93 protein-coding genes, 2 tRNA genes and 2 pseudogenes (1 of these 97 cut by a window edge) are annotated in these 107,668 nt (G+C 71.1%); 44 read left to right on the top strand and 53 right to left on the bottom strand.

Translation table 11 applies throughout. From position 1 onward, the window contains the following. Positions 1 to 702 precede the first annotated feature (702 nt). The 3 genes from rpmA to WA640_RS21050 form a co-directional block, all read right to left on the bottom strand. Positions 703 to 972 carry a 50S ribosomal protein L27 gene (gene rpmA / locus WA640_RS21060; protein WP_106366716.1) on the bottom strand — a complete coding sequence of 90 codons (270 nt, stop codon included), beginning with the start codon at positions 970 to 972 and terminating at the stop codon, positions 703 to 705. A gap of 10 nt (positions 973 to 982) precedes the next feature. Then, complete coding sequence (rplU, locus tag WA640_RS21055; protein ID WP_091052684.1) at positions 983 to 1,282, bottom strand: 50S ribosomal protein L21; 300 nt, start codon at positions 1,280 to 1,282, stop codon at positions 983 to 985. Between the two features lie 290 nt (positions 1,283 to 1,572). Continuing rightward, positions 1,573 to 4,125: an Rne/Rng family ribonuclease gene (locus WA640_RS21050; RefSeq protein ID WP_335990299.1), complete on the bottom strand. Its 2,553-nt coding sequence runs from the start codon at positions 4,123 to 4,125 to the stop codon at positions 1,573 to 1,575. Positions 4,126 to 4,648: 523 nt separating this feature from the next. On the opposite strand from WA640_RS21050, the gene WA640_RS21045 reads away from it, so the two are divergent. Both WA640_RS21045 and WA640_RS21040 read left to right on the top strand, forming a co-directional pair. Beyond that, complete coding sequence (locus WA640_RS21045; RefSeq protein WP_335990297.1) at positions 4,649 to 5,332, top strand: hypothetical protein; 684 nt, start codon at positions 4,649 to 4,651, stop codon at positions 5,330 to 5,332. A 74-nt stretch (positions 5,333 to 5,406) separates the two neighbouring features. Further along, positions 5,407 to 6,723 (top strand): hypothetical protein, encoded by a 1,317-nt coding sequence (locus WA640_RS21040; protein WP_335990295.1) that lies wholly within the window; start codon positions 5,407 to 5,409, stop codon positions 6,721 to 6,723. Positions 6,724 to 6,863: 140 nt separating this feature from the next. Here WA640_RS21040 and WA640_RS21035 read toward each other — a convergent pair whose 3' ends face one another. Together WA640_RS21035 and eccE are read right to left on the bottom strand one after the other, a co-directional pair. Next, complete coding sequence (locus WA640_RS21035; protein WP_335990294.1) at positions 6,864 to 8,501, bottom strand: hypothetical protein; 1,638 nt, start codon at positions 8,499 to 8,501, stop codon at positions 6,864 to 6,866. Further along, on the bottom strand, positions 8,498 to 9,754 hold the full coding sequence (gene eccE, locus WA640_RS21030; protein WP_181245969.1) for a type VII secretion protein EccE: 1,257 nt from the start codon (positions 9,752 to 9,754) through the stop codon (positions 8,498 to 8,500). The genes WA640_RS21035 and eccE overlap by 4 nt, the downstream gene beginning before the upstream one ends. Positions 9,755 to 9,895: 141 nt before the next feature. Between eccE and WA640_RS21025 the strand changes: the two genes are divergently transcribed. Next, the gene (locus WA640_RS21025; protein ID WP_335990291.1) at positions 9,896 to 11,254 is read left to right on the top strand and encodes a S8 family peptidase; all 1,359 of its coding nucleotides are present in this window, start codon (positions 9,896 to 9,898) and stop codon (positions 11,252 to 11,254) included. A 186-nt stretch (positions 11,255 to 11,440) separates the two neighbouring features. On the opposite strand, the gene WA640_RS21020 is transcribed toward WA640_RS21025, so the two are convergent. Further along, positions 11,441 to 11,722, bottom strand: a complete 282-nt coding sequence (locus WA640_RS21020; protein ID WP_335990287.1) for a WXG100 family type VII secretion target — start codon at positions 11,720 to 11,722, stop codon at positions 11,441 to 11,443. A gap of 44 nt (positions 11,723 to 11,766) precedes the next feature. Next, entirely contained in the window at positions 11,767 to 12,057 is a 291-nt protein-coding gene (locus WA640_RS21015; protein WP_335990284.1) for a WXG100 family type VII secretion target, read from the bottom strand. Positions 12,058 to 12,557: 500 nt separating this feature from the next. Here WA640_RS21015 and WA640_RS21010 point away from each other — a divergent pair, with 500 nt between their 5' ends. After that, on the top strand, positions 12,558 to 13,148 hold the full coding sequence (locus WA640_RS21010) for a hypothetical protein (protein ID WP_335990282.1): 591 nt from the start codon (positions 12,558 to 12,560) through the stop codon (positions 13,146 to 13,148). A gap of 41 nt (positions 13,149 to 13,189) precedes the next feature. After that, entirely contained in the window at positions 13,190 to 14,431 is a 1,242-nt protein-coding gene (locus WA640_RS21005; protein WP_335990281.1) for a hypothetical protein, read from the top strand. 116 nt (positions 14,432 to 14,547) lie between these two features. Here the strand turns inward: WA640_RS21005 and WA640_RS21000 are convergent, their stop codons facing one another. Next, positions 14,548 to 16,014, bottom strand: coding sequence for a S8 family serine peptidase (locus WA640_RS21000; protein ID WP_335990279.1), 1,467 nt, complete (start codon positions 16,012 to 16,014; stop codon positions 14,548 to 14,550). Between the two features lie 273 nt (positions 16,015 to 16,287). On the opposite strand from WA640_RS21000, the gene WA640_RS20995 reads away from it, so the two are divergent. Genes WA640_RS20995 through WA640_RS20985 form a run of 3 tightly spaced genes read left to right on the top strand, consistent with a single transcriptional unit; the run spans position 16,288 to position 18,983 of the window. Then, positions 16,288 to 16,650: a hypothetical protein gene (locus WA640_RS20995; RefSeq protein WP_146148246.1), complete on the top strand. Its 363-nt coding sequence runs from the start codon at positions 16,288 to 16,290 to the stop codon at positions 16,648 to 16,650. Between the two features lie 3 nt (positions 16,651 to 16,653). After that, positions 16,654 to 18,375: an alpha/beta hydrolase gene (locus tag WA640_RS20990; RefSeq protein WP_335990277.1), complete on the top strand. Its 1,722-nt coding sequence runs from the start codon at positions 16,654 to 16,656 to the stop codon at positions 18,373 to 18,375. Between the two features lie 44 nt (positions 18,376 to 18,419). Further along, the gene (locus WA640_RS20985) at positions 18,420 to 18,983 is read left to right on the top strand and encodes a hypothetical protein (RefSeq protein WP_335990276.1); all 564 of its coding nucleotides are present in this window, start codon (positions 18,420 to 18,422) and stop codon (positions 18,981 to 18,983) included. Position 18,984: 1 nt separating this feature from the next. On the opposite strand, the gene WA640_RS20980 is transcribed toward WA640_RS20985, so the two are convergent. Beyond that, positions 18,985 to 20,061, bottom strand: a complete 1,077-nt coding sequence (locus WA640_RS20980) for a hypothetical protein (RefSeq protein WP_335990274.1) — start codon at positions 20,059 to 20,061, stop codon at positions 18,985 to 18,987. Positions 20,062 to 20,183: 122 nt separating this feature from the next. Continuing rightward, on the bottom strand, positions 20,184 to 24,224 hold the full coding sequence (gene eccCa, locus WA640_RS20975) for a type VII secretion protein EccCa (protein WP_335990272.1): 4,041 nt from the start codon (positions 24,222 to 24,224) through the stop codon (positions 20,184 to 20,186). Between the two features lie 251 nt (positions 24,225 to 24,475). On the opposite strand from eccCa, the gene eccD reads away from it, so the two are divergent. The 3 genes from eccD (at position 24,476) to WA640_RS20960 (ending at position 28,465) form a co-directional block, all read left to right on the top strand. Beyond that, entirely contained in the window at positions 24,476 to 25,876 is a 1,401-nt protein-coding gene (eccD, locus tag WA640_RS20970) for a type VII secretion integral membrane protein EccD (RefSeq protein WP_335990269.1), read from the top strand. Between the two features lie 36 nt (positions 25,877 to 25,912). Continuing rightward, complete coding sequence (eccB, locus tag WA640_RS20965) at positions 25,913 to 27,508, top strand: type VII secretion protein EccB (RefSeq protein WP_335990268.1); 1,596 nt, start codon at positions 25,913 to 25,915, stop codon at positions 27,506 to 27,508. A gap of 129 nt (positions 27,509 to 27,637) precedes the next feature. Beyond that, entirely contained in the window at positions 27,638 to 28,465 is an 828-nt protein-coding gene (locus tag WA640_RS20960) for a hypothetical protein (protein ID WP_335990266.1), read from the top strand. A gap of 66 nt (positions 28,466 to 28,531) precedes the next feature. Here WA640_RS20960 and WA640_RS20955 read toward each other — a convergent pair whose 3' ends face one another. Both WA640_RS20955 and WA640_RS20950 read right to left on the bottom strand, forming a co-directional pair. Then, positions 28,532 to 29,305 (bottom strand): SGNH/GDSL hydrolase family protein, encoded by a 774-nt coding sequence (locus WA640_RS20955; RefSeq protein ID WP_335990264.1) that lies wholly within the window; start codon positions 29,303 to 29,305, stop codon positions 28,532 to 28,534. A 160-nt stretch (positions 29,306 to 29,465) separates the two neighbouring features. After that, positions 29,466 to 30,269, bottom strand: coding sequence for a GntR family transcriptional regulator (locus WA640_RS20950; RefSeq protein ID WP_181245973.1), 804 nt, complete (start codon positions 30,267 to 30,269; stop codon positions 29,466 to 29,468). Between the two features lie 225 nt (positions 30,270 to 30,494). Here WA640_RS20950 and WA640_RS20945 point away from each other — a divergent pair, with 225 nt between their 5' ends. The 10 genes from WA640_RS20945 to WA640_RS20900 all read left to right on the top strand — a co-directional run bounded on the left by WA640_RS20945 (position 30,495) and on the right by WA640_RS20900 (position 41,353). Next, entirely contained in the window at positions 30,495 to 31,397 is a 903-nt protein-coding gene (locus tag WA640_RS20945; protein ID WP_335990262.1) for a transporter substrate-binding domain-containing protein, read from the top strand. An 11-nt stretch (positions 31,398 to 31,408) separates the two neighbouring features. Next, a complete protein-coding gene (ehuC, locus tag WA640_RS20940; RefSeq protein ID WP_106366737.1) occupies positions 31,409 to 32,131 on the top strand; it encodes an ectoine/hydroxyectoine ABC transporter permease subunit EhuC in 723 nt (240 codons plus the stop codon). After that, complete coding sequence (locus tag WA640_RS20935; RefSeq protein ID WP_106366738.1) at positions 32,131 to 32,802, top strand: amino acid ABC transporter permease; 672 nt, start codon at positions 32,131 to 32,133, stop codon at positions 32,800 to 32,802. The genes ehuC and WA640_RS20935 overlap by 1 nt, the downstream gene beginning before the upstream one ends. Before the next feature lie 4 nt (positions 32,803 to 32,806). Continuing rightward, positions 32,807 to 33,592, top strand: coding sequence for an ectoine/hydroxyectoine ABC transporter ATP-binding protein EhuA (gene ehuA / locus WA640_RS20930; protein ID WP_106366792.1), 786 nt, complete (start codon positions 32,807 to 32,809; stop codon positions 33,590 to 33,592). A 193-nt stretch (positions 33,593 to 33,785) separates the two neighbouring features. Then, a complete protein-coding gene (locus tag WA640_RS20925; protein ID WP_106366739.1) occupies positions 33,786 to 34,469 on the top strand; it encodes a potassium channel family protein in 684 nt (227 codons plus the stop codon). Then, complete coding sequence (locus tag WA640_RS20920; protein ID WP_335990260.1) at positions 34,466 to 35,812, top strand: TrkH family potassium uptake protein; 1,347 nt, start codon at positions 34,466 to 34,468, stop codon at positions 35,810 to 35,812. The genes WA640_RS20925 and WA640_RS20920 overlap by 4 nt, the downstream gene beginning before the upstream one ends. Before the next feature lie 91 nt (positions 35,813 to 35,903). Further along, positions 35,904 to 38,318, top strand: a complete 2,415-nt coding sequence (locus tag WA640_RS20915) for a sensor histidine kinase (protein ID WP_335990258.1) — start codon at positions 35,904 to 35,906, stop codon at positions 38,316 to 38,318. An 11-nt stretch (positions 38,319 to 38,329) separates the two neighbouring features. Then, entirely contained in the window at positions 38,330 to 38,734 is a 405-nt protein-coding gene (locus tag WA640_RS20910; protein WP_106366742.1) for a roadblock/LC7 domain-containing protein, read from the top strand. 241 nt (positions 38,735 to 38,975) lie between these two features. Then, a complete protein-coding gene (ctaD, locus tag WA640_RS20905) occupies positions 38,976 to 40,652 on the top strand; it encodes an aa3-type cytochrome oxidase subunit I (RefSeq protein ID WP_106366743.1) in 1,677 nt (558 codons plus the stop codon). Positions 40,653 to 40,798: 146 nt separating this feature from the next. Further along, positions 40,799 to 41,353, top strand: coding sequence for an isochorismatase family protein (locus WA640_RS20900; protein WP_106366744.1), 555 nt, complete (start codon positions 40,799 to 40,801; stop codon positions 41,351 to 41,353). A 53-nt stretch (positions 41,354 to 41,406) separates the two neighbouring features. On the opposite strand, the gene WA640_RS20895 is transcribed toward WA640_RS20900, so the two are convergent. The 9 genes from WA640_RS20895 to WA640_RS20855 all read right to left on the bottom strand — a co-directional run bounded on the left by WA640_RS20895 (position 41,407) and on the right by WA640_RS20855 (position 51,953). Continuing rightward, positions 41,407 to 42,651, bottom strand: coding sequence for a hypothetical protein (locus WA640_RS20895; RefSeq protein WP_335990257.1), 1,245 nt, complete (start codon positions 42,649 to 42,651; stop codon positions 41,407 to 41,409). Continuing rightward, complete coding sequence (locus WA640_RS20890) at positions 42,648 to 43,208, bottom strand: RNA polymerase sigma factor (RefSeq protein WP_335990256.1); 561 nt, start codon at positions 43,206 to 43,208, stop codon at positions 42,648 to 42,650. Before WA640_RS20890 ends, WA640_RS20895 begins: the two co-directional genes overlap by 4 nt. A gap of 111 nt (positions 43,209 to 43,319) precedes the next feature. Next, entirely contained in the window at positions 43,320 to 44,087 is a 768-nt protein-coding gene (locus WA640_RS20885) for an isoprenyl transferase (protein WP_335990255.1), read from the bottom strand. 109 nt (positions 44,088 to 44,196) lie between these two features. Further along, positions 44,197 to 46,050, bottom strand: a complete 1,854-nt coding sequence (locus WA640_RS20880) for a phosphoenolpyruvate carboxykinase (GTP) (RefSeq protein WP_442904797.1) — start codon at positions 46,048 to 46,050, stop codon at positions 44,197 to 44,199. A 604-nt stretch (positions 46,051 to 46,654) separates the two neighbouring features. After that, complete coding sequence (locus WA640_RS20875; protein ID WP_106366748.1) at positions 46,655 to 47,209, bottom strand: hypothetical protein; 555 nt, start codon at positions 47,207 to 47,209, stop codon at positions 46,655 to 46,657. A gap of 87 nt (positions 47,210 to 47,296) precedes the next feature. Further along, complete coding sequence (locus tag WA640_RS20870; protein WP_335990253.1) at positions 47,297 to 47,971, bottom strand: hypothetical protein; 675 nt, start codon at positions 47,969 to 47,971, stop codon at positions 47,297 to 47,299. A 34-nt stretch (positions 47,972 to 48,005) separates the two neighbouring features. Next, on the bottom strand, positions 48,006 to 50,690 hold the full coding sequence (locus WA640_RS20865) for an FtsK/SpoIIIE domain-containing protein (RefSeq protein WP_442904796.1): 2,685 nt from the start codon (positions 50,688 to 50,690) through the stop codon (positions 48,006 to 48,008). 185 nt (positions 50,691 to 50,875) lie between these two features. Next, positions 50,876 to 51,673, bottom strand: coding sequence for a hypothetical protein (locus WA640_RS20860; protein WP_335990251.1), 798 nt, complete (start codon positions 51,671 to 51,673; stop codon positions 50,876 to 50,878). 13 nt (positions 51,674 to 51,686) lie between these two features. Continuing rightward, a complete protein-coding gene (locus WA640_RS20855; protein ID WP_219926995.1) occupies positions 51,687 to 51,953 on the bottom strand; it encodes a hypothetical protein in 267 nt (88 codons plus the stop codon). A 183-nt stretch (positions 51,954 to 52,136) separates the two neighbouring features. On the opposite strand from WA640_RS20855, the gene WA640_RS20850 reads away from it, so the two are divergent. The 3 genes from WA640_RS20850 to WA640_RS20840 all read left to right on the top strand — a co-directional run bounded on the left by WA640_RS20850 (position 52,137) and on the right by WA640_RS20840 (position 54,948). Further along, positions 52,137 to 53,441, top strand: coding sequence for a PhoH family protein (locus tag WA640_RS20850; protein WP_425433457.1), 1,305 nt, complete (start codon positions 52,137 to 52,139; stop codon positions 53,439 to 53,441). A 69-nt stretch (positions 53,442 to 53,510) separates the two neighbouring features. Beyond that, on the top strand, positions 53,511 to 54,194 hold the full coding sequence (locus tag WA640_RS20845) for a lytic transglycosylase domain-containing protein (RefSeq protein ID WP_106366752.1): 684 nt from the start codon (positions 53,511 to 53,513) through the stop codon (positions 54,192 to 54,194). A gap of 82 nt (positions 54,195 to 54,276) precedes the next feature. After that, positions 54,277 to 54,948 carry a hypothetical protein gene (locus WA640_RS20840; protein WP_335990249.1) on the top strand — a complete coding sequence of 224 codons (672 nt, stop codon included), beginning with the start codon at positions 54,277 to 54,279 and terminating at the stop codon, positions 54,946 to 54,948. 84 nt (positions 54,949 to 55,032) lie between these two features. Here the strand turns inward: WA640_RS20840 and WA640_RS28890 are convergent. Then, positions 55,033 to 55,509, bottom strand: a pseudogene (locus WA640_RS28890) (DUF998 domain-containing protein); the annotation flags it as partial. 258 nt (positions 55,510 to 55,767) lie between these two features. On the opposite strand from WA640_RS28890, the gene WA640_RS20830 reads away from it, so the two are divergent. The 4 genes from WA640_RS20830 to WA640_RS20815 all read left to right on the top strand — a co-directional run bounded on the left by WA640_RS20830 (position 55,768) and on the right by WA640_RS20815 (position 62,090). Further along, positions 55,768 to 57,552: a thioredoxin domain-containing protein gene (locus tag WA640_RS20830; RefSeq protein WP_335990247.1), complete on the top strand. Its 1,785-nt coding sequence runs from the start codon at positions 55,768 to 55,770 to the stop codon at positions 57,550 to 57,552. Positions 57,553 to 57,617: 65 nt separating this feature from the next. Continuing rightward, positions 57,618 to 59,297 carry an ABC transporter ATP-binding protein gene (locus tag WA640_RS20825; protein WP_335990245.1) on the top strand — a complete coding sequence of 560 codons (1,680 nt, stop codon included), beginning with the start codon at positions 57,618 to 57,620 and terminating at the stop codon, positions 59,295 to 59,297. Then, on the top strand, positions 59,294 to 61,042 hold the full coding sequence (locus tag WA640_RS20820) for an ABC transporter ATP-binding protein (protein WP_335990243.1): 1,749 nt from the start codon (positions 59,294 to 59,296) through the stop codon (positions 61,040 to 61,042). Before WA640_RS20825 ends, WA640_RS20820 begins: the two co-directional genes overlap by 4 nt. Before the next feature lie 148 nt (positions 61,043 to 61,190). Next, complete coding sequence (locus tag WA640_RS20815; protein ID WP_335990241.1) at positions 61,191 to 62,090, top strand: alpha/beta fold hydrolase; 900 nt, start codon at positions 61,191 to 61,193, stop codon at positions 62,088 to 62,090. Positions 62,091 to 62,107: 17 nt separating this feature from the next. On the opposite strand, the gene WA640_RS20810 is transcribed toward WA640_RS20815, so the two are convergent. Continuing rightward, positions 62,108 to 64,219 carry a heavy metal translocating P-type ATPase gene (locus tag WA640_RS20810; protein ID WP_335990239.1) on the bottom strand — a complete coding sequence of 704 codons (2,112 nt, stop codon included), beginning with the start codon at positions 64,217 to 64,219 and terminating at the stop codon, positions 62,108 to 62,110. 190 nt (positions 64,220 to 64,409) lie between these two features. Between WA640_RS20810 and WA640_RS20805 the strand changes: the two genes are divergently transcribed. After that, positions 64,410 to 64,850, top strand: a complete 441-nt coding sequence (locus WA640_RS20805; RefSeq protein WP_335990238.1) for a DUF4383 domain-containing protein — start codon at positions 64,410 to 64,412, stop codon at positions 64,848 to 64,850. A 52-nt stretch (positions 64,851 to 64,902) separates the two neighbouring features. Here WA640_RS20805 and WA640_RS20800 read toward each other — a convergent pair. The 4 genes from WA640_RS20800 to WA640_RS20785 all read right to left on the bottom strand — a co-directional run bounded on the left by WA640_RS20800 (position 64,903) and on the right by WA640_RS20785 (position 69,852). Beyond that, positions 64,903 to 64,978: transfer RNA gene (locus tag WA640_RS20800), tRNA-Ala, on the bottom strand. Between the two features lie 96 nt (positions 64,979 to 65,074). Beyond that, positions 65,075 to 66,625 (bottom strand): dolichyl-phosphate-mannose--protein mannosyltransferase, encoded by a 1,551-nt coding sequence (locus tag WA640_RS20795; RefSeq protein ID WP_335990236.1) that lies wholly within the window; start codon positions 66,623 to 66,625, stop codon positions 65,075 to 65,077. A 30-nt stretch (positions 66,626 to 66,655) separates the two neighbouring features. Further along, the gene (locus WA640_RS20790) at positions 66,656 to 68,797 is read right to left on the bottom strand and encodes a transglycosylase domain-containing protein (RefSeq protein WP_335990234.1); all 2,142 of its coding nucleotides are present in this window, start codon (positions 68,795 to 68,797) and stop codon (positions 66,656 to 66,658) included. 236 nt (positions 68,798 to 69,033) lie between these two features. Beyond that, a complete protein-coding gene (locus WA640_RS20785; RefSeq protein WP_335990232.1) occupies positions 69,034 to 69,852 on the bottom strand; it encodes a hypothetical protein in 819 nt (272 codons plus the stop codon). A 157-nt stretch (positions 69,853 to 70,009) separates the two neighbouring features. Here WA640_RS20785 and metG point away from each other — a divergent pair, with 157 nt between their 5' ends. Further along, the gene (metG, locus tag WA640_RS20780; protein WP_335990231.1) at positions 70,010 to 71,800 is read left to right on the top strand and encodes a methionine--tRNA ligase; all 1,791 of its coding nucleotides are present in this window, start codon (positions 70,010 to 70,012) and stop codon (positions 71,798 to 71,800) included. Between the two features lie 87 nt (positions 71,801 to 71,887). Here metG and WA640_RS20775 read toward each other — a convergent pair whose 3' ends face one another. Continuing rightward, entirely contained in the window at positions 71,888 to 73,009 is a 1,122-nt protein-coding gene (locus tag WA640_RS20775) for a hypothetical protein (RefSeq protein ID WP_335990230.1), read from the bottom strand. Between the two features lie 204 nt (positions 73,010 to 73,213). On the opposite strand from WA640_RS20775, the gene WA640_RS20770 reads away from it, so the two are divergent. After that, positions 73,214 to 74,071, top strand: coding sequence for a TatD family hydrolase (locus WA640_RS20770; protein WP_335990229.1), 858 nt, complete (start codon positions 73,214 to 73,216; stop codon positions 74,069 to 74,071). A gap of 4 nt (positions 74,072 to 74,075) precedes the next feature. Here WA640_RS20770 and WA640_RS20765 read toward each other — a convergent pair whose 3' ends face one another. Beyond that, a complete protein-coding gene (locus tag WA640_RS20765) occupies positions 74,076 to 75,776 on the bottom strand; it encodes a copper resistance CopC/CopD family protein (RefSeq protein WP_335990228.1) in 1,701 nt (566 codons plus the stop codon). A gap of 69 nt (positions 75,777 to 75,845) precedes the next feature. Here WA640_RS20765 and WA640_RS20760 point away from each other — a divergent pair, with 69 nt between their 5' ends. Beyond that, positions 75,846 to 76,586: a DsbA family protein gene (locus tag WA640_RS20760; RefSeq protein WP_335990226.1), complete on the top strand. Its 741-nt coding sequence runs from the start codon at positions 75,846 to 75,848 to the stop codon at positions 76,584 to 76,586. Positions 76,587 to 76,830: 244 nt separating this feature from the next. Here WA640_RS20760 and WA640_RS20755 read toward each other — a convergent pair whose 3' ends face one another. The 4 genes from WA640_RS20755 to WA640_RS20740 are packed head-to-tail and all read right to left on the bottom strand — an operon-like array spanning position 76,831 to position 79,406. After that, positions 76,831 to 77,583, bottom strand: a complete 753-nt coding sequence (locus tag WA640_RS20755) for an energy-coupling factor ABC transporter ATP-binding protein (protein WP_335990225.1) — start codon at positions 77,581 to 77,583, stop codon at positions 76,831 to 76,833. Beyond that, positions 77,580 to 78,341, bottom strand: coding sequence for a cobalt ECF transporter T component CbiQ (gene cbiQ, locus WA640_RS20750; RefSeq protein ID WP_106366772.1), 762 nt, complete (start codon positions 78,339 to 78,341; stop codon positions 77,580 to 77,582). The genes WA640_RS20755 and cbiQ overlap by 4 nt, the downstream gene beginning before the upstream one ends. 22 nt (positions 78,342 to 78,363) lie before the next feature. Continuing rightward, positions 78,364 to 78,702 (bottom strand): PDGLE domain-containing protein, encoded by a 339-nt coding sequence (locus WA640_RS20745; RefSeq protein WP_106366773.1) that lies wholly within the window; start codon positions 78,700 to 78,702, stop codon positions 78,364 to 78,366. Continuing rightward, positions 78,702 to 79,406: an energy-coupling factor ABC transporter permease gene (locus tag WA640_RS20740; RefSeq protein ID WP_335990223.1), complete on the bottom strand. Its 705-nt coding sequence runs from the start codon at positions 79,404 to 79,406 to the stop codon at positions 78,702 to 78,704. The genes WA640_RS20745 and WA640_RS20740 overlap by 1 nt, the downstream gene beginning before the upstream one ends. A gap of 242 nt (positions 79,407 to 79,648) precedes the next feature. Here WA640_RS20740 and bcp point away from each other — a divergent pair, with 242 nt between their 5' ends. After that, positions 79,649 to 80,122, top strand: a complete 474-nt coding sequence (gene bcp / locus WA640_RS20735; protein WP_106366775.1) for a thioredoxin-dependent thiol peroxidase — start codon at positions 79,649 to 79,651, stop codon at positions 80,120 to 80,122. 57 nt (positions 80,123 to 80,179) lie between these two features. Here the strand turns inward: bcp and WA640_RS20730 are convergent, their stop codons facing one another. From WA640_RS20730 to WA640_RS20715, 4 genes are all read right to left on the bottom strand, one after another. Beyond that, the gene (locus WA640_RS20730; protein ID WP_335990220.1) at positions 80,180 to 81,676 is read right to left on the bottom strand and encodes a sensor histidine kinase; all 1,497 of its coding nucleotides are present in this window, start codon (positions 81,674 to 81,676) and stop codon (positions 80,180 to 80,182) included. Continuing rightward, entirely contained in the window at positions 81,673 to 82,392 is a 720-nt protein-coding gene (locus WA640_RS20725) for a response regulator transcription factor (protein WP_442904790.1), read from the bottom strand. The genes WA640_RS20730 and WA640_RS20725 overlap by 4 nt, the downstream gene beginning before the upstream one ends. 119 nt (positions 82,393 to 82,511) lie before the next feature. Further along, positions 82,512 to 82,724, bottom strand: a complete 213-nt coding sequence (locus WA640_RS20720) for a hypothetical protein (RefSeq protein WP_335990216.1) — start codon at positions 82,722 to 82,724, stop codon at positions 82,512 to 82,514. Positions 82,725 to 82,793: 69 nt separating this feature from the next. After that, a complete protein-coding gene (locus WA640_RS20715) occupies positions 82,794 to 84,200 on the bottom strand; it encodes an aminotransferase-like domain-containing protein (protein ID WP_335990214.1) in 1,407 nt (468 codons plus the stop codon). Between WA640_RS20715 and WA640_RS20710 the strand changes: the two genes are divergently transcribed. Next, positions 84,199 to 85,116 (top strand): DMT family transporter, encoded by a 918-nt coding sequence (locus WA640_RS20710; RefSeq protein WP_335990212.1) that lies wholly within the window; start codon positions 84,199 to 84,201, stop codon positions 85,114 to 85,116. The two genes, WA640_RS20715 and WA640_RS20710, sit on opposite strands and share 2 nt — an antisense overlap. Positions 85,117 to 85,164: 48 nt before the next feature. Here WA640_RS20710 and WA640_RS20705 read toward each other — a convergent pair whose 3' ends face one another. Together WA640_RS20705 and WA640_RS20700 are read right to left on the bottom strand one after the other, a co-directional pair. Then, positions 85,165 to 85,824: a hypothetical protein gene (locus WA640_RS20705; RefSeq protein WP_335990210.1), complete on the bottom strand. Its 660-nt coding sequence runs from the start codon at positions 85,822 to 85,824 to the stop codon at positions 85,165 to 85,167. An 85-nt stretch (positions 85,825 to 85,909) separates the two neighbouring features. Next, on the bottom strand, positions 85,910 to 86,230 hold the full coding sequence (locus WA640_RS20700) for a hypothetical protein (RefSeq protein ID WP_335990209.1): 321 nt from the start codon (positions 86,228 to 86,230) through the stop codon (positions 85,910 to 85,912). A gap of 189 nt (positions 86,231 to 86,419) precedes the next feature. Here WA640_RS20700 and WA640_RS20695 point away from each other — a divergent pair, with 189 nt between their 5' ends. After that, positions 86,420 to 87,640: a DUF4241 domain-containing protein gene (locus WA640_RS20695; protein ID WP_335990208.1), complete on the top strand. Its 1,221-nt coding sequence runs from the start codon at positions 86,420 to 86,422 to the stop codon at positions 87,638 to 87,640. A 53-nt stretch (positions 87,641 to 87,693) separates the two neighbouring features. Here WA640_RS20695 and WA640_RS20690 read toward each other — a convergent pair. After that, a tRNA-Leu gene (locus WA640_RS20690) sits at positions 87,694 to 87,775 on the bottom strand. Positions 87,776 to 87,930: 155 nt separating this feature from the next. On the opposite strand from WA640_RS20690, the gene rph reads away from it, so the two are divergent. Next, entirely contained in the window at positions 87,931 to 88,659 is a 729-nt protein-coding gene (gene rph / locus WA640_RS20685; RefSeq protein WP_106366782.1) for a ribonuclease PH, read from the top strand. Continuing rightward, on the top strand, positions 88,656 to 89,240 hold the full coding sequence (gene rdgB, locus WA640_RS20680) for an RdgB/HAM1 family non-canonical purine NTP pyrophosphatase (protein ID WP_335990206.1): 585 nt from the start codon (positions 88,656 to 88,658) through the stop codon (positions 89,238 to 89,240). The genes rph and rdgB overlap by 4 nt, the downstream gene beginning before the upstream one ends. Before the next feature lie 62 nt (positions 89,241 to 89,302). Here rdgB and WA640_RS20675 read toward each other — a convergent pair whose 3' ends face one another. Continuing rightward, positions 89,303 to 89,755, bottom strand: a complete 453-nt coding sequence (locus WA640_RS20675) for a peroxiredoxin (protein ID WP_335990204.1) — start codon at positions 89,753 to 89,755, stop codon at positions 89,303 to 89,305. A gap of 192 nt (positions 89,756 to 89,947) precedes the next feature. Between WA640_RS20675 and WA640_RS20670 the strand changes: the two genes are divergently transcribed. Together WA640_RS20670 and WA640_RS20665 are read left to right on the top strand one after the other, a co-directional pair. Next, positions 89,948 to 91,090, top strand: a complete 1,143-nt coding sequence (locus WA640_RS20670; protein ID WP_335990202.1) for a lytic polysaccharide monooxygenase — start codon at positions 89,948 to 89,950, stop codon at positions 91,088 to 91,090. A 134-nt stretch (positions 91,091 to 91,224) separates the two neighbouring features. Next, positions 91,225 to 92,112: a CHAD domain-containing protein gene (locus WA640_RS20665; RefSeq protein WP_335990201.1), complete on the top strand. Its 888-nt coding sequence runs from the start codon at positions 91,225 to 91,227 to the stop codon at positions 92,110 to 92,112. Between the two features lie 56 nt (positions 92,113 to 92,168). Here WA640_RS20665 and WA640_RS20660 read toward each other — a convergent pair whose 3' ends face one another. From WA640_RS20660 to WA640_RS20650, 3 genes and pseudogenes are all read right to left on the bottom strand, one after another. After that, complete coding sequence (locus WA640_RS20660) at positions 92,169 to 93,815, bottom strand: DUF885 domain-containing protein (RefSeq protein WP_335990199.1); 1,647 nt, start codon at positions 93,813 to 93,815, stop codon at positions 92,169 to 92,171. Positions 93,816 to 93,865: 50 nt separating this feature from the next. Further along, positions 93,866 to 94,279, bottom strand: coding sequence for an NADH-quinone oxidoreductase subunit J family protein (locus WA640_RS20655; protein ID WP_442904789.1), 414 nt, complete (start codon positions 94,277 to 94,279; stop codon positions 93,866 to 93,868). Continuing rightward, positions 94,252 to 94,821: pseudogene (locus WA640_RS20650) on the bottom strand (4Fe-4S dicluster domain-containing protein); the annotation flags it as partial. The gene WA640_RS20655 and the pseudogene WA640_RS20650, both read right to left, overlap by 28 nt. Positions 94,822 to 95,014: 193 nt before the next feature. On the opposite strand from WA640_RS20650, the gene WA640_RS20645 reads away from it, so the two are divergent. Both WA640_RS20645 and WA640_RS20640 read left to right on the top strand, forming a co-directional pair. Continuing rightward, positions 95,015 to 95,491 carry a hypothetical protein gene (locus WA640_RS20645; protein WP_335990194.1) on the top strand — a complete coding sequence of 159 codons (477 nt, stop codon included), beginning with the start codon at positions 95,015 to 95,017 and terminating at the stop codon, positions 95,489 to 95,491. A gap of 66 nt (positions 95,492 to 95,557) precedes the next feature. Next, positions 95,558 to 96,235, top strand: a complete 678-nt coding sequence (locus WA640_RS20640; RefSeq protein ID WP_335990193.1) for a class F sortase — start codon at positions 95,558 to 95,560, stop codon at positions 96,233 to 96,235. On the opposite strand, the gene WA640_RS20635 is transcribed toward WA640_RS20640, so the two are convergent. The 9 genes from WA640_RS20635 to WA640_RS20595 all read right to left on the bottom strand — a co-directional run bounded on the left by WA640_RS20635 (position 96,236) and on the right by WA640_RS20595 (position 105,448). After that, a complete protein-coding gene (locus tag WA640_RS20635; protein WP_106363380.1) occupies positions 96,236 to 96,616 on the bottom strand; it encodes a YbaB/EbfC family nucleoid-associated protein in 381 nt (126 codons plus the stop codon). Further along, positions 96,613 to 96,906 (bottom strand): YbaB/EbfC family nucleoid-associated protein, encoded by a 294-nt coding sequence (locus WA640_RS20630; protein ID WP_181245707.1) that lies wholly within the window; start codon positions 96,904 to 96,906, stop codon positions 96,613 to 96,615. Before WA640_RS20630 ends, WA640_RS20635 begins: the two co-directional genes overlap by 4 nt. Before the next feature lie 38 nt (positions 96,907 to 96,944). Next, a complete protein-coding gene (locus WA640_RS20625; RefSeq protein ID WP_335990191.1) occupies positions 96,945 to 98,120 on the bottom strand; it encodes a hypothetical protein in 1,176 nt (391 codons plus the stop codon). After that, positions 98,120 to 99,343: a hypothetical protein gene (locus WA640_RS20620; protein ID WP_335990189.1), complete on the bottom strand. Its 1,224-nt coding sequence runs from the start codon at positions 99,341 to 99,343 to the stop codon at positions 98,120 to 98,122. Before WA640_RS20620 ends, WA640_RS20625 begins: the two co-directional genes overlap by 1 nt. Positions 99,344 to 99,480: 137 nt before the next feature. Further along, the gene (locus WA640_RS20615; protein WP_335990185.1) at positions 99,481 to 100,293 is read right to left on the bottom strand and encodes a sugar phosphate isomerase/epimerase family protein; all 813 of its coding nucleotides are present in this window, start codon (positions 100,291 to 100,293) and stop codon (positions 99,481 to 99,483) included. Next, complete coding sequence (locus WA640_RS20610) at positions 100,290 to 101,381, bottom strand: dihydrodipicolinate synthase family protein (RefSeq protein ID WP_335990184.1); 1,092 nt, start codon at positions 101,379 to 101,381, stop codon at positions 100,290 to 100,292. The genes WA640_RS20615 and WA640_RS20610 overlap by 4 nt, the downstream gene beginning before the upstream one ends. Continuing rightward, the gene (locus tag WA640_RS20605; RefSeq protein ID WP_335990182.1) at positions 101,378 to 102,535 is read right to left on the bottom strand and encodes a Gfo/Idh/MocA family protein; all 1,158 of its coding nucleotides are present in this window, start codon (positions 102,533 to 102,535) and stop codon (positions 101,378 to 101,380) included. Before WA640_RS20605 ends, WA640_RS20610 begins: the two co-directional genes overlap by 4 nt. A 178-nt stretch (positions 102,536 to 102,713) precedes the next feature. Beyond that, positions 102,714 to 103,079 (bottom strand): hypothetical protein, encoded by a 366-nt coding sequence (locus WA640_RS20600; RefSeq protein ID WP_106363373.1) that lies wholly within the window; start codon positions 103,077 to 103,079, stop codon positions 102,714 to 102,716. Then, positions 103,076 to 105,448, bottom strand: a complete 2,373-nt coding sequence (locus WA640_RS20595) for an SseB family protein (protein WP_335990180.1) — start codon at positions 105,446 to 105,448, stop codon at positions 103,076 to 103,078. Before WA640_RS20595 ends, WA640_RS20600 begins: the two co-directional genes overlap by 4 nt. A gap of 249 nt (positions 105,449 to 105,697) precedes the next feature. Here WA640_RS20595 and WA640_RS20590 point away from each other — a divergent pair, with 249 nt between their 5' ends. The 3 genes in view from WA640_RS20590 to WA640_RS20580 are tightly spaced (each overlapping or abutting the next) and all read left to right on the top strand, a layout consistent with a single transcriptional unit that may run on beyond the window. Next, positions 105,698 to 106,768, top strand: coding sequence for a S8 family peptidase (locus WA640_RS20590; RefSeq protein ID WP_335990178.1), 1,071 nt, complete (start codon positions 105,698 to 105,700; stop codon positions 106,766 to 106,768). After that, complete coding sequence (nth, locus tag WA640_RS20585) at positions 106,765 to 107,529, top strand: endonuclease III (RefSeq protein ID WP_335990177.1); 765 nt, start codon at positions 106,765 to 106,767, stop codon at positions 107,527 to 107,529. Before WA640_RS20590 ends, nth begins: the two co-directional genes overlap by 4 nt. Further along, positions 107,526 to 107,668, top strand: the 5' portion of a protein-coding gene (locus WA640_RS20580) for a TlpA family protein disulfide reductase (protein WP_335990175.1). 415 nt of this gene lie beyond the right edge of the window; the window shows 143 of its 558 coding nt (coding positions 1–143); it begins with the start codon at positions 107,526 to 107,528; its stop codon lies beyond the right edge, outside the window. The genes nth and WA640_RS20580 overlap by 4 nt, the downstream gene beginning before the upstream one ends.

Raw genomic sequence — 107,668 nt, 5'->3', positions numbered from 1 at the left:
TGTCCTGACCGATTTTCACGAGACACCCTTGATCAAGTGTCCCAAGGAAAAGACAGTCAAAAACAGTACCGATCTCCAGACATCCAGCACCAAAGCCGAACCCCTTCAATCAGCCCACACGCTGACCATCCAAACACCCTGTTGAGTTCTCAAACAACACGCCAACTGAAGTGATCCACTTTAGGGATTCGGCCTCAGCCGGAGCAACCTCTCAACTCTAACAGTCTCGGATCGCTCTGCAAACTTCAGGTCGATTAACCTGTGTCACACACGATCGAGCCTCTAGTGAGTCTCTGAGATGTCCCGCGATTCAGCTTCCGGACCGCGCCTGACTCTATGAGTCTGTCGCCGGTCTCCGGTGGCTTCCGGACCAGGCCTTCTCGGCTGTTCCGTTCCCCCGCGGGCAAAGACAACAATACACGGCCTTTTGAGCGCACGAAACAGGGGGGTCCCTTTCCGCTCGCGGCCGCGATGACCTGCGGGGATATGGCTGCACCGCAATCGGAATCGCCGATCCGCGCTCGTGCGGGGGTTCCCGGTCCGAACCTATCGGAGGGGTCCGACATCTTGTTGTCGTCGGCGTTAACGGTTGGATGCGATCTGTGTTCGGCTTCTGCTCTGTATGGCGGGCACGGATAGAGGGCCGGCCCCGTCTTTCGACGGGGCCGGCCCTCTATGTCTTCGAGCGTTGCCGCTCCGGTCTTAAGCCGCGACCTCGGTGGAGGTCGGGACGATGTTGACCAGCTTGCGTCCGCGCTTCTGCGAGAACAGCACCTCTCCCTCGGCGAGGGCGAAGAGGGTGTCGTCGCCGCCGCGGCCGACGAGCTCGCCCGGGTGGTACTTGGTGCCGCGCTGACGGATGAGGATCTCGCCGGCGCTGACGTGCTGACCGCCGAAGCGCTTGACGCCGAGTCGCTTGGAGTTGGAGTCACGCCCGTTGCGGGAGCTGGATGCGCCCTTCTTGTGTGCCATGGTTCAACCCCTACTTGGTGATGCCGGTGATGCGCACGCGGGTCAGCGGCTGGCGGTGACCCTGGCGCTTGTGGTAGCCGGTCTTGTTCTTGTACTTGTGGATCTTGATCTTCGGGCCCTTGGTGTGCTCGAGAAGTTCACCGCTCACCGTGACGCCGGAGGCGTCGGTGACCACAGTGCCTTCGTCGACGAGCAACACCGCGGGCAGCGTAAGCGTGTCGCCGGACTCGCCCTGAAGCTTCTCGACTTCGAGGACGTCGCCCTCGGCGACCTTGTACTGCTTTCCGCCAGTCTTGACGATTGCGTACATGTCGACGCTGGTCTCCTTGGGTCCTCCCCGATGCGGGGACATGATGTCAGTTCCCCGCAGGGGAACGGTGTCTGTCAATTTCGCGGTGTCACGCACCGTGCCAACTCCGGCTTCGCGAACGTCGCCTGGGCTGGCCCGCCGATCGAGCTCCGCGCTCGCCCCCGCGCGAACGGAGGCGAAAAGCTGAGGGCTCTATAGGCCGCTCACTAGGGTACGTCATGTACCCGCTGGTTCCGGCATCGGTACCAGGCGGACGCCGCGAACGTCACAGTCCGCGGCGCCGCCCGTACCTAAGCCGGTGCCGATTCGGTCCCGGGCTCGCCGCCGTTGTCCGGTTCGGCGTCCGCGGGGACCGCGTCCTCGGAGGAGGCGACGGCGTCGGTCGTCTCGGTCTCGACCACGAGCTCGTCGCCGGACCCGGTGGCCTCGGCGATCGGCTCGGAGGTCGTCTCGTCGACGATCTCGATCTCGACGTCCTCGTGGCCGTGGTCGGAGGCGGCCGCGATCTTCGCGGTCGCGTCGGCGACGGACTTGGACTGCGGCTCGGACTTGTCCTGCTTCTTCGACTGCTGCTGTTGCTGCTGCTGGCCGGACTTGGACTTGTCCTTCTTCTTCTTGCCGCTCTGGCCCTGGCCCTGGTTCTGCTGGGCCTGGTGCTGGCCGGAGCCGCCCCCGCCGTTGCCCTTCTTGCGGCCGTTGCCGAGGATCTCGTCGGTGTGGACGATGACCCCGCGGCCCTTGCAGTGGTCGCACGGCTCGGAGAACGCCTCGATGAGGCCCTGGCCGACGCGCTTGCGGGTCATCTGCACCAGGCCGAGCGAGGTCACCTCGGTGACCTGGTGCTTGGTCCGGTCGCGGCCCAGGCACTCGGTCAGGCGGCGCAGCACCAGGTCGCGGTTCGACTCCAGGACCATGTCGATGAAGTCGATCACGATGATGCCGCCGATGTCGCGCAGGCGCAGCTGGCGCACGATCTCCTCGGCCGCCTCCAGGTTGTTCCTGGTGACGGTCTCTTCGAGGTTGCCGCCCTCGCCGGTGAAGCGGCCGGTGTTGACGTCGATCACCGTCATCGCCTCGGTGCGGTCGATGACGAGCGAGCCGCCCGAAGGCAGGTAGACCTTGCGGTCCAGCGCCTTGAGCAGGCCCTCGTCGACGCGCTTCTCGGCGAAGACGTCCTTCGTGCCGGTGTGGCGCTTGAGCCGCGGCAGCAGCTCGGGCGAGACCGATTCGAGGTACTTGTGGATCTCGTCGTACGCCTCGTCGCCCTCGACCAGGAGCTCCTTGAAGTCCTCGTTGAAGACGTCGCGGACCACGCGGATCAGCACGTCGGGCTCGGAGTGGAGCACCGCCGGGGCGTTGCTCTTCTTCGCCTTGGACTGGATCTCCTCCCACTCGATCTGGAGGCGGGAGATGTCGCGGGCGAGCTCCTCGGGCCCGGCGCCCTCGGCGGCGGTGCGCACGATGACGCCCGCGCTCTCGGGGACGAGCTTCTTGAGCGCCGCGCGCAGGCGGGTGCGCTCGCGGTCGGGGAGCTTGCGGGAGATCCCCGAGGCGTTGCCGCCGGGGACGTAGACCAGGTGGCGGCCCGAGAGCGCGACGTGGCTGGTCAGACGGGCGCCCTTGTGGCCGACCGGGTCCTTCGTGACCTGAACGAGCACCGAGTCGCCGGGCTTGAGGGCCTGCTCGATCGAGCGGGCCTTCCCCGCGAGGCCGGTCGCGTCCCAGTTCACCTCGCCGGCGTACAGCACGGCGTTGCGGCCGCGGCCGATGTCGACGAACGCGGCCTCCATGCTCGGCAGCACGTTCTGGACCTTGCCGAGGTAGACGTTCCCGACCAGGCCCTGGGCCCCGGACTTGGAGACGTAGTGCTCGGCGAGGATGCCGTCTTCGAGGACGGCGGCCTGGGCGCGGCCGTTGCGCACGCGCACGACCATCTGGCGCTCGACCGCCTCGCGGCGGGCCAGGAACTCGGCCTCGCTGACGACCTGGACGCGGCCGCGGCCGGACTTGCGGCCGTCGCGGCGGCGCTGGCGCTTCGCTTCGAGGCGCGTGGACCCGGAGACGCCGCGCACTTCCTCGTTGGACGAGGTGCGGCGCTGCGGGGCGCGGACCTTGACGACGACTTCGGCGTCATCGTCAGAGTCGTCGGGACGCGAGGAGCGGTCGGAGTCCTCGGACCCGGCCCTGCGGCGGCGGCGACGCCGACGGCGGGTGACCTCGGGGCCGTCGGCGCCCGATTCCTCGTCGTCCTCGTCGGCCTGCTCGTCCTCGTCGTCGTCTTCGTCGTCCGAGCCCTCGGGCCCGTCGACGCCCTTGCCGCGGCCGCGGCCGCGGCGGCCCCGGCGGCCGCGCCTGCGGCGCCCGGCCTCGGAGTCGTCGTCATCGTCGTAGTCGTCGTCGAAGTCCTCGGCGACCGGCTCGTCGGCCTTCGGCTCGCGCTCGGCGGCCTTGTCCTCGGGGCCCTTGTCGGCGGGCTTGTCGCCGGAGCGCTGCTCGCCGCGGTTGCGCGTGCGCTTGCGCGAGGGCTGCTGCTCCTGCTGGTTCTGGGCGGCCTTCTTGGCCGGGGCCTTCTTCGCCTGGCGGCGGGGCTCGGCGTCCTGGCCGCGGCGCGGCTCGTCGTCCTGCTGGTCGCGGGAGTCGGAGCGGGAGCGCTCGGACCTGGGTTCGGCCGCTTTGGGGGCGGTCTTGGGCGGGGGTGCGAACATCGCGGCGGTCGAAGCGGCGGTGCGGGGCCGCTCGCTGCGCGGCGCCTCCGGCGCCGGGTCGTCGCTCTTGGGTTTTTGAGGAGCCATGAAGGTCACCGCGATCGCGGGCACCTGTTCGCGCGGCTCATTCTCGCGCATACGAATAAATCTCCATTCCAGCCGCCGCCCGGGCGCGTGACGCGGTTTGCGTCCGCTGCCGCACGGGCGCGGCATCAGCAGTGCGGTCCTCCCGGCCGGGCGGGGGCCGGCTTCCGGCTCGCGTCGCCCAGCAGGCTCGCGAGCCTTGTTCCGGCGCTGTCCCCTGCCGTTCGGGCCGCTCTGTAAAGCCTCAACTCGCGCTGGGGAAACACCTCTGCCCCCAGCCGAGTCGTCAAGTCCGTCGCCGTCGTGAGGGACGCGGACAGGACATCTGCGGGTCGCACCGTCCGAAAAAATGTGCGGTACGACAAGGTCGAGTATCGCACACTCTGCGTCATTCGCCGAACAGGTGGACAAGCCGGTGCGGTGCCTCTCAGTGCGGCCGGTCACGATCGGGTGAGAAAACACGACTCCTCGTGGTTGGCACGGTTCGCCCGTGGCCCGTGTCCCATGTACTCGATAAGCTGACGGTTGGCGCGGCAGCAGAGGCCCCCAGAGTAAGGAAAGAGCCATCGCACTCCAGGTGATCGACTCGGACAGGTCCGAGGAGCCCCGGGCGGACGGGAAACCCTCCACCTACCAGGGGCGCCATCGCGGTGCCGACCTCTTCCGGCAGCTCACCAGCGTCGGATGGGTCCTCGCGGTGGTCGCGGTCCTGCTGCTCGGCGGCGGCACCGTGCTGTTCTGGAGCTCCGGCATCGGCGACGAGGAGCCGCCGGTGGACGCCGGCGCGATCGGCGACCTCTGCGAGCGCGCCGTGAACGCCGAGCTGCTGGGCCCGTGGGCCGACACCGAGCAGGCGCGCAACCCCGCGGAGGACGCGGACGAGAAGGTCCGCAAGTTCGACTGCACCTATTCGGCGGAGTACGCCGGGGGAGACGCGTACCGGCTCGTGACGCTGTTCGCGACCGTGCAGGTGTACGAGGACTCGGCGAAGGCGCGGGCCGCGTACGCGGGGGTGCTGGAGTTCGAGGCGTCCGAGGGCCACGCGACGGCGGACGTGCGGGACGTCGGCGAGCAGGCGGCGACCGCGGTGATCGCCGAGGGCGAGGAGACCGAGGTGCGCCTGCACGCGCAAGAGGCGAACACCACGCTGAGCCTGAACGTGTTCGTGACGGGCGCGCCGCCGGAGGGCGGCGATGTGGAGGTGTTGGCGGAGGACCTGTCGTCGGGTCTCCTCGACTCACTCCCCCGGGCGGGGAATTAGGCGGCTCCCTTTAAGCTGACCGTGACTACCGCGGCGTCAAGTCGACACGCCGCAACCATTCGCGGAGGATCATCGTGAGCGCCACACCACCCTTTGGCCCGGCATACGACGAGCAGCCCGACGACGGGCGGCGGTCGGATTCCGGCCAGTGGCGGCCCCGGGCGGGCCGTCCGCAGGGGTCGGGCGAGCCGTACTCCGCGCAGCAAGGCGACCAGGGCCAGTACCAGGGCGGGCAGCCGTCCCCGGGGCGCGGCCGGCAGGGCGGCTACGGGCAGCAGCAGGGGCGGCCCCAGGCGGGGCGCCCCTCGCCGCAGGCCGGGCGGCCGTCGCCGCAGGCGGGTACGCCGCGGGCGGGCGGTCCTTCGGCGGGCCGCGGGCCGCAGGCCGGGCAGTACCAGTCCCCGCAGCAGCAGTTCTCGCCGCAGCACGGCGGGTACGAGGCGCAGCCGGGCGGGTATGAGGCGCAACCCGGAGGGTATGAAGCACAGCCGGGCGGCTACGAGTCGCGCCGTTCGGGCGGGCCGGTGACGGGGTCGACGCCGCGCACGGACCCGCGGAGCACGGTGCAGGGCGGCCGGGAGTACCGGCCGCGGCCGGGGGCTCCGGAGGGTTCGCCGCGGCCGCGTCAGGACCAGCCGTTCGAGGAGGCCGCGTTCGGCGACGAGCGGGGCGGGGACGACTGGGGCGGCGGCGGGGAGACCACCGCGATCAAGGGCCTCGGCTCCAGGGAGCCGCGGCGGCGCTCGGACTTCCAGAAGGTCCGCAGTCGCGCGCGCAAGTCGAGCCCGTGGCCGAAGGTCATCGCCGCGGTGGTGGCGCTGGGCCTGGTCGGCGGCGGCGTGTGGTGGTTCATGAACCGCGACTCGGGCGAGGAGCAGGGCGGCGCGGCCGATGCGGGCCTGACGTACGCGGGCTCCGAGGAGCCGTGCTCGCTGGTCGACGCGGCGGCGCTGGAGCCGGCGACGGGCGGCGCCGAGCCGGCGGAGTCGGCGGTGGCCGAGCAGAAGACCGGCAGCTGGCACCAGAAGTGCGACCTGACGTACGGCGAGCCGGACCAGGCGGCGGCGATGCTGACGATCGAGGGGTCCGTGTACGAATCCGACGCCATGGCGAGCGTCAACTTCGATCTGGGCACCGGCGACATGAGCGAGATGCCCGAGCTGTGGACGATCGTGGACCCGGCCCCGTCGGTCGGCGACGAGGCCGCGGCGATCTCACGCGTGGTGACCGACGGGACGTCGAACTACCAGCTCCACGTCCAGGACGACAACGCCTACCTGGTGGTGCGGCTCGCGGTGTCGAAGGACGCCGGGGTCGACGAGGCGGCGCTGACGGACATGACGACGCAACTCGCCGAGGCGTACTTGGCGAACTGGCGCGACGCCAGCTGACGTGAATCGCATTTCATAACAAAACGGACCTAAAAGGGACCCCTGGTTCGAAAGTACCGCAAGGGTCCGACAAGCCAAGAGGGCCGATCCCGTGGAACGGGATCGGCCCTCTCACTCGTTCGGGTGAAAGCGCTGCGGCGCTAGTAGGTCCGCATCGGGGCGCCGAACATCTGCGACTCGATGGAGGTCGGCGCGCACCACAGGTAGCGCTCCTTCTGGCCCTTGCGGAGCATCGCGATCATGTCGTCGTGCAGCATCTGGAGCCACTGGAGGACCTCCTGGTTGACCCGGATCGCCGAGCGCGCGATCTGGGCCTCCTCGGCGGTGAGCCGCTGGAGGACCGTCATGTGGGCCTCGCCGGTGAGGGCGTCCGCGAAGTTCGTCAGGCGCGGGAGCACCGTGAGCTGCGTGCGCCACGGGCCGAGGACCGGCTTGGTCTGGGAGCCGCGCTCGCCGACGTCGTAGACGTACAGGGCCGGGGAGTGCTGGCTCGCCTCGACGGTCACCGGCTGGTCGCCGTGCAGGACCGCGAGGCGGTCGTTGCGGCCGGTCGCGGTCTCCCCCAGGCCGTTCCACTCCTGCGGGCGGGTCGTGCACACCGCGACGCGGGTGCCGATCGCCAAGGCGCGGAAGACGAGCAGGCGGGCGAGGTACACGCCGCCGATGAGGTTGATGCGGGTCTCCTCGGGCCGGAAGAACGGCGCGACGACCGGGACCTGCTCGGCGTCGCGGCCGATCACGAGCCCGGCGGGCGGGCTCGCCGACGTCATGAGCTCCAGGGCCCGGGCGGTCGGGATCTGCGGCGCGGACTTGACCGGTTCGATCGGCTTGCCCGCGTCGCGGGCGGTCTCGACCGCGCGGTCGGTGATCGGCAGGCCGTAGACGGTGCCCTCGGTGGGGCCCGCCGAGACCTGCGAGACGCCGAACAGGCCCGCGGAGGTCGGCATGGAGCTGACCGGGCCGCCGGTGATCGGGGCGCCCGCGCCCGAGTAGGGCACGCCGGAGTACGGCTGGGCGCTCGCGGGCTGCGCCGAGTACGGCTGGCCGGAAACCGGGCCGCCGGAGATCGGGCTGCCGGACACGGGCTGGCCGGAGACCGGCTGGGCCGAGACCGGGGCCGCGGACACCGGTGCGGCCGCGGGCGGCTGCGACGGGCGCTGCTGCTGGGACGTCGGCAGCTGGTACTGCGGCTGGGACGTCGGCGGCGCGGCCGGCTGGGCCGGGCGCTGCGGCTGCGAGGCCGGCGCCGGCGGGGGGCCGGCGGGGCGCTGCGGCTGCTGGTACTGCGGCGGCGAGGACTGCTGCTGCGGCTGTCGGCCCTGCGGAGGCTGCGGCGGGCGCATCTCCGGGGGCCGCGGCGTCTGGTACTGCGGCTGCTGAGGCTGCTGCTGCGGCGACTGGGGCGGGCGCGCGGCAGCGGCGGGCGGCTGCGGGGGCTGTGCGCCGCCGCGGGCGCTCGGCGGCGCCTGCGGGGGCTGCTGTCCTTGGCGCGCACCGTAAACCGCGCCCTGCTGACCGGTCTGCCCGGGCTGGCCGTAGACGGCGCCGCCCTGGGGCGGGCGCGCCGCGGGCTGCTGGGGCGACTGCGGGGACTGGGGCGGGGAGCCCGCCTGCTGCTGGCCGGGACGGGGCACGTTGAGGGTGCCGCCCTGGTCGTCGTCGACGGGGCGCTGCTCGTCCTCGTCGCCGGAGTGGCGGCCGCCGGGGCGCTGGTTCCCGCTCTGGTACGAGCCCCCCTGGTAGGTGCCGCCGCCATAGACGTTGCCGCGGTCGCTCATCGGGGTCCTCCTCCGGTCGGGGCGGATGCGTAGGCGGCGGGGCCGTGCTCGCCGTCGAGGCGCTGCAACCGCACGCCGAGCTGGTCGGCGACGTTGAGCAGCTGGTTCTGCGCGGACTCCCACGAGGCCTGGTCGAGCGCGAGGCGCACGATCCCGTCCACGGCGAGCTGGCGCCCGGTGATGCGGCCGTCCGGGTTGACCTTGCCGTTCGCGCCCGCGGTGACCACGGTCGACACGGTCACGAACGCGGCGGGGACGCCGGAGAGGGCGTCGGTCGTGCGGTGCAGCGACACGGCGTCGGTGGGCCACTTGACGACCCGGTAGGCGACGTGGCGCAGGCCGTCCGCGTACCAGTGGTTCCACTCCTCCGCGGTGCGCTCGCCCGGGACCGGCGCGAACGCGACGCCGAGCGACTGCTGGACCGCTTCGCGCACGCCCTCGGCGTCGAGGATCCGGTTGGGGACGCCGACGTTGCCGAGGAGCTTGCTGACGCGCTGCGCGGTCGAGGCCAGCGCCTTGTAGACGCCGTCGACCTCGCCGCCGCGCTCGGCGGTGGCCTCGCGGGCGTCGCGCGCGCCGAGGCGCACGGCGAGCCAGGCCTTGTGGTGGACGACGGCGGGGTAGTCGCCGAGGAGTTCGCGGTAGGAGCGGGAGGCCGGGCTGTTGTCGTAGGCGGCGAGGCCGACGGGGGTCGTGTGGCCGACGAGCTGCACGGCGGTGACGGGGACGGAGGTCTCGTCGAAGAGCCGTTCGAGGCGTTCGAGCGGGACGGCCTTGGTGCCCTCGTCGGTGGTGCCGATCTCGATGACGGTGAACCATCCGCCGTTGTCGTGGCCGATGCCGACGTTCTCGTCGCGGTCCTCGACGCCGGTGATGCCCAGGTCGGGGGCGATCCGGTGGAGGACCTCGGTGAGCTGCTGCGGGTCGAGGGCGCGGATGCGCCGGCGCATGCGGGACTTGAGCGGCCAGGTCTGGTACCACCAGTAGTCGCCCTTGCGCCAGAACACGACGACCAGCACGATGAGCGCGACGGCGCCTCCGGCGGCCAGCGCGATCATCCCCAGCGCCAGGCTCGCGAGCGCGATCGTGAGCGCGAGCTCGACCGCGATGAGCTGGGCGACGGTGAGCGGGCCGAGCCGTCCCGAGGAGCGGGTCGTGAACACGACCGACTCGCCGGCGACCGGGCCGCCTTGCTGCTGGGCCTGCACGGACGCGGTACCGCGTGCTTGCTGCTGCCCCTGAAGCATCGTCATTGGCGACGTCTCCATCATGAAGGTGAGTGGTCGTACCTATCGTAAGCGGACGAGACCACCTCTTGGTCCCCCGCCCTTGCGGTGTTTCGGCCCGGTATACGGCGGACCGGCCCTTTGGCGCTGCGGCGTTAGACTGTGCGGGTGCGAATCCTCCCGCGTATACCTCTCTATTCCGCGGCGGTCGCGATGGCGACGGCCGGGTCGATCCTGCTTGCGACGGCGCCCGCGTCTGCCGAGTTCAACCTGAGACCCGCGCCGGCGGACGAGCAGGCGCCGTGCGAGCCGGTGTCCGAACCGGGCGAGCCGCTGAACACCCAGCCGTGGGCGAAGAACTTCATCGGCCTCGACGACGCCCACCAGTACAACCGCGGCACGTTCGAGACCGGTTCGAAAGAGGGCGATCCGGTGACGATCGCGGTCATCGACTCCGGCGTCGCGGCCCAGCGGGACGACGTGTTCGGCGACCGCCTGCTGTCGGGATACGACTGGTGGGACCCGGACGCCAAGGGCCAGTGCGACTCCGCGTACCACGGCACGGCGGTGGCGGCGCTCGCCGCGGGCGGACTGGTGGCCAACAGCGACTTCATCGGTGTCGCCCCGGAGGCGAACATCCTGCCGATCCGGGTGTTCTCGGGCGCGAAGGACGAGGGCGGGGACGCGACCAAGAGCATGGTGGTCGCGGGGGCCATCGACGATGCGGTGGCGAACGGCGCGGACGTGATCAACCTGTCGCTGGTGGTCGTGGACACGCCGCAGTTGAAGACCTCGGTCGAGGCGGCGCTCGCCGCGGGTGTGGTCGTGGTCGGCGCCACCGGCAACGAGAACAAGAACATGGACGACACCTCGATCGAGGCCGACCAGCAGACGTTCTACCCGGCGAACTATCCGGGCGTGATCGCGGTGGCGGCGCACAACCAGGTCGGGAACTGGTACGCGAGCAGCAACTTCGGCGAGCACACCGACCTGCTGGCGCCCGGTCAGGGCCTCGCGTTCCCGTACGCGGGCGGCGAGTGGCGGGTCGGCGAGGGGACGAGTTTCGCGACGCCGTTCGTCGCGGGCGCGGCGGCGCTGCTGAAGGGCGAGTTCGGCGCTGAGGCGACGCCCGCATGGATCCAGGCGCGCTTGCAGGAGACGGCGATCCACCCGCCGGACGCGTTCAACATCTACCAGGGCTACGGCGTGCTGAACGTGGCGAAGGCGCTGACGGCACCCTACGACGCCTCCGAGGTCGGCTCCGATGACGTCGAGGCCGTTCCGACCGAGAGCGCCACGTCGGCGCCGGTGTCGGAGGAGGACCGCGACGAGATCGGCGCCCTCGACGTCGACTACGACCCGCTGGCGCTCCAGAAGGCGATCGCGTGGGCGAGCGTCGGCGGTTCGATCGTGCTGGTCACCCTGGTCCTGGTGCTGCGCACCATCATCCCGAAGGGCAGGCGCCGCCGCTGGCGGCCGGGGACCCGCGAGCCGGAGAAGGCCCTGGTCAGCGCCGACAGCGACTGACCGGATCCAGAGCTGAAGGAGCGGGGGTGCGGACGGGGGTCCGCACCCCCGCTTCGTCTTCCGCGGCAGTGGGACGGCCGACGGCGTGCGGCGGGTCGGATCGGTGCGGGACACGCGCGAAGACCCAGGCGATCGAGGATCTGCCTGGGTCTTCGTTCAGCTTGATACCGCTGGAGAAGTGCGGTCCTACGCGAACCGACGCGCGTTCGCCTGCTCGGTGTCGAGGTAGCGCTGGCGGGCGTTGTCGACAGCGTTGCCGACCGCCTCCAGGATCTGGTTCAGCTTGTCCATCGACTGGTTCCACTCGGCGCGCTGCGCGTCGTAAGCGGCCTGGTCTTCACCCTCCCACTCAAGGGCGTCGAGCTTGGCGCCCAGGTCGGCGAGAGCGTCGTTGATGGACTGGGAGTCGTTGATGATCCGGGAGTAGGACTCCTCCATGGTGGTGTAATCAAGTGAAATCGCACCCATGTCAAGTCACCTCTTTCCTTAAAGTCTCGGGGGTTAACGGCCTGTTAGAGAAGGCCACCGAAGTCGCTGGCGCTCTCGCTGTCCTGGTCGTCGGTGGCGGTCGCGCTGGCGTCGAGCATCGTCGCGATGTTCTCGAGCGCGTCCATCAGGTCCTGGGCTTCCTTGTCCCAGTCGGCCATGACCGTCTGGAACGCGTTGGCGCCGGCACCCGTCCAAGCGGACGCGAGCATGTCGCACAGCGACTTGAGACCGGAAAGGGTCCCGCCGACGTCCTGACGCGTGTTCAGCGTGTCGATAGCGGCCTGCTGAACTGTCTCGGTTGTCATCTTGACCATGGATAAACACCTCCTGATCGTCGAACCGGGGGCTGCGGCACAGAGGCCGTCAGGGGTATCCCAGTGAGTTTTTTCATCGATTCCGCAGTCACCATAACCCGTCCGTGCAAACTCACCGGGTTGGCGGTGCGCCTCCGAGTTTACTAGTAGTGACCGGGCCCGTGTATCCCCACTTAGTGCCACGTCGGGCGTACGGGGCAACCCGGGCGGACCCTCGGGTAGTCGGGTCGAAAGGGACGAGTCCTCGCCACTGATGCGGGAGTTGCTCCGGAGCGCGTCGGCACAGGATCGCGGCTTCCGTCCCAGGTCGAGACATCGACGGGACTCCCTTGTGTCCCGATCTCCCCCGTTCGTGCCATGTCGTGCCGCCGCGGCGTCCGGATTGCGCCGCATCGGTATGCTGGACCTAGCACAGATCGGAGCGGCCGCGTGCCCATCGCAGCGCGTCGAGGTTCGCGAGCGCCCGACCATACCCCCTGACGAATCTCATACCCGAGGTGATGACGTTGCTTCCTGAGGACATGGGCGGCGGTGCAGTCCAGAACCGCGACGGCTCCTACACCGTTACCGACTCCAGCGGCACCAGGTTCCAGATGACCGAGGAGTCGTTCAACGACTTCATTTCCGACATGGGCCTCACGCTCAGCGACCTGGAGTACTACCGGAGCCAAGTCCTGGGCGGGACCGTCGTGCGCTTGAGCGAGCACGCGAACCCCGAGTACATGAACTCCGGCAGTCTGCGCGACGTCGACACCGTGAACCTTCCGTTCGGCGGCTTCGACGACGCCAAGGAGCTCGCCGAGGCGTACAAGTCGATCGTGTACCCCACCCGGGCGGAGCAGATCGACCGCGTGGCCCACGGTCTCAACACCGGCAAGATCATCAGCGAGGACATCAAGACCAGCTACCTGGAGTCCGACGGCGACATCACTGCGAGCGTCACCACCATCGGGAACGACTTCGACACGCGCGGCGGCGGCATCACCGAAGCGGACGTGAACCAGGCGCGCGAGGACAACACCCGCGGCTCCGAGGACGCCCCGTCAGCGGACCAGCCGGCCGGTGACGACGAGCCGACCGAGATGCTCTAACCCGGTCGCACCACTGACGAACCCCTAGGAAGGAGCTGAGGATGGCCAGCAACGGTAAAGGCAAAGGCAAAGACTTCTACAAGAGCACGTATACCCACGAGCAGCTGTGGAACATGCTCAACGAGGGCGACGACTGGGCGGTCGAACAGGGCGGCTCCGTCTGGGTCTCCGCGGCGAGCGGCATGAAGGCCGCCCGCGAAGAGATGGTCGTCCACGTGCAGTCGCTCCGCACGCAGTGGACCGGGAGCGCCTCCGACGAGTTCGAGTACCGCATGAGCGTCGTCGAGGACTACAGCGTCGTGTCCGAGGACGGCATGAAGCAGCTCGGCGAGCTGCGGATCCCCGCGCTCGCGCAGGCCCTCAAGACCGCCCAGACCGACGCGCAGGGAGCGGACCTCTACCCGACTTCCACTGAGACGTACGACGACTGGCTCGAAAGCAACAACATCGACAAGACCAAGCCGGAGTACGAGGCCAAGAAGACCCAGTACGAGCGGCAGTATGAGGAGTACGTCGACGGGCGCCATGACCTGATGGCGCAGATCGTGGCGGACCTCGGCGACCAGTACGCGATCACGGCGCACGAATTCAAGACCGAGGTCCCGTCGCCGCCTCCGAGCGACATGCCCGGCAACAGCACCTACGAGAAGCCGACCGGCGGCGTCTTCGCCGATGACGCGCTCTCGAACTCCAACGACGTGGGCAACTCCCCGAACGACATCGCGGGCGGCGACACGGCCGGCGCGGACGGCGTCGTCGGGACCGACGACGACCTCGACCCCGTTGACAGCGACTGGTCTCCGGGCTCCTACGAGGACACCGACGGTCAGCTCGCCGGTGGTCTCGCGGGCGGCGGCGGCGTGGTCCCCACCGGCGGCGGAGCCGGCTACACCACCGGAATGGGCGGCGGCAGCCTCGGCGGCGGCGGTCTCGGCGGCGGAGCGGGCCTCTTCGGCCCGGCACGCGGCGCCACCCCCGTCGGCGGTGCCGGGAACGCTCCGGGACGCGGCGCGGGCAGCACGAGCCCTGCCCGTGCGGGCGCTTCCTCCGGTTCGGGCCGTGGCGGTTCCGGCACCGGACGCGGCGGCCTGAACAACGGCAGCGGCGGCCGGGGCACCGGCTCGGGCAGCCGTCCCGGCAGCAGCAGCGGACGCGGCGGCACGCGTTCGGGCTACTACGACGATGACGACGACGAGACCTACACCAGGGAGACCTGGCTGCGGGAGGACGACGTCGACTGGGGCCGCAACCGGGTCAGCAGCGACGAACTCGACGAGGACTAGCCGGTCCTGAGCAGTCGATGAGGGGCGAGCGGAACTGACCGCCCGCCCCTCTTGCGTTTCCCGGAAACGGCAAGGGCCGCAACCGATGTGCATCGGTTGCGGCCCTTACTCGTCGATCATCGCTGGTTGGGTTCGCTCGGCCGCCACGGCGGGCTGGGCTCGCCGGGGTTGCCGGGCTGGCTGAACCCCTGCGGCGGGCTGCTGTAGCCCTGGCCGGGAGGCGGACCGCCGTAGTTCTGCCCGCCGCCGGTCGGCGGGACGTATTGCTGTTGCGCCGCTTGCTGGTACGGCGCCTGGCCCGGGCCGTTCCCCGGGTTGAACTGGCCCTGCTGCTGCGCGGCGGCCTTCCGGCTGCGGCCGCGGAGCACCAGCCAGACCGCGACGGCCGCGCCGATGAGAATCACGGCCGCGGCGACGACGATGATCGCGTTGAGGTTCGACTCCTTGTTCCCTTCGGCCGCAGCCGAAGGGCCGCCGGTGGCGGCGCCGGGCTCCTGCGCGGATTCGGACGGGTCGGAGTCGCCGGGCGGAGTGGCCCCGCTGGCACCGGCCTCTCCCATCGGGTATCCGAGCGGGTTCTCATCGACCGGCTCGATGCTTTCGGCGTTGACGGCCTGGTCCGCATTGATCAGCCCGTAGCCGGCGTCCTCGCTGACGGTTCCGGACCCGTCCCCAGCGGTCTGGATGAGGCGCTGGATCACGTTGTTCTCGTCGAGATCTGGATGAGCAGCGGCAATGAGGGCGACGACCCCGCCCGTGATACCGGAGCCCATCGAGGTGCCGCCGCCGATGTCCCGGTAGAGGTCGTCCTCCCCGAGGCCTCCCTGTTGGGGATTGGGGACCGTCATCGTGTACGCGGGCGCCGCCACGTCGACTTCCGGACCGACAGTCGTGTTCTCGTACCAGATCTCACCCTGGTCGTCGGTACCCGTCACCCCGACGACGCCGGGAGCCGATGCCGGGAACGCGACATCGAAGCTGGGATCGTTGCCGGCGCCGCTGACCATGATCACGCCGCTATCGATGACGTACTGCGCCAGTTCGGTGTCGCTGTCCGAGATGTTGCCGACGAGGCCCCACGGCGTCACGATCACATCGGCGCCGTTGTCGACCGCCCAATGGAACGCTTCGATCTCGGCCTCTCCCATTACGCCGCCGAAGTCGGTGGCGCCAGTGGTGATCCGCACCGGCAGGAGCGTTGCCTCCGGAGCCGCGAGCAGCACGCCGGCCGCGACGGCGGTGCCGTGGCCGTCGGTGTCGTTCCAGGCGTCGGTCTCGCCGGACAGCGTCGAGTACCCCGGCAGCACATCCTTGTCCTCGAAGAACGGGTGCTCGCCGATCCCGGTGTCCAGAACGGCGACCGTGACCCCGGCGCCCTTCGAGGTCTCCCATGCGGCGGGCGCCTGGATCAGATCGGTGACCCACGAGTTCATCTCGTTGAAGCTCGTGTCCTGAGCCAGCGCGACACCCGGTGCGGCCGTGACCGCCGCGGTCGCGGCGAGGGCCGTGAGGCCCGAGGCCAGGGCGGTGCGGAGGCCGCGGGGCCGGGTCCGGGCGGGGGGTGGGGGGAGAGGTGTGGACATAGGGTTGGACCCCTTCCGTGTGCCGGTCGTTACAGCGCTGTCCGCTCTGCCCCACAACATACCGGACCTGTTTCAGCCCCGCGAGCCACGGAGGATCGCCAAGGGAACATAACGATATGGTCACAGAGAGGACGTTCCAGGTGCCGCCACTATCGGCCGTTTGCCTGGGATTTGTACGCTGTGTGTTGATCGGCACACGAGAGATTGGACCCCCCGTGAGCGCCCCACCGGTCTCGACCCGCCCTGCCCGCACCGCTTCCCTTGGGACCCAACATGGTTGATCTGTCGTTGGATCCGGAGGAGATCAAGCGGGGCGGCGTCTCGATGTTCGCGGCCTCGGACGGGCTGTACGAGGACTTCAAACAGGTCGCCAGTGAAGGCGGCGCGTTGAAGGAGTCGGTGGACACCGGGGTGTTCACCGGCGTGAACGAGGTGGCGCAGGCGGTCGAGCGGTGGGAGGGCGCGATCGTGCCCGGGCTGCGGGGCCGGGTGGAGGAGCTGGGGGCGTTCCTGGCGGTGTACTCGGTGCAGCACGTGGAGCTGGACGGGATGACCGCGGAGCTGTTCGCGCAGTACGCGGACCCCGAGGTGTTCCCGGTCGATCCGGGCTCGCGCACGACGCCGGCGCCGGAGTAGGCCGTGGGGATCACGTACGGCGCGCTGCGGGACGCCGACTTCGGGCCGCTCGCGGCCGTCGGGGAGCAGTGGCGGGCGCAGGCCGGGCGCATGGAGGAGCGGGAGTCCGAGCTGGACGACCTGCGGCGCAGGCAGATCGGCGAGTCCCAGTGGACCGGGACGGTGGCCGAGGAGGTGCGGTCGCGGGTGAAGCTCATCGGCGACGACACCGTGGAGCGGGCGGGCGAGTGCCGCCGGATCGCGGCGGCGATCGAGGACGCGGTGGCGGTGTTCAAGGACCGGCAGGAGGAGCTCCTGGAGCTGCTCGCGTCGGTGCCGGAGGGCCTGTCGGTGGACGCCGACGGCGTCGCGACCGGCGAGGCCGCCGACGTCGCGGCGTTCGAGCAGCGCATGGACGCGATCCTCGACGCGGTCGCCGAGGCCGACGAGACCCTGCACGCGGCGGTGGCCGCGATCGCCGGGACCACCGATGCGGGCGAGCGCGCGGAGCTCGCGGCGGGGGTGGCGCTGGCCGACGACTTCCAGGACATGCTCGACCGGGACGCGAGCCCGGCCGAGGTGAACGCGTGGTGGGACGGCCTGTCGCCGTTCGAGCAGCAGGGCCTGCTGGAGGCGCGGCCCGAGCTCCTCGCACAGGTCGACGGCATCCCTTCGGGAATCAGGGACGACGCGAACCGGACCCTCCTGGAGGGCGAGATCAACCGGCGCGAGAACGAGATCGAGGCGGTCGAGGACCGGCTCGCGGCCGACCCCGGGAACGAGGACCTCCAGAAGCGGCTCGCGGACCTGCAAGGGACGCAGGAGCGGTTGACGGGCCTCCAGTCGAGGATCGAGGAGCCGTACCGGATCGGCGCGGGCGGGCCCGCGCTCGACCACTACCTGCTCGGGTACTCCTCGGCCGAGGACGGGCGCGCGATCGTCGCGATCGGGAACCCCGACGAGGCCGACAACGTGTCGGTGCTGGTGCCGGGCACCGGGGCCGACCTGGGGAACGTCGGCGGCAGCGTCGACCGGGCCGGGCTCATGGCCGCGGACGCGTACTGGGCGGACCCGGACGCGAAGACCGCGTCGGTGCTGTGGCTGGGCTACGACGCGCCCGACGAGGTCGTGCCGCACGCGATGGACAAGCAGTACGCGGAGGACGCCGCGAAGGACCTGTCGTCGTTCGCCGCGGGGATGCGCGCCGTCGACGAGGACGGGAGCTCGCACGTGACGATGACCGGCCACTCCTACGGGTCGACGACGGTGGGGATCGCCGCGCGCGACGCCGGGCTGGACGTGGACGACATGGTGTTCGTCGGCTCCCCCGGGGTCGGCGTGGACTCGGCCGCGGACCTGGGGATCCCCCCGGACCGGGTGTGGGCCACCAGGAACGAGGAGGACATCATCGGCTGGGCCCGCGAGGACACGATCGGCACCGTCCTCGGCGGAGGCGGCGGCGGGCTGCTCGGCGGGCCGGTCGGGGGGCTCATCGGCGGCGCGGTCGGGTACTTCACCTCGGATCACGACGATCTGATCCACGGCACCGACCCGGTCTCGGACGCGTTCGGCGGCAGGACGTTCCGCAGCGACGCGACCCGGGACGCCGACGGGATCGAGGAGCTGTGGAAGGACAACGTGGAGAACCACTCCTCCTACTGGGACGGCGACAACGGGCATCCCCGCAACGCCGCCCGCGACAACATGGCGTATATCGTCACCGGTCAGACCAGCGGCGTCTGGTGAAGTCCCTTGCCTTCGCACTCCTACTACCGCTCGCAGGATGCTCGATGACCGCACCCGAACCGCCCGAGGCCCGCTACACGCAGGCCGAGGCGTACGCCCCCATGGAGGCCGCCGTCGCCGATGCGGTCGCGGCGCTGCCCGACTTCCCCGGGTTCGCCTCGCGCACCTGGCACGAGCTGCCCTGCACGCACGAAGGCGCCGAGGACCCCTCGCATGTGGGCGTCGAGATCTCGTACATGTTCGACCAGGAGCTGTGGTCCGATCCGCTGGTGCGCGAGACGTACGCGGACGCGCTGCGCGGGCGGTGGGCCGAGGACGGGCTGGACGTGCACCGGGACGATTCGGTGACGCTCGCGTCCGGACGCACCGACAGGAACGTGGAGGCGCTCCGCGAGGACGGCGTCAACCTCTGGTACCGCGTCTCGGGCGTCGTGGGCCTGGTCGTGCAGTCCGGGTGCGTGCCGCGCAGCGACCGCGGGGAGATCGAGTACGTGCCCCCCGCGGGCGGGATCGCCCCGGGCGGCCCGGGCGACCTCGTCGGCGAGTACTTCCCGGAGGGGATTCCGAAGGGCGCCGCGGACGGCGACGCGGACTACTCGTCGCTCTGACTCAGTCCCGGCAGGCGATGCCGCGGACCATGTCGGTGGTCGGGTCCCCTTGGGGCGGCACGCATGCGGGCTCGCGGTCGACGCGTTCGACGCAGCCGCTGGCGGCGGTCAGCACGGGCGCGTCGCCGCCGGTGTAGCCGAGGGCGATCTCGTCGGAGCGCTCGGCGGTGATGCGGCGGACCCCGTCGAGGGTCGCGCCGTCGTACGTGATCGCGTAGTCCCCTTCGGCCCAGAAGTCGCGCACGGCCGCCTCGTAGGCGGGGAAGTCCGCGGTGCGCAGCTCGTAGGTGAGGCTGTACCGGAACGTCTCCAGGCCCGCGGGCGTGCGGTAGCCGCAGGAGGCGACCTCGACGGTGCGGGCCGCGAACCCGGAGAACGCGGGAAGCGCTCCGGTGGTCTCGCCGACCGCGTCTTCGAGCCGTTGCCAAGTGCCCGTTTCGGTGTACACGCCGCGGGGGTCGCCGGGCTCGGCGGCCGCGAGCGCCCACTGGCGCACCTCGGCCCCGGCGGCGACGGCCAGGAGCAGCGCGAGGGACCACACGGCGGTCTCGATCCCGGCGATGCGCCCCCGCGGGCGGTCGGGTTCGGCGCCGAGCCAGCCGCGGGCCTTCGCGGTGACGGCGAGGACCGCGCCGAGGAACACGATCGGGGCCGTCGCGGCGAGGAACACGCCCGCGACCTCGGCGGCGCCGTCGCTCATGGCCTGCCGGACCGGCATCGCCGAGGGCGTCAGGAGCAGCACGACCTGAACGAGCGCGAGGGAGCCGGCGGCGGCGAGGTAGAGGCGGGCGCGGCGCCCGCCGCGGCCGAGCCAGATCGCGGCGAGGACGTTGACGGGCACCGAAGGGGCGAGGACCAGCAGGTACGCGAGGCCGCGCTCGGCGAGGCCGTTGTCGACGCCGGGCCACGCGTACGCCTGGACGCCGCGCCACGACCACAGCCACACCGCGATCACCGCGGCCGCCTCGGCGAGCAGGAGCGCCTGGATCGCGAGCACCCCGAGCGGCGGCCGGGCCGGGCGGCCGGGTCGCGCGAGCGGCGCAGGGTCGAGCTCGGGGGGCGTGAGCAGTGGGTTCATTCGGGCCCTCGGTGTGCGGGAGTGCGAAGGGGGCTCGCACCGGTACGAGCGTAGTACGCCGCGGGGCCGCCCCCCGGTTGCACCGGTGGGCGGCCCCGCGTCCCTCGCGTCTAGGGCGGGCCTTAAGACGAGCCGTTCGGGGGGAGCAGCGTCGTCTGGATGAGCTGCTCGCCGTCCTTGCGGCGCACCAGGGTGCCGCGGCCCGAGGGCTGCGGGCTGGGCCTGAGCTTGCCGAAGATCGCGCCCTCCTCCTTGCGGCCGCTCATGAGCAGGCCCGGGGATTCGAGCGACTTGATCTGGCCCACGATCGGGTCCATCATCGCGCGCCCGGCGCCGGAGCAGCGGCGGGCGATGATGACGTGGAACCCGATGTCGCGCCCGACCGGGATCAGCTCCTGGATGGCCACGAGCGGGTTCACGCGCTGGGCGACCATCTCGTAGTCGTCGACGAGCAGGTACAGGTCCGGACCGGTCCACCAGGAGCGGTCGCGCAGCTGCGCGGGCGTGACGTTGTCGCCCGGCAGGCGCTTCTCGATCGGGCCCTTGAGGTTCTTCACCGAGCCCTCGAAGTGCTTGCCGGACATGGCGTAGTCGAGCAGCGTCGGCTTCTGGATCTCCTCCAGCATGCCGCGCCGGTAGTCGGCCATGATGATCTTCGCCTCGTCGGCGGTGTAGGTCGACTGGATCTGCCGCGCGATGTGCCGCAGCAGGTTCGTCTTCCCCGACTCCGAGTCGCCGAAGATGAGCATGTGCGGCTCGTTCGCGAAGTCCAGGTACACCGGCTTGAGCCCGGCCTCGTTGAGGCCGATCGGGATGCCCGGCTTCGTGCGGTCGACGGCCTTGAGGAAGTCGGCCACGTGGAGCTGCTTCGGCAGGAGGCGCACCGGCGGGCACGGCTGCCCGCGCCACGCCTGCTTGACCTTCTTGACGAAGTCCTCGACGCCGGGGAGCAGGTCGTCGCCGTCGCGGATCCCGTCGATGCGGGGGACGGCGGCGAGGATGTGGAGCTTCGCGAGCGACAGCCCGCGCCCGGGGCGGTTCTTCGGCACGTTCGCCGCCGCCTTGCGGTCGATCTCGGACTCCATGTTGTCCGTGAGCTTCAGCTCCAGCTTCAGGCCGAACATGTCCCGCATGTTCATGCGGATGTCGCCCCAGCGGGTGCAGGTGACCATGACGTGGACGCCGTAGGCGAGGCCCCGGTTGCCGATCGCGCGGACCTGGTCCACGAACGGCTCGAAGTCCTCGCGCAGGGTCATCCAGTTGTCGATGACGAGGAAGATGTCCCCGTACGGGTCGTCCTGGAAGCGGCCCTGCTCCTTCATGCGCCGGTAGGAGCCCATGCCGTCGATCTTGTTCGCGGTGAAGAACGCCTCGCGCTCGTCCAGGATGCTCGTGACCTCCTGGATCGTGCGCCGCACGCCCTCCTCCTCCTGCCGGCCGAAGACGCCCGCGACGTGCGGGAGGTCTTCGAGGCCGCGCAGGGTCCCGCCGCCGAAGTCGAGGCAGTAGAACTGCACTTCGCGCGGGGTGTGGGTGAGGGCGAGCGAGCCGATCATGGACCGCAGCATCGTGGACTTGCCCGACTGGGCGCCGCCCGCGATGGCGACGGTGCCCTGGGCGCCGGAGAGGTCGACGATGAACGGGCTGCGCTTCTGCTCGAACGGGCGGTCCTCCTCACCGAGGACGGCGTGGAGCTTCCCGTTGAGGGAGAAGCCCTTCGGCGTGAGGCCCCGGACCGGGTCGACCTCCAGGGGCGGGAGCACCTGGTCGAGGGTCGGCGGCTCAGCGAGCGGCGGCAGCCACACCTGGTGGGCCGGGCGGCCCATCCCGATGCAGTTGTTGACCATGACTTCGAGTTCGGAGAGCTTCTCGTTCTCGTCCTCGGACTCGGCCTCCGCGGGCACTTCCTCCTCGGGCTCCTCCTCGATCTCGGGCTCCGGCGGGAGCTCCACGAAACCGGGCAGGAACCGCTGCACCTTGTGCTGGACGGCCGCGATGCGCTCGGCGCGCGAGGCGACCCGCTTCGGCGGCTTGTACGACCCGCCGACGTAGGCGGCGCGGAACCGCACCAGGTCCTGGGTGCCGACCTGGAGGTAGCCGTGGCCGGGGGCCTGCGGCAGCTCGTAGGCGGCGCCCGAGCCGATGACGGTGCGCGACTCCTGCGCGGAGAACGTGCGGAGCGCCACCCGGTACGACAGGAACGTGTCCAGGCCCTTCAGCTTGCCCTCTTCGAGCCGCTGCGAGGCGAGCAGCATGTGCACGCCGATCGAGCGGCCGATGCGGCCGATCTGGAGGAACAGGTTGATGAACTCGGGCTTCGCGACGAGCATCTCGGAGAACTCGTCGGCGATGATGAGCAGCGTCGGCATGGGGTCCATCGGCTGCCCGGCCTTGCGGGCCTTCTCGTACTCCCACCGGTTGGTGAAGTTGCCCATCGACCGCAGCACCTCCTGGCGCCGCACCAGCTCGCCTTCGAGCGCGTCGGCCATGCGGTCGACCAGCTCGATCTCGTCGGCGAGGTTGGTGATGACCGCGGAGACGTGCGGCAGCTCGTCGAGGGCCGCGAACGTCGCGCCGCCCTTGAAGTCGACGAGGATGAAGTTGAGCTCCTCCGAGGAGTGGGTGGCGATGAGCGACCCGACGATGGTGCGCAGCACCTCCGACTTGCCGGAGCCGGTGGCGCCGATGAGCAGGCCGTGCGGGCCCATGCCGCCGACCGCGGACTCCTTGAAGTCGATGTCGACGATGGCGCCGTCCGGGCCGGGCCCGATCGGGACCTTCAGGTAGTCCTTGATCGGCTTCTCGCGCCAGTGCACGGCCGGGTCGAGCGCCGCGGCGTCGTTGAAGCCGAGCATCTCCGGCAGGCTCGACGGCGCGGCCATCGGCGAGGCGTCCTCGTCGCCGGTCTCGGTGGCCCCGGAGGCGCCCTTGAGGGTGAGCCGCCAGGGGGCGAGCGAGCGGGCGATGCCCTCGGCCTGGTTGTACGACAGCGCGTCCGGCTTGCCGAGCACGCGGCGGCGGCCGGCCTGGTCCGTGTAGATCTCCTCCGCGGTGACGTCGTAGAGCTTGATCTGCGGCCCGGGCTTGCGCGGCAGGTAGCCGGAGAAGTCGAACACGGTGACGCCGGCCATGCCGTCGGCGGCGATGATCCCGGTCGGGTCCACCTCGCCGCCGTCGAGGACGACGACCAGGTGCGCCTGGCCCTCCCCCGCGGTCGCGCCGGGCGACCACGCGCCGCGGCTCGACAGCTGGTCGCGCAGCGAGTTCTCCAGCTGCGTGGTCGTGTTGAAGAACATGCGGACCGGGCCGGCCCCGTCCTCGGCGGACGGGTGCTGGAGGTGCGGCAGCCACTTCATCCAGTGCCACTCGGGCATCCGCTCGTTGTCCGCGACGACCGCGATGATGACGTCGTCGGGCGAGTGGAGCACCGCGAGCTGGGCGAGCTGGGCGCGCAGGTTGTCCATGACGACCTGCCGCTCGCCGCGCAGCACCAGCCGCGCGGCCTCGGTGTACTTCATCGACCGGGGGATGTCGATCACGTTCGAGTGCGCGGCGACGAACCGCCGCAGCGCCATCGACGTCATCGGCTCCAGGTCCTCGACCGGCTTGGTCTCCGGCGGCACCAGCTTCATCGTCATGCGCTGCTTGCCGATGCCGACGCGCACGTCCAGCGAGTCGTCGTCCTTGCTGCGGCGCTCCCACATGCGGCGGGACCCCACCAGCGACCACAGGGCCTTCGGGTCGGGGTGGCGCCACCGGGCCGCGCGCCATTGCCGCTCGGCGCCCTTGCGGGCGCGGCGCCGCACCTGGTTGAGGTAGCGCATGTAGTCGCGCCGGTCGGCGTTGAACTCGGCCTTCTTCTGGGCCCGGTTGCCGCCCATGTTGGTCGCCATCATGCCGACCATGGAGATGCCCATCATGGCGCCCATGGCGATGCGCATGGTGTTGCTGCCGCTGTTGGCCGAGGACCCGGTGCCGACGCGGGTCATCATCATCATCGCCATCGCGGCCGCGCCGGCGAGCATCGGCAGGATCATCAGATACTGCGCGATGTTCTTCGGCTGCGGATCGGGCATGTCCGGCGGCGACTCCAGGAGGATGTCGCCGCGGGGGGCCTGGGGCCCGCGCTTGCGCGGCGGTCTGCGGAAGAGTTTGGTCGTCACAGAGGGTCCTTGTACTCACCGGGGGATGCGCCTGCCAACGGCCGGCCCAGACGACGCCTTGCGAGCGTCGGCGAGGATGCTTGCTAGCCGCGGCCTGGGCGCTGCCGTATAAAAGATATAAGTGCGCTCTGTCGAGTATCGCACTAACAGGGTAGAACCGCATCGCCACTCGGGCGGTACACCGGCCGTGGCATGCGGGATTTATCCTTTTACAGTCCCCCCGATTCCGACCCGACCCGGAGGTTCGCGCGGTGAGCACCAAGTCGGCCACCCTCTCCAGGGTGACGATCGTCAGTCCTCGCACCAGGATCGACCTCGCATTGCCCTCTGACATCCCCCTGTCCGACCTCCTGCCCACGATCCTGCACCAGGCCGGCGAGTACTACATCGACGAGGCCGGCGACAACGGCGGCTGGATCCTCTCGCGGCTCGGCGAGGACGCCCTGGACACCGGGCACTCCTGCTCGCAGCTGTCGATCAGCGACGGGGAGATGCTGTACCTGAACCCGGCCGACGCGGCCAAGCCCGAGATCGTGTTCGACGACGTCATCGACGCCGTCGCCACCGCGACCGAGCAGCGCGGCAACCGCTGGGACCACCTCGCGACCAAGCGCTTCAGCGTCGGCGTCGGCACCGCCGCCCTCGGCGTCGGCGCGGTCGCGCTCCTGCTGACCGTCCACCTCGCGAGCGCCATCGTGAGCCTGTCGATCGCGCTGATCCTGGTCGGCGCCTCGGCGCTGCTCTCGCGCGCGGTCGGCGACTCCCGGGCCGCCACCTACTTCGGCGTCACCGCCGTCCTGTACTCCGGCGTCGGCGGGCTGCTCATCGCCGCGGACGGCGGCCTGTTCGACCTGACCGGGCAGAACGTGCTCATCGCGGCGTCCGCGATCCTGCTGTTCAGCGTGCTCGCGATGGTCGCCGTGGGCGACATGGCCTCGGCCCCGGTGTTCATCGTGACGATCCTCGGCTCCGTGGTCCTCGGCGTCTCGACCGCGCTGATGCTGATCATCCCCGGCGGGAGCGCCGCGACGGCCGCGGGCATCGCCGCGCCGCTGGCGCTGGCGGTCCTCCCCGCCGCGCCGCGCCTGTCGCTGACGATGGCGATGGTGCCGACCCCGACGCTCCCGACGACCACCGAGGAGCTGAAGGAGGGCGACACCGAGGCCATCGACGGCAAGCGGATCCTCAAGCTCTCCGAGCACGCCGGGAACTACCTGGAGGCCCTGTACTCGTTCGCGGCCGTGACCGGGCTGATCTCGGCCATCGCGCTCGCGTTCTCGGGCACCGTCCCCGGCCTGATCCTCGCGACGATCCTGTCGCTGGTGCTCCTCAGCCGCGCCCGCACGATCGAGGACCGGCCCGCGCGCATCGTGATGCTCACCGGCGGCATGGGCGGCCTCGCGGCGACCCTCGCGGCGGTGTTCGTCGCCAGCGGCGACAGCATCCTGGTGCGCCTGACGGTGATCCTCGGCGTGCTGACGCTGCTGACGCTCATCGCGATGGTCTACGGCCTGGCCGTGGCCGGCAAGAAGATCGCCCCGACGTGGGGCCGCAGCCTCGACATCATCGAGGCGCTCTTGATCGTGTCGATCCTGCCGCTGGTCGGCTGGGTCTGCAACCTCTACGAGATCGCGCTGTCGCTGCGGGGCTAGCCCCGACTCCCCCTTCGACCTGAGAGGCGAATTCCGATGCCACAGATGCGCTCCCGCCGCGAGCAGGTGGACGCACACAAGTTCATCACCTCGCGGATGAACCAGGCGCTGGTGCTGGCGAACCCCGACTCGGTGGAGCGGCCGCTGCGGCGCATCGGCGTGTCGATCTTCGCGTCGGTGATGGTGCTGGCACTGGTCTTCGGCGGCTTCGCGATCGCGACGCTGTTCGGCAAGGGCAACGCCCTGCCCGAACCGGGCCACATCATCACCATCAAGGGCAGCAACGCCGTCTACGTGTACACCACGAAGAGCGGCGGCGAGGAGACCGAGGACGACCCGCTGCGGCTGTGGCAGGTCGCGAACTTCACCTCGGCGCTCCTGCTGGTCAAGCCCGGTTCCGACGGCAAGCCGCCGGTGCAGGACCTGAAGGCGTCGTCGCTGAAGGACATCAAGCGCGGCAGCTTCACGATCGGCATCCAGAGCATCCCGTCGCAGCCGCCGGACCCCGCCGAGCTGCTCCAGAACGAGAACTGGAACGCCTGCTCGATGCCGCGCACCGACGGCGGCACCGCGAACTTCCAGCTGACGCAGCTGATCCTCCAGGACCTCCCCGAGCCCTCGCAGTGGCTCGGGGACGACCACTGGCTCCTCGCCAAGACCGCCGTCGACGAGGAGCAGGGGGAGGTCCCGGACTACTTCCTGCTGTGGAACGGCATGAAGCACAAGATCGGGACGGACGTCGAGTCCGCGCGGACGCTCATCAACAACCTGAACCTGAGCATGAACGACGCGATGCCGCTCAACGAGAGCATGCTCCGCCCGATCCCGGCGGGCGCGGACATCGCGGCGCCGGTCAAGGACGGCTTCGGCGAGCCTTCGGACGTGCTGACCGACGACAACGAGCCGCTCAAATACGGGCAGCCCGTCAGGTCCGGCAACGAGCTGTACGTGCTCCTGAAGACCTCCGACGGGAACGAGTTCGCGCGGATCACGCCGACCATGGAGCTCCTCCTGGCCGCGACGTACGGCGGCACCGCGGAGGTCGACCCCACCGTCCGCAGCGAGACCGGCTCCGACGCGGTGTACATGCCGCAGAACTTCCCGGACGCGGACCTGAGCGGCTCGACCTGGTCGGTCGACCGTGCCCGCCCGGCCGTGTGCGCAGTCTACGACCCGACGGAGCAGCACGACGAGGCGACGTCGATCAAGATCGCGATGTACGAGGACGCCCCCGACGACCTGACCGGCCCGGCCGAGTCGGTGGAGTTCACCGACGAGGGCGAGATCTTCTCTGACGTCGAGAACCTGGTGGCGCAGACGGTCCTGCCGCAGGGCACCGCGGCGCTGGCGGACTCGCGCACCGACCAGGGCTCGACGATCCAGGGCTTCACGTACCTGATCAGCGACCAGGGCATCCGCCACGGCCTGGTGGACGACGGCGAGACCGACTCGACGCAGAAGATGCTCGGGTACGCGGACGTCCAGCCGATCTCGGTGCCGGACGCGATGATCTCGCTGATCCCGGAGGGCAACCCGCTCGACCCGCGGGATGCGAGGAAGCAGATGTACTCGGACGCGGACGACGTGCCCGCCTACGAGTCGGCCGAGCCTTCGGCGGAGGCCGGAGGCTGACGCATCGTGCACGCCTGTGCCGCCGGGGGCCTTCGGGTTCCCGGCGGCTTTGGCGTTTTCTGGGGATTCAGGGAGGGTCCGCACGTGTTAGCCTGGCGCGACACACTCCCGACAAAACGAGGAACCGTCATGTCCTACCCGCCGCAGCCGGGGTTCGACCCGAATCAGCAACCTCCGTACGGCCAGCAGCCCGGGTACGGTCAGCAGCCGGGATACGGGCAGCAGCCCCAGCAGCCCGGGTACGGCTCCCAGCCGCAGCAGCCCGGTTACGGCCAGCAGCCCGGTTATGGGCAGCAGCCGGGGTACGGCCAGCAGCCGCAGCAGCCCGGATACGGCGCCCAGCCCGGGTACGGGCAGCAGCCTCCGGGTTACGGCCAGCAGCCCGGCTACGGCGCGCTGCCGCCCGCGCCGAAGTCGAAGACCCCGCTGATCCTCGGGATCGGCGGCGGCGCGGTCGTGCTGATCATCGCGATCGTCCTGCTCGTGCTGAAGCCGTGGGGCGCCGGCGCGCCGACGGCTTCGGACTCCCCCGAGGACGTGGCGAACAAGGCGCTCCCGTTGATGGGCGACCTGTTCGAGGCCGCCTACGCGAACGACCCCGACGCCGTCCAGGGCGTCATCGACGACCTCGCGCCGTTCATGTGCGAGAGCATGCAGTCGGAGATGGAGGGCACGGCCGAGGATCTCGACTTCGAGGCCCAGGCGGAGGACATGGGCGTCACGGACGTGCCGCCGATCGACATCGAAGTGGACTTCTCCTACGAGGTCACCGGTTCGAGCGAGGACGGCGACACGGCCACCGTCGACTACACCATCAGCTACAACTCGGCCGTTCCCGAGTTCGGCGACGACGGCATGAGCGTCACCGGCTGGACCTCCGAGCGCGTCGAGGACGAGGCGGACTCCATGAACTTCGTCAAGGAGGACGGCGTCTGGAAGGCCTGCGACGCTTCGTAAGCGCCGCAATGCGTTGCAGGGCCCCGCGCCGGATCTCCGGCGCGGGGCCCTTCGTGCGTCGGCGCCTCAGACGAGGGCGTCCAGCAGCGGGTAGTAGCCGTCGCGCTGGCCGGCGGCGTTGGGGTGGTAGGACTCGCCGATCGGGTAGGAGATGCCGTTGAGCCACTCGGTGTCGTCGCAGACGGCGTGGCCGTCGAAGGCGTCGCGCACGTCGATGTAGTCGAAGCCGTGGCTCGCGGCGACCTGGCCGGTGGTGGTGGCGAGGAGGTCGGCGGCGGCGTTGAGCTGGGACTGCTCGCCGGGGCTGATGCGGGTGATGGCGTTGCACTCCTCGCCGTTGAACAGGCGCGGGTAGCCGAGGACGACGACCTGCGCGTTCGGCGCGGCCGACTCGATCGCGTCGTAGACGGCGTGGAGCTTGGCGGGGAGCTGGTCGCGGATGAACGCCTCCGCGTCGTCGATCTCCTCGTCGCAGGTCCACGGGTACGGGTAGGCGCACTGCTGGACCACTCCGGCCCAGCCGGTGTCGTTGCCGCCCACGGTGATCGTCACCAGGTCGGTCGAGGAGGAGAGCGAGCCGAGCTGCTTGGAGAGGACGTCGCCGGTCTTCGCGCCCGAGCAGGCGGCGAACTCCAGGTCGGCGCCCGCGGCGTCGGCGAAGAGCGACGGGTAGGCGGACTCGGAGCGGGAGCAGCCGCTCCCGTCGTCGATGTACGAGCGGGTGCCCACGCCGGAGGCGTAGGAGTCCCCGAGGGCGACGTACTCGATGGTCTGGGCCTGGGCGGCGCCGCTGGTCAGCGCCAGGAGCGACACGACGGCGACAGCGCACGCTGCCGCCATTGTGGAGATTCGCCGGGGGAGGGACATTATGGGCTCCGTCTCGAATTTTGTCCGAACTGGGAGCTTTAGTTATATCGGCTGCACCGACCGCAGTCCAGAAACGGAGCATGCCAAGTCGGAAAATTTACTTCGTTCGATACCCCCTGGGCGGCAGGGGTTTTCAGAGCCCTTCGGGGAGGTCGAGGCGGTCCAGCGGCTGCGGCTCGTCTGGGGTCTCGGCGAGCAGGCGGTCCGCTTCGTCCTCTTTGGCGTCCTCAGGTTCGGCGAGGAGCCGCCGGACCTCGGCTTCGAGGTGGGCGCGCATGAGGATGCCGAAGCGCTCGCCGTCGTCGGCGGCGAGGGCCTCGACGAACGCGACGTGCTCGGGGACGAGGTCGCGGTGGACCTCGAAGTGCTCGAACATCGAGAAGGTGCACAGGCGCGTCTCGATGAGGAGCGTCCCGAGCATCCGCGCGAGGCGCAGCGACCCGCCCCACCCGGCGAGGACCCGGTGGAAGTCGAGGTAGGCGTCGCCGAGGGCGCGGGCGTCGTCCTTGCGCAGGGCCCGCTGCATGCGCTTGACCTCGGCGCCGAGCTCGGCGAGGACGGTGCGGCGGTCGGCGGCGGCGAGGGTGAGGATGCGCCGGCCCAGCTCGGGCTCGATGGTGGCCCGGAGCCAGTGGATGTCGCGCACGTCCTCGGGCGTCATGGTCTTGACGGCGAGGCCGCGGCGGCGCGGGATGACGAGGAGCCCTTCGGCGGTGAGGCGCTGCATGGCCTCGCGCAGGGGCCCGCGGCTGACGCCCAGCTGGTAGGCGAGCTCGGCCTCGCCGAGGACGGTGCCGGGCGGGAGCGAGCCGTCGACGACCGCTTCGCGGAGCCGCTCGGCGATGAGGTCCACCGTCGAGGTGCGGCGCACGGGGGCGAGCCGCCCTACCTTGCGGTTGCCTTCGAGGCCGCTCAATCCGCTGCTGCGAGTCGCCACGTGTGTCCGATTCCCCTCTGTCTCTTCTGGGCAGCATCTTACTGCCGACCCGTACACCACGTTCCGCGTCGTGCCCCGGTTGCGGGTCCGGCGGGGATGTCGCGCGGGCCGCTCCGGATTGCTTGCGCTTTCGTTATCGAACGTCGATAATCAGATTGTCGACAAACTTACAATAGAACGTTAGGGTCGGCAAGACACCCGAGTCCGACTCAGGAGGCGACCAACGTGTCGAACGAATTGCATCTGAACCGCCGTCATCTGCTCCTCGGCAGCTCAGCGGGGGCGGCCGCCCTCGCGCTGGGCGCCTGCTCGCGGACGGACGGCGGCGGTGACGGAGGACTGCTCGGCGAGGCGCAGGACGGCGGCACCATCCGCGTGGCCTACGCCGACGAGGCCCCCTACGCGTACACCGGCGACGACGGCGCCGTCACCGGCCAGTCGGTGGACACCCAGGTCTACCTGCTGGACCAGCTGGGCATCAAGGCCGACCAGATCGAGTGGAAGCTCACCGAGTGGGACTCGCTCATCACCGGCCTGGGCACCAACCACGACATGGTCATCGCCGGCATGTACATCACCCCCGAGCGGTGCGAGGCCGTGGCGTTCGCGAACCCCGACTACGTGATGCCCGACGCGCTCATGACCATGGCCGGGAACCCCGGCGGGTACACCGACTTCAACACGATGGCCGAGGGCGACGGCGTCATCGGCGTCATGAACGGCACCAGCGAGCACGAGATCGCCGACAAGACCTTCGGCGAGGACCGCATCAACGTGCAGGCCAACCTCGACTCGCTCATCCTCGAACTCAAGGCCGGCCGTTGCGACGCCATCGCGCTCACCAGCGCGAACCTGCGCCTCGCCGCCGAGTCCGACCCCGAGGTCGAGGTCTCCGAGGGCTTCTGGCTCATCGACCCCGACACCGGCGAGGACATCATCGGCGCCGGCGCGGCCGTGTTCCAGCCCTCCGACACCGACTTCCGCGACGCGGTCAACGAGGAGCTCGACAAGCTCCTCGCGGACGACGCGAAGTGGGAGGAGCTGACCAGCCCGTACGGCTTCACGCTCGACGAGAACCACCCCGAGGGCCTCACGGCCGAGGACCTCTGCCCGGACACCTACCAGTAGGAGGCGGGTCCATGGACTTCCAAGCGGTCATCGAATCACTCCCCCGATACGGAGAACCGCTCCTGGTCACCGTCGGCGTCACCGTGGCGTCGGCGGCGCTGGCCCTCGTGCTCGCGTTCGGCCTCGGGCTCATGACGGGCTCCAGGCACCTCGCGGTGCGCACCCCGGCGCGCGTGTTCGTGGAGTTCTTCCGCGGCTCGTCGGTGGTGGTGCAGCTGTTCTGGTTCGCGTTCGCGATGCCGGTCGTGCTGGGCATCCAGTTCGACTACCTGATCGTCGCCGGGATCATCGCGCTCGGGTTCAACTACGGCGCCTACTCGTCGGAGGTGGTGCGCGGCGCCATCGCGGCGGTCCCCAAGGGCCAGCTCGAAGCGGCCACGGCCCTGAACCTCACCCCGCTCCAGAAGCTGCGGCTCGTGGTGCTCCCCCAGGCGTGGCCGGAGATGATCCCCTCGCTGTGCGCGTTCGCGATCATGCTGCTCAAGGCCTCGGCGCTGGTGTCGGTCATCGGCGTCCTCGACATCACCTGGCTGGCGGGGCTCCTCGGCAAGCAGCCGGGGCAGGACCGGCTGCTGCATTACGCGGTCGTCCTGGTCATCTACTTCGTGCTCGCCTGGCTCATCTGGACCGGGATGCGGGCGCTGGAGCGCCGCGCCAAGCGCGGGCTCGGCATCGAGGCGAAGGTGCAGAAGGGCCGCCTGGCCCCGGCCGTCGCGGCTGGAGGCGTCGACTGATGCAGACCGGTTGGAGCAACGAGACCCTCCGGGAGATCTTCCCGGCCATCTGGGACGGCTTCATCGTGGTCCTCCAGGTCACGCTCGTGGCCGGGATCATCGCGATCGTCGTGGGCCTGCTCGTCGCCATCGGCGAGCGGAACGGGCCGGCGTGGCTGCGCAGGCCGCTGTCGCTGGTCTTCCAGTTCATCCGCAACACCCCCCTGCTGGTGCAGGTGCTCATCGTCTGGACGGCGACGAGCCTCTACATCAACCCCGACTGGAGCGCCTTCGCCGTCGGCTCGACGGTGCTGGGCCTCCACTACGCGTCCTACACCTCGGAGTCCTACCGGGCGGGGATCGACGCGATCCCCAAGGGCCAGTGGGAGGCGGCGACCGCGCTGAACCTCCCGTCCCACCGGGTGTGGGGCGCGATCGTCCTCCCGCAGATGGCGCGCCGCTCGGCGGCGGCCGTCGGCAACTGGATCATCGCCATGTTCAAAGAGGTGCCGACCCTGTTCATCATCGGCGTCATGGAGATGATCGCGGAGGCACGGGCCTTCCAGGGCCAGCACTACACCGGCGCCGTCGAGGGCTACACCCTCGCCGGGCTGCTGTTCCTCGCCGCCTCGTACCCGGTCGCGGTCGCGATGCGCAGATTGGAGAACCGTCTTGCCAAGTCCAACTTCTGAACCCATCATCGAGTTCGATCGCGTGGACAAGTCGTTCGGGGACTTGAAGGTCCTCGACGAGCTGAGCTTCCGGGTCGACCCGGGCGAGCGCGTGACGCTCATCGGGCCCTCCGGGTCCGGGAAGACCACGATCCTGCGGCTGCTGATGACGCTGGAGACGGTGACGCCGAAGGCGGATCCGGAAGCCGACGGCGGCGTCGTGTGGGTCGAGGGCCGGCCCTACTCCCACATGGAGAAGAAGGGGAGGCTCGTCCCCGCGAACGAGAAGTGGCTGCGCCAGCGCCGCTCGCGCGTCGGGATGGTCTTCCAGCAGTTCAACCTGTTCCCGAACATGAAGGTGCTGCGCAACGTCACCGAGGCGCAGGTCCACGTCGCGGGCCGCTCCAAGGAGGAGGCCGAGGCCAAGGCCCTGTCCCTGCTCGACCTGGTGGGCCTGGCCGACAAGACCGGCGAGTACCCCTCGCGCCTCTCGGGCGGCCAGCAGCAGCGCGTGGCGATCGCCCGCGCGCTCGCGATGGACCCCGACATCCTGCTGCTCGACGAGGTGACGAGCGCGCTCGACCCGGAGCTCGTCGCCGACGTGCTCGCGGTCCTGCGCGACGTCGCCGCGACCACGAGCATCACGATGCTGTGCGTGACCCACGAGATGGGCTTCGCGCGGGACGTCTCGGACCGCGTGATGATGTTCGACAGCGGCCGGATCGTCGAGCAGGGCCCGCCCGAGGCGATGTTCTCCGAGCCGCAAGAAGCGCGCACTCAGGACTTCCTCAGAGCCGTTCTCGCGGAGTAGGCTTGGGATCTCCTCCATCCTTGGAGAGTGTTAGGGGTGTTCGAGGGGGGCGGTCATGAGGGGTTATCGACCGCCCTCCTCATTCCTCTGCCCGGACCCGGCGCCCTCTCGGCGGCGCGGCGCCCGCGGGGTGCGGGCGGGTGGCAGAATCAGTCTTCGTGTCAGCACCTGATCCAGTCCGGGGGATGCGCGGATGAACCTGTTCGGCCGGGGCGAGAACAACCTCCCCGAGGAGTCCATCGCGGTGATCGGCCTGGGCCGCTTCGGGTCCGCGGTCGCCGAGTCGCTCACCCGCCTGGGCCACGAGGTCCTCGCGATCGACGAGCGGCCCGAGATCGTCCAGCGCGCCTCCGAGACCCTCACGCACGTCGTGCAGGCCGACTCCACCGAGTCGGCGGTCCTCGTGCAGCTGGGGATCGGCGAGTTCGACCACGTCGTGGTCGCGATCGGCACGGACATCGAGGCGAGCGTCCTCACCGTCCTGGCGTGCGAGGAGGCCGGGGTCCGCGAGATCTGGGCGAAGGCCATCAACGCCAAGCACGGCCAGATCCTGCACCGCACCGGCGCCCACCACGTCGTCTACCCCGAGTGGGCGATGGGCGAGCGGGTCGCGCACCTGGTGAGCGGGCGGATGCTCGACTTCATCGAGTTCGACGACGGCTTCGCGATCGTGAAGACCAAGGCGCCCACCGAGGCGGTGGGGAAGACCCTCGCCGAGTCGCGGCTGCGCTCGAAGTACGGGGTCACCGTCGTCGGCGTGAAGCAGCCCGACCGGGACTTCACGTACGCCACGCCCGAGACCGTGGTCTCCGAAGGGGACACCCTCATCGTCTCCGGCGCGACCACCAAGGTCGAGGCGTTCGCCTCCACCACATGATCCCGAAGGTCAAGGCGTTCTTCCGCCACCCGGGCCGCCTCATCCCGCTGCTGTTCATGGGCGTGATCCTGGCCGGGACGCTGCTGCTCCTGCTGCCGGTCGCGCACCTGGGCGACAACCGCACCTCGTTCGCCGACGCGCTGTTCACGTCCACGTCGGCGGTGTCGGTGACCGGCCTGGCCGTGGTGGACACGCCCGTCCACTGGTCGTGGTTCGGGCAGTTCGTCATCATGCTGCTGTTCCAGATCGGCGGCTTCGGGATCATGACGAGCGCGGTCCTCATGGCCCTGCTCGTCACCCACAAGCTGGGGCTGCGCACGAAGCTCGCGACGCGCATGGAGGTCAGCCAGGCCCTGAACCTCGGCGACTTCAAGGCGATCCTGCTGCGCACCATCGTGTTCTCGCTGATCTGCGAGGCGATCATGGCGCTGGCGCTGGCGATCCGGTTCTCCACGCTGGACTTCGGGCTCGGGGACGCGGTCTGGTACGGCGTGTTCCACTCGGTGAGCTCGTTCAACAACGCGGGCTTCGCGCTGTTCTCGGACTCGCTGATGAGCTACGCGACGGACCCGTGGATCTGCGTGCCGATCGCGCTCGGGTCGATCCTCGGGGCGCTCGGCATGCCCGTGATCTACGAGGTGACGCGCCGCCACTGGGGGCGGCGCCAGTGGTCGGTGCACACGAAGCTCACGCTCATCGGGTCGGCGATCCTCATCGTCGGCGGCTGGGCCGCGTACCTGGTGATCGAGTGGTCGAACCCGGCGACGTTCGGGCAGTGGCCCTGGTACGACCGGATCCTGCCCGCGTTCTTCCAGTCGGCGATGGTGCGCGCCTCGGGCTTCAACTCGATCGACGTCGGCGCGATGCGCGAGGACTCGCTGCTCGCCTCGATCATCCTGGCGTTCATCGGCGGCGGCTCGGCCTCGACGGCGGGCGGCATCAAGGTCACCACGTTCTTCCTGCTGCTGCTGGTGATCTGGGCGGAGGTGCGCGGCGAGCCGGACGTGACGGTGTTCCGCCGCCGCATCGACCCGCCGGTGATCCGCGAGGCGCTCACGGTGGCGCTGGTGTACGTGGCGTGCAACGCGTTCGGCGTGTTCCTGATGCAGCGGTTCGAGCCGCACATCGACCTGACGTCGATCATGTTCGAGGTCACCAGCGCGTTCGCGACGATGGGCCAGTCGACGGGCATCACGTACGACCTGTCGGAGCCTTCGGTGTGGCTGTTGACGATCGCGATGTACACGGGCCGCGTCGGACCCGTGCTTTTCGCCGCGTCGCTGGCCCTTCGTACACGAAAACGGCTATACCGGTACCCTTCGGCGCGCCCGCTCGTGGGGTGAGCCCCGCCTCAACTGCCCCTGCGACGACAAGCGAAGATGGTGTCCAGCACGCCGCCACGCGGATCGTCGCCCCCAGAAAGGACGCCCCCCGATGTCCCGTAAAGCCCGGCAGCGCACCAGTCGTCTCCCCATCCGGATGCAGTTGATGCTCCCGATCGCCGCGGCGCTCATGGGGATGCTGGTGCTCGGGCTGTTCCAGACCGTCAGCGTGTGGGACGAGTACCAGAACGCGACGGACGCCGAGGTGCTCGCGGGGCTGTCCGCGGATCTGAACGACGCCTTGGAGGCGCACCGGATGGAGGCGGGGCCGCTGGTGGAGTCGGTGATCAACGGGGGCGGCGGCCAGTTCGACTCGGCGGTGGCCCGCCGCGAGACCGACTGGGCGTTCGACCGGCTGGAGGAGGCGGCGCCGGGGGTGACCGCGCGCTTCCCCGATCTCGAAGACGACCTGGAGTCGCTGTTCACGAAGGCCGAAGGCCTGGAGACGGCGCGCGCGGCCTTCGACCGGCTGGCCGCGGGGGAGGCCGACTTCACGGACGACGACGTCGCCGACGCGTACCTGGTGTACCGGGACGTGGCGAACAAGATCGTGTCCATCGCGGCGATCCTGCCGCGCATGGTGGACGACGCGGGCGTCGCCGCGCACCTCGACTCGCTGGCGGCGCTCATGCAGGCCAGCCGGATCGCCGCGGAGATCCAGTTCACCGTCTCCACGGACCTGGTGAGCCTCGGCGAGGCGCAGGCGGTCGTGGTGGGGCGCGCGGAGCTGTCGAACGTGGCGTACCTGTCGGGGAACTTCGACCGGCAGATCACCGAGTTCCAGGCGAACGCGTCGTCGGAGACGAGCGCGGTCTACAAGGCGGCCATGGACTCCGAGGACATCGAGACCGCGCAGGAGGCCCTCGGGGTGTACGTGCGCGGGAACGTGCCGACGATCAGCCCGCAGGACTTCTCGAACGCGCAGGGGTCGATCATCGCGGCGCTGGACACGAGCCAGGAGTCGGTGCTCGACGCGATGCAGGTCGACGTGGACGAGATCCGCGACGCCTCCTCGCGGACCCTGCTGACGACGTTCGCGCTGGTGATCGTGCTGGCCTTGACGTCGATCATCTCGGCGGCGATGCTGGCCCGCCGCATCAGCCTCCGCGTCGACGGCGTCCGCGAGGCGACGCTGACCGCGGCGTACGACACGCTGCCGAAGACGGTGGCGGCGGTGTCGCAGGCGGCCAACGCCGACGAGGTGGACCGGCTGCTCCAGACGGCGAAGCGGCAGACGGTGATGAGCACGGACTCGCGGTACGCCGACGAGCTCGACTCGCTCGCGGAGGCGTTCAGCGCCGCGCACCACCAGGCGCTGCGCCAGACCGCGAACCAGGCGCTGCTGCGCATCGACGTCGAGGCGATGATGAAGACGCTCGCGCGCCGCGGGCAGAGCCTCATCCGCCGCCAGCAGCAGGTCATGGAGTCCCTGGTGGAGCAGGCCCCGGACCACGCGGTCCCGGACGAGTGGCGCTCGGTCTACCACCTGCTGGCGCGCATGCGCCGCAACGAGGAGAACCTGCTGCTCCTGGCGGGCGGTGACCCGCAGCGCCGCTACAACCACCCGGCGAACCTGGACACGATCATCCGCGACGCGGTCGCCGAGATCGAGGACGCGGGCCGCGTCATGGTCGAGAACCAGGTGTCGGCGCGGCTGGAGACCAAGCCGGCCGGGGACCTGGTGCGCATCCTCGCGGAGCTGCTCGACAACGCGGCCGCGTACTCGCCGCCGACGCAGTCGGTGCGGGTGACGTCGCGCCGTTCGGGTTCGGAGATCGTCATCTCGATCGCCGACGACGGCATCGGCCTGGCGCCGGAGCCGATGGCGGCGATCAACCGCCGCCTGGCCGAGCCGACGCAGCTGAACTCGGAGCTGACGGCGACGATGGGCCTCCTGGTGGTGGGGCGGCTGGCCGCGGAGCACTCGGTGAGCGTGCAACTGCACTCGACGATGGGCAAGGGCACGCTGGCGCTGGTGCGGATTCCGGCGAGCGCGCACGCGGAGGACCCGGTGGGGCTGTCGCCCGACCAGGGTTCGGCGGCGCGGCTGGCGCTGTCGGCGCGGGCGGCGAACCTGCCGGTGACCGGGACGGGCGCCGAGGCGGCCGGTTCAGGCGCCGTGGAGCCGATCGTGCCGCGCCCGCGCAAGGCCGGCCCGGCCCCCGAGCCACGCCCCGTAGCTGGGGGAACACTCAACGGAAGCAAGCCGGTGGCGGCCCCTGCGGGCCCCGCTCCCGAGACGCTGGATGTTACCTTCAGGAAGGTGAACCGAGCACTCGAAAACTCCGGCAGGACCAACGGCGCCGAACTGCCCCGTCGCGCGCCGGGCTCCCGACTGCTCCCCGGCTCCGTCCCCAGTGCCCGGCAGGGCGGCGGCGCCGATCTCGACCCGGCGGAGATCCGGGACCGGCTCGCCGGTTTCGCCTCCGGCATCGCGGCGGCCGCCGCGCACGAACAACGCCAATAGAAAGCAGCGAGATGGATAGCAAGGACAAGAACGTCGGTGAACTCGACTGGCTCCTGACCTCCTTCGTGGAGAAGGTGCCGGACGTCTCCGAGGCGCTCACGGTGTCCGTCGACGGCCTCGCCATCGCCGCGTCCCGCGGCCTGTCGACGGACCGGGCCGACCAGCTCGCCGCGATCACCTCCGGCCTGGCGAGCCTGACGACGGGGGCCGCGAAGGTCCTCGACGCGGGCCGCATCCGCCAGTCGGTGATCGACATGGACGAGGGCGTGCTGCTGCTCATGGCCGTCGGCGACCGGGCCCAGCTCGCGGTCCTCGCCAACGCCGGCTGCGACCTCGGCCAGGTCGGCTACGAGACCGCGCTGCTGGTGAAGCGGGTCTACGCCGCGCTCGAACCCGATGCGCGCGGCGGGGTCTGAACCACCGCGTAGGAGATTGCTCACCCGCGCCGGGCCGCGCCCATCGACGGCCCGCGCGGGGCGTCCCACCGCTATGACGTGTCGCAGTTTTTAAAGGCATGGTCGACCTGCGACAACCACGGAATGCGCAGCATTCCGTCACGCTGCGCCACGCCGCTGAGGCTGCGCCCCTCCGCGTAGGCGGCGTTTCACGGGGCTATGCTGCGTTCGCTACCTGGAAATGAATCATGGAGGCCCACAGGTGACCACGGTTGAGCCGAAGCTTGAGCCAACGCCTATCGTCGCGCGTCCCTGGCCGGTGCGCCGCGAGCCCAAGGGCTCCTGGCTCGCCCGCACGCTCCGCACGACCGACGCGAAGCAGATCGGCCTGCTCTACTTCGTGACGTCGTTCGCGTTCTTCGCGATCGGCGGCGTCCTGGCCCTGCTGATCCGCGCGGAGCTGTTCCAGCCCGGACTCCAGATCGTGTCCTCTGAGCAGTTCAACCAGCTGTTCACGATGCACGGCACCATCATGCTGCTGATGTTCGCGACCCCGATCGTGTTCGCGTTCGGCAACTACCTGGTGCCGCTCCAGATCGGCGCCCCCGACGTCGCGTTCCCGCGCCTCAACGCGTTCGCGTACTGGCTGTACCTGCTCGGCTCGACCCTCGCGGTCGCCGGCTTCGTCACCCCCGGCGGCGCGGCCTCGTTCGGCTGGTTCGCGTACCAGCCGCTGTCGAACGCCGTGAACTCCCCCGGGATCGGCGCGGACATGTGGTTCGTGGGCCTGTCGATCTCCGGTGCGGGCACGATCCTCGGCGCCGTCAACATGATCACCACGATCGTGACGATGCGCGCGCCGGGCATGCTCATGTTCCGGATGCCGATCTTCACGTGGAACATCCTCATCACCAGCCTGCTGATGATCCTGGTCTTCCCGATCCTGTTCGCCGCGCTGCTCGCCGTCATGGCCGACCGCACGCTCGGCGCGCACGTGTTCGACGCCGACACCGGCGGCGCGATCCTGTGGCAGCACCTGTTCTGGTTCTTCGGCCACCCCGAGGTGTACATCGTGGCGCTGCCGTTCTTCGGCATCGTGTCGGAGATCTTCCCGGTGTTCAGCCGCAAGCCGATCTTCGGCTACAAGACGCTCGTCGCCGCGACGCTCGCCATCGCGGGCCTGTCGATGGCGGTGTGGGCGCACCACATGTACGCGACCGGCGCGGTCATGCTGCCGTTCTTCTCGCTCATGACGTTCCTCATCGCGGTCCCGACCGGTGTGAAGTTCTTCAACTGGATCGGCACGATGTGGAAGGGCCAGTTGACGTTCGAGGCCCCGATGCTGTTCAGCATCGGCTTCCTGGTGACGTTCCTCCTCGGCGGCCTCTCGGGCGTCCTCCTCGCCAGCCCGCCGGTCGACTTCCACGTCTCCGACTCGTACTTCGTGGTCGCGCACTTCCACTACGTGCTGTTCGGCACGATCGTGTTCGCGGTCTACGCCGGCGTGTACTTCTGGTTCCCGAAGGTCGCCGGGCGCATGTACGACGAGCGCCTCGCGAAGGTCCACTTCTGGCTGACGTTCATCGGCTTCCACACGACGTTCCTGGTGCAGCACTGGCTGGGCGCCGAGGGCATGCCCCGCCGCTACGCCGACTACCTGGAGTCCGATGGGTTCACGACGCTGAACATGGTCTCGACGATCGGCGCGTTCATCCTCGGCCTGTCGACGCTGCCGTTCATCTGGAACCTGTTCAAGTCCTGGAAGGCCGGGCGCGTCGTGGAGACGAACGACCCGTGGGGCTACGGCGGCTCGCTCGAATGGGCGACCAGCTGTCCGCCGCCGCTGCGCAACTTCGACCGCCTCCCGCGCATCCGCTCGGAGCGCCCCGTCTTCGACGAGAAGTGGGGCCACCTGGTCAAGGAGGTCAAGGGCCACTAGCCCGCGACCTCGCGTGAAGGCCCGGGAGCCGCGGCTCCCGGGCCTTTCGCGTGCGCGGATCGCATATCCTATAGGAAATAGGATCTACGATCCGCCGCACTCGCACTGCCCTTGAGGTGCCCCGCCGTTGGCAATAGGATCGAGGCATGAGCCGGGCACTGATCGTGGTAGACGTCCAGAACGACTTCTGTGAGGGAGGGTCGCTGCCGGTCGCGGGCGGCGCGGCCGTAGCGGCGGCCGTCACCGACCTCATCAAGGCCGCCCCGGGCCGGTGGGACCACGTGGTCGCCACCCGGGACTGGCACATCGACCCGGGCCTGCACTTCTCCGCGGAGCCGGACTTCCGCGACTCGTGGCCGCCGCACTGCGTGGTCGGCACGGCCGGGTCGGGCTTCCACCCGGACTTCGACCACACGCTCGCGGAGGCCGTGTTCGACAAGGGCGCCTACGAGGCCGCCTACTCGGGGTTTGAGGGCTCCTCGGGCGAGACGGGCCTCGCCGAGTGGCTGCGGACCCGCGACGTGGACGCGGTCGACGTCGTCGGCATCGCCACCGACCACTGCGTGCGCGCCACGGCCCTCGACGCGAAGGCCGAGGGCTTCGCGGTCACGGTGCTCCTGGAGTACACGGCCGCGGTCGCCGAGGAGACGCGGGCGAAGGCCCTCGCCGACTTCGAGCAGGCGGGCGTCGCGGTCGAGTAGACCTGCGCGGACGGGCCGGGGCTGGTGCCCCGGCCCGTCCGGCGTCCCGCCCGTCAGGACGTGGGCATGTCGTCGACGATGATCGACGTGTCGTCGTAGTCGTTCTCGCCGTCGGGGTCGAACACGAACCCGTCGACGCTGTACGCGACCGGCCGCATCCACACCGAGAAGTACAGGCCGCCGGCCTGCTCGTCGCCGTTCCAGTCGTCGAACGGCTCCGGGGTCAGCGTCCACTCCATGGTGGTCGAGTCGCCGGGGACGAGCGGTTCGAGGACCGCGACGCCCTGGATCTCGCCGTTGCACTCGGGCACCGTCTCGGGGCCGTCGGTCCCGAGGCTCTCGCTCGCGCACATCGCCAACTGGATCGCCTGCGACTCGTGGTCGCCGTCGTTGGCGACCGTGACGGCCGCGGTCCAGGTCCCGTCCCCGTTCGCGGTCTTCTCGACCGAGACCGCCAGGTCGGTGACGCCCCACAGGTACGCGTCGGCGGTCACGTCGGCGAGCTCCTCCCCCGTGCGGTACCGGAAGACCTCGTAGTCGAGCTCGATCTCCAGGTACCTGCCCGTGGGCTCCTGCTCGGGCACCAGGAGCAGCACGCCCGCGGTTGCCGCGGGCGCGATGTCCCACAGCGCGAAGCCGGAGTCGCCGACGGCGATCTCTTCGGTGACCTCCCAGCCGCCGTCGCCGTCCCCGGCGACGACCACGGCCTGGCGGATCGTCTGCTCGCTCGGGGTGCACCCGAACAGCGCGACGGCCCGCACCGGGCCGCCGTCCTCCAGGGTCGTGTGGACGACCTTGAGGAGCCGGACCGGACCGGCGTCCACGTCGGGGAACCACTGGCCGCTCTCGGGGTCGGGCGTGCCGTCCGAGGGGCGGGCCGGGGCCGTCGGGCACGACGAGTCGTAGACGGACCCGAAGGACGGCAGGTCGATCTCGGCGCCGACGAGGTCGCCGAACGTCGGCAGGACCGGCTCGGTCTCGGACTCCTGGCCCTGCGGGACCGCCCCGGTGCCGGTGCCGCCCTCGGCGGGCGAGGTCTCCGCGGTGGAGGTCTCGTCGGTGGTCTCCTCCGCAGGGCGCGGGTCGACCTCCTGGCCGTTGGAGTCCTGGAGCCACCAGACCGCGGGCACGGCCACGATGAGCGCGGCCAGCGCGGCGGCCAAGGCGCCCTTGGTGGTCCGGCGGCGCCGCACCCGGCCGTGGATGACGGCGGAGTCGACGGGGTCGACCATGAGTTCCGCGGCGTGGGCGAACTCGGCGAACGCCTCTTCGAAGAGGGTCTCGTCTGGCGTGCTCATCGCTGCTCCATCTCGTCTTGGACGGTGAGTCGGCCCGCGAGCGCGGCCTTCCCCCGAGTGAGCCAGGAGCGGACGGTGGCTTCGGCGACGCCTTCCTGCTCTGCGATCTCGGCGACGGTCAGGCCCGCCATGTACCGGAGGATCACGGCTTTGCGGTGGTGCTCGCCGATCCCGGCGAGCGCGCGCATCAGGTCGACGCGGTCGCCGTCCGGCGCCTTCTCGTGGGTCTCGCGCTGCCGGTTGAGGAACCGCTGCACGACGCCGCGGCGGCGCAGGTGGCTGGTGGCGAGGTTCCAGGCCACGCGGCGCACCCACGCGGTCGGGTTCTCGTACTCGCGCACTTTCCTCCAGCGGGCGAGCGCGCGGCAGAACGCCTCGGCCACCAGGTCCTCGGCTTCGGCCCGGTCGCCGGTGTACGCGAAGATCTGGCCGGTGATGACGCGGACGTTGGCGGCGTAGAAGTCGTCGAATTCGAGGCTGGCGCGCATCGGCAGCAGCTGCGCGGCGGCGCCGCCTCCTTCCCCTGGTGGAGCAGAGCTGTCGCGGGTGGGCGTCATGGGGGGCTCCTCGGCTACGGTGCTGCGGCTTGGGGGTCCGCATGAGATACACGAGCGCCGGGAGGGCGTTGACGCACTCCTGTGTGGAGTTCTAGTTCACAGTTTGGGGATTCACTTGCCGTAGCGGCGGTCGCGGGTGGCGAAGGAGCGGACGGCGCGGAGGAAGTCGACGCGGCGGAAGTCGGGCCAGTTGGAGTCGCAGAAGTAGAACTCGGAGTACGCGGACTGCCAGAGGAGGAACCCGGAGATGCGCTGCTCGCCGGAGGTGCGGATGACGAGGTCGGGGTCGGGCTGGCCGGTCATGTAGAGGTGGCGGGCGATGGAGTCGGCGTCGATCGCTTCGGCGGCCTGTTCGAGGCTGGCGCCGGCGGCGGCCTGTTCGAGCATGAAGGAGCGGACGGCGTCGGCGATCTCGCGCTGGCCGCCGTAGCAGACGGCGAGGTTGACCTGCATGCCGCGCTTGTCGGCGGTGCGCTGCTGGGCGTGCTTGAGGGCGTTCTGGTGGTCTTCGGGGAGGAGGTCGAGGGCGCCGACCATGCGCAGCTGCCAGGGCTGGTCGTCGTCGGAGAGTTCGCCGGCGAGTTCGTCGATGATGTCGAGGAGGGGGTCGAGTTGGGCTTTGGGCCGGGAGAGGTTCTCGGTGGAGAGGAGCCAGATGGTCACGTGCTCGACGCCGAGTTCGTCGCACCAGCCGAGGAAGCGCTCGATGTGCTTGGCGCCGGCGCGGTGCCCGTCGTTGGGGTCGGTGAGGCCCATGTCGCGGGCCCAGCGCCGGTTGCCGTCGACCATGACGCCGATGTGCCTGGGCAGCGGCTGTCCGGTCAGCTCGCGTGCGAGCCGACGCTCGTATATCCGGTAAAGCAGGTTCGAGATCGCCACAACCGGCAATTGTAGGCTCCTCGAATTTCACGGCTCGCGAGCTTCGCCGTGGCCGGGGCCTTCGCGGCCCCGGCCCAGGGCCTGTCCTGCCCGTTCCCGGGGTGTGCGGCTATCCGTCGAGCCGCTGCTTGAGGGCGTCGAGCTCGGCCCACAGGACGGCGGGGAGGCGGTCGCCGAAGCGGGCGAACCAGCTTTCGACGAGCGGGACCTCCTCGGCCCATTCGGCGGGGTCGACCTTCAGGGCCGCGGCGAGGTCGTCGCGGTCGAGGTCGAGGCCGTCGGTGTCGATCGCGCCCGGGGTCGGGCAGTGCCCGATGGGGGTCTCGACGGCTTCGGCGCGGCCTTCGAGGCGTTCGACGACCCATTTGAGGACGCGGGAGTTCTCGCCGAAGCCGGGCCACAGGAAGCGGCCGTCGTCGCCGCGGCGGAACCAGTTGACGTAGAACACCTGCGGCAGGAGGGCCTCGTCGGCGGCGGCCTTGCCCATCTCGATCCAGTGCCCGAAGTAGTCGGCGGCGTTGTAGCCGATGAACGGGAGCATCGCCATGGGGTCGCGGCGGACGACCCCGACCCTGCCGGTGGCGGCGGCGGTGGTCTCGGAGGAGAGGGTCGCGCCCATGTACACGCCGTGGACCCAGTCGCGGGCCTGGGCGACGAGCGGGACGGTGGTGGCGCGGCGGCCGCCGAACAGGATCGCGTCGATGGGGACGCCGCGCGGGTCGTCGTACTGGTCGGCGAGGACCGGGCACTGCTTGATGGGCGTGCAGAACCGGCTGTTGGGGTGGCTGGACGGCTCCTCGGAGTCGGGGGTCCAGTCGCGGCCCTTCCAGTCGATCGCGTGGGCCGGGGGCTCGCCCATGCCCTCCCACCAGATGTCGCCGTCGTCGGTGAGGGCGACGTTGGTGAACAGGGTGTGGCCCTGCTCGATGGTGCGCATGGCGTTGGGGTTGGTGCGGTAGTCGGTGCCCGGGGCGACGCCGAAGAACCCGTACTCGGGGTTGGAGGCCCACAGGCGCCCGTCCTCGCCGAAGCGGAGCCAGGCGATGTCGTCGCCGAGGGTCTCCACCTTCCAGCCGGGGATGGTCGGTTCGAGCATGGCGAGGTTGGTCTTGCCGCAGGCCGAGGGGAACGCGCCGGTCACGTGGTAGACCTTCCCCTGCGGGCTGGTGAGGCGCAGGATGAGCATGTGCTCGGCGAGCCAGCCCTCGTCCCTGCCCATGGCGGAGGCGATGCGCAGCGCGTAGCACTTCTTCCCGAGGAGGGAGTTGCCGCCGTACCCGGACCCGTAGGACCAGATCTCGCGGTCGCCGGGGAAGTGGGAGATGTACTTCGTCTCGTTGCACGGCCACGGGACGTCGGCCTGGCCGGGGGCGAGCGGCGCGCCCACGGAGTGGAGGCATTTGACGAAGTCGGCGTCGGGGCCCATCTTCGCGAGGACCTCGGTGCCCATGCGGGTCATGATGTGCATCGACGCGGCGACGTACGCGGAGTCGGTGAGCTCGACGCCGAACATCGGCTTGTCGGCGTCGAGGGAGCCCATGCAGAACGGGATCACGTACATGGTGCGCCCGCGCATGGAGCCGCGGTAGAGGCCGGTCATGGTCTCGCGCATGTAGTCGGGCGCGGTCCAGTTGTTGGTGGGGCCGGCGTCCTCGGGGTCCTCGGAGCAGATGAAGGTGCGCTCCTCGACGCGGGCGACGTCCCCGGGGTCGGTGCGGGCGAGGAACGAGTCGGGTTTGGCGGGGACCGGGACGAGGGTCCCGAAGGCGACGAGCTCGCCGGTCAGGCGCTCCCATTCGGCCCGGGAGCCGTCGCACCACACGATCCGGTCGGGGTCGGTGAGCTCGGCGACCTCCCCGACCCAGGCGAGCAGCCGGTGGTGGCGGGTGGGCGGGTCGCTGAGGCCCGTGTTGGGGTCGGCGGCGGACGCCGTCGGTTCGGCGGCGGCGGTGGCGACTTCGATGCTCACGGTGGCTCCTTCGGTCGGCTTCTGGGCACGGACGCGGGCGCTCCGGCCGGGGCCGGTCCTTCGGACGCTACGGGAACGGGCGCGACCGCGCAGGAACTCGTGCGTGATTGCACGGGCGTTGAACAGGCGCTCCGCCTGCCGAAGACGATCTTGTGCGCATTCGGGCTCGCAGCGATCACAAATACCTGCTGATTCTGCGTCACCGAGCAGAACCGATCATGGAAGGCAGAATTTGACCGCTGCTCTCAACTAACGCGATCGGTTTCGATCATGGAACGAGCGCGTTAGATCGCCGCCGCGAAACGGTTACAGGCCCGCGACGGGCGGCATTTGCCGTGAACGGCCACACCGGGGGGCGTCTTGGGTGAAGATGCACAGCAGCACCGATCTACCGCAGGCACGCAGGGTCGAACCATTTGGAGACGTCGATGGCGCACCGTGAACCGGAACCGCAGCAGGGCCGCAATAGGGCCGGGGTCGTGGCGTTCGCGGTCGCGCTCGCCGCGGTCCTGGCGATCGTGCTCGTCTACTTCCTCATGCGTTGAACACGAAGAACGGGCGGGGACGCGTCGCGTCCCCGCCCGTTCCGTGCTCGAAGTCAGACCGACGGGCCCCGGCGGCGCAGGTCGTCGACGGACAGCATCGCCTCGCGCAGCTCCTTCAGCCAGTCCTCGGCGTGCTGCTCGACCAGGCGCACGCACCACGCGAGCGCGTCCTGGCGCGACGCGGCGACCCCGGAGCCCACGAGCGTGTCGAGGACGAGCCGCTCGGGCTGGCGCAGCCGCGTGGTCACCGGCAGGGACTGGTGCGTGAAGACCATCGTGGTGGACCCGCAGCGCGCCCCCCAGGACGCCTGCCGGTGGTACCGGTACTGGAGCTGCTGCGCGATCTGCACCCGCATGTCGCGGGTGGCCTCCCGGAACCGGGAGATCCGGCCCTCCTCGGTGGCGGCCCGGTCGGACTCGGTGGCGTCCGCGGGGTGGTCCGGGGTCGGCAGCGGGCAGATGATGATCATCTCGTCGCGGTCCACGGTGACCTCGGGCATCCCGGCGATCCAGCCGTCGGGGACGATCCCGTAGATCCAGGCCGGGGCGTCGTCAGTGGACGGCAGCGGGCCGTAGTGCCACGAGCCGGTGTCGTCGATGGCGGCCATTGACGGGTCTCCTCACGTTTCAGGAACGCTCCAGGTGTACCCCATCGAGTCAAGCGGAGCCGACCGAGGGTCCGGCGCGCCCCGCTGTCACAGGCCCCGCATGAAGAACCCCGCGAGCGCGCACACCGCGAACACGGCCGCGCCCACGCACGCGAGCGTCTGCCCCGGCCGCGGGCGCACCCGGTACTGCCACGACAGCCACACCCCGAGCACGACCGGCCCGGCCGCGATCCCCAGGAACAGCGTCAGCGCCGCGAACGCCTGCCGCACCGCCGACCCGTCCGCGCGCAGCACCCCGAGCGCCACCGCGACCGCGAGCGCCCCTGTCGCGGCCCCGATGAGCGCCGCCGTCACCTCGGTGTGGCGGGGCGCCTCGATGGGAAGTTCACCCTGCCGGGCGAGCGACAGCAGCCGCCCCGAGCGCTCCAGCCGCATCCGCACGCGCTCGGCGTCCGGCTCCGGGTCGGGCTCCCCCGCCGAGGGGGTCGGGCCGGTGCGGCGGTGGCCCACGAAGTCCCCGAGCGACCGCCACAGGATCGCGACGGCCTTGTCGGTCTCGGCCACGAGCGTCGCGGCGGCCACGGAGTCCCGGTTCGCCTCGTCCCGCGAGGCGCGGGCCTGGTCGACGGCGGCGGCCAGCCGCGCGGACTCGTCCCGGTACGCGGCGTCGGCGGCGCGGATCTCGGCGTCGGCGTCGGCGCGGTCCTTGAGGTAGGCGGCGACGGCGTCCGCATAACTCGTGCCGGCGGTGTCGGTCGTCATGGAGTGCTCCTTCTCGGCACGGTCCGTGCCGGCGCTAGGGAAGGTCGAGGACGGCCGACGGGTTCGGCAGGAGCGCGGTCGTCCGGTACGGGATGACGACCTGCGGGACCCGGTGCCGGGCGCGGTCGAAGTAGAGGCCGCGGCGCACCCGCGGGTACCAGGCGGGGCCGCCGGAGGCGGGCGAGAGCGGGGCGAGCTCGGGGCCCTGCACGTCGAGCGCGAGCCACGCGTCGACGGCGTCGAACCGCGCCGAGAACCCGCCGAGGTCCTCGCGCAGCCGCGGCACCGACCGCCACCACCCGAGCGTGTGGAGGTGCCGTTCGGGGCCGTCGATGAGCATGGCGCGCAGGCGGGCCGACCCGGGCGCGTCGAGGCGCGCGGACCCGGCGTCGACGGCGTGGACCAGGTTCAGCCGCAGCGTCCCGTCGCAGCGCGACTCCCAGTCCTTGCACGCCGAGTCGAGGTCGTCGTGCCAGTCGACTTCGGCCCCTTCGGTTTCGAGCGCCGCGGCGAGCGCGAGCGCGGAGGCGGCGGCGTCGGGTTCGAGGCAGCAGATGTCGACGCCGATGCGCTGGCCGCGCTCGTGCGCGCCGCGGGCGGCGGTGAGCGCGGCGGCGGCGAGGATGTCGGCGGCCTCGCCGGTGCGGGTGCCGACGACGGCGAGGTTGCGGCCGGGCGCGCGGTGGAGGGCGAGTTCGGCGCCGCGGGCGGCGACGTCGATGGTCTGGCCCAGGAGCGCGGTCTCGGCGGCGGGGACGGCGGTGGTGAGGTCGGGGACGTGGTCGCCGTCGAAGAGCGCGGGCGGCTCGTTCCCGGGCGGGCGGGCTTCCCAGAGGCGCTGCTGGAGGGGCTCCCAGGCTTCGGCGTGCCCGGCGTTGGGGATGGCGACGATGCGGTTGGCGCCGGCGTGGCCGGACTCGTCGTTGACGACGGCGTGGAAGCGGACGACGGTGTCGGCGGCGTGGTTGGACTCGGCGAGGACCCTGCGGGCCTTGGGGAGCGCGATGCGCAGCGTGAACTGGGCGACGAGGCTGGGCCGGCCCCAGAGCGCCTCGATCCCGGCGACGTCCTGTGAGGCGAGCACGAGGTGGATGCCCTGGCTGCGGCCGCGGCGGGCGAGGTCTTCGAGGAGCTGCACGGCCTCTTCGGTGACGGCGTCGCGGGCTTCGAGGAGCACCTGGAACTCGTCGACGACGGCGACGATGCGGGGCCAGTGCCCGCCGGGGTCGGCGGCGCGGAGCTCTTCGAGCTTGGTGGCCTCGTGGGCTTTCGCGGCCTCGGCGCGGCGGCGCAGCTCGTCCTTGAGGTGGCGCAGGAGCGCGAGGCCGAACTCGCGGTCGTCGTTGATGTTGACGCCGACGAGGCGCACGTGCGGGAGCCAGGTGGGGTCGCGGCGCCCGGAGGCGAAGCGCGCGAAGGAGACGCCTTCCTTGAAGTCGAGGAGGTACAGCGCGAGCTCGTCGGGGCTGTACTCGGAGGCGAGCCCGGCGATCCACGCGTACAGGAGGTTGGTCTTCCCGGACCCGGAGGGCCCGCCGACGAGCGCGTGCGGCGGGTTGTCGCCGAGGCTGAGCTTCGCGACGTCCCCGGCGGCGGTCTCCCCGATGGCGGACTGGAGCCCCGCGGCCGACGAGGCGTTCCAGAGCCGCTGCGGCAGCAGGTCCACCAGCCGGGCGGGCTCCTTCCCGGCGAGGTGCTTCTCCGCCACGGCCTTCGCGGCCTCGGTGACGGTGGTGGAAGGCGGCGGCGGGTCGAGTTCGATGGGGGCGCCGGGAAGCGCGGTGGCGGCGGACGCGGTCAGGCGCGGCAGGTCGGCGGGCCCGGCGGTGTCGTCGCCGACGATGACGAGGTGCACCCCGGCGGCGACGCCGGTGCGGCGCAGCCGCGCCAGCTGCGCCTGGTCGTGCGCGGGCCACGCGGCGAGGTCGGCGTTGAGCAGCACGAGCACCCGCCACGGCTCGGGCCGCCGCCCGGTCGCGGCGGCCAGCGCGGCGAGCGAGTCGTGCTCCCCCGCGAGCACTTCGGCGTTGACGCGCCGCACGGTCTCCACAAGCGAGTCCAGCTCTTCCCGCAGCCCCGAGGGCCCGACGAACGACAGCAGCCCGGCCTTCCCGAGCGCCGCGAACGCCGACAGCGACCGCCCCAGACGCTCAGGGTCGTACACGTGCAGCCGCACCAGCCCCGCCGGCACACTCCCCACGGCCCGCAGCAGCAGCCCCGGAAGCGCATGCGCCGCATCGGAATCGATCCGCAGATGCGACCGGTCGAGCAGCGGGATCAACGCAGGCAGTGAGGTCTCGGTCACTGAGGGTCCTGGATTGTCGTACCCCCCTGCCACAATGGACGAGCCGGCTGATGCAGTCGAGGCCCCCGGAGGGATCCCTCCGGCGGCAGCGAGGTCATCGCCACTCTCGACCGGAGCGCGCCCGGTCGAGGCGGTCCCCGGCAAGGTGGTGGCGGTGGTGGGTGGGGCGGGGGGAGGGGGGAGGGAGGGCCCCCCGGAAGCTTCAGCAGCAGAGGAGGCAGCAGTCGATTCGCTGTCCGCGATGCGGCCCACGCGAAGCAGCGGCGCCGCTCCGCGGGCCAGCCCGGATTCGAGCCGCCATTCAGACCACCGGGCCCCGGCGGCCGCCGGGGCGGCCGCGGCCGCGGCGTCGAGTGCGGCGCGGTGGCTGCCTTCGACGGCGGCGGCCTTGCGCGCTTCGAGCGTCGCGGTCATCTTCTCGTGGATGTGCCGCAGCTGGGTCTGCTTGCGCGTGGCGTCGCCGATGACCTGCTCGGCGCGGCCTCGCTCCGACTCGGCCCGCTCGGCGGTGCGTTCGGCGAGGAGCCGGGCCTCGCCGCGGGCGCGGCCGAGCTCGTCGCCCATGGCCGCCACCAGTCGTCTGCGCCAGCTGCTCATGGTCAGGCCCTCCGGTCGGTCGTGCTGCGCTCATCGCTGGGGGCCTGCCGCGGCAGGCGGTGCATCGCCGCGACGAGCACCGGCCCGATCGCGGCGGTCCGCGCCGCGTCGTCGCCCGTGCCGACCCCGAGCGTGCACGCCGACGCGAGCGCCTCGGCCACATGCACCGGCTCGGCCTTCGGCACCAGCGCGCGGACCTTCGCGACGCACTTGTCGCGCAGGCCCGGAACATCGCTCGCGTTCGGGTTGCGGCCCAAGTGCTCCGCGGCGAGGCTGCGCACCAGCGGCCACGCCAGGCCCGGGAGCTTCACGCCGGTCTCGGGGCCCGCGTCGCGCAGGCGCTTGCAGTACGCGTCGGCGTTCCCCTCCCCCGCGGCCTTGAGCAGGTCGTTGAACAGGCGCGTCGGCGGGACCTTCTCCGGGACGGCCTCGCCGTCGCGGTCGCACAGCTCGTTGACGCGGTCGGTCCACCACTGGCGCGGGTCCACAGGGGCCGGTGCCGCGGTCGGCCCGGGACGGACCGGCCCGGCGGACTGGGTGGGGACGGCGCCGCCCGCGCCGATCGCCGCAAGGTAGTCGTCGAGGGCCTCGGACGCCTCGCCCAGGCGCGTACGGGCCGCGTCGAGGCGTTCGCGCGCGGCGCCCAGCTTGTGGAGGCCCACTTCGGCGTTCGACTCGCGCGACGCCTCGGTGAGCTCGGTCTGCGCGGCCTCGAAGCAGTGGTCGGCGGTGTCGAGCGCGGGCAGCGGGAGGTCGGCGGCGAGGGCTCTGAGGCTCCCGGCGAGGGCGGCGACGTCCACAGGGGTCTCCGTTCTAGAGGGTCGCGGCGTACGCCTCGGCCTGCTCGGCGGCGGCGAAGGTCGCGGCCAGGGACTGCTCCAGCTCCGCCGCGGCCTGCGCGAGCGCGGCCTGGGCGGTGGCGACGGAGTCGTGGCCCGACCCGGCGGTGACCGCGGTCAGGCCGCCCTGGGCCGCCTCGATGTTCTGGCTGGCGGCGGTGATGGCGGCCTGGCCGTCGCGGACCTGCTGGAGGGCGGCGGCGATGGCGGACTTGAGTTCGGCGACGCTCACGGTGGACACGACGCTTATTCTCGCGGAGATTCCGCCGACTTTCCGTGATGATGTCGCAACCCGGCGTGTCTGGTTTGTCGGATTCCCGACTGTCCAGTGACAACCAGTGTTGCTTTCGATGCATTTTTGGGTGGCGCAGTGACGTACCTCCCAACTACAGTGTGAGTACCAACGGGGCCAGGTCCCCCACACATCGACACCCGGGAGGCGACCGTGCCAGTGCAACGCACTTACGTCCTCGACACTTCGGTTCTGCTGTCAGACCCAGGAGCGTTCTCACGGTTCGACGAACACCACGTGGTCATCCCGCTCGTCGTAGTCAGCGAGCTGGAAGCCAAACGCCACCATCCGGAGCTGGGCTGGTTCGCCCGGGAGTGCCTGCGGCGCCTCGACGAACTGCGCGTCAAGCACGGCCGGCTCGACGAGCCGATCGACATCGGGGACCACGGCGGTTCCATCCGGGTCGAGCTCAACCACGTCGACACCTCGGGTCTTCCCGCGGGCTTCGCCTTGGACACCAACGACTCCCGCATCATCGCCGTCACGCGGGCCCTCGGGCTCGAAGGCGCCGACGCGGTCCTGGTCACCAAGGACATGCCGCTGCGCGTGAAGGCCTCCGCGGTCGGCATCCCCACCGAGGAGTACCGGCACGGGCAGGCGGTCGACCCGACCTGGTCGGGCATGGCCGAGCTTGCGGTGTCGGACGAGGTCATCGACGCCCTGTTCGACGGCGCCGACGTGGACCTCCCGCACGATGTGGACCTGCCCTGCCACACGGGCCTGGTGCTCACCGGCGCCAGCTCGAAGGCGCTGGGCCGCGTCACCGTCGACAAGCAGATCCGCCTGGTGCGCGGCCGCGAGGCCTTCGGCGTCCACGGCCGCTCCGCGGAGCAGCGCGTCGCCATCGACCTGCTGCTGGACCCGGACATCGGGATCGTCTCGCTCGGCGGCAAGGCCGGCACGGGCAAGTCGGCGATGGCCCTGGCCGCGGGACTGGAGCAGGTCCTGGAGCGCGAGGTCTTCAAGAAGGTCATCGTGTTCCGCCCGCTCTACGCCGTGGGCGGCCAGCAGCTCGGCTACCTGCCGGGGTCCGAGAACGAGAAGATGAGCCCGTGGGGCCAGGCGGTGTTCGACACGCTCGGGGCGGTCACGAACGACAACGTGATCTCCGAGGTCGTCGAGCGCGGCCTGCTCGAAGTGCTGCCGCTGACGCACATCCGCGGCCGCAGCCTCCACGACGCGTTCGTCATCGTCGACGAGGCGCAGTCGCTCGAACGCGGCGTGCTGCTGACGGTGCTCTCGCGCATCGGTCAGGGCTCCAAAGTGGTCCTCACCCACGACGTTGCGCAGCGCGACAACCTGCGGGTGGGCCGCTTCGACGGCGTCGCGAGCGTCATCGACGTGCTCAAGGGCCACCCACTGTTCGCGCATGTGACGCTTACGCGCAGTGAGCGTTCTGAGATCGCGGAGATGGTCACCAACCTGCTGGAAGGCTGACGGGAAAGCTCTGGCATGCTGTGTCCCGGGCGTCTGTGGACAGACGCCCGGGACACAGGAGTAGAGCGAATGATCCCACTGCTGACCCGCTACGGCGCCCGTCTGGCCGCCGTGCTCGTCCTCGCACTCGGGGCCGTCATAGCCGTCAACGCCGTGACCGACGACCCGTCCGAGCAGGACGCCCAGCACCCCAGCCAGGCCGCCGCCGAGCAGCAGGCCGAGGCCGAGGCCGCGTACGAGGAAGTCCGCTACCTGCACGTCAACTACATCGACGAGACCGCGGGCGCCGACGTCGCGGTGAAGGCCGACGCGCTCGCCGACTTCGCCGCCGACCGGGCCGAGAGCCTGAACAGCGCCCAGGAGGACGCCGACCAGGCCGAAGCGGAGGCCGAGGCCGAAGCCGAGGCGAACTCGAACCCGACGTCCGTCGACATCCCGTCGAGCTGCTCGGACTACTCCGGGAACAAGGCCACCGGCTGCGCGATGGCGCTGGACAACGGCCACGACCTGGAGCAGGTCGGCTGCCTCGTGGCCCTGTGGGACCGCGAGTCCGGCTGGAACGAGTACGCCGCCAACGGCATCGGCGCGTACGGCATCCCCCAGGCGCTGCCCGGCTCGAAGATGGAGAGCGCCGGCTCGGACTGGGAGACCAACCCCGTCACCCAGATCAAGTGGGGCCTCGGCTACATCGAGGGCCGCTACGGCGACCCGTGCGGCGCGTGGGCCCACTCCGAAGACGTCGGCTGGTACTAGCTGCACAGACGGGGCGGGCGCTCATGCGCCCGCCCCGTTCCGCACCCCCCTTCCTTTCCTCCTCCTCCCCCAGGAGCCCCTTGTGATCCCGAAGCTGACCCGCCACGCCGCCCGGATCGCCGCGGTCCTCGTGCTGGCCCTCGGGGCCGTCATCGCGGTCATGGCCGCGACCGACCGGCCCGCCGACGAGGACGCGAACCACCCGAGCAACGCCGCCGCCGAGAACCAGGCCGAGGCCGAGGCCGCGTTCGACGAGGCCCGCTCGCACCACATGAACTACATCGCCGCGACCGCCGGGGCCGACGTCACCGTCAAGGCCGCGGCGGTCGCGGAGTACGCGGTCGACAAGGCCGAAGGCCTGGACGACGCCCAGGAGGGCGCCGACCAGGCCGCGGAAGAGGCCGCCCGGAACACGAACCCGACGTCAGTCGAGGTCCCGTCGAGCTGCGGCGAGTACTCCGGGAACCGGGCCACCGGCTGCGCGATCACGCTCGAACGCGGGTACGACCTGGAGCAGTTCGCGTGCCTGGAGCTCCTCTGGAGCAAGGAGTCCGGCTGGAACGAGCTCGCCGAGAACTCGATCGGCGCCTACGGCATCCCCCAGGCCTACCCCGGTTCCAAGATGGTCAGCGAGGGCGACGACTGGGCGACCAACCCCGTCACCCAGATCAAGTGGGGCCTGGGCTACATCGAGGGGAAGTACGGGACCCCGTGCGACGCCTGGGCGTACTCCGAGGCCGAGGGCTTCTACTGACCCGGCGCAGGCCTTCAGGTAGCCGCCGATGACGACGAGCGCGACGATCCCCGAGGCGATCGTGAGCCGCTGGAGCAGGCCCGCCATCTCCAGCCAGTGCGGCCGCGGCATCGAGAACCACTCCAGGACGTACGGCAGCGACGTGAACGACAGGGCCGCCACGGAGAACCACGCGCACCCGATCACCAGGTTCGCGCGCTTGGCGCGCTCGGGCTCGGTGCGGCGCAGCCAGCGCCCGAAGGCGATGCCGAGGACGGCCATGATGCAGAAGGCGGCGAACGCCGAGTAGCGGTGCACCAGGTGGTGGGCGCTGAACTCGGTGACGCCGTCGCGGTCGGAGGGGACGACGGCGACGATCGCGATGGCGGCTGCCCACGCGAAGAGGGACCAGGAGAGCCATTTCGGGGCGCCGGTGTGCCGCGCTTGGAGCGCGAATGCGGAGGCGCCGAGGGAGAACAGGCCGAGCGCGACGGGCAGGAGCCAGCCGAGCGGCGTGTACAGGTGGATGCTGATGACCTTGTAGAGCGGGTTGAGTCCCGAGGTGGCGTGGAGGACGACCATGGCGACCAGGCCGGCCGCGAGGGACGCGTTCCCGACGCCGATGAATCCACTGGGGACCGTCGCTGTCGCGGTCCGGTTCGCTGCGGGGGCAAAAGAAACCATGTGTAATAGCCTCTTTGTTTTCGGCCCCGGAATCAGTGACGCGGACACCCGAATCGGTCCCCCCGCCAGCACCCGGCCGGTGGTAGCGCCTGCCCTACCCCGGGGCCTCCTCCCCGGACCCGTGCCGCGCGGGCGGTGGTGTGCGAGGCTTGCGGGATGAACGAGTTGGCCGGAGCGCTGTCCCCGTACCTTCGCCAGCACGCCGGGAACCCGGTGGCGTGGCGCCAGTGGGGGCCCGGGGCCCTCGCGGACGCGGCGGCGCGGGACGTGCCGCTGCTGATCTCGATCGGCTATTCGACGTGCCATTGGTGCCATGTGATGGCGCACGAGTCGTTCGAGGACCGGACGGTGGCGGCGGCGATCAACGACCGGTTCGTTCCCGTGAAGGTGGACCGGGAGGAGCGGCCGGACCTGGACGCGGTGTACATGCAGGCGACGATGGCGATCACGGGGCAGGGCGGGTGGCCGATGACGGTGTTCGCGTTCCCGGACGGGACGCCGTTCTTCGCGGGCACGTACTTCCCGAAGGCGCATTTCCTGCGGCTGCTGGACGCGGTGCACGACGCGTGGTCGTCGCAGCGGGAGGAGCTGCGGCACCAGGGCGCGGCGGTGGTGGAGGCCGCGGCGGCGGGCGGTCCGGCGTTCGCCGACGTGACGGTGGCGTGCCCGCTGGACGGGCCGTGCCCGCCGGCGCCGCCGGTGCGGTCGGCGATGCTCGACGGCGCGGCGGCGGCGGTGCTGGCGTCGGCGGACGGGGTGAACGGCGGGTTCGGGTCGGCGCCGAAGTTCCCGAGCGTGCCGACGCTGCGGTTCCTGCTCGACGCGTACGTGCGCACAGGCGACGCGCGGCTGCTGGATCACGTGAAGTTGACGGCCGAGCGGATGGCCCGCGGCGGGATCTACGACCAGCTGGAGGGCGGGTTCGCTCGTTACAGCGTCGACTCGTCGTGGACGGTGCCGCATTTCGAGAAGATGCTGTACGACAACGCGGAGCTCTTGTGGCTGTACGCGCGCCTCGCCGGGGAGGGCGAGCTGTTCGCGCGGGTCGCGGACGAGACGGCGGCGTTCCTGCTGGAGCGGTTCTCGACGCCGGAGGGGGCGTTCGCGGCGGCGTTCGACGCGGACACCGACGGGGTCGAGGGCCTGACGTACGTGTGGACGGCGGCGGAGCTGGAGGCGGTCCTCGGCCGCGACGATGCGGTGTTCGCCATGGGCGCGTTCGGGATCGACACGGCGGTACCGAATTTCGAGCACGGCGCGAACGTGCTGGAGCTGCCGGAGGACCCGGCGGACGGGGCGCGGTTCGCGGCGGTGCGGCACCGGCTGCTGGCGGCGCGGCGGGAGCGGCCGCAGCCGGGGCGCGACGACAAGGTCGTGGCGGCGTGGAACGGGATGGCGATCGCGGCGCTCGCGGAGTACTCGGCGCGCACGGGGCACCGGGACTCGCTGGTGGCGGCCGAGCGGGCGGCGGCGTTCCTCGCGGAGCGGCACATCGGCGCGGACGGGCGCCTGGCGCGGGCGTCGCTGTCCGGGGAAGTGTCGGTGGCGCCGGGCATCCTGGAGGACTACGCGGCCGTGGCGCTGGGGTTCCTGCGTCTGGGGGGTGAGTGGACGGCGCGGGCGACGGCGCTGCTGGAGCAGGTGCGCGCGCACTTCGGCGACGGCCTCGGCGGGTTCTACGACACCGCGTCCGACGCGGAGGCGCTGGTGACGCGGCCCGCGGACGTGCACGACGGGCCGACGGCCTCGGGCTGGGCGCTCGCGGCGTCCGCGCTGCTGGAGGCGTACGCGGCCACGGGCGACGAGTCGTACAAGGACGACGCGTGGCGGGCGGTCGCGCGGGCCGAGCCGGTGATGTCGGGCAACCCCCGGTTCACCGCGGGCCTGCACGCGGCCGCGGAGGCCCTGGTGAGGGTGCAGGGCGCGGTCGGCGAGTCCTGAATCACCGGGCGGCCCGGGGAAATCGGCTTGCCGCCCGGCAAGCGCGGCGCTTACGTTTGAGTGTTGTGAAGCCGAGCCCGCTGCGTCCGCCGCCGTCCGACATCCCCGCCGACCCGTGGCGGTACCTGCTGTTCGTCGCCCGGTCCCACACGGGCCTGGTCGCGCTCGGGTTCATCGGCCTGAGCGTCTCGGGCACGGCGTGGGTGCTGCTGCCGTGGGCCATCGCGAAAATCGTCGACGAGGTCATCGCGGCGCAGAGCGCCGAGCCGCTGCTGCGGTGGAGCATCGTGCTCGTCCTCGTCGCCATCGCGTCGTCGTGGGTGTTCATCGCCGGGTACCGGGCGCTGTTCCTGGCCGAGTCGCACGCGCGCGTGCGCACGGTGCGCAACCTCACCGACCACCTGAACCTCGCCGGGACGGGCGTGCGCGGCGCGGTCTCCCCCGGCGAGATGGTCAACCTGTCCACTGAGGATGCCCACAAGACGGGGTCGTTCATCTTCCAGCTCGGGTTCGGGTGGATGGGCATCGTCATGCTCGGCGTCGGCACCGGCATGCTGTGGAACATCGCGCCCGCGCTCGGCGGCGTCATCCTCGGCGGCGTCCTGTTCATCGGGTTCGTCGTCGGCCCCGTCCTCAGCCGCCTCCAGCACCACCAGATCGCCTACCGCGCCTCGGTCGCCACCCTCACCGGGCAGGCCTCCGACGTCGTCGGGGGCCTGCGGGTCCTGCGCGGCGTCGGCGGCGAGGACCAGTTCTCGCGCCGCTACCGCACCGCCTCCGCGGACCTGCGCGACGCCGGGTACGGCGTCGCCCGCGCAGACTCGTGGGTGCAGGGCCTGCGCACCAGCCTCCCCCTCGCCCTCATGGCCGCCATCACCTGGGTCGCCGCCCGCCTCGCCATCGCCGGGGAGATCAGCGTCGGCGAGCTGTCGGCCGCGTTCGGCATGACCGCGCTCGTCGCCCAGCACTCCGGCGCGATGATCGGCATGGCGCAGGCCGTCATCGCCGCCCAGGTCGCCTCCCGCCGCCTCACCGCGTTCTTCGGCACCCGCAGCGACATCACCGACACCGGCACCGGCCGCGGCGCCGAAGGGGCCCTCCGCGACCCCGAGTCCGCGCTCGAACTCGAACCCGGACGCCTCACCGTGATCGTCAGCGCCGAGGCCAAGCCCGCCGAGGCCGCCGTCGAGCGCCTCGGCCGCTACCGCGAGTCCGGCGCCGAATGGGGCGGCACCAGGCTCGACGCGCTCGCCCTCGACGAGGTCCGCGAACGCGTCCTCCTCCTGCGCGACGACTACCTGTTCGCCCAGTCCCTCGGCGAGACCCTCCGCGTCGACGAAGCAAAGGCCCTCGCCGCCATCGAGGCCGCCTGCGCCGCCGACGTCCACTCCAGCCTCGGCGGGAACCTCGACGGCGAGGTCACGAACGGCGGCCGGAACCTATCCGGCGGCCAGCGCCAGCGCCTGCGCCTCGCCCGGGCCCTCGCCGCGGACGCCGAAGTGCTCCTGGCCGTGGAGCCCACGAGCGCCGTCGACGCGCACACCGAGAACCTCATCGCCTCCCGCATCGGCGCGGCCCGCAAGGGCCGCACCACGGCCGTGGTGACGGCGTCGCCGCTGTGGCTCGCCCGCGCCGACGCGGTCGCGTGGATGGTCGACGGGAAGGTGCGGGCCGCCGGTTCGCACGCGGAGCTGTCGAAGTACGCCGAGTACCGTTCCCTCACCTCCCGGCAGGAGTCCCGATGAGCGACCAGACCGCGGGCCGCCTGCCCGTCGCCGACCGCGCCGCCATGTTCCAGGCGATCAAGCGGCTCGTCCTGGACGACAAGGCCGCGTTCGCGGGCGTCGTCGCGCTCTATGCGGCCGCCGCGGGCGCGGGCGCGGCCCTGCCGGTGATGCTCGGCGAGGTCATCGACGGGATCGGCGGGGGCTGGACGGCCTCCCGCGTGGACCTCGTGTGCGGCGTGATCGTCGCGCTGGTCCTGGTGCAGCTCATCCTCATGCGCACGGGCCGCAGGCTCGGGTACCGGCTCGGCGAGCGGGCGGCGGCGCGGCTGCGCGAGTCGTTCATCGACCGGGTCCTGCGCCTGCCGCTGGGGACGGTGGAGCGGGCCGGGACCGGCGACCTCGCGACTCGCACGTCAGGGGACGTGGGCGCGGTCGCGGAGCTGCTGCGCAAGACCGGCCCGGAGGTCGCGGTGTCGTCGATCGAGGCGGTCGTGCTCGTCGCGGCCGCGTTCGTCGTCTCGCCGCTGCTGGGCGTGCTGTTCCTGGTGGGCGTGCCGACGCTGATCCTCACCTCCCGCCGGTACCTGCGCCTGGCGAGCCCGGTGTTCCTGTCGGAGCGGGCCGCGATGAGCGAGATCGCCGAGACCCTCACCGCGTCCGCCGCTGGCGCGCAAACTGTTGCGGCCTACCGGATGCAGACCGAGCGCGGGGACGCCGGGTACGCGCGGGCGTCGACCCACATGGAGCGGCTGCGCGGGATCGTGCGCCTCCAGACCTGGTTCTTCCCGTCGGTGGACCTGACGTTCCTGCTCCCGGCCGTGTTCGTCACCGTCGTCGGGAGCCTGTGGTACCTCGAAGGGTGGGTCACCGTCGGGCAGGTCGTGGCGGTGGCGATGCTGACGCTGCGCCTCGACGGTCCGGTGTTCCGGACCACGATGGCGCTCAGCGAGTTCCAGATGGGCGGGGCGGCGATGGCCCGCGTGGAGGGCGTGCACCTCATGCCCGACGAGGTCCGCGACGCGGTACCTGACGGCGCGGAGGTGCGCCTCGACGACGTCACGTTCGGGTACGGCGACGGGCCCGACGTGCTGCACCGGCTCTCCCTGCACCCCAAGAAGGGCGAGCGGCTCGTCGTGGTCGGCCCGTCGGGGGCCGGGAAGTCCACGATCGCGCGCCTGGTCGCCGGGATCGACAGGCCCCGTTCGGGTTCGGTGACCCTCGGCGGCGTGCCCGTCGCCGACGTGCCGCTGGAGACGGTGCGCCGCAAGGTCATCCTGGTGACCCAGGAGCACTACGTCTTCACCGCCACCCTGCGCGAGAACCTGAACCTCGCGGCCCCCGAGGCCGGCGACGCGGCGCTGCTCGACGCGCTCGCCACCGTCGACGCCCGCTGGGTCGCGGACCTCCCGGAGGGCCTGGACACGATGCTCGGCGAGGAGCACCACGGCCTGAACCTCGCCGAGGCGCAGCAGCTCGCGCTGGCGCGCGTGATCCTCGCCGACCCGGACGTGGTGATCCTCGACGAGGCGACCGCGGGCATCGACCCGGGCAGCGCGGGGAACGTGGAGGCGTCGCTCGCGGCGGCCCTGCACGGGCGCACGGTGATCGCGATCGCGCACCAGCTCCAAGCCGCCGAGTCGGCGGACCGGATCGCGGTCGTGCAGGAGGGGCGGATCGCCGAGGAGGGCACGCATGCGGAGCTGCTCGCGGCGGGCGGGGTGTACGCGGCGCTGTGGACGGCGTGGAAGGGCGTCGCTGCGTGAACCGCGGCTCTGCGGACCCTGATTCCCCTGATCGAAGGACATACGCGTAGCCGCGCCACAAAATACCAGTAATTCGCATTTGCGACACTAAGGTGGTCTCCCGTACCCGCGGCGCTGCGGCGCCGCGCACCTCGATCCGGGAGATCCCATGCCGCGCACCACTTTGCCCCCGCACGTCCGCAAGCACCGCTGGGCCGGGTACACGTACTGGTCGCGGATGGCGTGCGCGGAGGTGCCGGTCCTCGACCCGGTGGTGCTCATCGGCGGCGCGCTGCACCGCAAGGAGGACTGGGGCCGCGTCGAGCAGGGGATGCTCGCCGCCGCCGACGTGCTGTGCCCGGACCTGCCCGGCTGGGGCGAGGCCGACCTGCTGCCGCCGTACCTCGGCCCGGACGTCCCGGTCGAGGCCCTGGTCCGGCTCCTCGACGACCTGGGGATCGAGCGCGCCAACGTCTTCGCGGGCTCCTACGGGTCCTCGGTGGGGTACCGGATGGCGCAGACCCACCCCGACCGGATCGGCCGGATGGTCCTGGCCGGGACGATGGGCGGCATCCCCGCGGAGTCGCGGCCGATGATGCGCGCCGCCGTGGCCCTCGCCGAGTCCGGGCCGCGCGAGCGGTTCGGCCCGGCGGCGATCGAGGCGCTCATGAGCCCCGAGCCGGACATCGTCGGCAAGGCCGTGGTCCGCCGGATCATGTCGATGCGCTTCGGCTCCGCCGACGACGGGGACCTCGCGAAGTTCATCGCGAACACGCACCGGCTCCTCTCGCGCGAGCTCATCGACCCGTCCGTGCCGCCCGCCGCGCCGATCCTGTTCACCACCGGCGAGCACGACAACCTGACGCCGCCCGCGCTGTGCCGCGAGCTCGCGTTCACCTGCCCTGAAAGCTGGTACGTGGAGATCGCCCGCGCCGACCACCTCATCCACCTGGAGCGGCCCGCGCAGCTCGTGGACCTCATGACCCGGTTCTTCTCCGGCGAGGAGCTCGCCGAGCTGCCGTACGCCACCGTGGTCGAGGACCTGCGCCGGGTCCCGGTGCACGCCTAGCGCACCGGGACCCGCGCTCACCGGGCGAGCTTGACGCGCCGCAGCAGCTGCGCGTTCAGCGCGACCACGATCGTCGAGGCCGACATGAGCACCGCGCCGACCGCGGGGCTCAGCGTGACCCCCACGCCCGCGAGCACGCCGGCCGCGAGCGGGATCGCCACGATGTTGTAGCCCGCCGCCCACGCGAGGTTCTCGATCATCTTGCGGTAGCTGGCCTTCGAGAGGCGCCGCACGCCGCCGACCCCGCGCGGGTCCGACGACGCCAGCACCACCCCGGCCGACTCGATCGCCACATCGGTGCCCGCCCCGATCGCGATCCCCACGTCGGCCCTCGCCAGCGCGGGCGCGTCGTTCACGCCGTCGCCGACCATCGCGACGCGCAGGCCCCGCTCCTGGAGCTGCGCCACGGCCTGGTCCTTGTCCGCGGGCAGCACTTCGGCGAACACCTCGTCGGCGTCGGTGAACCCGAGGTCGGCCGCGACGGCCTCGGCGACCGCACGGGCGTCGCCGGTGATCATCGCGATCTTCTGCACCCCTTGGGAACGCAGGTCGGCGATGGCCTGCTTCGCCTCGGGCCGCACCTCGTCTTCGAGGGCGATGGCGCCCAGGACTTCGGGGTCGCCGTCGTGGTGAGCACTGCCGAGGGCGATCAGGTAGAGGACGGTGGCGCCGCGGCCCGACCAGGCGTCGACGTCCCGGGAGAGCACCTGGGGCGCTTCGAGTTCCAGTTCGCGCAGGAGCGCGGGCCCGCCGACGGCGTACCGCTTCCCGTCGACGGTGGCTTCGACGCCCCGCCCTGTGCGGGAACGGAAGTCGGAGGCGCGGGCGCCTTCGCCGTGCTCGTGGCCGTGGTGGGCGACGATGGCGCGGGCGAGCGGGTGCTCCGAGTCGGACTCGACGGCGGCGGCGAGGTGCAGGACCGCATCCGGATCCGCGCCTTCGGTTCCCGCGACGCCGGCGACGGTGTGCTCCCCCTTGGTGAGCGTCCCGGTCTTGTCGAACAGGACGGCGTCGACGGTGCGCATGCGCTCGATCGCGAGGCGGTCCTTCACGAGGATGCCGGCCTTCGCGGAGACGGCCGTGGTGATCGCGATGACCAGCGGGATCGCCAGGCCGAGGGCGTGGGGGCAGGCGATGACGAGCACCGTGACGGTGCGGACGACCGCGGAGTCGAGGTCGCCGAGGAGCGACCAGACCGCGAACGTCGCAACACCGGCGACCATGGCGATGTAGAACAGGACGGCGGCGAACCGGTCGGCGAGGACCTGGCCGCGGCCGCGGGACTCCTGGGCCTGCGAGACGAGCCGCTGGATGCCCGCGAGCGCGGTGTCGTCGCCGACGGCGTCGACGCGCACCCGGATCGCCGAGTCGGTGGCGACGGTCCCGGCCACGACCCGCTCCCCCTGGCCGCGCGCCACGGGCCTGGACTCGCCGGTGATCATCGACTCGTCCATCTCGGCCTCGCCGTCCACGACCTCCCCGTCCGCGGGGACGCGGGCACCGGACCGCACGAGCACGACGTCGCCAACTGCAAGTTCCGAGGCGGACACGGTCTCGACGGACCCGTCCTCCTTGACCCGTTCGGCCTCATCGGGGAGCAGTGCCGCGAGCGCGGCGAGCGCCCCCTGCGCCTGCCCGATCGCCTTCATCTCCTGCCAGTGCCCCAGCAGCATGATCGTCACCAGCGCCCCGAGCTCCCACCAGAACTCCAGGTCGAAGAAGCCCAAACTCGTTGCGAGCGAAGCGATGTACGCGACCGAGATGGCGGTGGCGATGAGCAGCATCATCCCCGGCACCCGGTCCCGGACCTCCCGCACCCCGCCCGCGAGGAACGGCCACCCGCCGTACACGAACACGGCCGTCCCCAGCACGGGCCCGACCAGCTCCATCCCGGGGAACTCCAGCGTGTACCCGAACCAGTCCATGATCATGTGGCTGGTCGCCACCAGCGGCACGGTCAACGCCAGGCTCAACCAGAACTTCCGCCGGAACGCCTCGGGGTCGTGCCCGGCGTGCTTGTCATGCCCGCCATGGCCCTGATGCGCGTCATGGTGCTCATGCTCCGCCTCGGCATGCTGCACATGGTGTCCCTCATGGTGCTCATGCCCGTGCTCGTGATGGTCGCTCATCAGAGGCTCCTCCCGTATCGACAGCCGATCAGCCGTGACTCTATACCCCCTGGGGGTATAGATGCAACCCGGCTCCGGCCCGCCGAGAAGACACTCGGACCGAACCCATCCGAGGCCGCCGCGGCTCCGAATGCCGGTTATGGCGACGGGTACCCGCCCGTCCCCCGCCCAATGGAAAAGGAGTCCGAAAATGACCGTTCAACAGACGCGCGGCCGCACGCCGGTGCAGGTCGTCACGATGGTCATCGCGGTCGTGTTCCTCCTGGTGGGAGTGCTCGGCTTCGTCCCCGGCATCACCACCGGATTCGACTCGATGACCTTCGCCGGGCACCACTCCGACGCGCACCTGCTGGGCGTGTTCGCGGTGTCGGCGCTCCACAACATCGTCCACCTGCTCTTCGGCGTCGTGGGCCTCCTCATGGCCCGCACCGCCTCCACCGCCGTCACCTATCTCGTCACCGGCGGCGCGATCTACCTCGTCCTGTGGATCTACGGCCTGCTCATCGACCTCGACTCCGCAGCCAACTTCGTCCCGCTCAACAACGCCGACAACTGGCTCCACCTGCTCCTCGCCATCGGCATGATCGGCCTCGGAGCCCTCTTCGCCCGCACCGCCAGAACCGCCCGCTGACCCGGACACAACGAAAACGGCACCCGCCCGAAGGCAGGTGCCGTTCTTCATATGGTGGAGCTTAGGGGATTCGAACCCCTGACCTTCTCATTGCGAACGAGACGCGCTACCAACTGCGCCAAAGCCCCTTGCGGCGACAAGATTAGCACGGCCGCGGAAGGGGGCTGCGGGGGTGTTGTGTGGGCCCGGTCTCTCGGAGGCCTCCGGGGGTATCCGGAGGCCCGTCAGATCCAGGAGTCGAGCCACATGCGGGCCTGCCATTCGTCGCGGGGCAGGGCCTCGCCGGTGTAGATGGGCCAGAAGTAGGCGAAGCAGAGGACGACGACGGCGACGAAGGCCCCTGCGATGAGGGCGCCGGTGAGGCGGCGCTCCGGGGAGGCCAGGGAGAGCTCGCCGCGGCGGTGGCGGCCGATGATGAGGCCGAGGCACCAGGTGACGGCGCCGATGAAGAAGGGGACGGCCGGGGCGGTGTAGAAGAAGAACATCGTCCGGTCCGGGTAGAGGAACCACGGGAGGATGCCCGCGCCGACGCCGGTGAGCAGGAACCAGGCCCGCCAGTCGCGGCGCGCGATCGCCCACACGAGGAGGACGAGGGTCGCGGGCACGAACGTCCACCACAGCAGCGGCGTGCCGAGGAGGAGGACCTCCGAGGCGCAGTCGGCGGTGCCGCAGTTGACGTCGGAGCTCCAGTAGAAGACCACGGGCCGCAGGTCGAACAGCCACTGCCACGGCCAGGACTGGTAGGCGTGCTCCGAGGAGAGCCCTTCGTGGAAATCGAGCACGCTCATGTGGTACTCCCACCAGTTCACGAGCGCGCCGAACACAGGCGGCTCGGAGCGCCCCTGGTCGAGGAGCCAGTGGCGGTAGGAGCCGGTGTCGTTGAGGAACCAGCCGGTCCAGGAGAGGACGTACACGCCGATCGCGAGGAGCCCGAACCACAGGTTCTGCCCGAACTCGTAGATGACGGTGTCGCGGAAGGGCTTGCGGGCGCCCACGTCGGCGCGCAGGCGCCAGTCCCAGACGATGTAGAGGACGATCGCGGCGATGATGTACCACAGCGCGGACCACTTGGTGGCCATGGAGAGCCCGAGGAGGACCGCGGAGGCGACGCGCCACCACGGGACGCCGAGGCGGGGCCGGCGGCGGCGCGGGTCGAGGCCGTCCTCGATCGCGGCGAGCCAGCGCGCGCGGCGCCAGTCGCGGTCGCGCACGACGCAGTACATGGCGGCGAGGATGAGCGTCGCGAGGAAGATGTCGAGGAGCGAGGTCCGCGAGAGCACGAAGTGCGAGCCCTCGACGGCGAGGAGGAGCCCGGCGGTGCCGCCGAGGAGCGTCGAGCCGGTGAGGCGGCGCATGAGGCGGATGAGGATCGCGACGCCGATGATCCCGGCGGCGGCCGCGGCGATGCGCCAGCCGACCTCGTCGTAGCCGAAGGCGATCTCGCCGAGGCTGATGAGCCACTTGCCGAACGGCGGGTGCGCGACGTACGCCGACCCGGTCGCGCCCGGGTCCCACTCGACGCCATGGGAGAGCATCGTGTGCGCGTCCTGCGCGTAGTAGACCTCGTCGAAGATCAGGCCCTTGGGGTGGTTCAGGCCGATCAGGCGCAGGACCGCGGCGATCCCGGTGACCGCGAGGGTCACCCAGAGGGCGCGGCGGCGGTCTGGCGGGACGGTGCCCGCGAGGCGCGCCCGGACGGCGGGGAGGGGGCCGGGGAGCGGGGTCGGCCGCCAGGCGGCTGGCGGCTGCTCGGGCCGGACTGCGGTGGCGCTCACCGGCCCGAGTTTAGGGCCTTCCCTTCACGGTCAGTGCACCAGCTCGCTCGGAGGCGTGAAGTCCCCTTCGCCGTTGATCTCCCATTGGGCCGCCAGGATGTCGGCGACGGCGTTGGCGGGTTTGCCGAGGTTCGACTTGCCCACGTAGTTCTGGGGGCTGTCGGGGTCGGCGACGAACGCGGCCGCGGCGGCGTTCGGCGTGAAGCCCACGAACCAGTTGGTGGAGTTGGAGTCGGTGGTGCCGGTCTTGCCCGCGACGGGCCCGTCGACGGCGGCGCTCACCTGCTCGGCGGTGCCCCAGGTGCAGTTGCCCTCGGCGGCGCCGTACCCGGTCGGGCAGCGGGCAGCGTCGACGGCGGCGCGCGCGACCTCGACGCTGACGGCCTGGTCGCATTCGCTCGCGAACGCGATCATCCCGCCGGAGTTGGTGAGCGCGGACGTCACGGGCGTGGGCTTGCAGTAGACGCCGTCGGCGGGCAGCGCCGCGTAGGCGGCGGCCATGTCGAGCGGCGTGGTCTGGGTGACGCCGAGGACGAACGGCCCGAACGACTCCGGGTTGTTCTCGACGTGCCCGAGGTCCTGCTGGTTGCGGAACTTGATGCCGAGGCGCTCGGCCACGTCGATGGCCTTGTCGACGCCGACGCGCTCGGCGAGCTGCACGAAGTAGGTGTTCACCGACTCCCCGAACCCGGTCCACATGTTGTAGTTCCCGACCTCCGACTGGGACGCGTTCTTCGGGCACCAGTGGTTCCCGCACGCGGCCTCGCCGTCGCCGACGATGTACTTCGACGTGTACTGGTACGGCGAGTAGATCGTGGTGTCCAGCGGCATGCCCGCTTCGAGCGCCGCGAGCATCGTGAACATCTTGAACGAGGACCCCGCCTGGTACCCGTTGACGTCGGCGTTGCCGCTGAGCAGCGGGTTCGTGGTGTTCGGGTAGGAGCCCTTGTAGTCGCCGTTCGCGGTGTTGGGGCCGTTGTCCGACACGTCGTTCGAGTAGTTGCGGTTGACGGCCATGACCTCGATCGCGCCGGTCCCCGGCTCGACCACGACGGACCCGAGCGCGTACTCCGACCCCGTCTCCAGCTGGTTCTCGATGGCCTCCTGGGACGCGTCCTGGAGCTCCACGTTCAGCGTCGAGGTGATCTCGTAGCCGCCGCGGTACAGGCGCGCCTTGCGGACCTCCTCGGAGTCGCCGAAGTCCTCCTGCTGCTCCCACCACTTCTCGAAGTAGTCGACGAAGAACCCGTAGTCGGAGTCGATCGCGCCGCCTGAGGTGTTGTTCGCCTCCTGCGGGTTGAGGTTGAGGTCCTCGGCCTTCGCGGTCTCGCCCTCGTCGGAGGTGAGGTAGCCGACGTCGACCATGCGGTTGACGACGTGGTTCCGGCGGGCCAGCGCGGCCTCGGAGGAGCCGTTGATCGGGTCGTAGACGCTCGGGGACTGGATGAGCCCCACCAGCATCGCGGACTCGGCGACGGTGAGGTCGGCGGGGACCTTCCCGTAGTAGACCTGGGCGGCCGCGCCGATGCCGTACGCGCCGTTGCCGAAGTACACGGTGTTCAGGTAGTTCGTGAGGATGTCCTCTTTGGACATCTCTTCTTCGAGGGCGAGCGCGTACCCCATCTCCTTGACCTTGCGGTCGATGGTGACCTCGCTGGCCGCCGCGACCTCCTCGGGGGTGGTCGCGGTGTAGGAGAGCACCTGGCGCACGTACTGCATGGTGATCGTCGAGGCGCCCTCGGAGGTGCCGCCGTCGGCGATGTTCGTGACCAGGGCGCGCATGACGCCTTCGGGGTCGACCCCGTTGTGCTCGAAGAAGTTCGAGTCCTCGGTGGCGACGAGCGCCTGGATCACCGAGTCGGGGATCTGGTCGTACTCCAGCTGCACCCGGTACTGGTCGCCGAACGTCGCGATGACCGTCTTCCCGTCCGAGGCGTACAGCGTCGAGGCCTCCGGCGCCGGAGGCAGGACGAGCTCGTCGGGGAGGTCGAGGACGGCCTCGGAGCCGACCTTGGCCAGTCCGCCGATGCCGCTGGTCACCGGCAGGAACGCCAGTCCGACGACGAGGCCGAACGCCACGGCCACCGGCACGAGCGCGAACATGGCGCGGCGCTGCACGGCGGTGATGGGTCCGAACCAGGTCTGCGCCACCGGTTTCGAAGAATCACTCACGCTGTCTCCCAAAGCCCCGCTGCGGGGAAGGAACGGTCATTTCAGTTGGGCGCGGCCAAGCGCCGTTCAGGCGGAGTTCCGGGGGCGCCCCAACTCTACGACGCGCCAGGGGGGCGGTTCTGACGCAGTCCGGCACTGGTGGGGGCGATTACAGCGCGGCGCGGCCGCGGGCGCGCCGCCCGCGGCGATCATGCACCGGCTGCTACCGGAAGGGGACGGACCGGCGGTGCGGCGCCTCACCAGGCGAACGCGAGCGCGGCCGCGAGCACGGCCCCGGCGAACACCCAGCACAGGCCGATCGCGCCCGAGCGGCCCTCGTACAGGCGCGTCGCGCCCGAGACCGACACCATCGACATCGCCACGACCATGAACAGCACCAGCGCGGGCGCCCAGCGCAGCAGCAGCCCGCCGGTGCCGCCGACGTACGCGCTGTGCGCGTCGGGCCCCGTGGAGCGCGCGGAGAGCTCGGTCCCGACGTCCGCCGCCGACACCTCGCCGGTGAGCGCGAGGTCCTTCGACCAGCCGTCGGTGGCGAAGCGGCCGTTGCACGACGGCGCGAACCCGTCCTTGCACGAAGTAACGGTCACGGTGCCGTGGTCGGCGTGGCCGATGCTGATCCACAGCGCGGGCGCGGCGGCCCACGCGAAGAACATGAGCAGGCACGCGCACACCAGGACCCCCAGGAGCGCGGGCCCGAGGCGCTTGGGCTCGCGGCGGCGCTGGGGCCGGCCGGGCTTGGCGGGGCGGCGCTTCTCGGTCTCGGCGGCGCGTTCCCACACGGCGCGGATCGCGGCCATGCCGTCGGCCTGGGACCCGAGCGGGCTGCGCTGGGCGACCGGGCGGGGCGCGTCCTCGGCGGGGTCCCAGTCGACGGGCCCGATCGGCTCGGCGTGCTCGACCGCACCGTATTCGGCAGCGCCCCGTTCGACCGTGCCCCGTTCAACCGTGTCGTGCTCGACCGCGCCGTAGGCGGCCGGGACCTCGGGCACGCCGTGGTCGGCGCCGCCGTAGCCGGCGGACTGGGGCTGGTCGGCCGCGCGGTGTGTTCCAGACATACGGGCTATTGCATCACCGAATCGGCGAAGCCGGGCGCAATCGCGCAGGGATAGTGTGTCGTCACCGCCCGAACGGGTGGCGACCCGGCCGTGACCTGGCCGCCGACGCGGTCGGAGGGCGGCATGTCCAGATGTCAGGACGGATACCATGGGGCGCATGACTCACGTACTGACCGCGCTGGCCTGGCCTTACGCCAACGGCCCCCGGCACATCGGACATGTAGCGGGATTCGGGGTCCCCGCCGACGTCTTCGCCCGCTACATGCGCATGCGCGGTCACGACGTCCTCATGGTCTCGGGGACCGACGAGCACGGCACCCCGATCCTGGTGCAGGCCGACTCCGAGGGCCTCAAGCCCGCCGAGGCCGCCGCGAAGTACAACCGGATCATCGTCGAGGACCTGGACGCCCTGGGCCTCTCCTACGACCTGTTCACGCGCACCACGACCGGCAACCACTACAAGACCGTGCAGGAGCTGTTCACCAGCCTCTACGGCAACGGCTACATCCTCCAGAAGAAGACGCTCGGCGCGATCAGCCCGTCCACGGGCCGCACGCTCCCCGACCGCTACATCGAGGGCACCTGCCCGCACTGCGGGTTCGACTCGGCGCGCGGCGACCAGTGCGACAACTGCGGGCGCCAGCTCGACCCGACCGACCTGATCGACCCGAAGTCGCGCATCAACGGCGAGACCCCGAAGTTCGTGGAGGAGGACCACTTCTTCCTCGACCTCCCGGCGTTCGCCGACGCGCTCAACGCGTGGCTCGACACGCGCACCGGCTGGCGCACGAACGTCGTGAGGTTCACCAAGAACCTCCTCGACGACCTCCAGCCGCGCCCGATCTCCCGCGACCTCGACTGGGGCGTGCCGATCCCGCTCGACGGGTGGGTGGAGCGCAAGGACAAGCGCCTGTACGTGTGGTTCGACGCGGTCATCGGCTACCTGTCCGCCACGATCGAGTGGGCCCGCCGCTCCGGCGACCCCGACGCGTGGAAGCAGTGGTGGCAGGACCCGGAAGCGGTCTCGTACTACTTCATGGGCAAGGACAACATCGTCTTCCACTCCGAGATCTGGCCCGCGATGCTCCTGGGCGCCAACGGCGAAGGGAGCAAGGGCGGCGAGCCGGGCGCGCTCGGGAAGCTGAACCTGCCGACCGAGGTCGTCTCCTCGGAGTTCCTGACGATGGAGGGCAAGCAGTTCTCGTCGTCGCGGCGCGTCGTCATCTACGTGCGCGACTTCCTGGAGCGGTACTCCCCCGACGCGCTGCGGTACTACATCTGCGCCGCCGGCCCGGAGAACCAGGACTCGGACTTCACGTGGGCGGAGTTCCTGCGCCGCAACAACGACGAGCTCGTCGCCGGATGGGGCAACCTCGTGAACCGGTCGGTCGCCATGGCCGCCAAGAACTTCGGGGCCGTCCCCGAGCCCGGCGAGCTCGAACCGATCGACCGCGAGCTCCTCGACGCCACGAAGGCGTCCTTCGACACCGTCGGGGACCTCATCGGGCAGAACAAGGTCCGGGCGGCGATCGGCGAGGCCATGAAGACCGTCGCCGCGGCGAACAAGTACCTCGCCGACACCGCGCCGTGGAAGATGAAGGAGGACCCGAAGCGCCAGGGCACGGTCCTGTACACGGTCCTCCAGGCCGTCTCGGACCTGAAGACCGTGATGAGCCCGTTCCTGCCGCACTCCTCGCAGAAGGTCCACGAGCTCCTCGGCGGCACGGGCGTGTTCGCGCCGATGCCGCGCATCGAGGAGGTCGCCGACCTCGACGAGGGCGGCGCGACCGACGGCCCGTACCCGATCCTCACCGGCGACTACTCGGACGTCCCGAAGTGGGAGTCCGTGCCGCTGGCGCCCGGGACGCCCCTGGACAAGCCCGTCCCGGTGTTCGCGAAGCTCGACCCGTCGATCGTCGACGAGGAGATCGAGCGGCTGAACTCGTAAGGCCCGCAGACGCAGCGGCCCCCGGCGAAACCGCCGGGGGCCGCTGCGCGTTCGAGCTTTCAGGCCGCGCCTTTGAGACAGTGCTGCTCACACCGCCGGCGCGAGTTCGGCGCGGCTGACCCACTTCTCGTAGATCCCGCGGCGCACCGCCTCCGCGCCGGTGCGCGAGAGCATGTCGGGGCTGGGCCGCGAGAGCCGGAAGCGGCCCCACTCGTCGTCGGCGTCGACGAGCGTCCCGGCGATGCCGTTCCAGACGACGCGCGTGGCCTCGCGCAGGACCCGCCGCACCTGGTAGGCGCGGCCGATCTCGACGCCGGGGATGTCCACGCGGCGTTCGAGGGTCAGCGGCGTCCACTGCTGCCCCGCGTAGGAGAACAGCGCGGTCTCGACGCCGCTCGCGGTGTACGCGACGAGCTTCGCGCCCTCGGGGAGCGGCAGGTCGGCGAGGTCGGCGGTGACGTGCTCGGGCAGCACGTGCGCGGTGGAGATCGCGAAACCGGTGCCGAGCACGGGCGTGCCGCGGCGGTCGGAGGACGGCATCGCGGTGAGGCCCTCGTAGTCGGGGGCGACCGGCGCCTGGTAGTCCGCGGGGTCGGCGGCGGCCCACCGCAGCGCGAGCGTCCACGGCTCCGAGGACTCGGTCTCGCCGCCGAGCGAGGCCCGGGACGCGGGCGTGCACAGGTGCGCGATGTCCCAGCGGCGGTAGCAGAACCCGCCCGGGACCGCGGCGGTCTCCAGGAGCCGCGCGGCCTGCGCGGCGGTGACGGGCCGCTCCATGACCTCGCCGACCCCGGGCGCCGCGGACTCGCGCACCCGGTCGAGAAGGGCCCGCGCGGCGGGTTCGAGGTGCGGGGTCTGGGTCAGGCGGCGCACGTATTCGAGGTCGACGCCGGGCGCGAGCGGCACGGTGAGGAAGCGCTCGTCGGCGACGGCCGCGGGCACGCCGTCGCGCAGGACCTCCCCGGCGTGGACGACGTGCCGGTACGGGTACTCGCTGCCGTGCCGGTGGTTCGGCAGGAAGTCGGGGCGCGGGAGCGCCGAGAACAGCTCCCAGGCGGCGCCGTCGGCGTAGGGTGCGCCGGGGAACTTCTCGCCCTGCCATTCGACGGTGGTGATCTGGAGCGGCTGGTCCTGGTCGGCCGGGACGGCGGGGCGGCGTTGCTGGAGCGCTGCGGCGCGGTTGCGGCGGGACGCGAGGTCGCGGGTCATGTGCGGCTCGATTCGTCTGCGCGGTGCGACGGCGATGTCGCCTGGTATTCAGAGGCTTATATACGTGTCGGTTCCTCACTGCCGGTGAACCGGCTGTCCGCCAACGTAGGCCGGTCCTGTCAGGCCGGGATGTCCATGAAATGAAGAAGATGTTACGGGCGGCACACGCGAGTGCCCGCGCGCTCGGCGTGGCATGGTTGTCACGTGTACCGATCCGAGCCCGCGCCGCTCCCCGAGCCGCTCCCGTTCCCCATCGCCGACAGCCACACCCACTTCGACCTGGTCGACGTGTTCGGGTCCGAGGAGGAGCTCCCGACGCCCGCGCCGGACGCGCCCGAGGTGCTCGCGCGCCTCGCCGAGGCGGAGGCCGCGGGGGTCGCCCGGGTCGTGCAGGTCGGCACCGACGTCGCGTCCTCGGGATGGGCCGCGGCCCTCGCGGACGCCGACGCGCGCGTGCTCGCCGCCGCCGCGCTGCACCCGAACGAGGCGCCGCGCCTCGCCGACCTCGACGCGGCGTTGAGCGCGATCGACGAGCTGGCGGCGCTGCCGCGCGTCGCGGCCCTCGGCGAGACCGGGCTCGACTACTTCCGCACCGACGAGGCCGGGCGGGCCGCGCAGCAGCGGTCGTTCCGCGCGCACATCGAGATCGCGAAGCGCCGCGGCAAGACCCTCGTCATCCACGACCGGGACGCCCACGAGGACGTCCTGTCGATCCTCGACGCCGAGGGCGCGCCCGACCGCGTGGTCCTGCACTGCTTCTCCGGGGACTTCGCGTTCGCGAAGGAGTGCGCGCGGCGCGGGTTCTACATGAGCTTCGCCGGGAACGTGACGTTCAAGAACGCCCAGAACCTCCGCGACGCCGCGTCCGTGGCCCCCGCGGAGCTGGTGCTCGTGGAGACCGACGCGCCGTTCATGGCCCCGATCCCGGTGCGCGGCTACCGGAACCACCCGGCGCTGGTGAACTACACGGCCCGGTTCCTCGCCGAGTACCTGGAGCGGGACCTCGAAGCGTGGTGCGAGCGGCTGTGGCGGAACACCGAGGCCGCGTTCGGCGACTGGTGAGCCGCTAGGACACGTCGATCTCGGCGTCGGCGGTGGCCGTGTTGCCTGCGGCGTCGGTGAGCGTGAACGTGAAGACCCACCGGCCCGCCTCGCCGAGGTTCGCCTCGCCCGCGAGGATGCCGGTGCGCAGCTCGATGAGCCGGAGCTCTTGGGGCGCTTCGCCTTCGAGCCCGTAGACGGCCTCCCATTCGACGGCCTCGAACGCGGCGCCTTCGAGGTCGTCGGCGAGGATGCGGACGCTGTTCGCGCCGGGCCTGCCCGGTTCGAGGACGACCTGCGCGGTGAACGCCTCGGTCGTCACGAGCGTCGCCGTCTCCGTCGAGGCCGACTCGGTGGTCTCGGCCTCCAGGAGCGCGGTCTTCGCGGGGACGGCCTGCACGAGCACCGCGACGGCGCCGAGGACCACCGCGAGGAACACGGTCTCGACGCCGGCCATGAGCCGCAGCCGCGCGCGGCCTTCCCTGCCGCGCAGCATGGCCCGCCTGGTGAGCAGGCCGATGGCGACGGTGACGATGAGGATCCCGGACTTGAGGAGCACGAGCTTCCCGTACTGGGTCTGCGTGAGCGCGTCGATCGAGTCGATGTGGAGGAGCGACGACGCGATCCCGGCGACGATGAGGTTCGCGATGAGCCACGGCACGAGCGCGAGCCAGGTCGCGGCGGTCCGGTCGGGGATCTCGGTGTCCCCCCGCAGCGCCAGGATCAGCAGTGCGAACACGCCGCCGCCCCACGCCAGCGCGGTCGTCAGGTGGACCCAGTCGGCGATGAACGCCACGGCCACGGGGTCGGAGGCCATGGGGTGCCCGGCGAGCGGCCAGGTGGCGCCGAGGGCGAGGCCGACGGCGGCGAGGCCCGCGATGACGGGCTTTCCCGGCTGCTCCTCGGCGGTGACGAACACGCGCATGAGCGGCAGGGCGAGCAGCACCAGGAGGAGTCTGAGCAGGGCCGAGAGCCCGATGTTGGACTGCATGACGGACTGGAGCCCGACCGCGTCGAGGTCGGACACGCCGGTGCCGTTCTCGTACGCGGCTTGGAGCGGCAGGCCGAGGACGGCGGTCATGGCGACGACGGCGAGGCCGAGGGCGACGAGCTTCGCGGCGGCCTCGCGGGGGCGGGCGCCGGTGGCGAGGAGGATCCCGGCGCCGAGCGCGAGCGCGAGGGCGGCGTAGCCGAACCAGCGGTTGCCATACAGGAGCGCCTGGACGAGCGGGTCGGTCCCGGCGGCGGTGAGCGCTTCGGCGCTCGGGGCCTCGGTCTCGGCGCCGACGGAGTACGTGAACGTGCCGGAGACGGGGTGGCCGTCGTCGGAGACGACGCGGTATCCGACCAGGTAGGTGCCCTCCTGGTCGGCGTCGACGGTGATCGTGACCTGGGTGCCGTCGTCGCTGCGGACCACTTCGGTGTCTGCTCGGTCACCATCGGGAGCCACGACGCCGGTGCCCGCGTCTACGGGGGTGACTGGCTCGTTGAACTCGACGACGACTTCGCTCGGGGCCTCGTCCAGGACCGCCCCGGACACCGGGGTGGTCTTCGTGGCCGCGGCGTGCGCCGAGGCCGCGGAGGCCCACAGGACCCCGATGAGGACCGCCGCGAGCGACGACCAGGCGAGGCGGACGGCGTGCCGCCGCGCGGCGGCCGCACCGTGCCAGGGGGTGCGGCGTTTCCGGGCGGGGGGACGTTGTCGGGTGGTCAGACGGCTGTGCATCGCCGCTGAGCGTACTCGAAACCGCTTCGTGAATCGAGTGTTGGACCTGAGAAAGGCTGAGCGAGGCACATGGGCAGTTCGGAGCGGAAGAACGAGCGCAGGAAGGCCGCGGAGGCCCTGCGGAAGCAGCAGGCCGCGGAGGCGCGGCGGCGCAAGATCCTCCTGTGGGTCTCGGTGGGCGCCGCGGTGGTGCTCATCGGCGGGCTCCTGGGCGTGGGGATCTGGTACAACAGCCGCGGCGACGACTACGAGGTGAACGAGCCGACCGCGGCGGTCAGCGACTCGTACGGGGTGACGCTCGGCTCCGGGCCGGTCGAGATCGACCTGTTCATCGACTACATGTGCCCGGCGTGCAACCAGTTCGAGTCCGCGTACTCGGAGAACCTCCAGTCGTGGCTCGACGACGGCTCGGTCACGATCAACTACCACCCGATCACGATCCTCGACCGGCTCTCGTCGGGCACCGAGTACTCGACGCGCGCGGCCTCGGCCGCGGTGTGCGCCGCCGACGTCGGTGAGCAGCAGTTCCTCGACTACACGCTGGCGCTGTACCAGAACCAGCCCGCGGAGAACTCGACCGGCTTGTCGGACGACGAGCTGATAGCGATCGGCACCGACGACGTGGGCCTCGACGCCTCCTGGCAGACCTGCGTCGAGAACGGCACCTACAAGGGCTGGGTCCAGGACGGCACCGCGTGGGCCACCGGCGACGGCGGCGTCACCGGCACCCCGACCGCCAAGGTCAACGGCGAGGTCGTCGAGAACGCCTCCTTCGCCGACGAGGTCCAGGCCGCGATCGACGCCGCCTGACTCGACCGGAACCCGGTGGGGCGCAGCCGTTCGGCTGCGCCCCACCGGCGTTCATGCGGAAGTTTCCGGGCAGGGGCAGAGCCGGGCGCGGCCGGTCGGAGTCGCCCCCGATTCAAGGGTGCCCGGCGGGTACGACATCGGTTGGGCGGCCGAATTTCGGGCAGGGGTAGAGCCGGGCGCGGCCGTTCCGAGCCGCCCCCGGATCGATAGTGCTCCCGGGGTACGACATCGATCCGCAGGTGAGTCAGCCTCGCAGGGCGGCGAGGGCGGTCTCCAGGGAGAAGCCGAACGGGAGCTCCAGGCGGTGGCGTTCCAGGAGTTCGGCGTCGGCGAGGAGTTCGGCGATCGGGGCGTCCGCTGCGACCCGGCCCGCGTCGAGGATGACGGCGCGGCCGCAGAGTTGGAGCGCGTACGGCAGGTCGTGGGTGACGAGCAGCAGCGTCGGGGCGGTGCGGTGGAGGATCGCCGCGAGGTCGCGGCGGCTGGCCGGGTCGAGGTTCGCGGAGGGCTCGTCGCACACCACGATGTCCGGGCGCATGGCGAGCACCCCGGCGAGGGCCGCGCGGCGCTGCTGGCCCACCGACAGGTGGTGCGGCGGGCGGTCGGCGAGGTCCGCGAGGTCCACGGCGGCGAGCGCGGCGGCGACGCGCTCGGCGAGTTCCGCGCCCCGCAGCCCGAGGTTCGCGGGGCCGAACCCGACGTCGTCGGCGACCGTGGGCATGAACAGCTGGTCGTCGGGACTCTGGAAGACGATGCCGACGCGGCGGCGGATGTCGGCGAGCGTCTTCTTCTCCACTCTGACACCGCCCACCGACACTTCCCCCTCGGTCGCGGTCAGCAGCCCCGCGAGGTGCAGCATGAGCGTGGTCTTCCCGGCGCCGTTCGGGCCGAGGATCGCGACGCGCTCGCCTTCCTCCACCACGAGGTCGACGCCGTCGAGGGCCCGGTGCCCGTCCGGGTAGGCGTGGCCGAGTCCGCGGATGTCCAAGGCGCTCATGCGTTCACCGCCGTCCAGGCCGCGACCGCGGCGGCGACCGCGGGCGCGGTCATCGCGGCCGTCCACTGCAATGCGCTCGCGGGTGCGGGCCCGACTTCGAGCGGGAGGCGTCCGGTGTAGCCGCGGGCGGCCATGGACTGCCAGACGCGTTCGCCGCGTTCGAAGGACCGGATGAAGACCGTGCCGAGGCTGCGCGCGAGCGCCCCGGCCTGCCACAGGAACCGGGGGTCGTCGCAGCGGGCGAGCCGCGCCAGCCGCATCTGCGTCACCTCGGCCACGGTCAAGTGCGCGTAGCGGATCGCGAACGCGGTGATCTGGAGGAGGATCTCGGGGCAGCGCAGCCGCGACAGCCCGGCGAGGACCCCGGCGACCGGCGTGGTCGCGGCGAGCAGCAGCGCGGCCCACACGCCGAGCGTGGCCTTCGCGAGGAGGTTCCACCCGGCCCACAGGCCCGGTTCGGAGACCTGGAGGAACCAGACGTGGACGGCGGGGCCTTCGACCATGAACGGGAACGCCAGCGCGAGCACCAGGAACGGCGACTCGACCAGGCTCCTCGTGAAGACCCAGCCCGCGGGGATGCGCGCGAGCGCGAACAGCCCGGCCAGGATCAGCGCGTGGACGCCGAAGGCCCACACGGCTTCCCGCGGGGTCGCGGCGATGGCGCAGGTGAAGGCGACGAGCGCGACGATCTTCACCTGCGGCCGGAGCCGGTGGAGCGGGGAGTCGCCGGGCCGGTGGAGGCCGTCGACGGCGCTCACCGGCGGCCCTCCGCGCGGGCGGTCACGCGCGGTCCTCGGCGGGCTTCTTCCCGCGGGCGAGGAGCCAGAACAGGCCGGTGGCGACGCCCAGCGTGAGGAGCACCCCGAGGATCCCGGCGAGCGACGCGCCGAGGATCTCGTTGTCCAGGAACGACATCCCGTAGTCGGCGAAGGCCCCGCCGATCTCGTGCTCCCCCGCGGACTGGAGCACGCACGTGCCGCCCGTGATCTCGCCCTCCGACGTGTCGCAGCCGGTGAGGAGCACCGATTCGAGGCCGTCGGGCGAGGCGGAGGCGAACAGGGACACGAACCCGGCGAGGACGAGCGTGACGATCGTGCCGGCGATGAGGAGCTTCTTCATCAGGAGGCCTCCTTGACCGCGGGGGCGGGCTGGGCGAGCGGGGTGCCGCGGAGGGCGTGGACGAGGTCGGGGCGGGCGACCGCGACGGCGGTGACGGCCCCGGCGGTGATGACGCCTTCGCCGATGCCGACGAGCACGTGGGTGCCGAGGATCGCCCCGGCGATGGCGCCGAACGACTGCCCGACGGGCTCGCCGCCGATCCAGAACTGGAGCACGAATCCGGCCGAGGCGGCGACGACGCTGACGATCGACGCCGCGAAGACCGCGGCGCCGAGGCCCCAGCGGGTGCGCGGGAGGACCTTGAGCGCCAAGGCGATCACGCCGTAGGCGGTGAACGTGGCGATGAGGGCCATGTTGGCGACGTTCAGGCCGAGGGCGGTGACGGCGCCGTCGGCGAACAGGAGCGCCTGGATGACGATGACGACGGTGACGCACAGGGCCCCGAGCCAGGGCCCGAGGAGCGCGGCGGCGAGCGCGCCGCCGAGGAGGTGCCCGGAGACGCCCGCGGCGATCGGGAAGTTGAGCATCTGCGCGGCGAAGATGAACGCGGTGGCGAGCCCGGCGAGCGGCACGAGGCGCTCGTCGAGTCCCCTACGGGCGGCCACGGTGCACCAGGCGACCGCGATGGCGGCTATGAGGGCGGTGACGAGCGACGTGGGCCCGTCGATGACGTCGGTCGGGATGTGCAGCGCGAGGTCTTCCACGGGCAGCGCGCCTTTCAGTATGTGTCCGGGGGGATTTGTGGCGGCCGCCCTGCCGGCTGCAAGGCGCCCACGCTGGAATCAACAACCCACGTGAGGCTATTGCAATTATTTTGCAATAGTGGAGCCGGGCGCGTCAACCCGGTCGCACATATCGGGACGCGTCGCGGGGCGCTTCGATCGGACAGCGAGCGTCAAGCGTGCTCCCAGGCGATTGTCAGGGACGGAAGGTAGGGTTGCGACCTGTGAACGTACGACTTCAGCCCGGTGAGACGGCACCGGATTTCACGCTCGCCACGGACACCGGCGACACGATGACCCTGTCGAGCCTTCAGGGCCGCAAGGTGATCCTCTACGCGTACCCGCGGGCGATGACCCCGGGCTGCACGAAGGAGGCCTGCGACTTCCGCGACAGCCTCGCGAGCCTCCAGGCCGCGGGTTTCGCGGTCGTCGGGATCTCCCCCGACGAACCCGAGGAGCTCGCGAAGTTCGTCGAGCGCGACGGCCTGACCTTCCCGCTGCTGTCCGACCCCGAGCACAAGGTGCTCGAAGCGTACGGCGCCTGGGGCGAGAAGAAGAACTACGGCCGCACGATCACGGGCGTCATCCGCTCCACCTTCGTCATCGACGAGGCGGGCGAGATCGAGTCGGCCCAGTACAACGTGAAGGCCACCGGCCACGTCGCGCGCCTGAAGAAGCAGCTGGGCCTGGACGACTAGAGCCCGGGCGACCGGGGCCAGGGCCACTAGGGGCCCCGGCGATCGCGACCCGGGCGGCTAGGCGCGCGCGCCGTCGGCGGGGAGCAGCACTCGGAACGTGGCGCCCCCGCCGGGCGTCTCGGAGAGCCGCACGCACCCGCCGTGGCCCGTGACGATGGCCGCGACGATCGACAGTCCGAGCCCTGAGCCGCCCTCGCCGCCGCGCACCCGTCCCGGGTCGGCGCGGTAGAGCCGCTCGAACACGGCTTCGGCGTGCTCGGGGGCGACCCCGGGCCCGGTGTCGGCGACTTCGACGACCGCCGCGGGCAGCGCGGGCAGCTCGCCGATCTGCGCGAGGCAGCGCGGTCCGGGGCTGCGGCTCCAGCCGATGCGCACGGCGATGCGCGCGTCCGCGGGCGTGTACCGCAGCGCGTTGGCGACGAGGTTGGTGAGGACCTGCCGCAGGCGCGGCTCGTCGCCCTTGATGTCCACCGCGTCGAGGAACTCCTCCGAGCCGCCCGTCAACGCCTCCAAGGCGATGAAGCGCCCGGGCGCGCGGATGTGGGCGTCCCCGACGACGTCGGCGGCGACGCCGAGGAGGTCCACGGGGCCGCGCTGGAGGGGCCGCTGCCGGTCGAGCGCGGCGAGGAGCATGAGGTCGTCGAGGAGGAGCCCCATGCGCTGGGACTCGGCCTCGATGCGGCCGATCGTGTCGTCCATGACGGGCCCGGGCGGGACGCCCCCGCGCCGGTACAGCTGCGCGAACCCCTTGATCGAGGTCAGGGGCGTGCGCAGCTCGTGGGACGCGTCGGCGAGGAACTGGCGCAGGCGCGCTTCGGAGGCGGCGCTGTCGTCGAGGGCCGTCTGGAGTCTCCCGAGCATCGTGTTCAGGGCCTGGCCGAGGCGGCCGGTCTCGGTGTGCGGGTCGGTGTCGGTGACGCGTTCGTTCATGCGGCCGTTCGCGATCGCGGCAGCCGTGGCTTCCATCCGGTCGAGGGGGCGCAGGCCGATCCGCGCGACCCAGAAGGCGCTGACGGCGAGCACGAGGAGGATCGCGAGGACCGTGCCGCCGCCGATGAGCAGCAGCGATTCCGTTGCGGCGCCGATGTACTCGGAGGACAGCGCGAACACGACGTACCCGTCGGCGTCCTTCGCCTCTTCCACGAGGATCCGCCAGGAGTTCCCGTCGGCGTCGTCGACGGTGGCGGTCTCGCCGACCCGCCCAGCCAGGTCGCCGATGCCGGTGAGCTCGGGGGCGTCGTCGCCGACCGTGTGGTCCAGTTCCCCGTCGGCGCCGTAGAGGTAGATGCGCGGGGTGTCCGGGAGCCCGGCCTGCGGCGACGGCGGCTCGAAGTCGCCGTCCTCGGCGAACGCCTGGTCGTCGCGGTGGCTGTCGCCGCGGGCCATGTCCGCGGCGGTGGTCAGCTGCGAGTCGATGCGCTCGGTGAGCACGTTCTGGAGGAGCGCGGTCGCGATGAGGATCGCGGCGGCCAGCGCGAGCGCGCACAGCGTCACGATCGTGAACGCCATGCGGGAGCGGACGGTCCAGTGCCGCCAGCGCCGCGGGCGGATCATCTGCGGGGCTGCCTGAGGGCGTAGCCGAAGCCGCGGACGGTCTGGATGAGCGGGGGCTCGACGACGTCGATCTTCTTGCGCAGGTAGTAGACGTAGGACTCGACGATGCGGCCGTTGCCGCCGAAGTCGTAGTTCCAGACGCGGTCGAGGATCTGCGATTTGGAGACCACCTTGCCCGCGTTGACCATGAGGTAGCGCAGGAGCTTGAACTCGGTGGGCGACAGCTCGATCGGGTTCCCGGCGCGGCGGACCTCGTGCACGGTCTCGTCGAGTTCGAGGTCGGCGTAGCGCAGCACGCGGTCCTCGGCGGGCGCGGGCGCTTTGGCCCGGCGCAGGATCGCGTGGATGCGGAGGACGACCTCTTCGAGGTCGAAGGGCTTGGTGACGTAGTCGTCGCCGCCGACGGTGAGTCCGGTGACGCGGTCGCGGACGGCGTCGCGGGCGGTGAGGAACAGGACGGGGAGGTCGCGCTCGGCGCGCAGGCGCTTGGCGACCTCGAAGCCGTCCATGTCGGGGAGCATGACGTCGAGGATCACGAGGTCGGGCTCGAACTCGGCGGCGGCGCGGAGCGCCCCGGCGGCGTCGCGGGCGACTTCGACCTCGAATCCGGTGAGCCGGAGGGTCGCCGACAGGAGCGCGGCGATGTTCTCCTCGTCGTCCACGACGAGGACGCGGTCCTTGCGTTCAGGCGCTTCGCTCACTCCAGGCTCCTTCATTCCAGTGCCCTGAATGCCTATCGCCGCAGGCCGCGCCCTTCCTGTGAGCAACCTCAAAGAACTGTAAGAATCGCCTCGCCGAACGCCGGAGCACCACCGCGGCGCACCCCCACCGGCCCTCAGAGACGGCTCAGCATCCGCCTGGGCCCCATGGCCTCGTCGATCTCCCGCAGCCGCCGCACGGCGTCGCCGCTCCCCTGCCGCAGCACCCGCTCGCGGGCGCGCCGGTACGTGTCGAGCAGCGCGGCCTGCTCCTCCAACGGCAGCAACCCGGACCGCTCCACGGCCAGCGCCAGAGCCGCCACCCGGTCCACCTCATCGACAGCACTCATGCCTCGAATCTCCGCGATGGAGTCGTCCGCTCGGTGGCGGCAAGGTGAACGGCGGCGCACCGGGCGGCCTCAATCGCTGCCGAGGGCCCTGCCGATGATGCGGGCGGCGTCGGGGAAGGCGGCGGGGTTGGGGCCGGAGTAGTTGAGGCGCAGGTAGGCGCCGGTGGGTTCGGCGGGGAACCATTCGTCGCCGGGGACGACGAGGACGCCGGCGGCCTCGCAGGCGCGGGCGAGCGCGGGGAGGTCGGTGCCGTCGGGGAGGCGGGCCCAGAGGTTCAGGCCCCCTTGGGGAATCGCTTCGAGATGAACTTGCGGCGCGTGGTCGGCGAGGCTCGCGACCATGAGGTCGCGGCGGGCGGCGAGCTGGTGCCTGAGCCCCTTGAGGTGGGTGCGCCAGCCGGGCTGGGTGACGACGTCGGCGGCGACGGCCTGGAGGAGGCCGCTGACGTACATGGACTCGACCTGCGCGTCGGCGAGGATGCGGTCGCGGGCGGGGCCGCGGGCGATGATGGCGGCGACGCGGACGGCCGTGGAGGTGCTCTTGGTGAGGGACCGGACGTAGACGACATGGCCGGTGTCGTCGCGGGCGGCGACGGGCCGCGGGTCGGCGGTGATGCCGAACTCGTGGGCCCAGTCGTCCTCGATGAGGAACGCTCCGCGGCCGCGCACGACGTCGAGGACGCGTTCGGTGAGCCGGTCGGTCCAGCGGGCGCCGGTGGGGTTGGCGAAGTTCGGCTGGGCGTAGAACGCGCGGGCGCCGGTGCGGTCGAAGGCCTCGTCGAGGAGGTCGGGGTCGGGCCCGTCGGGCCCGGTCGGTATCGGGACGAGGTCGACATGTTCCCTTGCGGCGGCGACGATCGCGCCCCAGAACGTGGGCGATTCGACCAGCAGCGGGCGGCCAGGGCCGACGAGGACGCGGAACAGGGAGCTGAGGCCGGTCTGGCTGCCGGGGATGACGATGACGTCGCCGGGCGTGGGCGGCGCTACTCCGGCGGGGGCGGTCTCGCCGAGTTCGGCGGCGAACCAGTGCTGGAGTTCGGGCAGGCCCGCGGCGGGCGGTCGGCTCATGGCGGCGTCGCCGCGGGCGGCGCGGGTGAACGCGGCGCGGACGAGCCGTTCGGGGAGCAGTTCGCGGTCGGGGTAGCCGGAGTGGAGGGCGATGACGTCGTTCCCGGCGGTCTTGAGCGCGGTCGGCAGGCGCGGGACGCGGGCGGGCGGGGCGCCGAGTGCCGCTGTCTGCCAGCGGTAGTCGCTGGGCCTGGCGGTGCGGACGGCGCGCACGAACGTGCCGACGCCGGGCCTGCGCTCCAGGAGCCCTTCGGCGTCGAGGGCCCGGAGGGCCTGCTGGACGGTGACGGGGCTGGCCGCGAATTCGGCGACGAGGTCGCGGGTGGAGGGCAGGCGGGTGCCGGGGGCGGCGCCGGCGATGCGTTCGCGCAGTGCCGCGGCGATCCTCGCACTGCTATCGTTGACCATGAGAGACAACAGTAGCGCTACTGTCCTGGCGGCGCCACCGCTATCGCGGACCCGGGCGGGCCTGTGGTGGGGCCTGCTCGGCGTCGTGGCGTTCTCGTTCACCCTGCCGCTCACGCGGATCGCCGTCGACGGCATGCCCGCCCTGTTCATCGGTGCCGGCCGCGCGGCCATCGCCGCAGTGCTCGCGGCGGTCGCGCTGACCGCGACCCGCCAGCGGCTCCCGACCCGCAGCCAGTGGCGGCGCCTTCTGCTCGTCGCCGCGGGCGTGGTCGCCGGGTTCGGGCTGCTCACCTCGTTCGCGCTGGAGCACACGTCGGCGAGCCACGGCGCGGTCGTCGTCGCGCTCCTGCCCGCCGCCACGGCCGCGATGACGGTGCTGCGCACGCGGGAGCATCCGCCGCGGCGCTTCTGGATCGCGGCCGGTGCGGGCGCGGTCGCGGCGGTCGCGTTCGCCGCCTTGGGGAACGGCGGCCTCGGCTCCCTCGGCTGGCCCGACCTGCTCCTGTTCGCCGCGGTCGCCGCCGCGGCGGTGGGCTACACCGAAGGCGGCCTGCTCGCGCGGGAACTCGGTGCGTGGCAGACGATCTCGTGGGCGCTCGTCCTCGGCTCCCCCGTGATGGCGGCCGCAACTGCCTATGCGCTCGTCGACCAGCCGCTCTCGGCCACTTCCGTCCAGTGGGGAGCGTTCGCGTACCTCTCGGCGGTGAGCATGTTCCTCGGCTTCTTCGCCTGGTACCGCGGCCTCGCCCTGGGCCCCATGGCGCAGGTGAGCCAGGTCCAGCTCGTGCAGCCCGTCATGACCATCGCCTGGTCCGCGCTCCTCCTCGGCGAACCGCTCGGCCTCCCCACGCTCCTCGGCGGCCTCGCCGTCGTCGCCTGCGCGGCCCTCGCCGTCAGATCCCGCCTGCCGCAATGAAAACGGCCCCCGCCGGGGAGGCGGCGGGGGCCGTGGTCTGCGGTGCTCCTAGTCGTTTTCGAGCGCGTGCCAGACCGGCTCGGTGTCGAGGTCGAGCACGAACGCGACGAGCTGGTCGGGGGTCACGTCAGTCTCACCTTCGAAGGCGCCGAACCAGGCCCAGCTCACCGAGCCGTCCTCGTGGAACACGGCGGCTTCGACGTAGGTGCCGTCGGTCGTGTAGGCGACCACGTCGCCGTCCTCGGTCTCGCTGGTCTCGCACGCGGTGTCCGCCGCGGTGCAGCGGAGGAGGTAGTGCGCGTCGTACTCCTCGCCGCCGGTCGAGTCCTGGATGCCCGGCGTGATCCCGCCGGGCAGGTAGATTCCGGCCTCAAGCCCGTCGTTCCCCGAGTCGCCCCAGAAGTCGACCTTGAACTTGCGCTGCACCGGGGTCTCGTTCACCCCGTCGATGTAGTAGTTCTGGAGCCGCGTGGCCTCCAGACCCGCTTCACTGCCCCAATCGGCGAAGTGCTCCGCGAGCGCCTCGTCGACGTCGGCCTGGAATTCGGCGGTGTACTCGTCCTGGACGAAGTCCCATTTCTCGGAGTACTCCCATCCCTCCTCGGGGATCTCGGTGTCCTGCGCGGAAGCGGCGGTCGCCGGAACGAGCACCGCGGCGGCCGCGAGTGCGGCGAAGGCGGTGCGCTTGGCGGTCTTGGCAACGTACATGAAGATCACCTTTCGGTCGAATCACACGTCACAGTCCATACGCCGCAACGGGTCCGGCGGGTTGCCCCGCCGGACCCGCTTTCGTCTACTTCAGCCCGAAGGACCGGATCGTGGTCTGCCCGACCTCGGTCCCGGCGTCGTCGGTCGCGAAGAAGCGGGTCGAGACGGCCTCGGCGCCCTCGGGGATTTCGAGGGTCGCGGTCGCGGTGCCGCAGTCGAGGTCGATCGGAACGTCGATCCAGGTCCCGCCCTCGTCATAGGAGACCTGGAACGTCATCGACTCGGCGGTGGTGGGCTCGGCGCCCCGGTCGGTCACGAGTCCGAGCGCGATGTCGAGGGGTTCATCGGCGTCGGCGTAGCCGCCCTCGACGCCCTCGGCGTTCATCGCCACCACCGGGATCGACACCCGCGCGATATCGCCCTCGGGGATCGCGGCCGGGTCGAATCCGCTGTCCCCGTGTAGCCGATGAGGTCGACGGTCTCGCCATCATCGTGGCGTGATTGAAACGGACGTAACGCAGGCATCCACCGGCCGCCAACCTCGGCTATAGGCCCCGCAGCTGCAATGTCGCACCTCATCAATAGCATGCTGCACATGAGTAACACTTGGATAGCGACGTACTGCGAAGGCTGGGACGGTGCCGAAGGCAAACCGATCGGCCTGATCTCTCGTGAAGAGGCACAAAGCAGAAACGAGATGGGCCTCCCCTACTCGGTCCTGATCGTTGAAGACGACCGCCCACGCTTCCTCCTCGACATCGCCTGGCGGCAGAACTACCTGGCCCGCTGGACCTTCGACGATCACGAGCGGCGCGATACCCGTGCCGTCTACGTCCGAATGGACGGCGGCACGCTCTTCGAGCGGAAGCTCACCGAATGGCAGTACGACGAGGGCGAACCCGACGGGACTCCATCCTTGCCTCGCAGGACTTTGAAACGGGACTTCAACGGGCGCACCGGGATCTACCACCGCTCCCGCGGCGGCGGAAGCATGAGCACGTCAAGGGACGAGCCATCCGAGCAATTCATTCGCCCAGCGGTCGCCTTCGAACGATGGGACGCTGTCCTGGAAGGCGATGACACACCGCCCCTCACCGTTGGCACGCCGATCGAACCTCTTCCCTTCGATGCGAGTGCGGGGCGCCCATGGAATCCGCCCCTGCCGTTCCAAGCGCCGTATCTCGACCAGCTACTGGTCGAGGACGCGACCGTCGTCCACGAGGACTCCGGCTCGCCTATGCGTGTCCGGCACGAGTACCTGGGTCTTCTCGGCCTTCCCACCGGGAAGCTGGTCGCCTGCGATCCGACCTGGCTCAAGGCACTCGAACCCTTCACCGTGCCCGTCGAACCCGGCGACTACCCGGTCGTGGAGATCCAGATCCACAGCGAACCGAACGACTACTGGGCAGGCGCTGGATACCTGGTCAGGATCTCCGACCAGCCGACCTCGACATGGGAGATGGCCCTCCGCCCCGGGCAGGACATGAGCCTCCTCGAAGAAGGGCACTTCTACGGATTCGGAGTCGACGCAGGTCTGGGCTGCCTCATGGACGACTCCGCCCAAGAGCCACTCATCGCACATTTCGACGGTGACCTTTACCAGCTGCATGACGAAATGCCACTGCGCGAAGAGTTCGCGATCCCCGGAACCGACCACAACCTCTACGCCTACAACTGCTACTACGGCGACGGCTCCTACCCCACCTGGATCGGCCGAGACGACACCGGAGCCGTGACCTGCTTCCTCAGCGACATGCTCCTCATCGACAACGGCAGACCCCAAGACGACGAAGACTCCTTCGAGCAGGACTGGTAACTAGGACACCGAACCCGGCAGGAGAACCTGCCGGGTTCGGATAAGAAATTCCGTGCGCGAGGGGGGACTCGAACCCCCACGTCCTAGGACACAGGAACCTAAATCCTGCGCGTCTGCCAGTTCCGCCACTCGCGCGAAGCGCGACGTGGCGGACCGGAAGTGCGGTCGCCGCTCGCGCTCCGGGCACGGGAGCGACCGGGGATGGGGGCCGGTCGGGTCGCGTGCCGGTGCTCTCATTTGAGCAGCAACTAGTGTGTCACACGCCTGTACGCTGCCGTAGGCTGGTCAGGATGACTCGACCTGACAAGCGCGCCGCCGATGAGCTGCGCCCCGTGAAGTTCACCCGCTCCTGGACCGATCACCCGGAAGGGTCGGTTCTGGTCGAATTCGGCCGTACCCGCGTGCTGTGCACGGCGTCGGTGACGCCGGGCGTGCCGCGGTGGCGGCGCGGTTCGGGCGAGGGGTGGGTGACCGCCGAGTACTCGATGCTGCCGCGCTCCACGCACTCGCGCTCCGACCGCGAGTCGATCCGCGGCAAGATCGGCGGACGCACCCATGAGATCTCCCGCCTGATCGGCCGGTCCCTGCGGGCCTGCGTCGATTTCAAGGCCCTCGGCGAGAACACCATCACCCTCGACTGCGACGTGCTCCAGGCCGACGGCGGCACCCGCACCGCCTCGATCACCGGCGCCTACGTCGCGCTGCACGACGCGGTCGACTGGCTCAAGGACCAGAAGCTCGCCCGCAAGCCCGACAAGATCCTCACCACCTCGGTGTCGGCGATCAGCGTCGGCGTCGTCAATGGCGTGCCCGTGCTCGACCTCCCCTACGAGGAGGACGTCGCCGCGTCGGTCGACATGAACGTCGTCTGCACCGGCGAAGGCGACTTCGTCGAGGTCCAGGGCACCGGCGAGGAGGCGGTCTTCAACCGCACCGAGCTGGACCAGCTCCTGGACCTGGCCCTCAAGGGCTGCAAGGAACTCGCCGGCCTCCAGGCCCGGACCCTCCTCAGCTCGTGAAGGTGCTCCTCGCGACCCGCAACGCGGGCAAGGTGGACGAGCTGCGCCAGATCCTCGCCGAAGCGGCCCCGCACGTCGAACTCGTCGGCCTCGACGCCGTGGACGAGTACCCCGAGACCCCCGAGACCGAGCTGACCTTCGCGGGCAACGCCCTGCTCAAAGCCCGCGACGGCGTCAAGCACACCGGCCTCCCCACGATCGCCGACGACTCCGGCATCGCCGTGGACGCCCTCAACGGCATGCCCGGCGTGCTCTCCGCCCGCTGGGCCGGGAGCACGAAGGACGACGCGGCGAACAACGCGCTGCTGCTCGACCAGCTCTCCGACGTCCCCGACGAGCTTCGCACCGCCAAGTTCGTCTGCGCCGCAGTGATCGCCTACCCGGACGGGCGCGAGACCGTCGTCCACGGCGAGATGCCCGGACGCGTCATCCGGGAGCCCCGGGGCGCCAACGGATTCGGATACGACCCGCTGTTCGTCCCCGACGGGTTCGACCTGACGAGCGCTGAGATCAGTGCGGCCGAGAAGAACGCCATCTCCCACCGCGGCAAGGCATTCCGCGAGCTTGCGAGCAGAATCTAACAGCACAGTCGCGAACTCGCGACCAAGATCCAGCACAGAGGCGGCCTTCGGGCCGCCTCTTTCTACTTGCGGGCCTTCAGCAGCTCCAGGGCCTTGTCCGCGTGCGCGCGCATGTTCATCTCGCTCTTCACCACGCCGATGACCTCGCGGCCCGCGCCGATGATGAACGTCTTGCGCTTGGTCGGCGCGATGGTGATCTTGCGGCGCACCCCGAACGCCTCGGCGATCTCGCCGCCCGTGTCCGACAGGAGCGGGTAGCCCAGCGAGTGCTTGCGCGAGAACTCCGCTTGGCGCTCGACGGCGTCCGTGGAGATGCCCACCGGGGTCGCGCCCAGTTCGCCGAACTCCTTGGCGAGGTCGCGGAAGTGGCAGGCCTCGGCGGTGCAGCCGGCCGACATGGCCAGCGGGTAGAAGAAGAGCACGACCGGGCCGTCGGCGACGAGGTCGTCGAGGCTGCGCGGCGCTCCCGTCTCGTCGGCGAGGGTGAATGCCGGGGCGGTGTCTCCGATGTCCATGGAGCCCAGTCTATCCACGTGGGGGACGCGGGAGACCGGTCCGATCCGCACCGATAGGGGGGTGATTGCGCTCCGCGCCACAATATAGATACACTCGAATATAGGAATTCGCGTCAGCAGCAGTCCACAAGATCGCGCGCGGGCTCGCAGGGCCTGGTTGGGAGCGCTCCAGACCGGCAGAGGAGTAACTCCATGTCCACCACCGCCACGGCGGTGCTCGGCGGCAGACGCCGCCGCATCGCCGTCGTCATGTCGATGGTGCTGGCCGCAGTAGCGGCCATGACCATTTCGACGCTGTTCACCAAGAGCGACGCGGAGGCCCACGGCGCCACTGTGTTCCCGGGCTCGCGGCAGTACCTGTGCTACTTCGACGCGCTCAGCGGCAACGGCGCGCTCGACCCGTACAACGAGGCCTGCCAGTCCGCGCTGGACCAGGGCGGGGCCACCCCGTTCTACAACTGGTTCGGCAACCTCGACTCCAACGGCGCGGGCCAGACCGTCGGGTACATCCCCGACGGGCGGATCTGCGACGGCGGCGGCCGCGGCCCGTACGACTTCTCGGCGTTCAACGACCCCGGGGACTGGCCGAAGACCCACGTGACCGCGGGCGACACCGTCCAGTGGCGCTACAACAACTGGGCGCACCACCCGGGCCGCTTCGACCTGTACATCACCAAGGACGGGTGGGACCCGTCGCAGCCGCTGGCCTGGGACGACCTGGAGAAGTTCCAGACCTTCACCAACCCGGCCTCCAACGGCGGGCCCGGCAGCAACGACCACTACTACTACGCGAACCTGACGCTGCCGCAGAAGTCCGGTTACCACATGGTCTTCACGCACTGGGTGCGCTCTGACTCCAACGAGAACTTCTACGCCTGCTCCGACGTCGTGTTCGACGGCGGCAACGGCGAGATCTCGGGCGTGCGCCCCGGCACGGACTTCCCGGGCAACGACGGCGGCGTCGTCGACCCGCCGACCTCCGACGACCCCACCTCCGACGACCCGACCGACCCCGGCACGGGCAACCCGGCCGCGATCTGCGCGGCGACCGCGTCCGTGTCCTCCTGGAACGGCGGCGCGACGGTGAACGTCACCGTGAAGAACACGGGGTCCTCGGCGATCAGCAACTGGATGGTCCACTGGATGTGGCCGCCGGGCTCGGGGATCACGATCAGGGACTCCTGGAGTTCGACGATCACCACCATGGGCGACATGCAGATGGCCGGTCCGGCCGCCTGGAACGGCACCATCAACGCGAACGGCACGGCGACCTTCGGCTTCAACGTCACCGGCACGTTGACGACGATGCCGGCGATGGACTGCATGCAGGGATGACACCGCGGTGATCGCTCCGGGTGACGTCCGCACGGCCGAAACCTGAACGATCGTCGAAAAATCCTCGCTTCGGCTCCTCCCCCGGGTACCCCGCTGGAATACTCCATTTCAGCAGGTCTTCCGGGGGAGGAACCATGTCAGCAGCCACTGCGGCCGTCGAACCGGCCGCGCCATCGGGTTCCATGTCGGCGAACACGCGCGCCGGCGCCGTCATCCAGTACTACATCTCCAGCCAGGTCGACGCGCTCAACCGCGCGATCGCCGCCACCGAACGGCACGCGCCGGGCTCCGCCGCGGGCGTGCGCGCCGTGATCCACCGCCTGCGCACGGCGATCCGCGGCTACCAGCATCTGTTCACCGCCACCCCGCACGGGGGCGTGCAGCTCGACCAGCTCCTGTCCGCGCTCAAGCACACCGAGGACCTGGAGCGCCTCCGCACCCACTTCGCCGACCGCTTCGACCAGCTCGGCCTCACGGTCGCCGAGTACCCGAAATGGTATGGCGCCCTTGACGAAGAGGTCCAGGAGTCCTACCGGCAGATCGAGCGCGTCCACTCGCAGACGTGGGTCGCGGCGCTCCTGGGCCAAGTGCGGATGTTCGCCGAGCACGCGAAGTTCACGCGCGACGGCGACAAGCCCGCGTCCTCGCTCATGGGGGTCGTCTCGAAGGCGAAGATCCACCTGCTCGACACGTACGTGAAGATGAGCCACGCGACCGACCTCGTCGCGGCCCGCGACCAGATGCGCACCGCGGCCCGCGACGCGCACTTCCTCGCCGAGGCCGCCGCGCCCGCGCTGGGCCGCAGCGCCGACGACGTCATCGTCCCGGTGTCCGATCTGGGGCATCTGCTGGTCCAGTACCGGCAGGCCGTCATCGCCCGCAACTGGCTCCTGCGCCTGCCCGGCGCCGACCGCGCCGACCGGCTCACCGCGAGCCTCGCGGACCTGGAGAAGGAGCACCTGCACCAGCTCGGCGAGCAGATCGACCAGGCCGTGGCGGACATGATCGACCGCTGGCAGTAAGGGGACACGCGAACGGCGGGCGCTCGCATGAGCGCCCGCCGTCTGTCGTATAACGGCTACTTCCCGCGCAGCACCGACGCGAGGTTGTCGAGGCCGATCGGGCCCAGGTTCAGGGCCGCGGTGTGCCACGCCTTGAGGTCGAAGTCCGCGCCGGCGGCGGCCTTCGCCTCGTCGCGCGCGGCGACCCACGCCCGCTCGCCCAGCTTGTAGCAGATCGCCTGGGCCGGCCAGCCCGCGTAGCGGACGATCTCCGGGTGGGCCCGGTGCTCGGCGATGCGGCCGCGGGTGGTGAGCACGTCGAGCGCGACGTCGAAGTTCCAGCGGTCGCCGTGGCGCTTCGCCTCGGCGGCGGGCAGCGGCAGGTCGAGGTGCCAGCCGACGTCGATGACGACGCGGGCGGCGCGCAGCGCCGAGCCCTTGAGCATCCCCAGGCGCGTGCCCGGCTCGGTGAACCAGCCGAGGTCGTCGGAGAGCCGCTCGGCGTACAGGGCCCAGCCCTCGGCGTGGCCCGAGACCGAGCCGAAGACCTTCGCGAACCGCGAGATCCCGTCCCCGGCGACCTTCGACTGCCCGATCTGGAGGTGGTGGCCGGGCACGCCCTCATGGAAGACCGTGGTCAGCTCGGCCCAGGTGCGGAACCGCTCGCGGTCGGCCACGGGCCACCAGGTGCGGCCCGGGCGCGACAGGTCCTCCGAAGGACCCGTGTAGTACGCCGACCCGGCCGACGAGCCGTGCACGAGCTGCACGTCGAGGTTCATCAGCTGCGGGTCGATGTCGAAGTGGACGCCGTCGAGCGCTTCGAGCGCGCCGCGGTGCTTCGCCTGGAGCCACGCGAGGTACTCCTCGGACGTCTCCACGGCCTCGGTCGCGTCGAGGTGCGCGATGACGTCGGTGAGCCCGGCGCCCGGGAGGATCCGCTCGGCCTCGGCCTCCATCTCCTCCTCGATGCGGTGCAGCTCCTCCCACGCCCACGCGTACGCGTCGTGCGGGTCCAGGACCGCGCCGAGCGTCGAGCGGGCCGCGAGCAGGTACCGCTCCTCGCCCACGCCGTCGTTCGGGTCCGCGTGCGGCGCGTAGGTCTGCTCAAGGTACTCGGCGGCCGACGCGAACGCGGCGTACGCGGCCTCGGCGGCCCCGCGCAGGTCCGCGGCCTGCGAGCCGTCGCCGTAGGCCTTCAGGTGCTTGTCGAACACGCGGGACTCGGCGTTGCGGCGGGCCTGCTTGGCGCCTTCGAGCGCCTGGCGCAGCGCCACCGTCTCGCCCGCGTCGATGCCGGCGTTCATCGTCTGGCGCCAGGTCGCGAGCATCTCGGGGATCGCGCGCATGCGCGCGGCGTTGAGCCGCCAGTCGTTCTCGGTCTCGCGCGGCGCGAGGTCGATGTAGCTGACCATGTTCTGGAGCATCCCGTACGGGACCTTCAGGGCGCGGCGCCACTCGCCCGCGTCGTGGCGGTCGACGAAGACCTGGAGGCGCTCGGCCATGTGCAGCCGGGCCAGGTCGTCGGCCGGGCCGGTCGATTCGAGGGCGTTGAGGCGGGTCAGGGTCTCGCGGTAGAGCCGCGCGCGCTCGGCCTCGGCGTCGGGTCCGTAGTCGGTGGCGACGCCGAAGTCGCCCTTGATGCCGGCGGAGCCGGCGAAGGCGGGGTCGAGCCGCGCGTACGAGGTGATGTACTCGTCGGCGAGAGCGAAGATCGGTGAGGTCATGCGCGCTAGCTTACCGCGCGGCTAGGAAGCGTTTGTTTCAAGATCGGCGTTCACCGTGACCTCGTCGAGACCGCCACCGCGCCCACGAGCGCCGCCAGCAGGAGCAGCGACAGGACCTCGAACGGCAGCACCCACTCCGAGAACACCGCCTCCCCCATCGCGGCCGCGTCCCCCGCGCCGTTCGCGTCCAGGTCGGCCTTCGACCACCCGAACGCACCCGTGACGGCCGCCGCCAGCGCGAGCCCCACCCCGCCCGCGACCGCGGCCCCGGGCCAGCGCGCCCGATCGAGGTCCTCGGACGGGTCGGTCGGGGCCTTCGTCAGCATCGTCGCGAACAGCAGCAGCACCACGATCGCGCCGACGTACACGAGGACGAGCACCCACGCGAGGAACTCCGCGGCGAGCACGAGCGCGGCCCCGGCGATCCCGGCGAACGCGACGGCGAGCCACAGCCCGGCGCGCACGATCCGGTCGGTGGCGACCACGGCGAGCCCGGCGCCGAGCGCGAGGACCCCGAACGCGGCGAGCAGCACGTCGGCGAGCGTCACGCGCCCTCCTCCCCGCGCGGCGCGAGGGGCGCGTTCGCGAGCCACTCCCCCAGGTGCTCCTTGTCGTGGAGCAGGTCGCGGATGTCGCCTTCGGCGTACGCGAAGTCGGGGGCCCAGAAGAGGGCGTCGAAGGGGCACACGTCGACGCAGATCCCGCAGTACATGCACAGCGAGAAGTCGATGTCGAAGCGGTCGAGGACGTTCACCTGGCGGGGCCGGGCCGCCCCTTCGACCTCGACGGTCTCCTTGTGGGAGTCGATGTAGATGCACCAGTCAGGGCATTCGCGGGCGCACAGCATGCAGGAGGTGCAGTTGCCTTCGTGGAGGGCGATGACGCCGCGGGTGCGTTCGGGCAGTTCGGGTTCGCGCTCGGGGTACTGGCGGGTGACGGCGCGGCGCGTCGCTGTGCGCGCGGTCGCGGCGAGACCGCCGACCAGACCGCTCCCGGGAAGCCTCATGTCCTCATCGTGGCAGACGGCACCGATGTTTTCCAGACCCGCGGGCCCGGCGTTGTCCGATTCCCGACTCTCCGCACGCGTTCCCGTTTTCCACAGAACCGCCTTGGACCGCGCATTCGAGCCATTACCGTGAGCACTTGACACGTCACATGGAGCCGGGGCGACCCGGCACCGTCCGAGGAGGAACCGTGCCATGCGAATGACGAAGCCCGTCCGCGGGACGCTCGCCGCGCTGGCGCTCAGCGCCGCGATCCTGCTGACCACCGCCGCTCCCGCGAACGCGGCCATCATGGTCACACTCACGCAGACCACCGGCGTGCAGGGGACCCAGGTCGGGGTCCTGGCCTCCAACTGCAACGACAACGCGACCGGCGACATCGAGGGCGTCGACGTGAGCTTCGCGCTGGTGAAGAACAACAACAACGCGACCGGCACGTTCACCGTCACTGAGGCGATGAAGCCGAAGACGTACACGGTGAAGGTGACCTGCGGCGGGGACACGGCCTCGGCGAACTTCACGGTGACGTCGGGCGCGGCGCCCGCGACGGGCGGCGGCGGCGCCGCCTCGGACACGGCCACCGTGGTCCTGTGGTCGGGCGCGGCGCTGGTGCTCGCGGCGGCCGCGGGCATGTGGCTGCTGAAGCGCCGCAGCGGCGTCACGGCCGCCTAAATGGACACGGCGCCCCCAGAGGCCGACGAGAGACCCGCACACCGGCCGGAACCCGCGTTCCGGCCGGTGGCCGCTGTCGTGCTCTCGATCGTCCTCGCCGGGGGCCTGGGCCTGATGCTCGGAAGCGTCGTGCCGGTGCCGTCGCTGCGCTGGCCGGAGTTCCACTCCCCCTTCAATGACGACCCGTTCGCGGTGGCCGACCCGGCGGGCGGCGACTGGCTGGACCGCTCGGAGCCCACGCGCGTGGACATCGACCGCCTCGACGTGCACGCCCCCTTGACGGCCCTGGGCCTGGACTACCGCGGGAACTTCGAGGTCCCGGCGATGTGGCGCCCGCAGGACGCGGGCTGGTTCGAGCCGGGCCCGACGCCCGGCGAGTTCGGGCCGACGGTGCTCATGGGCCACGTGGACACGAAGAACGGCCCGGCGGTGTTCTTCGCGGTGAAGCGCCTCAAGGAGGGCGACGAGATCGAGGTGACCCGCGCCGACGGGATCATCGTGGTCTACGAAGTTACCGACGTGGAGTCGTACTCCAAGCAGCGCCTCCCCTACGAGGACGTCTTCGGCATCGCCCCGAAGCCCGTGCTCCGCCTCATCACCTGCGGCGGCGAGTTCGACCGCGAAGCGGGCGACTACACGGAGAACATCGTGGTCTTCGCCGACTACGCGGGCCGCCGCGAGGCCACCGAGCAGGACCTCGCCCGCCCCCTGAACGGCAGGGACGACTTCAAGGACCGGGACTAGTCAGCGGGCGTCGGGGCGCTTCGGCGGCAGGTACCGGCCGAGGATCGCATCGACGTCCATGCGGTCGCCGAGCAGGCGGCGGGCCATCTCGGCGGACTTGAGCGCGTACTCGTCGCGGGCCTGGCGGATGAGGGCGACGAGGTTCGGGCCGAGGGACTGCCGGTACCGCATCGCGGCCTCGTTGACGGTGATCTCGTCGACCTTGCCGTTGGCGTCGAGCTTCACGTGCAGGAGCCCGTCGTCGGAGGCGACCTCGACGGCGTCGGCGCCGAACTCGGCGCTGACCTCCTCGTACCTGGCGAGCGTGGCCTCGGCCTCGCTGCGCATCCGCTCGAACTGCTCCATGATCTGCTCGGGGGTGAGGCGCTGCCCGTCGCTCATCGGTCCTTCTCCTGCCGCTCGGCGCTGAACATGCCGGCGAGGGTCTGGCGGATCGCCTCGGACAGCTCGCGGTCGGCCTCGTCGGCGGCGGCCTTGACGAGGGCGGTGACGGTCTCGCCGAGTTCGACGCCGCTGAGGTCGAAGGCGCTCATGCTCAGGTCGATCCGCCTGATGTCGCCTCCGGGTCCGGCGGTGACCCGGACGGTGCCGTCCTCGGACTCGACCTCGGCGGTGACCTCGGCGGCGAGCCGCTGCGCCTCGGCCAGCCTGCTGTGTATGTCGCCGTGCACGACGGCTCTCCTTCCTGTGGCGGGTGCTCGGGCGGCGGTCAGCTCCAGTATTCGAGCCGGCGCGCCGGGTCGCCCATCCATTCGGGGCGGAACTCCTCCGCGTCGAGGACCAGCCGCGGTTCGTCGCTGACGATGCCGCGGTCGTCGCCGCGGCGGGTGTACAGGTGGGCGTCGGCGCGGATCGCGGTGGCCTCGCCTTCGCGCACGTCGAATTCGACGCTGGAGCGCGCCGTCTCGACCTCGACTTCCACGGTGTGCTTCCCGGGCGGCAGCGGGTACCACCAGTTGCCCCAGGTCGCGGGGAGTTCGAGGCCGTCGATGCGGACGGCGGGGGGTGCGGCGCGCCGCGACGCGAGTTCGGCGTCGCGGGGCACGACGCCGTCGCCGCCCTTCCAGAGGTGGCGGTGCCCTCGCGCGCGCAGCAGGAGCGCTCCGCGGCCGGGGGCGAACTCCGGCAGGGCCTCGGGGCGGTCGCCGACGAGCGCGGGCCGGTCGGCGGCGTCGGGGCCGCCCCACGGGTAGTGCACGGGCCGGGCGAGGCCGGGGCCCTCGTTCGCGAGGCGGAGCGCGGCGAGGCGCTCGCGTTCGCGCCGGCGCCACGGTGCGAACGGGAGCAGGGCGAGTGCGAGGACCGCGACGGCGCCGAGGGCGATCCGGCTGCCGGTCTCGTCGAGGCTGAACGCGTTCACCAGCGCCAGCGGCACGCCGCAGACGAGGAGGACGATGACCGCCCACTCGTAGAGGTAGACCTTCGAGCGGGGCGGGAGCGGGTCGACGGCTTTGGGGCCGAAGCGGACCGTGGCGCGGTCGACCTCTTCGCGCCAGACCAGCGCCGCGGTGGCGCCGGCACTGACGTCGACGACGACGGGGCTCGCGGTCGCCCCGCTCTGGACGTCGACTTCGTGGGGTCCGGCCGGCAGGACCACGTAGACGGTGCCGTCGCCGACGGCCACCGGGGTCCCGTCGACGGCCGCGACCGGCATGGTCGCGGCCGAGTCGAGGACGAGTTCGAGCACGCCCGACCCGTCCGGCGGGACCGGACGGGTCGTGGCCGTCTCGTGCGGCGAGGGCAGGACCGCGACCGCGGGATCGCGGTGGAGCAGCGGCTTCGAGCGCAGGGGCCGTCCCAGCGGGTCCGTGTAGTGGCCCGCGTTGTTCCCGTAGGACCGGGCGAGGTCCTTCGGGATGGCCTTGCGGTCGAGGTCGTGCAGCACTACTTGCCTCCGGCCGCCGTGATGTCCTTGGCGGCCTGGATGTCGGCGTCCTCGTAGGCCTGCTTCACCTCGTCGAACCGGGTGGCGTTGCCTTCGAGGGCGGGTGAGATGAGGGCGACGTCGCCGGCGAGTTCGGACCGCTGCTCGTTGTAGCCCTCGACCCAGCCCTGGCAGGCCAGGCCCCAGGTGAAGAAGTCGGTCTCGGTGTCGCTGTTGACGGCCTGCGACAGGGAGTCCGCGTTGGTCTGGAGCCGCCGCAGCTCCCCCGCCGCCACGCCGAACTCCTCGGGGTCGACGCTGGTGTACGTCGCCATGTCGCCCGAGGGGTTCGTGGAGGCGGGCGTGGGGTTGCCCTTGGCGGGGACGCCGGTGCCCTGGATGGCGCCGGCCCAGTTCGAGGCGATGCCGCCGGCCCATTCGAGCATCTCGGCGGAGGACTGCCGGAACGTCGAGTCGAGGACCTCGGTGCCGAGGTGCGCGAGCTGCTTGCCGGTGAACTGCGCGAGCGAGACGCGCAGGAACATCGTCGCGGTGTCGATGGCGCTCTTCTGGGTCGCCCACATCAGGAACGTCGCGATCGAGGACCCGGCGCTGACCCATGCGGTCGCGAGCGCGGTCAGGCCGTAGATGATGAGCTGCTCGATGAGCGCCGACAGGAGGGCCTTGACGAGCTCGTAGACCGCGGTCGACAGCATCTGGGCCATGCCGATGTGCGACTCGATCTGCGCGATCGCGGAGGCGATCCCGGCGATGGCCGCGGCCATGCCGTTGACCTTGTCCTTGGCGGCGTCGGTGGTCGGCGACTGGGAGGTGGCGAGCGAGGACTCCCACGCGGCGTCGACCTCGTCGCGCATGACGATGAGCGCCTCTTTGAACTGGCGCCAGCGGCCCTGGAGGTCGCCCATCGCCCCGGGGTCGCCGGAGAGCCAGGTGAGGAGCTTGTTCGCGGGTTCGACCAGGTTGAGGAGGAAGTCGAGGCCCACGTTCACGAGCATCCCGAGCGGGTTCGTGTACGCGCCCCACGCCTCCAGGCCGATGCTCGCGATGTCGGCGACGACCGTGGCGGCGGCGTTCGAGGAGGTGACCTCGTCGGACTCGATCGCGTCGTAGATCATCTTGCCGCTGTTGAGGACCTGCTTGACGCCGGGAATCGAGCTCCCGACCTTCTCCAACGTGCTGTCGCCAGGCGGCTCGTCATTGGTGATGTCCGAGTCTTCGGCCATGCTCTGGTACTCCCGAGAGGAGGTGCGGAAAGGTTCGAAGACCGAAGATATAAGAGATCCGCCACCGCGTCGACAGCCCCGCGCCACTTGAAATACACCGAAAGGCGCCGGGGCCGCCCGGAGGCGGCCCCGGACCGCTAGGCGACGACGCGCTCGAAGGCGGCTCTGGTCTCTTGGAAGACCTCGGCGCCGGGGCGGGCCCAGAGGGCGTCGTTGAAGAGTTCCACTTCGATGGGGCCGGTGAAGCCGGCGGCGTCGACTTCGGCGAGGTAGCGCTTGAAGTCGACGCAGCCGTCGCCGAGCTGGCCGCGGCCGGTGAGGACGCCCGCGGGGAGCGGGGTGATCCAGTCGGCGAACTGGAACGAGGCGATGCGGCCTTCGCGTCCGGCGCGCGCGATCCCTTGCCACACTTGCGGGTCCCACCAGATGTGGTAGGTGTCGACGACGACGCCGACCGCTGCGGTGGCGAAGGGCGCGGCGAGGTCGAGCGCTTCGGCGAGGGTGGTCACGACGCAGCGGTCGCTGGCGAACATCGGGTGCAGCGGCTCGATCGCGAGCGTGACGCCGCGTTCGAGCGCGTAGGGCGCGAGCTGCGCGAGCGCTTCCTTCACGCCTTCGCGGGCCGAGTCGATGGTGCCGCCGTCGGGGATGCCGCCGGAGACGAGGACGAGCGTCGGGGCGCCGACGGCCGCGGCCTCGTCGATCGCCTTGCGGTTGTCCTCCAGCGCTGCCGCGGTCGGGTCGGTGAAGAACCCGGCGCGGCAGAGGCTCGTCACTTCGACGCCCGCGTCCTGCACGAGCTTCGCCGTGGCCTCGACGCCCATCTCCTGCAACGGCTCCCGCCACAGGCCGATCCCGGCGCCGGCCCGCGCGCAGGCCTCGACGGCCTCGCGCTGGTCCCAGAACTTCGCGGTGGCGTGGTTGAAGGAGAACCGTGCCGCGGCGCTCACGCGAGGGTCCTCGGGGGCTGGCCCGCGGTCTTGAGCAGGGCGTTGAACCGGTCGATGGCGAGGTGCTCGTCGGGGAACAGCTTCACTTCGAGCGCGAGGTCCACGATCTGTCCGAAGTGCTCGATCGAACGCGCGGATTCGAGGCCGCCGACCATCTTGAAGTGGTCCTGGTACCCCGAGAGCCACGCGAGGAACACCACGCCGGTCTTGTAGTTGAACGTGGGGGCCTCGAAGACCTTGCGCGCCAGAGGCACCGTCGGGTCCAGGATCGCGTGGAACCCGGCCACGTCGCCCTCGTCGAGCCGCTTGACGGCCCGCGAGGCGAGCGGCGCGAGCGGGTCGAAGATCCCCAGGAGCGCGTCGGAGTGCCCGAACTCGTCCCCGGCGATGAGCCGCGGGTAGTTGAAGTCGTCGCCGGTGTAGCAGCGGACCCCCTCGGGGAGCCTGCGGCGCAGCGCGATCTCGGCGTCGGCGTCGAGGAGGCTCATCTTGATGCCGTCCACTTTGGCCGCGTTCTCGGTGATGATCTCGACGAACGTGTCGGCGGCGGCTTCGAGGTCCGTCGACCCCCAGTAGCCTTCGAGCGCCGGGTCGAACATCGGGCCGAGCCAGTGGAGGATCGCCTTGCCGCTCACCTCGCCGAGGAGCTCGGCGTAGAGGGCCTTGTACTCGTCCGGGCCCTTCGCCGAAGCCGCGAGGGCCCTGGAGCACATGAGGATCGTGCCCGCGCCCGCGTCCTCGACGACCCCGAGCTGCTCCAGGTACGTCGCCCGGATCTCGTCCAGCGTGGACGGATGTGCGCCGAGCTGGTCGGTGCCGACGCCGCACGCCAGGAGGTCGTCAGGCCCGGCGGCCTCCGCAGAGCGCTTGATGAGCTGCTTGGTGGCCTCCCAGTCGAGGCCCATGCCGCGCTGGGCGGTGTCCATGGCGTCGGCGACGCCGAGGCCGAGGTCCCACAGGTGGCGGCGGAACCCGATGGTCGCGTCCCAGTCCACCGTCGCCGGGCGGCCGGGGCCGTTGTCGGCCAAGGGGTCCGCGACGACGTGCGCGGCAGAGTAGATGACGCGGGAGGTGAACTCGCGGGTCACAGGACCAGCTCCTCAAGGTCGATGCGGCGGCCCTCGCGGGCCGAGCGGTAGCCCGCCTCGGCGAGCTGCACGCCGCGGGCGGCGGCGAGGAAGTCATGGTGCCACGGCTCGTCGTCCACCACGTGGCGGAGGAACTCCTCCCACTGGAGTTTGAAGCCGTTGTCGAACACCTCGTTGTCGGGCACCTCGTGCCACTGCTGCCGGAACGGGATCGGCTGGTCGATGTCGGGGTTCCACACGGGCTTGGGGGTGTGCGCGCGGTGCTGCGCGCGGGCCTTGCGGAGCCCGGCGATCGCGGAGCCCTCGGTGCCGTCCACGTGGAACTCCACGAGCTCCTCGCGGTCGACGCGGGTGGCCCACGAGGAGTTCATCTGCACGACGGTGCCGTCGGCGAGCTCGAAGATCGCGTACGCGGCGTCGTCGGCGGTCGCCGCGTAGGCGTTGCCCTGCTCGTCGAAGCGCTCGGGGATGTGCGTGGTCACGTTCGCGATCACGGACTTGATCGGCGAGCCGAACGTGCCTTCGAGCAGGTAGGACCAGTGCGGGAACATGTCGAGGACCATGCCGCCGCCGTCTTCGGCGCGGTAGTTCCAGGAGGGGCGCTGGGCCTCCTGCCAGTCGCCTTCGAAGACCCAGTAGCCGAACTCGCCGCGCACGGACAGGACCCGCCCGAAGAAGCGGGAGTCGACCAGGCGCTTGAGCTTGCGCAGGCCGGGCAGGTAGAGCTTGTCGGCGACCGCGCCGTTCTTGACGCCGGCGTCGCGGGCGGTGCGGGCCAGCGCGAGCGCGTCCTCCAGGCTCGTGGCGATCGGCTTCTCGGTGTACACGTGCTTGCCGGCCTTGACGGCGGCGGTGACGGCGGCGAGGCGGTGCTGCGTCGTCAGCGCGTCGAAGTAGACGCCGATCGAGTCGTCGCTCAGCGCCTCGTCGAGGCTCGTCGTGTACTTGTCGAGGCCGTGGCGCTCGGCGACCGCCTTGAGCTTGTCCTCGCTGCGGCCGACCAGGGTGAGCTCGGGCCAGATGACGCCGCCGTCGGCGCGGGGGACGCCGCCCTGCTCGCGGATCGCCAGGAGCGACCGCACGAGGTGCTGCCGGTAGCCCATGCGTCCGGTCACCCCGTTGAGGGCGATGCCGACGGTGATTCTCTCTGCCATAGGGATCTGCTCCAGACGATTCAGGCAAGCGCTTTCATACAGTCTTGTGAAGCATACAGCAAACACGGTCGCATTTGAAAGCGGTCTCTACACAGATTTACACACGTGAATACGTTGCGTCCAGGTCCGGACACGGCGAAAGCCCCGGCCCGTCCGGACCGGGGCTTTCACAAGCGCGCTAGAGGTACTGCTCGCTGATGTCGGTGACCTCTTCGGCGGGCGCCCAGATCTGGTACACGCCGTTGTCGTAGGGCTCCAGGCCCAGCGAGCGCGCCACGTCGGAGCGGCCGCCGGAGTACTCCAGGCGGTACCACTCGCCGGACGCGCCGAGCAGCAGGAACGGCTCCCCGCGCCAGGTGCAGACCGTGCGCACGTAGAAGAAGTCCTCCAGCTCGCCGATCGGCACGCCGCGGCGGTACCGGCCCTCGGCGACCTGCACGAACCCGTCGCCGCCGGTGGGCGAGTAGAGCCGCACGTGGGCCCCGTCGGGGCTGGAGTCGTACTCGGCGCCCTTCCAGCGGGCGATGTAGCCGTCGCGCATCAGGCGTCCTTCCAGTCGCTGGTCCGGTTGTCGAGCACGGACGCGGCCCGGTCCTCGGGCGCGGGCCGCACCAGGTCGTAGTGGCCGTCGGCGTCGCCCCAGGCGTCGCCGAGCGCGCTGTCGTAGCCGCCGGACGCGCCGCCGCCGTAGCCGAACGCCTCGCCCATCGGCCCGGCGGGCGGCGGGCCCGAGGACTCGGGGGCGGACGGCAGGGCCGGGACGGAGGACGCCTCGATCGCGGCGGGGCCGCCGAACGCGCCGTCCACGGGCGCCCACTCGCGGGTGTCCGAGTCGTACTGCGCGATCTCGGTGACCTCGCCGCGGGAGTCGATCCGGAGGATCTTCGCGCCGTGCGGGAGCCGCACCGAGTCGACCTTGTGCTCGGGGATGCGGTCCTCGGGGGACTCCGAGGGCGCGAACCCGTCGCCGCGGAACGGGCCGGGCTCGACGACGGTGCCGCCGCGGGACTGCGCGGTCGGGAAGTCGTTGCCGCCGATGGCCGCCGGGTACAGGTCGGTGCGGTAGCCGGTCCAGCGCAGCACGTGCACCGAGTCGTCGGTGGGGCTGAAGTCCTCGCTGGAGCGGATGAGCCCGAGCGCGAGGTACAGCTGCGCGGGCGTGCGCAGGTGGTCCACGGCCTCGGCCGGGTGCACGAACCCGCCGACGCGGTCGTAGCCGCGCTCCAGGTAGAACGGCACCTGGTGGTGCGGGATGGTCTTCTGCCACAGCACGGGCTGCACGCGGTGCGCGGGCGAGGCCGCGCGCGCGGCGGCGGCGTGGCGCTTCTCCATCTCGCGGGCGAAGACCAGGAGGTCCTTCGCCTCGGCCCACTTCAGGAGCGGTTCGATCTCGGGGCCGGACATGTTCGCCCCGACCTCGGTGCCGGGGTTGACGTACAGCGCGTAGTCCTGGCCCGGCCAGTGCTGGATGAGCCACCCGAACGGGACGGTGGTGTGCGGCGTGCCCTCGCCCGCGCGCTCGGCCATGCGGGCCTCGGTGGTGTACACCGTAATCCCGATGTTGCCGTCGACGATGTCGCTGGCCCACCGGAACGCCGGGTCGCCGACGCGCAGGTGCGCGGCCTCGGGGTCGCCGATCGGGAGGATCACGCTGGCGCACAGCAGGGTCTGGAGGAACCCGGCGGTGTCGCCGGAGGTCGCGGCCTCGGCCAGGAGCGGCTCGGCGGCCTCGCCGGAGAGCTCGACGGGCTGCGGCGCGGCCGTCGCCTGCGGGGCCGGCTCAGGCGCGGCGGGGCGGCGCCCGAAGGCGCTCGACATCGACGCGAACGACTCGGCGGTGCGCGGCGGCTCCTCCTCGTGCGATGCGGGCGTGCCGAACGCGTCGCCTGAGGAGTAGGTCTCGGGGTACGCGACGGGCGCGGGCTCGCGGGTCGGCAGCGCCTGCGACTCGGCCTGCTGGTCGCGCAGCCAGTCCGGCGCGTCGGGCCACTGGTCCTGCGGGGACGGCCAGTGCGGCTCGGCCGGGAAGGCCCCTTCGCGCGGCTGCGACCCGTAACCCTGCGGCTGCGAGAACTGCTGCGGCTGGGACCCGAAGCCCTGGGGCTGGGACGTGTAGTGCTGCGGCTGCGAGCCGAAGCCCTGCGGCTGGGACCCGAAGTCCTGCTGCGGCGTGTACGACTGGTCCTGCTGCGACTGGAACGGGGTGCTGAAGCCCTCGGGCTCGGCGTCCTCGCGCGGCGGCTGGCGCAGCGGCAGGCCCGCCGAGGTGGTCCCGGCGACCGTCGAGCCCGGCTGCCCGGTGCTGCCGTTCAGGTCCGAGGAGCGGCGCGGCGCGGGCGGCACGTCGGGGATCGGCGGCGGCGGGGGCATGAAGCTCTCGCGCTGCGGCGGGGGCGCCTGGGGGGACGCGATCGGGTTCGCGAACGGGTCGGCCTGGCCGTCCCCGAACGGATCCCGGCGGGTCGCGCCCGCGAAGCGGTCCTCCCGGTACGGCTCCGGCGCGGGCGGCGCCGGGGGCTCGGGGTCGGCGGGGACGGTCGTCATGCCCTGGGCCACTTGGGAGACGAACCAAGCGGGCAGGTAGCCCTCGATCGGGAGGCCCGGGTTGACCGCGAGCCACCACTCCTCGTCGGGCCACGCCTCGGCGAGCGACTGGAACGTCACCCTCCGCGACGATCCCGCGTTGTCGCGCAAGCAGACCTGGAGCGCCGATTCCGACGTGAACGCGAGGATATGGGTGCGGTCGTCCGTGGTCCACGTGGCCCACGTGTCGGCGCCCGTGCCGTTCACTCCCTCATAGGACAGTGGGAGCACAAGTTCGATCTGCGCCAGGATCCGGAAGTATCCGTCCTGGTCCTCGGCTCGCAGTGCTTCTCGGAGTCGGTGCTCGATCTCGTTACTGGGTTCCCACATCGATCCCACTCAGCCCTTCCCCCCTACCGGTCTTGGATGGGGCGGTGTCGAGCGAACGCGGCGTCCCCTCGCGATGGTCACCGTAACGCGAGGGCGTTGTCAAGCTTCGTTCAGTAGGCCAAAAATAACGAAATCATAAAGGCGAACGCGTGTCATTCCCACGCTGTGGGCCTGCCGCTGTGTAACGATCCCGCTCTGATGGGGAACCGCGCTGCTCGATACGTGATGGCCTGCGTCTGCTCGACGCTGTTGGCGCTCTTGCTGTCCGCACCCGTCGGGGGCGCCGCGCCGGTCCCCTGGCAGGTCGCCGCGGCCGGAGCGCCCGCGGCGTGGGCCACCGCGACCGGGACCGGGGTCGTCGTGGCCGTGATCGACTCCGGCGTCGACGCCGACCACCCCGACCTCGCCGGGGCGGTCCTCCCGGGCCGCAGCTACGTCGACGTCGACCCGGGCGCCGAGCCGCGGCTCCTCGCGTTCGGCTCCGAGGAGTCCCCGGTCTACGAGCGGGCCTTCGGCCAGGCCGACCCGGTCGGCCACGGCACCGCCGTCGCGAGCCTCATCGCCGGGCGCGGCGCCGACGGCCACCCCGGGATGGCCCCGGGCGCGGCGATCCTCCCCGTGCGGGTCCTCGACGACGAGAACAAGTACCACGACTCGGCGATGGTGGGCGCGGCCGTGAAGTGGGCCGTCGACAACGGCGCGAACGTGATCAACCTGTCCCTCGGCGGCCACTACGAGTCCGCGCCGTTCGCCGAGGCGATCGCCTACGCCGAGCGCAACGACGTGGTCGTGGTGGCGTGCACCGGGAACCGCGGACAGGACGACACCGGAGAAGAAGAGGTGTGGTTCCCCGCGCGCATCGACGAGGTCCTCGCGGTCACCGGCACCGACGAGCGCGGCGAGCACTGGCGCACCGCGGTCACCGGCGCGGGCACCGACCTCGCGGCCCCCGGCGCGGACCTGAGCGCCGCCGACGCCTCCGGCGGGCACAAGACCGTCACCGGCACCTCGTTCGCGTCGGCGATCGTCGCGGGCGCCGCGGCGCTCGTGCGCTCGGCCCACCCGGACTGGTCCGCCGACCAGGTCCGGCGGGCGCTCACCTCGACCGCGACGCCCGGGAGCGCGGACCTCGGGGCCGGGATCGTGGACGCGGGCGCGGCCGTCGCCGCCGACGTCACCCCCGCCGAAGAGTCCGAGCCGCTGCCGACGATCTGGAGCGCCGCCGCGACCGCCGCGGGCGGCGGGCTCATCGGCGCGACCGCGCTGCTGCTGCGAGGCCGCAGGCGGCTCACGGTGCGCGCGCGTACCATGGCGGGGTGACCGCCGCCGACGCCAAAAAGGGCAAAGAAACCGAACTGGCCAAGAAGCGCCGGGCCCGCGTGATCGACCGCCTCCTCGCCGCGGCCCACCCCGACGCCCACTGCGAGCTCGACTACTCGAACCCCCTCGAACTCGCGGTCGCCACGATCCTCTCGGCGCAGTGCACCGACGTCCGCGTCAACCTCACCACCCCGGCGCTGTTCGCGCGCTACCGCGACGCCGCGGACTACGCCGACGCGAACCCCGAGGACGTCGAGGAGATCATCCGCCCGACGGGCTTCTACCGCAACAAGACCCGCTCGATCATCGGCCTCGGCAAGGCCCTGGTGGAGCACCACGGCGGGCGGCTCCCCGAAGGCATGGACGACCTCGTGAAGCTCCCCGGGATCGGCCGCAAGACCGCGAACGTCATCCGCGGCAACGCCTTCGGTATCCCCGGCATCACCGTCGACACCCACATGATCCGGATAACGAACCGCCTGAAGCTCGTCGACGGCAAGGACCCCGTGAAACTGGAGTTCCAGCTCCAGAAGCTCGTCGAGCCCCGCGAGTGGACCATGTTCTCCCACCGCATCATCTTCCACGGCCGCCGCGTCTGCATCGCCCGCAAGCCCGCGTGCGGGGCGTGCACGCTCGCCGCGCAGTGCCCGTCGTTCGGCGAGGGCCCCACGGACCCGGCCGAGGCCGCGAAGCTCCTCAAGGGCGACAACGTGGACGAGCTCATCAAGCTGGCGGGCATCGAGCACGCGGTGGGCGCGTGAGAAGGCTCCTCGCGGCGGTGCCGCTGCTGCTGCTCGCCGCCTGCACCCCGAACACCGCCGACGACGCCGAGACGCCGCGCAGCGCCGACGAGCCGACCTGGTCCGTCGCCTGCTCCCCCGGCACCACGCCCGTCGACGG

Source organism: Glycomyces sp. MUSA5-2 (assembly GCF_037034145.1).
GTDB classification, from domain to species: domain Bacteria; phylum Actinomycetota; class Actinomycetes; order Mycobacteriales; family Micromonosporaceae; genus Glycomyces; species Glycomyces artemisiae.
Note: the sequence above shows the minus strand (reverse complement) of the source record. Positions and strands in the feature narration are given on the sequence as shown.

Coding starts and splice junctions, on each gene's coding strand:
- WA640_RS20755 (WP_335990225.1), bottom strand. CDS start 77,583: ATGAGCGCCTTGGACATCCGCGGACTCGGCCACGCCTACCCGGACGGG.
- WA640_RS20900 (WP_106366744.1), top strand. CDS start 40,799: ATGAGCCGGGCACTGATCGTGGTAGACGTCCAGAACGACTTCTGTGAG.
- WA640_RS20605 (WP_335990182.1), bottom strand. CDS start 102,535: ATGGCAGAGAGAATCACCGTCGGCATCGCCCTCAACGGGGTGACCGGA.
- WA640_RS20890 (WP_335990256.1), bottom strand. CDS start 43,208: ATGACGCCCACCCGCGACAGCTCTGCTCCACCAGGGGAAGGAGGCGGC.
- WA640_RS20730 (WP_335990220.1), bottom strand. CDS start 81,676: ATGATCCGCCCGCGGCGCTGGCGGCACTGGACCGTCCGCTCCCGCATG.
- WA640_RS21000 (WP_335990279.1), bottom strand. CDS start 16,014: ATGTCCACACCTCTCCCCCCACCCCCCGCCCGGACCCGGCCCCGCGGC.
- WA640_RS20955 (WP_335990264.1), bottom strand. CDS start 29,305: ATGGCGGCAGCGTGCGCTGTCGCCGTCGTGTCGCTCCTGGCGCTGACC.
- WA640_RS20915 (WP_335990258.1), top strand. CDS start 35,904: ATGTCCCGTAAAGCCCGGCAGCGCACCAGTCGTCTCCCCATCCGGATG.
- WA640_RS20705 (WP_335990210.1), bottom strand. CDS start 85,824: ATGTACGTTGCCAAGACCGCCAAGCGCACCGCCTTCGCCGCACTCGCG.
- WA640_RS20745 (WP_106366773.1), bottom strand. CDS start 78,702: ATGAAGAAGCTCCTCATCGCCGGCACGATCGTCACGCTCGTCCTCGCC.
- WA640_RS20920 (WP_335990260.1), top strand. CDS start 34,466: ATGATCCCGAAGGTCAAGGCGTTCTTCCGCCACCCGGGCCGCCTCATC.
- WA640_RS20595 (WP_335990180.1), bottom strand. CDS start 105,448: ATGTGGGAACCCAGTAACGAGATCGAGCACCGACTCCGAGAAGCACTG.
- WA640_RS21005 (WP_335990281.1), top strand. CDS start 13,190: ATGGCCAGCAACGGTAAAGGCAAAGGCAAAGACTTCTACAAGAGCACG.
- WA640_RS20660 (WP_335990199.1), bottom strand. CDS start 93,815: ATGACCTCACCGATCTTCGCTCTCGCCGACGAGTACATCACCTCGTAC.
- WA640_RS20895 (WP_335990257.1), bottom strand. CDS start 42,651: ATGAGCACGCCAGACGAGACCCTCTTCGAAGAGGCGTTCGCCGAGTTC.
- WA640_RS20870 (WP_335990253.1), bottom strand. CDS start 47,971: ATGACGACCGACACCGCCGGCACGAGTTATGCGGACGCCGTCGCCGCC.
- rpmA (WP_106366716.1), bottom strand. CDS start 972: ATGGCACACAAGAAGGGCGCATCCAGCTCCCGCAACGGGCGTGACTCC.
- WA640_RS21035 (WP_335990294.1), bottom strand. CDS start 8,501: ATGAGCGACCGCGGCAACGTCTATGGCGGCGGCACCTACCAGGGGGGC.
- WA640_RS20815 (WP_335990241.1), top strand. CDS start 61,191: ATGCCGCGCACCACTTTGCCCCCGCACGTCCGCAAGCACCGCTGGGCC.
- WA640_RS20665 (WP_335990201.1), top strand. CDS start 91,225: ATGTCAGCAGCCACTGCGGCCGTCGAACCGGCCGCGCCATCGGGTTCC.
- WA640_RS20775 (WP_335990230.1), bottom strand. CDS start 73,009: ATGACCCGCGACCTCGCGTCCCGCCGCAACCGCGCCGCAGCGCTCCAG.
- WA640_RS20980 (WP_335990274.1), bottom strand. CDS start 20,061: ATGAACCCACTGCTCACGCCCCCCGAGCTCGACCCTGCGCCGCTCGCG.
- WA640_RS20620 (WP_335990189.1), bottom strand. CDS start 99,343: ATGGCCGAAGACTCGGACATCACCAATGACGAGCCGCCTGGCGACAGC.
- WA640_RS20670 (WP_335990202.1), top strand. CDS start 89,948: ATGTCCACCACCGCCACGGCGGTGCTCGGCGGCAGACGCCGCCGCATC.
- WA640_RS20820 (WP_335990243.1), top strand. CDS start 59,294: ATGAGCGACCAGACCGCGGGCCGCCTGCCCGTCGCCGACCGCGCCGCC.
- eccE (WP_181245969.1), bottom strand. CDS start 9,754: ATGACGATGCTTCAGGGGCAGCAGCAAGCACGCGGTACCGCGTCCGTG.
- WA640_RS20865 (WP_442904796.1), bottom strand. CDS start 50,690: ATGACCGCGACGCTCGAAGCGCGCAAGGCCGCCGCCGTCGAAGGCAGC.
- rph (WP_106366782.1), top strand. CDS start 87,931: ATGACTCGACCTGACAAGCGCGCCGCCGATGAGCTGCGCCCCGTGAAG.
- WA640_RS20725 (WP_442904790.1), bottom strand. CDS start 82,392: ATGAAGGAGCCTGGAGTGAGCGAAGCGCCTGAACGCAAGGACCGCGTC.
- WA640_RS20635 (WP_106363380.1), bottom strand. CDS start 96,616: ATGAGCGACGGGCAGCGCCTCACCCCCGAGCAGATCATGGAGCAGTTC.
- WA640_RS20830 (WP_335990247.1), top strand. CDS start 55,768: ATGAACGAGTTGGCCGGAGCGCTGTCCCCGTACCTTCGCCAGCACGCC.
- WA640_RS20720 (WP_335990216.1), bottom strand. CDS start 82,724: ATGAGTGCTGTCGATGAGGTGGACCGGGTGGCGGCTCTGGCGCTGGCC.
- WA640_RS20805 (WP_335990238.1), top strand. CDS start 64,410: ATGACCGTTCAACAGACGCGCGGCCGCACGCCGGTGCAGGTCGTCACG.
- metG (WP_335990231.1), top strand. CDS start 70,010: ATGACTCACGTACTGACCGCGCTGGCCTGGCCTTACGCCAACGGCCCC.
- WA640_RS20960 (WP_335990266.1), top strand. CDS start 27,638: ATGTCCTACCCGCCGCAGCCGGGGTTCGACCCGAATCAGCAACCTCCG.
- WA640_RS20875 (WP_106366748.1), bottom strand. CDS start 47,209: ATGGCCGCCATCGACGACACCGGCTCGTGGCACTACGGCCCGCTGCCG.
- WA640_RS20675 (WP_335990204.1), bottom strand. CDS start 89,755: ATGGACATCGGAGACACCGCCCCGGCATTCACCCTCGCCGACGAGACG.
- WA640_RS20695 (WP_335990208.1), top strand. CDS start 86,420: ATGAGTAACACTTGGATAGCGACGTACTGCGAAGGCTGGGACGGTGCC.
- WA640_RS20925 (WP_106366739.1), top strand. CDS start 33,786: ATGAACCTGTTCGGCCGGGGCGAGAACAACCTCCCCGAGGAGTCCATC.
- eccB (WP_335990268.1), top strand. CDS start 25,913: ATGCCACAGATGCGCTCCCGCCGCGAGCAGGTGGACGCACACAAGTTC.
- WA640_RS20645 (WP_335990194.1), top strand. CDS start 95,015: ATGCGAATGACGAAGCCCGTCCGCGGGACGCTCGCCGCGCTGGCGCTC.
- WA640_RS20715 (WP_335990214.1), bottom strand. CDS start 84,200: ATGGTCAACGATAGCAGTGCGAGGATCGCCGCGGCACTGCGCGAACGC.
- WA640_RS21015 (WP_335990284.1), bottom strand. CDS start 12,057: ATGGTCAAGATGACAACCGAGACAGTTCAGCAGGCCGCTATCGACACG.
- WA640_RS20985 (WP_335990276.1), top strand. CDS start 18,420: ATGACCGCACCCGAACCGCCCGAGGCCCGCTACACGCAGGCCGAGGCG.
- WA640_RS20785 (WP_335990232.1), bottom strand. CDS start 69,852: ATGTCTGGAACACACCGCGCGGCCGACCAGCCCCAGTCCGCCGGCTAC.
- rplU (WP_091052684.1), bottom strand. CDS start 1,282: ATGTACGCAATCGTCAAGACTGGCGGAAAGCAGTACAAGGTCGCCGAG.
- WA640_RS20710 (WP_335990212.1), top strand. CDS start 84,199: ATGAGAGACAACAGTAGCGCTACTGTCCTGGCGGCGCCACCGCTATCG.
- WA640_RS20765 (WP_335990228.1), bottom strand. CDS start 75,776: ATGCACAGCCGTCTGACCACCCGACAACGTCCCCCCGCCCGGAAACGC.
- WA640_RS21050 (WP_335990299.1), bottom strand. CDS start 4,125: ATGCGCGAGAATGAGCCGCGCGAACAGGTGCCCGCGATCGCGGTGACC.
- WA640_RS20810 (WP_335990239.1), bottom strand. CDS start 64,219: ATGAGCGACCATCACGAGCACGGGCATGAGCACCATGAGGGACACCAT.
- ehuC (WP_106366737.1), top strand. CDS start 31,409: ATGGACTTCCAAGCGGTCATCGAATCACTCCCCCGATACGGAGAACCG.
- WA640_RS21020 (WP_335990287.1), bottom strand. CDS start 11,722: ATGGGTGCGATTTCACTTGATTACACCACCATGGAGGAGTCCTACTCC.
- WA640_RS20845 (WP_106366752.1), top strand. CDS start 53,511: ATGATCCCACTGCTGACCCGCTACGGCGCCCGTCTGGCCGCCGTGCTC.
- WA640_RS20995 (WP_146148246.1), top strand. CDS start 16,288: ATGGTTGATCTGTCGTTGGATCCGGAGGAGATCAAGCGGGGCGGCGTC.
- WA640_RS21010 (WP_335990282.1), top strand. CDS start 12,558: ATGACGTTGCTTCCTGAGGACATGGGCGGCGGTGCAGTCCAGAACCGC.
- WA640_RS20760 (WP_335990226.1), top strand. CDS start 75,846: ATGGGCAGTTCGGAGCGGAAGAACGAGCGCAGGAAGGCCGCGGAGGCC.
- WA640_RS20910 (WP_106366742.1), top strand. CDS start 38,330: ATGGATAGCAAGGACAAGAACGTCGGTGAACTCGACTGGCTCCTGACC.
- WA640_RS20935 (WP_106366738.1), top strand. CDS start 32,131: ATGCAGACCGGTTGGAGCAACGAGACCCTCCGGGAGATCTTCCCGGCC.